109 protein-coding genes, 2 pseudogenes and 1 riboswitch (1 of these 112 running past the window's edge) are annotated in these 113546 nt (G+C 74.3%); of the genes and pseudogenes, 47 read left to right on the top strand and 64 right to left on the bottom strand.

Annotation, left to right across the window (positions count from 1 at the left end; all coding sequences use genetic code 11):
* Both ACI791_RS15155 and ACI791_RS15150 read right to left on the bottom strand, forming a co-directional pair.
* A protein-coding gene (locus ACI791_RS15155) for a phosphoenolpyruvate carboxykinase (GTP) (RefSeq protein WP_456586789.1) crosses the window boundary here: on the bottom strand, positions 1–1812 show its 5' portion. Its footprint begins 3 nt before the window's first position; 1812 of the gene's 1815 nt are visible here — the first part of the coding sequence; its start codon is at positions 1810–1812; its stop codon lies beyond the left edge, outside the window.
* A 211-nt stretch (positions 1813–2023) separates the two neighbouring features.
* Entirely contained in the window at positions 2024–2194 is a 171-nt protein-coding gene (locus tag ACI791_RS15150; protein WP_456586788.1) for a hypothetical protein, read from the bottom strand.
* Between ACI791_RS15150 and ACI791_RS15145 the strand changes: the two genes are divergently transcribed.
* The 4 genes from ACI791_RS15145 to ACI791_RS15130 all read left to right on the top strand — a co-directional run bounded on the left by ACI791_RS15145 (position 2193) and on the right by ACI791_RS15130 (position 3712).
* Positions 2193–2411 (top strand): hypothetical protein, encoded by a 219-nt coding sequence (locus tag ACI791_RS15145; RefSeq protein ID WP_456586787.1) that lies wholly within the window; start codon positions 2193–2195, stop codon positions 2409–2411. The genes ACI791_RS15150 and ACI791_RS15145 overlap by 2 nt on opposite strands.
* Positions 2412–2479: 68 nt before the next feature.
* Entirely contained in the window at positions 2480–2722 is a 243-nt protein-coding gene (locus ACI791_RS15140; RefSeq protein WP_456586786.1) for an acyl carrier protein, read from the top strand.
* 25 nt (positions 2723–2747) lie between these two features.
* Entirely contained in the window at positions 2748–3416 is a 669-nt protein-coding gene (locus ACI791_RS15135) for a nitronate monooxygenase (protein WP_456586785.1), read from the top strand.
* Positions 3410–3712: a hypothetical protein gene (locus ACI791_RS15130; protein WP_456586784.1), complete on the top strand. Its 303-nt coding sequence runs from the start codon at positions 3410–3412 to the stop codon at positions 3710–3712. The genes ACI791_RS15135 and ACI791_RS15130 overlap by 7 nt, the downstream gene beginning before the upstream one ends.
* On the opposite strand, the gene ACI791_RS15125 is transcribed toward ACI791_RS15130, so the two are convergent.
* The gene (locus ACI791_RS15125) at positions 3709–4401 is read right to left on the bottom strand and encodes a DsbA family oxidoreductase (protein WP_456586783.1); all 693 of its coding nucleotides are present in this window, start codon (positions 4399–4401) and stop codon (positions 3709–3711) included. The two genes, ACI791_RS15130 and ACI791_RS15125, sit on opposite strands and share 4 nt — an antisense overlap.
* Before the next feature lie 109 nt (positions 4402–4510).
* Positions 4511–4888 carry an FKBP-type peptidyl-prolyl cis-trans isomerase gene (locus tag ACI791_RS15120; protein WP_456586782.1) on the bottom strand — a complete coding sequence of 126 codons (378 nt, stop codon included), beginning with the start codon at positions 4886–4888 and terminating at the stop codon, positions 4511–4513.
* Between the two features lie 219 nt (positions 4889–5107).
* Here ACI791_RS15120 and ACI791_RS15115 point away from each other — a divergent pair, with 219 nt between their 5' ends.
* The 3 genes and pseudogenes from ACI791_RS15115 to ACI791_RS15105 form a co-directional block, all read left to right on the top strand.
* Positions 5108–6820, top strand: coding sequence for a glycoside hydrolase family 13 protein (locus tag ACI791_RS15115; protein ID WP_456586781.1), 1713 nt, complete (start codon positions 5108–5110; stop codon positions 6818–6820).
* 79 nt (positions 6821–6899) lie between these two features.
* On the top strand, positions 6900–8012 hold the full coding sequence (locus ACI791_RS15110; RefSeq protein WP_456586780.1) for a hypothetical protein: 1113 nt from the start codon (positions 6900–6902) through the stop codon (positions 8010–8012).
* Between the two features lie 53 nt (positions 8013–8065).
* Positions 8066–8212 (top strand): annotated as a pseudogene (locus tag ACI791_RS15105) (MerR family DNA-binding transcriptional regulator); the annotation flags it as partial.
* 120 nt (positions 8213–8332) lie between these two features.
* On the opposite strand, the gene ACI791_RS15100 reads toward ACI791_RS15105, so the two are convergent.
* Positions 8333–9592, bottom strand: a complete 1260-nt coding sequence (locus tag ACI791_RS15100) for an acyl-CoA dehydrogenase family protein (RefSeq protein WP_456586779.1) — start codon at positions 9590–9592, stop codon at positions 8333–8335.
* A 120-nt stretch (positions 9593–9712) separates the two neighbouring features.
* A complete protein-coding gene (locus ACI791_RS15095) occupies positions 9713–11683 on the bottom strand; it encodes an acetoacetate--CoA ligase (protein ID WP_456586778.1) in 1971 nt (656 codons plus the stop codon).
* 68 nt (positions 11684–11751) lie between these two features.
* On the opposite strand from ACI791_RS15095, the gene ACI791_RS15090 reads away from it, so the two are divergent.
* From ACI791_RS15090 to ACI791_RS15080, 3 genes are all read left to right on the top strand, one after another.
* On the top strand, positions 11752–12156 hold the full coding sequence (locus tag ACI791_RS15090; RefSeq protein WP_456586777.1) for a DUF2237 family protein: 405 nt from the start codon (positions 11752–11754) through the stop codon (positions 12154–12156).
* A gap of 44 nt (positions 12157–12200) precedes the next feature.
* On the top strand, positions 12201–12695 hold the full coding sequence (locus tag ACI791_RS15085; protein WP_456586776.1) for a glutathione peroxidase: 495 nt from the start codon (positions 12201–12203) through the stop codon (positions 12693–12695).
* A 61-nt stretch (positions 12696–12756) separates the two neighbouring features.
* Positions 12757–13470 (top strand): mycothiol-dependent nitroreductase Rv2466c family protein, encoded by a 714-nt coding sequence (locus ACI791_RS15080; RefSeq protein WP_456586775.1) that lies wholly within the window; start codon positions 12757–12759, stop codon positions 13468–13470.
* A gap of 127 nt (positions 13471–13597) precedes the next feature.
* Here ACI791_RS15080 and ACI791_RS15075 read toward each other — a convergent pair whose 3' ends face one another.
* The gene (locus ACI791_RS15075) at positions 13598–14557 is read right to left on the bottom strand and encodes an EamA family transporter (RefSeq protein ID WP_456586774.1); all 960 of its coding nucleotides are present in this window, start codon (positions 14555–14557) and stop codon (positions 13598–13600) included.
* Between the two features lie 43 nt (positions 14558–14600).
* Entirely contained in the window at positions 14601–15044 is a 444-nt protein-coding gene (locus tag ACI791_RS15070; protein WP_456586773.1) for an STAS domain-containing protein, read from the bottom strand.
* Between the two features lie 217 nt (positions 15045–15261).
* Here ACI791_RS15070 and ACI791_RS15065 point away from each other — a divergent pair, with 217 nt between their 5' ends.
* The 6 genes from ACI791_RS15065 to ACI791_RS15040 all read left to right on the top strand — a co-directional run bounded on the left by ACI791_RS15065 (position 15262) and on the right by ACI791_RS15040 (position 21621).
* A complete protein-coding gene (locus tag ACI791_RS15065) occupies positions 15262–16059 on the top strand; it encodes a thioesterase family protein (RefSeq protein ID WP_456586772.1) in 798 nt (265 codons plus the stop codon).
* 144 nt (positions 16060–16203) lie between these two features.
* Positions 16204–17100: a mechanosensitive ion channel family protein gene (locus tag ACI791_RS15060; protein ID WP_456586771.1), complete on the top strand. Its 897-nt coding sequence runs from the start codon at positions 16204–16206 to the stop codon at positions 17098–17100.
* Positions 17097–17597 (top strand): hypothetical protein, encoded by a 501-nt coding sequence (locus ACI791_RS15055; protein ID WP_456586770.1) that lies wholly within the window; start codon positions 17097–17099, stop codon positions 17595–17597. The genes ACI791_RS15060 and ACI791_RS15055 overlap by 4 nt, the downstream gene beginning before the upstream one ends.
* Positions 17598–17709: 112 nt before the next feature.
* A riboswitch (SAM riboswitch) is annotated at positions 17710–17824 on the top strand.
* 43 nt (positions 17825–17867) lie between these two features.
* The gene (locus tag ACI791_RS15050) at positions 17868–19160 is read left to right on the top strand and encodes a bifunctional o-acetylhomoserine/o-acetylserine sulfhydrylase (protein ID WP_456586769.1); all 1293 of its coding nucleotides are present in this window, start codon (positions 17868–17870) and stop codon (positions 19158–19160) included.
* 3 nt (positions 19161–19163) lie between these two features.
* Positions 19164–20243, top strand: a complete 1080-nt coding sequence (gene metX, locus ACI791_RS15045) for a homoserine O-acetyltransferase MetX (RefSeq protein ID WP_456586768.1) — start codon at positions 19164–19166, stop codon at positions 20241–20243.
* A gap of 178 nt (positions 20244–20421) precedes the next feature.
* On the top strand, positions 20422–21621 hold the full coding sequence (locus ACI791_RS15040; RefSeq protein WP_456586767.1) for a cysteine desulfurase-like protein: 1200 nt from the start codon (positions 20422–20424) through the stop codon (positions 21619–21621).
* A gap of 3 nt (positions 21622–21624) precedes the next feature.
* On the opposite strand, the gene ACI791_RS15035 is transcribed toward ACI791_RS15040, so the two are convergent.
* From ACI791_RS15035 to ACI791_RS15005, 7 genes are all read right to left on the bottom strand, one after another.
* Positions 21625–22155, bottom strand: a complete 531-nt coding sequence (locus tag ACI791_RS15035) for a gamma carbonic anhydrase family protein (protein ID WP_456586766.1) — start codon at positions 22153–22155, stop codon at positions 21625–21627.
* A 76-nt stretch (positions 22156–22231) separates the two neighbouring features.
* Positions 22232–23581 (bottom strand): NADP-specific glutamate dehydrogenase, encoded by a 1350-nt coding sequence (gene gdhA / locus ACI791_RS15030; protein WP_456586765.1) that lies wholly within the window; start codon positions 23579–23581, stop codon positions 22232–22234.
* A gap of 205 nt (positions 23582–23786) precedes the next feature.
* On the bottom strand, positions 23787–24824 hold the full coding sequence (locus tag ACI791_RS15025; RefSeq protein WP_456586764.1) for an NlpC/P60 family protein: 1038 nt from the start codon (positions 24822–24824) through the stop codon (positions 23787–23789).
* A gap of 183 nt (positions 24825–25007) precedes the next feature.
* Positions 25008–25499, bottom strand: a complete 492-nt coding sequence (locus ACI791_RS15020) for a hypothetical protein (protein ID WP_456586763.1) — start codon at positions 25497–25499, stop codon at positions 25008–25010.
* 73 nt (positions 25500–25572) lie between these two features.
* Complete coding sequence (locus ACI791_RS15015) at positions 25573–25875, bottom strand: hypothetical protein (RefSeq protein WP_347058451.1); 303 nt, start codon at positions 25873–25875, stop codon at positions 25573–25575.
* A 229-nt stretch (positions 25876–26104) separates the two neighbouring features.
* Positions 26105–27496, bottom strand: coding sequence for a metallopeptidase TldD-related protein (locus tag ACI791_RS15010; RefSeq protein ID WP_456586762.1), 1392 nt, complete (start codon positions 27494–27496; stop codon positions 26105–26107).
* Positions 27493–29007: a TldD/PmbA family protein gene (locus ACI791_RS15005; RefSeq protein ID WP_456586761.1), complete on the bottom strand. Its 1515-nt coding sequence runs from the start codon at positions 29005–29007 to the stop codon at positions 27493–27495. The genes ACI791_RS15010 and ACI791_RS15005 overlap by 4 nt, the downstream gene beginning before the upstream one ends.
* A 62-nt stretch (positions 29008–29069) precedes the next feature.
* Here ACI791_RS15005 and ACI791_RS15000 point away from each other — a divergent pair, with 62 nt between their 5' ends.
* Positions 29070–29885: an MBL fold metallo-hydrolase gene (locus ACI791_RS15000; protein ID WP_456586760.1), complete on the top strand. Its 816-nt coding sequence runs from the start codon at positions 29070–29072 to the stop codon at positions 29883–29885.
* A 37-nt stretch (positions 29886–29922) separates the two neighbouring features.
* On the opposite strand, the gene ACI791_RS14995 is transcribed toward ACI791_RS15000, so the two are convergent.
* Entirely contained in the window at positions 29923–31221 is a 1299-nt protein-coding gene (locus tag ACI791_RS14995) for an amidohydrolase family protein (protein WP_456586759.1), read from the bottom strand.
* A gap of 71 nt (positions 31222–31292) precedes the next feature.
* Here ACI791_RS14995 and ACI791_RS14990 point away from each other — a divergent pair, with 71 nt between their 5' ends.
* Genes ACI791_RS14990 through ACI791_RS14980 form a run of 3 tightly spaced genes read left to right on the top strand, consistent with a single transcriptional unit; the run spans position 31293 to position 33284 of the window.
* Positions 31293–31988 (top strand): DedA family protein, encoded by a 696-nt coding sequence (locus tag ACI791_RS14990; protein WP_456586758.1) that lies wholly within the window; start codon positions 31293–31295, stop codon positions 31986–31988.
* Positions 31989–31992: 4 nt separating this feature from the next.
* Positions 31993–32664: an HAD-IA family hydrolase gene (locus tag ACI791_RS14985; RefSeq protein ID WP_456586757.1), complete on the top strand. Its 672-nt coding sequence runs from the start codon at positions 31993–31995 to the stop codon at positions 32662–32664.
* Positions 32661–33284, top strand: a complete 624-nt coding sequence (locus tag ACI791_RS14980; RefSeq protein ID WP_347058465.1) for an alpha/beta hydrolase family protein — start codon at positions 32661–32663, stop codon at positions 33282–33284. The genes ACI791_RS14985 and ACI791_RS14980 overlap by 4 nt, the downstream gene beginning before the upstream one ends.
* 665 nt (positions 33285–33949) lie before the next feature.
* On the opposite strand, the gene ACI791_RS14975 is transcribed toward ACI791_RS14980, so the two are convergent.
* The 11 genes from ACI791_RS14975 to mftE form a co-directional block, all read right to left on the bottom strand.
* Positions 33950–34198, bottom strand: a complete 249-nt coding sequence (locus ACI791_RS14975; RefSeq protein WP_456586756.1) for a hypothetical protein — start codon at positions 34196–34198, stop codon at positions 33950–33952.
* Positions 34199–34328: 130 nt separating this feature from the next.
* A complete protein-coding gene (locus tag ACI791_RS14970; protein ID WP_456586755.1) occupies positions 34329–35435 on the bottom strand; it encodes an SRPBCC family protein in 1107 nt (368 codons plus the stop codon).
* A gap of 128 nt (positions 35436–35563) precedes the next feature.
* Positions 35564–36421, bottom strand: coding sequence for an FAD binding domain-containing protein (locus tag ACI791_RS14965; protein WP_456586754.1), 858 nt, complete (start codon positions 36419–36421; stop codon positions 35564–35566).
* The gene (locus ACI791_RS14960) at positions 36418–38913 is read right to left on the bottom strand and encodes a xanthine dehydrogenase family protein molybdopterin-binding subunit (protein ID WP_456586753.1); all 2496 of its coding nucleotides are present in this window, start codon (positions 38911–38913) and stop codon (positions 36418–36420) included. The genes ACI791_RS14965 and ACI791_RS14960 overlap by 4 nt, the downstream gene beginning before the upstream one ends.
* Positions 38910–39452 carry a (2Fe-2S)-binding protein gene (locus tag ACI791_RS14955; RefSeq protein WP_456586752.1) on the bottom strand — a complete coding sequence of 181 codons (543 nt, stop codon included), beginning with the start codon at positions 39450–39452 and terminating at the stop codon, positions 38910–38912. Before ACI791_RS14955 ends, ACI791_RS14960 begins: the two co-directional genes overlap by 4 nt.
* Before the next feature lie 199 nt (positions 39453–39651).
* Positions 39652–40911: an MFS transporter gene (locus ACI791_RS14950; protein ID WP_456586751.1), complete on the bottom strand. Its 1260-nt coding sequence runs from the start codon at positions 40909–40911 to the stop codon at positions 39652–39654.
* A gap of 48 nt (positions 40912–40959) precedes the next feature.
* Positions 40960–42273, bottom strand: a complete 1314-nt coding sequence (locus ACI791_RS14945) for a GAF domain-containing protein (protein ID WP_456586750.1) — start codon at positions 42271–42273, stop codon at positions 40960–40962.
* A gap of 88 nt (positions 42274–42361) precedes the next feature.
* The gene (locus ACI791_RS14940) at positions 42362–43627 is read right to left on the bottom strand and encodes a multidrug effflux MFS transporter (RefSeq protein ID WP_456586749.1); all 1266 of its coding nucleotides are present in this window, start codon (positions 43625–43627) and stop codon (positions 42362–42364) included.
* A 111-nt stretch (positions 43628–43738) separates the two neighbouring features.
* On the bottom strand, positions 43739–45142 hold the full coding sequence (gene mftF, locus ACI791_RS14935) for a mycofactocin biosynthesis glycosyltransferase MftF (protein ID WP_456586748.1): 1404 nt from the start codon (positions 45140–45142) through the stop codon (positions 43739–43741).
* Positions 45139–45330, bottom strand: coding sequence for a hypothetical protein (locus tag ACI791_RS14930; RefSeq protein WP_456586747.1), 192 nt, complete (start codon positions 45328–45330; stop codon positions 45139–45141). The genes mftF and ACI791_RS14930 overlap by 4 nt, the downstream gene beginning before the upstream one ends.
* A gap of 181 nt (positions 45331–45511) precedes the next feature.
* Positions 45512–46207 carry a mycofactocin biosynthesis peptidyl-dipeptidase MftE gene (mftE, locus tag ACI791_RS14925; protein ID WP_456586746.1) on the bottom strand — a complete coding sequence of 232 codons (696 nt, stop codon included), beginning with the start codon at positions 46205–46207 and terminating at the stop codon, positions 45512–45514.
* Between the two features lie 44 nt (positions 46208–46251).
* On the opposite strand from mftE, the gene ACI791_RS14920 reads away from it, so the two are divergent.
* Together ACI791_RS14920 and ACI791_RS14915 are read left to right on the top strand one after the other, a co-directional pair.
* Positions 46252–46641, top strand: coding sequence for a YchJ family protein (locus ACI791_RS14920; protein ID WP_456586745.1), 390 nt, complete (start codon positions 46252–46254; stop codon positions 46639–46641).
* 38 nt (positions 46642–46679) lie between these two features.
* Entirely contained in the window at positions 46680–47159 is a 480-nt protein-coding gene (locus tag ACI791_RS14915; RefSeq protein ID WP_456586744.1) for a pyridoxamine 5'-phosphate oxidase family protein, read from the top strand.
* Between the two features lie 43 nt (positions 47160–47202).
* Here the strand turns inward: ACI791_RS14915 and mftC are convergent, their stop codons facing one another.
* From mftC to mftA, 3 genes are read right to left on the bottom strand one after another with little or no spacing between them, the layout of a single operon-like run.
* The gene (mftC, locus tag ACI791_RS14910) at positions 47203–48438 is read right to left on the bottom strand and encodes a mycofactocin radical SAM maturase (protein WP_347058503.1); all 1236 of its coding nucleotides are present in this window, start codon (positions 48436–48438) and stop codon (positions 47203–47205) included.
* Complete coding sequence (gene mftB / locus ACI791_RS14905; RefSeq protein WP_456586743.1) at positions 48435–48761, bottom strand: mycofactocin biosynthesis chaperone MftB; 327 nt, start codon at positions 48759–48761, stop codon at positions 48435–48437. Before mftB ends, mftC begins: the two co-directional genes overlap by 4 nt.
* Before the next feature lie 8 nt (positions 48762–48769).
* A complete protein-coding gene (mftA, locus tag ACI791_RS14900) occupies positions 48770–48889 on the bottom strand; it encodes a mycofactocin precursor MftA (protein WP_347058506.1) in 120 nt (39 codons plus the stop codon).
* Between the two features lie 127 nt (positions 48890–49016).
* Here mftA and mftR point away from each other — a divergent pair, with 127 nt between their 5' ends.
* The gene (gene mftR / locus ACI791_RS14895) at positions 49017–49613 is read left to right on the top strand and encodes a mycofactocin system transcriptional regulator (protein ID WP_456586742.1); all 597 of its coding nucleotides are present in this window, start codon (positions 49017–49019) and stop codon (positions 49611–49613) included.
* 130 nt (positions 49614–49743) lie between these two features.
* Positions 49744–50976 (top strand): pre-mycofactocin synthase MftD, encoded by a 1233-nt coding sequence (gene mftD / locus ACI791_RS14890; protein WP_456586741.1) that lies wholly within the window; start codon positions 49744–49746, stop codon positions 50974–50976.
* Positions 50977–51031: 55 nt separating this feature from the next.
* On the opposite strand, the gene ACI791_RS14885 is transcribed toward mftD, so the two are convergent.
* Positions 51032–52474: a bifunctional 3-(3-hydroxy-phenyl)propionate/3-hydroxycinnamic acid hydroxylase gene (locus ACI791_RS14885; protein WP_456586740.1), complete on the bottom strand. Its 1443-nt coding sequence runs from the start codon at positions 52472–52474 to the stop codon at positions 51032–51034.
* A 172-nt stretch (positions 52475–52646) separates the two neighbouring features.
* Here ACI791_RS14885 and ACI791_RS14880 point away from each other — a divergent pair, with 172 nt between their 5' ends.
* Positions 52647–53774: an NDMA-dependent alcohol dehydrogenase gene (locus tag ACI791_RS14880; RefSeq protein WP_456586739.1), complete on the top strand. Its 1128-nt coding sequence runs from the start codon at positions 52647–52649 to the stop codon at positions 53772–53774.
* A gap of 94 nt (positions 53775–53868) precedes the next feature.
* Here the strand turns inward: ACI791_RS14880 and ACI791_RS14875 are convergent, their stop codons facing one another.
* From ACI791_RS14875 to ACI791_RS14860, 4 genes are read right to left on the bottom strand one after another with little or no spacing between them, the layout of a single operon-like run.
* Entirely contained in the window at positions 53869–55758 is a 1890-nt protein-coding gene (locus ACI791_RS14875; protein ID WP_456586738.1) for an AAA family ATPase, read from the bottom strand.
* A gap of 43 nt (positions 55759–55801) precedes the next feature.
* Positions 55802–56923, bottom strand: coding sequence for an XdhC family protein (locus ACI791_RS14870; protein WP_456586737.1), 1122 nt, complete (start codon positions 56921–56923; stop codon positions 55802–55804).
* The gene (locus tag ACI791_RS14865) at positions 56916–58028 is read right to left on the bottom strand and encodes a vWA domain-containing protein (protein WP_347058519.1); all 1113 of its coding nucleotides are present in this window, start codon (positions 58026–58028) and stop codon (positions 56916–56918) included. Before ACI791_RS14865 ends, ACI791_RS14870 begins: the two co-directional genes overlap by 8 nt.
* A complete protein-coding gene (locus ACI791_RS14860) occupies positions 58021–58908 on the bottom strand; it encodes an AAA family ATPase (RefSeq protein ID WP_347058521.1) in 888 nt (295 codons plus the stop codon). Before ACI791_RS14860 ends, ACI791_RS14865 begins: the two co-directional genes overlap by 8 nt.
* A 73-nt stretch (positions 58909–58981) precedes the next feature.
* On the opposite strand from ACI791_RS14860, the gene ACI791_RS14855 reads away from it, so the two are divergent.
* Complete coding sequence (locus ACI791_RS14855; protein ID WP_456586736.1) at positions 58982–60292, top strand: M18 family aminopeptidase; 1311 nt, start codon at positions 58982–58984, stop codon at positions 60290–60292.
* A 210-nt stretch (positions 60293–60502) separates the two neighbouring features.
* Here ACI791_RS14855 and ACI791_RS14850 read toward each other — a convergent pair whose 3' ends face one another.
* Entirely contained in the window at positions 60503–61300 is a 798-nt protein-coding gene (locus ACI791_RS14850; protein ID WP_347058525.1) for a PRC and DUF2382 domain-containing protein, read from the bottom strand.
* 359 nt (positions 61301–61659) lie between these two features.
* On the opposite strand from ACI791_RS14850, the gene ACI791_RS14845 reads away from it, so the two are divergent.
* The 3 genes from ACI791_RS14845 (at position 61660) to ACI791_RS14835 (ending at position 63979) form a co-directional block, all read left to right on the top strand.
* On the top strand, positions 61660–62472 hold the full coding sequence (locus ACI791_RS14845) for a DUF3097 domain-containing protein (protein ID WP_456586735.1): 813 nt from the start codon (positions 61660–61662) through the stop codon (positions 62470–62472).
* Positions 62473–62726: 254 nt separating this feature from the next.
* Entirely contained in the window at positions 62727–63599 is an 873-nt protein-coding gene (locus ACI791_RS14840) for a hypothetical protein (RefSeq protein ID WP_456568950.1), read from the top strand.
* Positions 63596–63979: a GntR family transcriptional regulator gene (locus ACI791_RS14835; RefSeq protein ID WP_456586734.1), complete on the top strand. Its 384-nt coding sequence runs from the start codon at positions 63596–63598 to the stop codon at positions 63977–63979. Before ACI791_RS14840 ends, ACI791_RS14835 begins: the two co-directional genes overlap by 4 nt.
* A gap of 92 nt (positions 63980–64071) precedes the next feature.
* Here ACI791_RS14835 and ACI791_RS14830 read toward each other — a convergent pair whose 3' ends face one another.
* Both ACI791_RS14830 and ACI791_RS14825 read right to left on the bottom strand, forming a co-directional pair.
* The gene (locus ACI791_RS14830) at positions 64072–64908 is read right to left on the bottom strand and encodes an aldo/keto reductase (protein ID WP_456586733.1); all 837 of its coding nucleotides are present in this window, start codon (positions 64906–64908) and stop codon (positions 64072–64074) included.
* A 61-nt stretch (positions 64909–64969) separates the two neighbouring features.
* The gene (locus tag ACI791_RS14825) at positions 64970–66217 is read right to left on the bottom strand and encodes an MFS transporter (protein ID WP_456586732.1); all 1248 of its coding nucleotides are present in this window, start codon (positions 66215–66217) and stop codon (positions 64970–64972) included.
* 147 nt (positions 66218–66364) lie between these two features.
* Between ACI791_RS14825 and moaA the strand changes: the two genes are divergently transcribed.
* The 5 genes from moaA (at position 66365) to ACI791_RS14800 (ending at position 69376) form a co-directional block, all read left to right on the top strand.
* Positions 66365–67420 (top strand): GTP 3',8-cyclase MoaA, encoded by a 1056-nt coding sequence (gene moaA, locus ACI791_RS14820; protein WP_456586731.1) that lies wholly within the window; start codon positions 66365–66367, stop codon positions 67418–67420.
* Positions 67421–67422: 2 nt separating this feature from the next.
* Positions 67423–67671 carry a MoaD/ThiS family protein gene (locus tag ACI791_RS14815; protein ID WP_347058537.1) on the top strand — a complete coding sequence of 83 codons (249 nt, stop codon included), beginning with the start codon at positions 67423–67425 and terminating at the stop codon, positions 67669–67671.
* 101 nt (positions 67672–67772) lie between these two features.
* Positions 67773–67967 carry a hypothetical protein gene (locus ACI791_RS14810; protein WP_347058539.1) on the top strand — a complete coding sequence of 65 codons (195 nt, stop codon included), beginning with the start codon at positions 67773–67775 and terminating at the stop codon, positions 67965–67967.
* A 49-nt stretch (positions 67968–68016) separates the two neighbouring features.
* On the top strand, positions 68017–68526 hold the full coding sequence (locus ACI791_RS14805) for a histidine kinase (protein WP_347058541.1): 510 nt from the start codon (positions 68017–68019) through the stop codon (positions 68524–68526).
* Between the two features lie 4 nt (positions 68527–68530).
* A complete protein-coding gene (locus ACI791_RS14800; protein ID WP_456586730.1) occupies positions 68531–69376 on the top strand; it encodes an SMP-30/gluconolactonase/LRE family protein in 846 nt (281 codons plus the stop codon).
* A 13-nt stretch (positions 69377–69389) separates the two neighbouring features.
* Here the strand turns inward: ACI791_RS14800 and ACI791_RS14795 are convergent, their stop codons facing one another.
* The 6 genes from ACI791_RS14795 to ACI791_RS14770 all read right to left on the bottom strand — a co-directional run bounded on the left by ACI791_RS14795 (position 69390) and on the right by ACI791_RS14770 (position 73486).
* Positions 69390–69800 (bottom strand): molybdenum cofactor biosynthesis protein MoaE, encoded by a 411-nt coding sequence (locus ACI791_RS14795; protein ID WP_456586729.1) that lies wholly within the window; start codon positions 69798–69800, stop codon positions 69390–69392.
* The gene (locus tag ACI791_RS14790; protein WP_347058546.1) at positions 69797–70375 is read right to left on the bottom strand and encodes a nucleotidyltransferase family protein; all 579 of its coding nucleotides are present in this window, start codon (positions 70373–70375) and stop codon (positions 69797–69799) included. Before ACI791_RS14790 ends, ACI791_RS14795 begins: the two co-directional genes overlap by 4 nt.
* A gap of 57 nt (positions 70376–70432) precedes the next feature.
* Positions 70433–71461, bottom strand: a complete 1029-nt coding sequence (locus tag ACI791_RS14785; protein ID WP_456586728.1) for an ABC transporter ATP-binding protein — start codon at positions 71459–71461, stop codon at positions 70433–70435.
* Positions 71462–71475: 14 nt separating this feature from the next.
* Positions 71476–72279, bottom strand: a complete 804-nt coding sequence (locus ACI791_RS14780; protein ID WP_456586727.1) for an ABC transporter permease — start codon at positions 72277–72279, stop codon at positions 71476–71478.
* Positions 72276–73016: a molybdate ABC transporter substrate-binding protein gene (gene modA, locus ACI791_RS14775; protein ID WP_456586726.1), complete on the bottom strand. Its 741-nt coding sequence runs from the start codon at positions 73014–73016 to the stop codon at positions 72276–72278. Before modA ends, ACI791_RS14780 begins: the two co-directional genes overlap by 4 nt.
* A 77-nt stretch (positions 73017–73093) precedes the next feature.
* Entirely contained in the window at positions 73094–73486 is a 393-nt protein-coding gene (locus tag ACI791_RS14770) for a TOBE domain-containing protein (protein ID WP_456586725.1), read from the bottom strand.
* 242 nt (positions 73487–73728) lie between these two features.
* On the opposite strand from ACI791_RS14770, the gene ACI791_RS14765 reads away from it, so the two are divergent.
* Complete coding sequence (locus ACI791_RS14765; RefSeq protein ID WP_456586724.1) at positions 73729–73992, top strand: hypothetical protein; 264 nt, start codon at positions 73729–73731, stop codon at positions 73990–73992.
* A gap of 4 nt (positions 73993–73996) precedes the next feature.
* Positions 73997–75421: a phospholipid carrier-dependent glycosyltransferase gene (locus tag ACI791_RS14760; protein ID WP_456586723.1), complete on the top strand. Its 1425-nt coding sequence runs from the start codon at positions 73997–73999 to the stop codon at positions 75419–75421.
* Here ACI791_RS14760 and ACI791_RS14755 read toward each other — a convergent pair.
* Complete coding sequence (locus ACI791_RS14755; RefSeq protein WP_456586722.1) at positions 75359–76603, bottom strand: glycosyltransferase 87 family protein; 1245 nt, start codon at positions 76601–76603, stop codon at positions 75359–75361. The two genes, ACI791_RS14760 and ACI791_RS14755, sit on opposite strands and share 63 nt — an antisense overlap.
* Positions 76604–76746: 143 nt before the next feature.
* Here ACI791_RS14755 and ACI791_RS14750 point away from each other — a divergent pair, with 143 nt between their 5' ends.
* The 4 genes from ACI791_RS14750 to ACI791_RS14735 all read left to right on the top strand — a co-directional run bounded on the left by ACI791_RS14750 (position 76747) and on the right by ACI791_RS14735 (position 82232).
* Positions 76747–78462: a RecQ family ATP-dependent DNA helicase gene (locus ACI791_RS14750; RefSeq protein WP_456586721.1), complete on the top strand. Its 1716-nt coding sequence runs from the start codon at positions 76747–76749 to the stop codon at positions 78460–78462.
* 108 nt (positions 78463–78570) lie between these two features.
* Positions 78571–80226, top strand: coding sequence for a carbamoyltransferase family protein (locus ACI791_RS14745; protein WP_456586720.1), 1656 nt, complete (start codon positions 78571–78573; stop codon positions 80224–80226).
* 174 nt (positions 80227–80400) lie between these two features.
* Entirely contained in the window at positions 80401–80847 is a 447-nt protein-coding gene (locus tag ACI791_RS14740; protein ID WP_456586719.1) for a DUF4383 domain-containing protein, read from the top strand.
* A gap of 173 nt (positions 80848–81020) precedes the next feature.
* The gene (locus tag ACI791_RS14735; RefSeq protein ID WP_456586718.1) at positions 81021–82232 is read left to right on the top strand and encodes an acyl-CoA dehydrogenase family protein; all 1212 of its coding nucleotides are present in this window, start codon (positions 81021–81023) and stop codon (positions 82230–82232) included.
* A 64-nt stretch (positions 82233–82296) separates the two neighbouring features.
* Here the strand turns inward: ACI791_RS14735 and ACI791_RS14730 are convergent, their stop codons facing one another.
* From ACI791_RS14730 to ACI791_RS14715, 4 genes are all read right to left on the bottom strand, one after another.
* The gene (locus ACI791_RS14730) at positions 82297–82503 is read right to left on the bottom strand and encodes a hypothetical protein (RefSeq protein WP_456586717.1); all 207 of its coding nucleotides are present in this window, start codon (positions 82501–82503) and stop codon (positions 82297–82299) included.
* A gap of 88 nt (positions 82504–82591) precedes the next feature.
* Entirely contained in the window at positions 82592–82807 is a 216-nt protein-coding gene (locus tag ACI791_RS14725; protein ID WP_456586716.1) for a hypothetical protein, read from the bottom strand.
* 34 nt (positions 82808–82841) lie between these two features.
* Positions 82842–83360: an N-acetyltransferase family protein gene (locus ACI791_RS14720; RefSeq protein WP_456586715.1), complete on the bottom strand. Its 519-nt coding sequence runs from the start codon at positions 83358–83360 to the stop codon at positions 82842–82844.
* Between the two features lie 107 nt (positions 83361–83467).
* Entirely contained in the window at positions 83468–85033 is a 1566-nt protein-coding gene (locus ACI791_RS14715; protein ID WP_456586714.1) for an LCP family protein, read from the bottom strand.
* A 219-nt stretch (positions 85034–85252) separates the two neighbouring features.
* On the opposite strand from ACI791_RS14715, the gene ACI791_RS14710 reads away from it, so the two are divergent.
* From ACI791_RS14710 to ACI791_RS14695, 4 genes are all read left to right on the top strand, one after another.
* The gene (locus ACI791_RS14710; protein WP_347058573.1) at positions 85253–86203 is read left to right on the top strand and encodes an acyl-ACP desaturase; all 951 of its coding nucleotides are present in this window, start codon (positions 85253–85255) and stop codon (positions 86201–86203) included.
* A gap of 29 nt (positions 86204–86232) precedes the next feature.
* On the top strand, positions 86233–87036 hold the full coding sequence (locus ACI791_RS14705) for an exodeoxyribonuclease III (protein WP_347058574.1): 804 nt from the start codon (positions 86233–86235) through the stop codon (positions 87034–87036).
* Positions 87037–87124: 88 nt separating this feature from the next.
* Positions 87125–87871, top strand: coding sequence for a peroxide stress protein YaaA (gene yaaA, locus ACI791_RS14700; protein WP_456586713.1), 747 nt, complete (start codon positions 87125–87127; stop codon positions 87869–87871).
* 140 nt (positions 87872–88011) lie between these two features.
* Positions 88012–90612 carry a SpoIIE family protein phosphatase gene (locus ACI791_RS14695; protein WP_456586712.1) on the top strand — a complete coding sequence of 867 codons (2601 nt, stop codon included), beginning with the start codon at positions 88012–88014 and terminating at the stop codon, positions 90610–90612.
* On the opposite strand, the gene ACI791_RS14690 is transcribed toward ACI791_RS14695, so the two are convergent.
* Positions 90613–92298: a DEAD/DEAH box helicase gene (locus ACI791_RS14690; RefSeq protein ID WP_456586711.1), complete on the bottom strand. Its 1686-nt coding sequence runs from the start codon at positions 92296–92298 to the stop codon at positions 90613–90615.
* A gap of 62 nt (positions 92299–92360) precedes the next feature.
* Here ACI791_RS14690 and ACI791_RS14685 point away from each other — a divergent pair, with 62 nt between their 5' ends.
* Positions 92361–93779: an amidase gene (locus ACI791_RS14685; RefSeq protein ID WP_456586710.1), complete on the top strand. Its 1419-nt coding sequence runs from the start codon at positions 92361–92363 to the stop codon at positions 93777–93779.
* Positions 93780–93901: 122 nt separating this feature from the next.
* On the opposite strand, the gene ACI791_RS14680 is transcribed toward ACI791_RS14685, so the two are convergent.
* The 4 genes from ACI791_RS14680 to ACI791_RS14665 form a co-directional block, all read right to left on the bottom strand.
* A complete protein-coding gene (locus ACI791_RS14680) occupies positions 93902–95269 on the bottom strand; it encodes a glucose-6-phosphate dehydrogenase (protein ID WP_456586709.1) in 1368 nt (455 codons plus the stop codon).
* Positions 95266–97110, bottom strand: a complete 1845-nt coding sequence (locus ACI791_RS14675; protein WP_456586708.1) for a glycoside hydrolase family 15 protein — start codon at positions 97108–97110, stop codon at positions 95266–95268. The genes ACI791_RS14680 and ACI791_RS14675 overlap by 4 nt, the downstream gene beginning before the upstream one ends.
* A gap of 230 nt (positions 97111–97340) precedes the next feature.
* Positions 97341–102356 carry an NAD-glutamate dehydrogenase gene (locus ACI791_RS14670; RefSeq protein ID WP_456586707.1) on the bottom strand — a complete coding sequence of 1672 codons (5016 nt, stop codon included), beginning with the start codon at positions 102354–102356 and terminating at the stop codon, positions 97341–97343.
* A 69-nt stretch (positions 102357–102425) separates the two neighbouring features.
* Entirely contained in the window at positions 102426–102797 is a 372-nt protein-coding gene (locus ACI791_RS14665) for a phage holin family protein (RefSeq protein ID WP_456586706.1), read from the bottom strand.
* Positions 102798–103007: 210 nt separating this feature from the next.
* Here ACI791_RS14665 and ACI791_RS14660 point away from each other — a divergent pair, with 210 nt between their 5' ends.
* Complete coding sequence (locus ACI791_RS14660; RefSeq protein ID WP_456586705.1) at positions 103008–104201, top strand: ATP-binding protein; 1194 nt, start codon at positions 103008–103010, stop codon at positions 104199–104201.
* 221 nt (positions 104202–104422) lie between these two features.
* Entirely contained in the window at positions 104423–104881 is a 459-nt protein-coding gene (locus ACI791_RS14655) for an ATP-binding protein (RefSeq protein WP_456586704.1), read from the top strand.
* Positions 104882–105025: 144 nt separating this feature from the next.
* Here ACI791_RS14655 and ACI791_RS14650 read toward each other — a convergent pair whose 3' ends face one another.
* From ACI791_RS14650 to ACI791_RS14605, 10 genes and pseudogenes are all read right to left on the bottom strand, one after another.
* Positions 105026–105517 carry a hypothetical protein gene (locus tag ACI791_RS14650; protein ID WP_456586703.1) on the bottom strand — a complete coding sequence of 164 codons (492 nt, stop codon included), beginning with the start codon at positions 105515–105517 and terminating at the stop codon, positions 105026–105028.
* The gene (locus ACI791_RS14645; protein WP_456586702.1) at positions 105514–105876 is read right to left on the bottom strand and encodes a response regulator; all 363 of its coding nucleotides are present in this window, start codon (positions 105874–105876) and stop codon (positions 105514–105516) included. The genes ACI791_RS14650 and ACI791_RS14645 overlap by 4 nt, the downstream gene beginning before the upstream one ends.
* Positions 105877–106416, bottom strand: a complete 540-nt coding sequence (locus ACI791_RS14640; RefSeq protein ID WP_456586701.1) for a chemotaxis protein CheX — start codon at positions 106414–106416, stop codon at positions 105877–105879. It abuts the gene before it with no gap.
* Positions 106413–106844, bottom strand: coding sequence for a response regulator (locus tag ACI791_RS14635; protein ID WP_456586700.1), 432 nt, complete (start codon positions 106842–106844; stop codon positions 106413–106415). Before ACI791_RS14635 ends, ACI791_RS14640 begins: the two co-directional genes overlap by 4 nt.
* Complete coding sequence (locus ACI791_RS14630) at positions 106844–107668, bottom strand: CheR family methyltransferase (protein ID WP_456586699.1); 825 nt, start codon at positions 107666–107668, stop codon at positions 106844–106846. Before ACI791_RS14630 ends, ACI791_RS14635 begins: the two co-directional genes overlap by 1 nt.
* Positions 107665–108804: a protein-glutamate methylesterase/protein-glutamine glutaminase gene (locus tag ACI791_RS14625; RefSeq protein WP_456586698.1), complete on the bottom strand. Its 1140-nt coding sequence runs from the start codon at positions 108802–108804 to the stop codon at positions 107665–107667. Before ACI791_RS14625 ends, ACI791_RS14630 begins: the two co-directional genes overlap by 4 nt.
* Before the next feature lie 476 nt (positions 108805–109280).
* Positions 109281–110186 carry a hypothetical protein gene (locus ACI791_RS14620; RefSeq protein WP_456586697.1) on the bottom strand — a complete coding sequence of 302 codons (906 nt, stop codon included), beginning with the start codon at positions 110184–110186 and terminating at the stop codon, positions 109281–109283.
* 340 nt (positions 110187–110526) lie between these two features.
* Positions 110527–110994, bottom strand: a complete 468-nt coding sequence (locus tag ACI791_RS14615; protein WP_456586696.1) for a chemotaxis protein CheW — start codon at positions 110992–110994, stop codon at positions 110527–110529.
* A gap of 1 nt (position 110995) precedes the next feature.
* A complete protein-coding gene (locus ACI791_RS14610) occupies positions 110996–113257 on the bottom strand; it encodes a chemotaxis protein CheA (protein ID WP_456586695.1) in 2262 nt (753 codons plus the stop codon).
* 162 nt (positions 113258–113419) lie between these two features.
* Positions 113420–113546 (bottom strand): annotated as a pseudogene (locus ACI791_RS14605) (methyl-accepting chemotaxis protein); the annotation flags it as partial.

Below are 113546 nucleotides of genomic sequence, written 5' to 3'. Positions count from 1 at the left end.
GGCCAGGCGGCTCTTCAGGATCTCCAGCTCGTCCCACATGGTGCTGGGCAGCTTGTCACCGAACTTCTCGAACCACTCGGTGATCTGCGGGATCTCCTCGCGCCACTCCTCCGGCTTCACGGCTAGGGCCTTCTCGACCTCGTCCGGGGTCGTGTCCAGGCCGGAGATGTCGAGCGAGTCGACCGTGGGCACGTGGCCGACCGGGGTCTCGACAGCGGCAGCGGTGCCCTCGAGGCGCTCGACGACCCACTTGAGCACGCGGCTGTTCTCGCCGAAGCCCGGCCACAGGAAGCCGCCGTCCTCGTCGCGCCGGAACCAGTTGACGTAGAAGATCTTCGGGAGCTTGGTCGCGTCGGCCTGCTTGCCGGTGTTCACCCAGTGGGAGAAGTAGTCACCGGCGTTGTAGCCGATGAACGGCAGCATGGCGAACGGGTCGCGGCGGACCACGCCGACGGCCCCGGTCGCGGCCGCGGTGGTCTCGGACGAGAGCGTGGCCCCCATGAAGACGCCGTGGTTCCAGTCCCGGGCCTCGGTGACCAGTGGGATCGTCGTCTTGCGACGGCCGCCGAAGAGGATCGCCGAGATGGGCACGCCCTTGGGGTCCTCGTACTCCGGCGCCAGGATCGGGCACTGGGTGATCGGGGTGCAGAAGCGGCTGTTCGGGTGGCTGGAGAGCTCGTCGCTGTCCGGCGTCCAGTCCCGGCCCTTCCAGTCGGTCAGGTGGGCCGGCGGCTCGTCGGTCATGCCCTCCCACCAGACGTCGCCGTCGTCGGTGAGGGCGACGTTGGTGAAGACCGAGTTGCCCTTGTCGATCGTGCGCATGGCGTTCGGGTTGGTGTCCCAGCCGGTGCCCGGGGCGACGCCGAAGAGGCCGTACTCCGGGTTGACAGCGTAGAGCCGGCCGTCCTCACCGAACCGCATCCAGGCGATGTCGTCGCCGATCGTCTCCACCTTCCACCCGGGGATGGTGGGCTCGAGCATCGCCAGGTTCGTCTTGCCGCACGCCGAGGGGAAGGCGCCGGCCACGTAGTAGACCTTCTGCTGCGGGCTGGTGAGCTTGAGGATCAGCATGTGCTCGGCCAGCCAGCCCTCGTCGCGGGCCATGACCGAGGCGATGCGCAGGGCGTAGGCCTTCTTGCCGAGGAGGGCGTTGCCGCCGTAGCCGGAGCCGTAGGACCAGATCATGCGCTCCTCGGGGAACTGCACGATGTACTTGGTCTGGCTGCACGGCCACGGGACGTCGGACTGACCCGGCTCCAGCGGGGCGCCGAGGGAGTGCATCGCCGGCACGAACGGGCGGTCGGTGCCCATCGCCTCGAGGATGCGGCTGCCGATGCGCGCCATCACGCGCATGGAGACGACGACGTACTCGGAGTCGGTGATCTCGACGCCGAACATGGGATTCTCGGCCTCGACCGGACCCATGCAGAACGGGATGACGTACATCGTCCGGCCGCGCATGCACCCCCGGTACAGCTCGGTCATGATCGACTTCATCTCGTTCGGGTCCATCCAGTTGTTGGTGGGACCCGCGTCGGCCTCGTCGACCGAGCAGATGAAGGTGCGGTCCTCCACGCGCGCGACGTCGCTGGGGTCGGAGGCACACCAGAAGGAGTTGGGCTTCTTCGCCAGCGGCGTAAAGGTGCCGGCGTCGACGAGCTTCTGGGTGAGCCCCGCCGCCTCCTCCTCGGTGCCGTCGACCCAGACGACCCGGTCCGGCGTCGTCAGCTCGGCCATCTCGCGCACCCACGCCAGGAGCCGGGCATGCGTGGTGGGGGCGTTCTCCAGACCGGGGGTGGCCACGGAAGTCACGGCGTCTCCATCCTCATGGGTTGCCGGGGCGGAGTCCTGCACCGGCGGTGGTGCCATACGGTCCCTCGGCCGCCTGCGCGGTCGATCGGATCGGGTCAGGGTACTAGCGGCGTCATGCCTCTGTAACCGAGATGAATGTTACGTATAAGACGTCTACCGCTGGACGGAGGTGGATGGTCCAGGGGTTCGTCGGCCGCGCTCCGGCCGCCGGTCAGTCCCGACCGTAGCCGGGGCCGATCCGGGCGGAGAGGGCGTCCCGGTCACCGGGCCCCGGCCGCCGGCCCGCCCCGCGCAGCGCCCGCAGGTCCCGGCTGATCGCCGGGCGGCTCACGGGGAACCGCGAGGGGTTGCCGCGCGGCGGCCGCGGATAGGAGGAGCGCATGACCGTCACCGATCCGGACGTGCCCGACCCGCTCAACGACCCGCGCACCCTCCAGGCGGACCCCGGCGCGCTCGGCGAGGGCGAGGACCTCGCCTCCGCCGCCGACGACCCGGTCGCCGCGGGAGAGGACGAGCTCGCCACGAGCGAGGCCCTCGAGGACGAGGCCGGCGGCAGCGACGTGACCAGCGGGGCGTTCTCGGGAGATCCGTCGACCTGACCATGTGACGAACCTGTCCGCCCGGGTATCTCGGGGGCGTTCGACCCATCCTGAACCGAGGAGGACCGATGGCCACCGGTGAGACCGGCTTCGAAGACGTCTTCTACGACCTCGTCTCCGTCCAGTACCACTCGCTCAAGGCAGGGCACGACTACGGCCAGTACGTCCGGGACGCCGAGAACGCGGGCCTGGACGACGTGGCGAGCTTCTTCCGCGAGGTGATGGAGCAGGACTCCGCCCGCGCGAAGCGCTGCCACGAGTTCCTGGGCCGGCTGCAGGGGACGAGCCAGGGTGGTCCCGCCACCCAGTAGGGCGGCGGCGGGCCAGGATGAGCCGGTGATCAGCACCGCGCTCACCCGTGTGCTCGACCTGACCACGCCGGTCATCGGCGCGCCGATGGCCGGCGTGGCGGGCGGGGCGCTCGCCGCGGCGGTCTCCCGGGCCGGCGGCCTGGGCATGATCGGCGTGGGCGCTGCGACCTCGCCGGAGTTCCTCGCGAAGGAGTGCGCCGTCCCGGCGGGTCAGGACCTGTCGTTCGGCGTCGGCCTCATGGCCTGGGTGCTGCCCGACCGCCCCGACCTGCTCGAGGCGGCCGTCGCGGCCCGCCCGGCCCTGGCCTCGGTCTCCTTCGGCGACCCGGCGCCCTTCGTCCCGATCCTGCACGAGGCCGGGATCACGGTCGCCGCGCAGGTCAACACCGTCGACGACGTGCACCGCGCGGTCGCGGCCGGTGTGGACGTCGTGGTGGCACAGGGCAGCGAGGCCGGCGGGCACACCGGGCACCGGGCCACCCTGCCGCTGCTCCAGGAGGTGCTCACGCTCACCGACCGGCCGGTGGCCGCCGCCGGGGGCATCGCCACCGGTGCGGGCATCGCCGCCGCGCTCGCTGCCGGCGCGGCCGGCGTCTGGATCGGCACGCCGCTGCCGGCCTGTCCTGAGGCGCTCAACTCTCCCGCCGCCCGTGCACGGGTGCGCGCGCCGCCGCCGGCGAGGACACCGTGCTGACGCGGGCGTTCGACGTCGCCCAGGGTCTGGCCTGGCCGGAGCGCTGGCCCGGCCGCGCGCTGGCCAACGCGTTCACCCGCGCCTGGCACGGCCGGGAGGACGAGCTGCGGTGCGACGCCGCAGCGTCGCGGCGCGTCGTCGACGCCCGGGCCCACGACGACCTGAATCAGGCCCCGCTCTACGCGGGGGAGCCGGTGGGCCTCGTGACGGCGGAGCGCTCCGCCACCGACCTCGTGCGCGAGCTCAGCACCGACGCCGAACAGGTGCTCCGCCGGGTTCCGGACCTCCTGAGCTAGATGGCGCAGCTGTCGTCGGTGCAGCCCTCGGCGGCCGGGACCGTGATCAGCGGGTTCGCGTCGGCCCACGCCCGCTCCAGCACCTGCAGCAGCAGCTCGGCCGGCTGCGCACCGGCGGCGCCGTACTTCCGGTCGACGACGAAGAAGGGGACGCCGGTGGCGCCGAGCGCCTGCGCGGTGGCGCCGTCCTGCCGGACCGCGGCCAGGTAGCGCCGGTCGGCCAGCGCCTCGCGCACCTCCGCCTCGTCCAGGCCCACCTCGACGGCGAAGGGGACCAGCGAGTCGACGTCGAACAGCGGCCGCCCCTCCTCGAAGTAGGCGTGCAGCAGCCGCTCCTTGAGCTCGTTGCGCTTGCCGTGCTCGGCCGCCAGGTGCAGCAGCTCGTGCGCCAGGAGCGTGTTGCCGCTGACGGCGTCGGCCAGGTGGTACTCCAGGCCCTCGCCGGCGGCCACCTGCTCGACCTGCGCCATGTTGCCGCGCATCTGCTCCACGCTGGTGCCGTACTTGCGGGCCAGCGCGGGCAGCGTCGGGTGCGTCTCGCCCTCGGGCACGGACGGGTCGAGCTGGAAGGAGCGCCAGACGACCTCGACCCGGTCGCGGTGCGGGAACTTCTCGAGCGCGGCCTCCAGGCGGCGCTTGCCGATGTAGCACCACGGACACACGACGTCGGACCAGACCTCTACCTGCATGCCCACAGCAACCTGGTGGCGCGTTCGTGCATTCCGCTCTGTGACGCAGGGCGGACCTCCGCGCGCGGGCTCGTGCGCCGGGGACGGCTCACCGTCCCCGGCGCCCCGCTCAGCGGACGCCGACGAGGTCGACCACGAAGACGAGCGTCGCGCCGGGCTTGATGACGCCGCCGGCGCCGCGGTCGCCGTAGGCCTTGTGCGCCGGGATGGTGAGCCGACGGCGCCCGCCGACCTTCATGCCGACGATGCCCTCGTCCCAGCCCTGGATGACCATGCCCACGCCGACCCGGAACTCCAGCGGGTCGCCGCGGTCCCAGGAGGCGTCGAACTGCTCGCCGCCCTCGTGGGTGACGCCGACGTAGTGGGTGCTCACCAGGTCGCCGGCCTTGGCCTCCTGGCCCTCACCGACGACCAGGTCCTCGATCACCAGGTCGTCGGGCGCGGGCCCGGTGGGCGGCTCGACCTCGGGTCGGCTCAGCTCGGCCACGGTTCTCCCTCCCGCGCCGGGGCTCTCCCGGCGCCGTCGGCCTCCATCCAAGCAGCGCCCGGCGCGCCGCTCTCGCCGGCCGCGGCCGGCTTCTGCACCACCCGGGCTGCTACGCGGTCTCCGTCGGCGACCTCGCCGGCAAGGACGTGGAGGCCGTCCACCACGGGCGCCCGTCGTGCTGACCGTGCGGCGCGCCGCGTCGCGTGCTGGGCTGGGCCCATGTCCGCTGACCAGCCCGCGTGGTGGACCCGCGCCGTCGTCTACCAGGTCTACCCCCGCTCGTTCATGGACTCCGACGGCGACGGCATCGGCGACCTCGGCGGCGTGCTGCGGCGCCTGGACCACCTCGCCGACCTCGGCGTCGACGTCCTCTGGCTCTCGCCGGTCTACCCCTCGCCCCAGGCCGACAACGGCTACGACATCAGCGACTACCAGGACATCGACCCGCTGTTCGGCACGCTGGAGCAGCTCGACGAGCTGATCGCCGCGCTGCACGCGCGCGGCATGAAGCTGCTCATGGACCTGGTGGTCAACCACACCAGCGACCAGCACCCGTGGTTCGTCGAGTCCCGTTCGTCGACGGACTCACCCAAGCGCGACTGGTACTGGTGGCGGCCGCCGCGGGACGGGATGACGCCCGGCGCCCCCGGCGCGGAGCCGACGAACTGGCAGTCGTTCTTCTCCGGGCCGGTGTGGGAACTCGACGAGGCCAGCGGTGACTACTACCTGCACCTGTTCGACCGCCGGCAGCCCGACCTGAACTGGGAGAACCCCGAGGTCCGGCAGGCGGTGCACGCGATGATGCGCTGGTGGCTCGACCGCGGGGTCGACGGCTTCCGCATGGACGTCATCAACATGATCAGCAAGGACGTCGGCCCGGACGGGGCTCTGCACGACGGGCCCCCGCTGCCGGGATCGGCGCTGGGTGACGGCTCGGCGTCCTACCTGTGCGGCCCGCGGATCCACGAGTTCCTCGCCGAGATGCACCGCGAGGTGTTCGCCGGCCGGAACGGAGCCTTCCTCACCGTCGGCGAGATGCCCGGCGTCACCGTGGAGCAGGCCCGGCTGTTCACCGACCCCGCACGCGCCGAGGTGGACATGGTGTTCCAGTTCGAGCACGTGGGGCTCGACCACGGCACGTCGAAGTGGGACGTCCACCCACTGCGGATGCGCGACCTCAAGGCGTCGTTCGGCCGCTGGCAGGCCGGGCTGGCCGACGTGGGCTGGAACTCCCTGTACTGGGACAACCACGACCAGCCGCGGGCGGTGTCCCGCTTCGGCGACGACTCCCCGGAGTTCCGGCGCGACTCGGCGACCTGCCTGGCCACGCTGCTGCACCTGCACCGCGGGACGCCGTACGTCTACCAGGGCGAGGAGCTCGGGATGGCGAACTTCCCTTTCGCCTCGCTCGAGGAGTTCCGCGACGTCGAGTCGCTCAACCACCACGTGCAGGCGGTCTCGGCCGGGGAGGACCCGGCGCACGTGCTGGCCGCCCTGCGCTGCATGAGCCGCGACAACGCGCGGACGCCGGTGCAGTGGGACGCCTCACCGAACGCCGGCTTCACCACGGGGACACCGTGGCTGGCGGTCAACCCCGACCACGTCGAGTGGAACGCGGCCGGGCAGCGGGACGACGAGCGCTCGGTGCTCGCCCACTACCGGCGGCTGATCGCGCTGCGCCACGACCTGCCCGTGGTGGCCCTCGGCGACTTCTCCATGCTGCTGCCCGACCACGACGACGTGTACGCCTTCACCCGCGCACTGGACGACGAGGACCTGCTCGTCGTCTGCAACCTCTCGCGCACGCCGTACCGGCTGGCCGAGCTGCTGCCCGAGGCGCCCGCGGCCGAGCTGGTGCTCGGCAACCTCCCCGACGACGACCCCGCCGAGCTGCGCCCCTGGGAGGCCCGCGTCCTGCGCCTGCCGGCCTGAGGCATCCGGCCCCCGACGCCGGCGTGGTTCGATGCCGGACCGGGAGCAGTGGCGATCCGGGAGACGGACGGGACCGACGATGGTGCAGCGCGCGGACGACCTCGAGCGGGCCGAGCGCCGTCCAGGCTGGCGGGGCGCGGCGCAGCGCACCTGGGCACGGCACCCCCGCTGGGGCCTGGCTCTGCGGGCGGCCGTCGCGGCGACGATCGCCTGGTGGCTGGCCCAGCTGGTCCCGGGCCCGCTCTCGGACTACCCGTACTACGCCCCGCTCGGCGCGGTCATCGCCACCACCGCGTCGACCCTGGCCGGTTCCGTTCGCTCGTCGGTGCAGACGGTCGCCGCCATCGCGCTCGGCGCCGGGGTCGCGCTGGCCGGCGACGCGCTGATCGACCAGCGGCTGCTCACCCTCGCCGTGGTCGTCGCCGTGGGGGTGGTGCTGGCCGGGTGGCAGCGGCTGGGCAGCTCCAGCAGCTGGCTGCCCACCTCCGCGATCTTCGTGCTGATCCTCGGCAGCGAGAACACGACGGCGTACGTCCTCGGCTACAGCGGCCTCACCTTCCTGGGCGCGCTCGTCGGCGTCGCCGTGGCCGCGGTCGTCCCGCCACTGCCCCTGGCGCCCGCGCAGCAGACGCTCGCCACGCTGCGCGAGGCCCTGGCCGGCCAGCTGGACGACCTCGTGGAGGGGCTGCGACAGGAGCACCCGCCGACGCAGGTCGAGTGGCGCAGCCGGATCCACACCATCGACCCGCTGCTCGCCCAGATGCGGGCCGCCGTCCAGCAGACCGACGAAGCCCGCCGGGGCAACCGCCGCGCGTCCCGGTACCGGAGGGCCGCCGACCGGCAGTACCGGCAGGCCAGGGCGTTGGAGAGCCTGACGCTCCTCGTCGAGGACCTCACCCTGCTGATCGCCGAGACGGAGATCGCCGACCGCGAGCAGGTGCCGCTGGGGCGGCAGCTGCGTCCGCCGGCGTCCCGGGCGCTGGCCGCCCTGGCGGCGGTGCTCCGGTCGGTCGACGGCGCGACGGCCGATCCCGGCACGACCCGGGATGCCTACGCCGCGCTGGACGACTTCACCGCCGAGCTGCGCCGGGCCCGGGTCACCACCGACGACGACCTCTTCGAGGCGGGGAACATCGTCGAGAACCTCCGCCGGTCGCTGGCCGCGGTCCGCCCGCCGGAGGTCACCGCGTGACCCTCGACCAGGTCGAGGCTCGGAGGTGACGGGCGTGGAGAGACGCATGGGGGATCGGCCGGCTGGCCCGGGAGTCGGGCCTGACGGTGAGCGCCCTGCGGTTCTACGACGGTGCCAGGGTGCTCGTGCCGGCGCACGTGGACCCGTGGAGCGGCTACCGCTGGTACAGCGACGAGCAGGTCGTCGTCGCCCGGCTCCTGGCCCGGCTCCGGCCCGGAGACCCCGTGGCCATCGCCCGCACGAGGCCCCGTTCGTGCACCAACGGTGCCTCGTGCGCCCCGGAGACAGCCGCTCGTGCACGAACGGCTGTCCGGCGGGTCTCAGGCCAGCGGGCTGCGCGGGAGCAGGCGGTCGCTGATGATCCGCTTCTGGATCTCGCTGGTGCCCTCGAAGATCGTCGTCAGCCGGGCGTCGCGCCAGTGCCGCTCCACCTGCCGCTCGGTGGTGTAGCCGTTCCCGCCGTGCAACTGCATGGCCTGGTTGGTCACCCGCACCGACATCTCGGTGGCCTCGAGCTTCACCATCGACGCCTCCTTGGCCACCGGCAGCCCGAGGTCGAGCAGGTGCGCGACCTGTCGGTAGAAGGCCCGGGACTGCTCGATCTGCGACGCCATCTCGGCGACGGCGAACCGAAGTGCCTGGAAGTCGCCGATCGGGTGGCCGAACTGCTCGCGCTCCTGCAGGTACAGGATCGAATCCTCCAGCGCGGCGCGGGCCAGCCCGACCGCCCGCGCCGCGGTGTGCACCCGGGCGGTGTTGAGGAACTTCTGCGCCTCGGCGAAGCCGGCCTGCTTCGCGGCCTCCCCCTCCTCCGCGCTCTCCTCGCGGGCGGCCCGCGCCTCGTCGATGACGTTCTCCCGGGGGATGCGGACGCCGTCGAACGTCAGGTCCCAGGTGAGGAAGCCGTGGTAGCCGATCTTGTCGATCGGGTGCCCGGAGAGCCCCTCGGGGAACTCGCCCCGCTTCTTCTCCAGCAGCAGGTTCAGCAGGCCGGCCGACCGGGACTCCCCCGGCGCCGGGTCGCGCTCGCGCACCAGCACCTGGATGAAGTCGGCGGCCTTGGCGTTGCCGCACCAGCGCTTGCGCCCGGTCACCACCCAGTCGTCGCCGTCGAGCACCGCTCGGGTCGAGACGCCGGCGAGGTCGGAGCCGGCGTCGGGCTCGGAGAGGGCGATGGCCCCGATCCAGTTCCCCCGGGCGCTGCGGGCCATCAGCTCGTGCCGGCGGTCGGCGTCGAGGACCGCCGTGCCGAGCCCCTGGGAGCGGGCCAGGATGCTGGCCGTCGACATCCAGGCCCGGGCCAGCTCCTCGCTGACCATGCAGTACTCGAAGACCCCGAGCCCCAGGCCGCCCTGCTCGGCGGGCACGGTGATGCCGAAGTACCCGAGCTCCGCCAGCCGGGCGAGCAGGGACGACGGGATCTCGCCCTTCTGCGGGTCGAGCTCGTCGGCGACCGGCAGCACCTCGTCCACGGCGAACCGGCGGGCCTGCTCCTGCAGCCTCTCCCGCTCGGGGGTGTGCCACGGCGGCAGCACCGCGGGCGGCTGGGGCTGCCAGACCTCGTTCTCGCTCGACGCCATCGTCGGCCCTCCTCGCTCAGGGCGGCTGATCGCAACCACCGTGGCGGCTGGACGTGCCCGCCGCACGCCTCGGTCATCCGTGCAGGTGATCAGCCTCACCCGCTGCGCTGCGCGGCCCGTTCAGGAGCTGATCCGCTCCTGCGCCAGCCGGATGTAGTGCTCGACCAGCGAGGCGTCGTCGACGGCGCCGGTGTTGACCGCCCTCGCCGGGTCGACGCCCTGGAACAGCTTCTTCAGGGGCACCTCCAGCCGCTTGCCGGTGCGGGTGTGCGGCACGCCGGGGACGGCGATGATCTCGTCGGGCACGTGCCGGGGTGACGCCTGCTCCCGGATCGCCGTCCGCAGCTGCGCCTGCAGCTCGTCGGTGAGCTCCTCGCCCGGCGCGAGTTGGACGAACAGCGGCATCCAGTAGCCGCCGCCGGGCAGCTCGACGCCGAGGACGACGCAGTCGACGACCGCCGGAACCGACTCGACCGCGGCGTAGATGTCCGCCGTCCCCATGCGCACGCCGCCTCGGTTGAGGGTCGAGTCCGACCGACCGGTGATGATGCAGGTGCCGCGCTCGGTGATCTCCAGCCAGTCGCCGTGCCGCCAGACGCCGGGCCACGGCTCGAAGTAGGCCGCGCGGTAGCGGGAGCCGTCGGGGTCGTTCCAGAAGTGCAGTGGCATCGAGGGCATCGGCTCGGTCACGACCAGTTCGCCGAGCTCGCCCACGACCGGCCGGCCGTCCTCGCCCCACGACTCGACGGCCACGCCCAGCATCGGGCGCTGCAGCTCTCCCGCGGTGACCGGCAGCAGGGGCGCGCTGCCGATGAAACCGGTCACGACGTCCGTGCCGCCCGACGCGGAGGTCAGCTGCACGTCGGTGCCGACGGCGTCGTAGACCCAGAAGTACGAGGCCTCGGGCAGCGGGGAGCCGGTGCAGCCGAGCACGCGCAGCGCGGAGAGGTCGTGGTCGTCGCCGGGACGGACGCCGGCCTTCTGGCAGGCGCCCAGGTAGCCGGGGCTCGTCCCCAGGAAGGTGATCCCGACCTCCGCGGCGAGGGCGAACTGCGCGTCCACCGTCGGGTAGGCGGGCGCCCCGTCGTGGACCACCGCCGTGGCGCCCGACAGCAGCGAGGACACGACGACGTTCCACATCATCCAGGCGGTGGACGTGTACCAGTAGAAACGGTCGCCGGGCGTCAGGTCCTGGTGCAGCAGCCCCCACTTGAGGTGCTCCAGCACCACCCCGCCGTGGCCGTGCACGATGCCCTTCGGCAGCCCGGTGGTGCCCGAGGAGTAGAGGATCCACAGCGGGGCGTCGAACGGCATCGGCTCGAACGCCGGGTCCTGCTCGTCGGCGACGGCCTCGGCCCAGGGCAGCGCGCCGTCGGGCAGCTCGTCCGCGAAGAGCCGGGGGACGGCGATCGTCGTCCGCACCGTCGGCAGCGCCGCCCGCAGCTCGCCGACGACGTCGCGCCGGTCGTGCTCCCGCCCGTTGAAGCGGTAGCCGTCCACGGCCACCAGCACCGTGGGCTCGATCTGGGCGAACCGGTCCAGGACGGCGCGGGTGCCGAAGTCCGGCGCGCAGCCCGACCACACCGCTCCGATCGAGGCCGAGCCCAGGAAGGCCACGATCGCCTCGGGCACGTTGGGCAGGTAGCCCACGACGCGGTCGCCCCGGCCCACCCCGAGCCGGCGGAGCGTGGCGGCGAACGCGCCCACCTGCCCGCGCAGCGCTGCCCAGGAGACCTCCACCGGCTCGCGGTCCTCGGCGACGGCGATGATCGCCGGGTGCTCCTCCGTGGCGTGCCGGAGCGCCTGCTCGGCGTAGTTGACCGTCGTCCCGGGAAACCAGACGGCGCCGGGCATGCTCCGGTCGGGGAGCACCCGCTCGTCGGGGACGCCGGGGAGCACGCCGGTCCACTCCGCGACGTCGCCCCAGAACTGGTCCAGGTGCTCGACCGACCAGCGCCACAACTGGTCGTAGTCGACCGGATCGCCGAAGGACAGGCCGCGGCGCTCCGCCACCCAGCGGGCGAACGCGGCGATTCGGGTGGCGCGGGCGGACTCGGGGGTGGGCTGCCAGAGGATCTCGGGAGCGGGCACGCCCGCACGATGCCATCCTGGGCGCGCGACGGCCACGGCGTCGCCGTCCCCGGACCGCAGGAGGCCCCGTGCTGCCCGAGCCCACCGACGAGCGCAACGTCCTCGGCGGACCACTGGAGCCCTGCGGCACCGACCCGGTCACGGGGTTCTACCGCGACGGCTCCTGCACCAGCGGTCCCGAGGACCGGGGCCGGCACACCGTCTGCGCCGTCGTCTCCACGGAATTCCTCGCCGTGCAGCGGGAGCTGGGCAACGACCTGAGCACCCCGCGCCCGGAGTACGGCTTCCCGGGGCTGCGGCCGGGCGACCGCTGGTGCGTCGTGGCCACCCGCTGGCTGCAGGCCTACCAGGCCGGGGCGGCGTCGGGGGTCGTGCTCGCCGCCACCAACGCCCGGGCGCTGGAGGTCGTCCCGCTGGAGGCGCTGCGCCGGTACGCCGTCGACGTGCCCGACGACATCGGCGACCTCAGCTGACGCCCGGTCGGAATGAACCCCCCGCCGGGGGCGCTGGCGCCGGCATGAGCGACCTCCTCGACGTGCCCGTGACCACGCTGCAGGGCACCGCCACCACGCTGCGGGAGCTGGCCGGCGGGCGCGCCACCCTGGTCGTCAACGTGGCCAGCCGCTGCGGGCTCACCCCGCAGTACACCGGTCTGGAGGCGCTCCAGCAGCAGTACGGCCCCCGCGGCTTCACCGTCATCGGCGTGCCGTGCAACGAGTTCATGGGCCAGGAGCCCGGCACCGCCGAGGAGATCGAGCAGTTCTGCTCGGCTACCTACGGCGTCACCTTCCCGCTCACCGAGAAGGTGGACGTGAACGGCCCGGGCGCGCACCCGCTGTTCCGGCAGCTGACCGCTACCCCGGACCTGGACGGGGCGGCCGGCGACGTGCAGTGGAACTTCGAGAAGTGGGTGATCGACGGGACCGGCCGGGTGGTCGCCCGCTTCCGGTCGCGCACCGAGCCCGACGCCCCCGAGGTCCGCGCCGCGATCGCGTCGGTCCTCCCGGGCTGACCGCGGCCCGGCACCTCGACGTGGTTCGGCGAGGTCCGGCGGGAGCGCCTAGGTTCTCCCCATGGCCGATCTGCGCTTCTGGTTCGACCCCGTCTGCCCGTTCGCCTGGATGACCAGCAAGTGGGTCCGCATGGTGGCGGAGCAGCGGGAGTACGCCGTCGAGTGGCGGTTCATCTCGCTGCGGCTGCTCAACGCGCACATCGACTACGACGCCCACTTCCCGCCCGAGTACGAGGCCGGGCACACCGCGGGCCTGCGGCTGCTGCGCATGGCCGCCCGCACCCGCGAGGAGCACGGATCCGACGCGGTCGGCCCCCTGTACGCGGCCCTCGGCGCGCAGATCTTCGAGACGCCGAACGAGCCGGGTCACGAGGTGCGCCGCGGCACGCGCGAGTTCGTCGAGCCGATCCTCGCCGAGGTCGGGCTGCCGGCCGACCTCGCCGCCGCCCTCGACGACGACTCCTGGGACACCGCGCTGCGCGCCGAGACCGACGAGGCGCTGGCGCTGACCGGCAAGGACGTCGGCACGCCGATCCTGCACTTCCGGCCGCCGGAGGGGGTGGCCTTCTTCGGGCCGGTCATCAGCCGGCTGCCCGGCGAGGACGAGGCCGTCGCGCTCTGGGACCACGTCGTGGGGCTCGCCTCGTTCCCGGGCTTCGCCGAGCTCAAGCGCAGCCTGCGCGAGCGGCCCCAGCTGCCCGCGTTCGGGGTGCGGCCCGGGGAGTCGGGCGTGCAGGAGGACTGGCACGGCGGGAGCCGCCGGCAGAAGAAGTGACCCCGCCGGACCGCCTCGCCCACCGAGTCACGGGGAAGGCGACGGCTGGTGGATCGCCAGGGCGGCCGACGACGTCACGCCCCGGGTAAGAGCCCCCGGCTCCGCCTCACGACGACAGCGGGGCGCCTCACGACGACAGCGGGGCCGGGGTCTCCGGTACCGGTGGCTGGGTGGTCCGCGCCGTCTGCGCCAGTGCGATCCCGGTGAGGACGACGGCGCCGCCGGCCACCTGCCAGCCGGTGAGCACCTGCTGCACCCACAACCAGGCGACCACGGAGGCGAACACCGGTTCGGCCGTGGCCACCAGCCCGGCCGCGGTCGGCGACAGGTGGCGCAGCGCCGCGATCGACAGCCAGAACGGCATGACCGCTCCCATCACCGCGATCCAGGCCACCAGCACCCACAGCGGCAGCTCCAGTGAGCCCATCGAGACGGGCACGTCGCGGCCGAGCACCCCGGCGTCGAACTGCCACCACGGCGCGGCGACCGCCCAGAAGACCGCAGCCGCGACGAAGGCCCAGCACGTGAGGGTGACCGGGTCCCGCGACACCGTGCCCCGCTCGCCGATCAGGTAGTAGGTCGCCAGGGCCACGGCGGCGCCGAGACCTGCCGCGACGCCGATCAGGTCCAGCGAGCCCTCTCCGGTCCAGACCCCGGTGACCAGGGCCAGCCCGGACAGCGACAGCACCAGCGCCGCCCACACCCGGCTGCGCACCTTCTCCCGGCGGACCAGCCACACGTAGACGGCGATGAGCACGGTCCCGGTGAACTCGAAGACCAGCGCGATGCCCACCGGTAGTCGTCCGATGGCCACGTAGAAGAGGTACTGCGTCATCGCGATGCCGATGACACCGAGCACGGCGAGCAGCGGGAGCTCCCGGCGGGTGACCCGCAGCCGGCCCGGGGCCACGACCAGCAGCACCGCGAGCAGGGCCACGGCCGCACCGGTGCACCGCAACGCGGTCAGCCGCGGGGCGGAGATGCCCGCCTGCAGGGCCAGCGTGGACACCGTGCCGTTGACGGCGAACAGGCCTGCGGCCACCAGGGTGAGCGCATACCCCAGCGCGGGGCGGGCGACGCGGTCCACCCGCGCACGGTAGCGGGCTACCCCCGTCGAGCCGCCTACCGGTTCAGAACAGGGCCAGCTCCTGGACCGGCGGGCGTGGCGCGGGACCGGACGCGGTGAAGGCCTCGTCGAGCCCGGTCGCCTCGAACACCCGCCACACCGACGGCTGCACGTTCCGCAGGAGCAGCTCGATGCCCCGCTGCTGGCACCACCGCCGGACGGCGATCAGCACCGATAGGCCTCCCGAGCCGATCGAGGGCACCCCGCCCAGGTCGAGTTCGAGCACGGTGCAGCCGGCCAGCGGGCGCGCGGCGACGAACGCCTCCAGCCGCGGAGCGGTGACCAGGTCGATGTCGCCCTCGACCACCACGAGCGCGTGCCCGCCGGCGGTCTCCCACTCCAGCCGCAGCGCGGCCGGCTCGGGCGGCTGCGACACCCACCACGGCCGGCGCCGTCCGGGCGGCCTCGCCAGCCGCCGCGCCCCGTCCCACTCGTGCGCCCGCACCATGTCCGTTCCCCCACCTGCCGACGGCCCGACCCCCCGTCGTCCGGACCGTAGGCAGCCCGCCCCGGCGATACAACGGATTCCGGTACGGCATCGACCGGTGTGCCACACGGCGGGCGCGCTGTCACGCGTCGTCATCGGGCGATCCGCCTCCGTCCGCCCGCCCCGGCCCGGATACCCGGCGCACACGGGAGACAGCGGCCCGGCGAGACTCGCGGTCATGGACGTGCCCGAGGCCCTCTACCTGCCCGACGGCGACGGCTTCACCGCGACCGCCCTCACCATCGGCCCGTGGGACGCCGGACACCAGCACGCCGGGCCGCCGGCCGCGCTGCTGCTGCGCGCGGCCGAGCAGGCGAGCGGGATCGCGGGCGGCCAGACCGTGCGCATGGCCTACGACATCCTCGGGCCGGTGCCGGTCGGCCCGGTACGGGTGACCACGTCGGTGGTTCGCCCGGGCCGCCGGATCGAGCTGGTCGAGGCGGTGCTCGACAGCGGCGACGGCCGTCCGCTCATGCGCCTGTCGGCCTGGCGGATGCGGTCCCGTGACGACGCCGCTCCGGCGACCGCGCAGCCGCACCCCGCGCCGGCCGGACCGGAGGAGAGCCGGGCCGAGCGCGCGGCGTTCTTCACCACCGAGATCGCCTACCACCGGGCCCTGGACTGGCGGTTCGCCGCCGGGACGTTCAACGGCCCGGGGCCCGCGACCGCGTGGACCCGGCCGGAGTGCACGCTGGTCGCCGGGGAGCCGATGACCCCGCTGCAGCACCTGCTGGTCATGACCGACGCCGCCAGCGGCATCTCCGCGAACCTGGACTGGACGCAGGCCACGTTCGCCAACGTGGACCTGTCCGTGGCGCTGCACCGCCCGCCGCGGGGCGAGTGGCTCGGCATGGACGCCACCACGGTGCACGGCGGAACTGGAGGGGCGCAGTGCCTCGCCGTCCTCTTCGACGCCGCCGGGCCGATCGGCCGGTCCACCCAGTCGTTGTTCGTGGAGCCCCGCCCGCCGGCGTGAGTCATCTCTCCGTGCTGCTGCGGCGCAGGTCAGCGGCCCGTCGCGCGGCCGCGACCGCGGTACCGGCCGGGACCGGTTGGCATCGACGGGCACCGGTGCGCACTGTGGAAGGATCGTCTTCCCCACGATCGGAGCCTGCTACCCGTGGACGCGTTGAGAGAGCTGCTGGACTGGCTGTCCGGGCGGGGTCTCGAGGTCGTGTTGATCATCCTCGGCTCGGTGCTGCTCACCCGGTTCGTGGCCTGGGCCGGAACGCGGATCACCGACCGGATCGACCGCAACTCCACCGGCGGCGACGCGCTGGTCCGCTCCGAGGCGGCCAAGCACCGGCACTCGCTCACCCAGGTGCTCACCTGGGCGGCGATCGTGCTCATCTACTCGATCGCGGTCTTCTTCGTCCTGGACCGGCTCGGGGTTCCGGTCACCGGCCTCGTCGCGCCGGCCACGGTGCTCGGCGTCGGCCTGGGGTTCGGCGCCCAGCGCATCGTCGGTGACGTGCTCGCCGGGTTCTTCATCATCACCGAGCGGCAGTACGGGTTCGGCGACGTCGTCTCCATCCAGGTCCTCGGCGGTGGCGACCCCGCCACCGGAACGGTGGAGGACGTCACGCTGCGGGTGACCCGGGTGCGCTCGCCCGACGGCGAGGTCGTCACGGTCCCCAACGGGCAGATCGTCAAGGTCGTCAACCTGTCCCGCGACTGGGCCCGCGCCGTCGTGGACGTGCCGGTGCCGACGAGCGTCGACGTCAACCGCGCCAACGAGATCCTGCGCCAGGTCGGCCGGGACGCGTTCCGCGACCCGGCGATGCGCCCGCTCCTGCTCGACCCACCCACCGTCATGGGCGTGGAGACCCTCGGCCTGGACGAGGTGAACGTGCGCGTCGTCGCCCGCACCCTGCCGGGCAAGCAGTTCGAGGTGGGCCGCGACCTGCGCGCCCGGGTGGTGCAGGCGTTCCGCAGCCAGGGCATGCAGGTGCCGCAGCCGACCACCAGCGCGCCGTCCGGCGACGGCGCCACGACGGTGCAGGAGGGAGTCCGATGAGCAGCCCCGACCACGGCCGGGCCGGCGACGGCGTCCCCGGCGAGCCCACGGTGAGCACCGCCCCCGCCACCACCGGCACCGCGGCGCCCGACGTCGTCCCCGCCCACCGCTGGTGGTCGTCGATCCCGCGGCACCTCGGACGGGCCCGCACCTCCACCGTGGTGCTGGTCGTGCTGTTCCTCTCGATCGGCGCGCTCTACCTCAACGTGCGTCCGCCGGCTCCGGGAACGCCGGCCTCCCGTGAGGAGACCGTCGAGCAGACCGAGCCTGCGGAGATTGAGCCGACCGGGACCGCGCCCGCGGAGACGACCACCGAGCCCGTGCCGACGACCGAACCGTCGGGGCCGACCACCCGGTCGAGCACCCCGACCACCACCGGCTCGCCGTCCCCGGGCACCAGCGCCACCCCGACGGCTCCGGGGGCCACCGAGCCGGTGCCCACGGGCGGATCGGCCGGGCCGGGCGACGAGGCCTCGCCGGAGTCGCCGACCGACTGAGCGCCGGAAACCCGGTGTTTCACGTGGGACATCGCCTCGCCGGTCGGGGTCACCAGCCCACAGCACCCGGGCGGTGTGCAGGTGAGGAGGTCGACGTCCTAGGATCACGTCGGCTCCTGAGAGGCAGCGCGAAGCACCTGGCTGGCTGCCCGGCAACCTCTACTCCGTCCGAGGTGCTCCAGGGGAAGAGCCGGCCGGAAGGCGCCCGCCTCCGGCAAACGACGGAGCTCCCGTGCGCCGCGGGTCTCCGCGAGCGAGAGGAGACGGCGCATGAGCGACCCCGCGAGCTGGAGCTTCGAGACCCGGCAGATCCACGCCGGCACGAGCCCCGACCCCACGACCGGCGCCCGCGCGCTGCCGATCTACGCGACCACCGCGTACCAGTTCCGCGACACGCAGCACGCCGCGGACCTGTTCGCCCTGGCCGAGATGGGCAACATCTACACCCGGATCATGAACCCGACGCAGGACGCGCTGGAGCAGCGCGTGGCGTCGCTGGAGGGCGGCGTCGCCGCGCTCGCCGTCGCCTCGGGCCAGGCCGCCGAGACGCTGGCCATCCTCAACGTGGCCGAGGCCGGCGACCACGTCGTCGCGTCGGCCTCGCTCTACGGCGGCACTTACAACCTGCTGCACCACTCGCTGCCCAAGATGGGCATCACGGTCTCCTTCGTCGAGGACCCCGACGACCCGGAGAACTGGCAGTCGCTCGTCCAGGAGAACACCCGGGCGTTCTTCGCCGAGTCGATCGGGAACCCGAAGGGCGACATCCTCGACATCGAGAGCGTCGCCGGCGTCGCTCACCGGAACGGGGTGCCGCTGATCGTCGACAACACCATCGCGACGCCGTACCTGATCCGCCCGCTCGAGTTCGGCGCCGACGTCGTCGTCCACTCGGCCACCAAGTACCTGGGCGGGCACGGCACGGTGATCGCCGGCCTGATCGTCGACGGCGGCAGGTTCGACTGGACCGGCGGCCGGCACCCGATGTTCACCACGGCCGACCCGACCTACCACGGCGTGGTCTACGCCGACCTGGGGGCGCCGGCCTTCGCGCTCAAGGCGCGGGTGCAGCTGCTGCGCGACCTGGGCCCGGCGGTCTCCCCGTTCAACGCCTTCCTGGTGGTGCAGGGCATCGAGACGCTGTCGCTGCGCATGGAGCGGCACGTGAGCAACGCCCAGCGAGTGGCCGAGTTCCTCGAGGCCCACGACTCGGTCGAGCGGGTCAACTACCCGGGGCTGACCTCCTCGCCGTGGCACGCCGCCCAGCAGAAGTACGCGCCGAAGGGCGCCGGCGCCGTCCTCACCTTCGAGCTGCACGGCGGCGTCGAGGCCGGCAAGCGGTTCGTGGAGGCGCTGGAGCTGCACAGCCACGTGGCCAACATCGGCGACGTGCGCAGCCTGGTGATCCACCCGGCGTCGACGACGCACTCGCAGCTCACCCCGGAGGAGCAGCTCACCACCGGTGTGACGCCGGGCCTGGTGCGCCTGGCCGTGGGGCTGGAGGGCATCGAGGACATCCTGGCCGACCTCGAGGCGGGCTTCCGCGCCGCCAAGGGCGCCTGAGCGATGGGCGGGTGGGTCGAGGGGGACCCGGTCGGCGACCGGCACTTCCTCGACCTGCCCGCCCCGTTCCCGCTGGAGCGCGGAGGGACCCTCCCGGCCGTGCGGATCGCGTACGAGACCTGGGGAACGCTCGCGCCCGGCGGGGACAACGCCGTCCTGGTCGCGCACGCGCTCACCGGCGACAGCCACGTGGTGGGCCCGGCCGGACCGGGACACCCGACGGCCGGCTGGTGGAGCGGCATCGTCGGGCCGGGGGCGGCCCTGGACACCGACCGCTTCTTCGTCGTCTGCGCGAACGTCCTGGGCGGGTGCCAGGGCACGACCGGGCCGTCGTCGGCCGCGCCGGACGGCCACCGCTGGGGCTCGCGCTTCCCCGAGGTGACCGTGGGCGACCAGGTGCGCGCCGAGGGCGCGCTGGCCGACGCCCTGGGCATCGCGCGCTGGGCCGCCGTGGCCGGCGGGTCCATGGGCGGCATGCGGGCCCTGGAGTGGGCCGTGGCCGAGCCCGACCGGGTCGGCGCGCTGTTCTTCCTGGCCTCCGGCGCCGTGGCCTCGGCCGACCAGATCGGCACGCAGACGACCCAGCAGGCCGCCGTCCGGGCCGACGCGCGCTGGGCGGGCGGGAACTACCCGCTCGACGCCCCGCCGGTGGACGGCCTCGGGATCGCCCGGCGGATCGCCCACCTCACCTACCGCAGCGGGCTGGAGCTGGAGGCGCGCTTCGCCGCCCGCGTGCAGGCCGACGGCCGCTACGCCGTCGCGTCCTACCTGGACCACCACGCCGGCAAGCTGGCCCGCCGGTTCGACCCCGGCAGCTACGTGGTGCTCACCGAGGCCATGAACAGCTGGGACGTCGGCCGCGGCCGCGGCGGGGTCGAGGCGGCGCTGTCCCGGGTGACCGCCCGCGCGCTGGTGGCCGGTGTGGACACCGACCGGCTCTACCCGCTCGACCAGCAACGCCGGGTGGCCGACGCGCTGGGCGTGCCGCTGCGGGTCATCCCCTCGCCGTACGGGCACGACGGCTTCCTCATCGAGACCGGCGCCGTCGGGGCGCTGCTGGCCGAGCTGCTGGGTGCGGCGTGAACGCCGAGGAGCACGCGGACCTGGCCGCCCAGGTGGCCCGCGCCCGCGAGTGATCCCGGCGTCTGCGGGTGGAGCTCCGGCGTCGGCGACGGGACGCCGGCCCTGACCTCGGCGCGCTCCGCGCCGCGATCGCCCCCTCGCCGGGTGAGCCGCCCGGCCGGCGGTTAGCGTCGCGGCCGTGAGCCTCGACGTCGCCGCGCTGCGCGCCTCCTTTCCGTCGCTGGCCAGCGGCACCGCCCACTTCGACGGTCCGGGCGGTACCCAGGTACCGGCCGCGGTCGGCCGGGCGGTGGCCGCGGCCCTCACCGCCCCGGTCAGCAATCGGGGAGCGGTGACCGCCGCCGAGCGGTTCGCCGACGAGACGGTGCTCGGGGCGCGGGCGGCGATGGGCGACCTGCTCGGCACCGACCCCGCCGGCGTCGTCTTCGGCCGGAGCACCACCCAGCTCGTCTTCGACCTGGCCCGCACGCTGTCGGCCGGCTGGGGTCCGGGCGACGAGGTCGTCGTCACCCGGCTGGATCACGACGCGAACATCCGGCCCTGGGTGCTGGCCGCCGCCGCGGTCGGCGCCACGGTGCGGTGGGTGGGCTTCGACCCGGCGACCGGCGAGCTGACCGCCGACGACGTCGCCGCGGCGCTCACCGACCGGACCCGGCTGGTCGCGGTGACCGGAGCGTCCAACCTGATCGGCACCCGGCCACCCCTGGCCGCCATCGCCGAGCAGGTGCACGCGGCCGGCGCGCTGCTGGTCGCCGACGGCGTGCACCTGACCGCGCACGCCCCGGTCGACGTCCAGGCTCTCGGGGCCGACGTCTTCCTCTGCTCGCCGTACAAGTTCCTCGGCCCGCACTGCGGCGTCCTGGCGGCCGACCCCGCGTTCCTGGCGACGCTGCGGCCGGCCAAGCTGCTGCCGTCGACGGATGCGGTGCCGGAGCGCTTCGAGCTGGGCACGCTGCCCTACGAGCTGCTGGCCGGGACCACGGCGGCGGTGGACTTCCTGGCCGACCTCGGGGGCACCGGGACGCGCCGGGAGCGGCTCCTCGCGGCGATGGCCGCGATCGAGGAGCACGAGGACCGGCTCCGCGAGCGCCTGGAAGCCGGGCTGGCCGAGCTGCCCGGCGTCCGGCTGTGGTCACGGGCGGCGCACCGCACCCCGACCCTGCTGCTCACCTTCGACGGGCGGGACGCCGCCGACGCCTACCGGTTCCTCGCCGCCCGCGGCGTCAACGCACCGGCCGGGCACTTCTACGCCATCGAGGCCAGCCGGTGGCTCGGGCTCGGCGACACCGGGGGCCTCCGGGCCGGGCTGGCGCCCTACAGCGACGCCGACGACGTCGACCGGCTGCTCGACGGGCTGCGGGGGTGGCTGGCCGGCTGACGCTCAGCCCAGCCGCTGCACCCGGCGGGCGGACTTCAGGCGGTCGGTGTAGCTGATCGCGTTGCCCTGGATGTGCAGCTGGTCGTCGTCGGTCGCCTCGCGCATCACCTTCGCGGGTACGCCGGCGATGAGCGAGCGGGGCGGGAAGACCTTGCCCTGGGTCACGACGGCGCCGGCGGCCACGATGGAGCCGGAGCCGATGTGCGCGCCGTTCATCACGATGCTGCCCATGCCGACGAGCACGTCGTCGTCGATGCGCGCGCCGTGCAGCACCACCCGGTGCCCCACCGAGACCCGCTCGCCCACCACCAGGGGGAACCCCTCGTCGGAGTGCAGCGTGCAGCCGTCCTGGATGTTGGAGTCGGCGCCGATCTCGATGACCTCGGCGTCGGCCCGGGCCACCGCGCCGTACCAGATGCTCGACCGCGGGCCCATGGTCACCGCCCCCACCACGACGGCCGTGGGCGCCACGAACGCCTCGTCGTCGATGTGCGGGGAGCCGAACTCCAGGGCGCCGATGAAGTTGTCCGCCATACCGCCACCCCAGCACAAGCCGCTGCCCTCCGGCCAGCCGGGGCGGTCCGGGCGCGGGCGTTCTCGGCCACCCGGGTCAGATCAGGCCGTGCGCGTGCACCGCCTCGGCCACCTGCAGGAAGCCGGCCACGTTGGCGCCGAGCACCAGGTCACCGGGGGACCCGTACTCCTCGGCGGTCTCGTGGCAGCGGGTGTGGATGTCGCGCATGATCTCGGCCAGCCGGGCCTCGCTGTGCTCGAAGGTCCAGCGGTCGCGGGAGGCGTTCTGCTGCATCTCCAGCGCGGAGGTGGCCACGCCGCCGGCGTTGGCGGCCTTGCCGGGGGCGAACGCGATCCCCGCCTCGCGGAGGACCTTCACCGCCGACGGGGTGGCGGGCATGTTCGCGCCTTCGACCACGTAGCGGCACCCGTTGCGGGCGAGGACGCCGGCGGCGTCGCCGTCGAGCTCGTTCTGGGTCGCGCTGGGGATGGCGACGTCACAGGGGACGTCCCAGATGCTCCCGCCCGGCACGAAGGTGGCCGACGGCACCCGCTCGGCGTAGCTGTCGATCCGGGCGCGCTCGACCTCCTTCACCTGCTTGAGGACATCGAGATCGATGCCCTTCTCGTCGACGACGTAGCCGCTGGAGTCCGAGCAGGCGACGACGGTCCCACCGAGCTGGTGCACCTTCTCGATGCCGTAGACCGCGACGTTCCCCGACCCGCTGACCACGACCCGCGTCCCGTCGAAGGAGTGCCCGCGCGCGGTCATCATCGCCTCGGCGAAGTAGGCCGCGCCGTAGCCGGTGGCCTCGGTGCGGACCAGCGCCCCGCCCCAGCCCAGGCCCTTGCCGGTGAGGACGCCGGACTCGTACCGGTTGGTGATCCGCTTGTACTGGCCGAACAGGTAGCCGATCTCCCGCCCCCCGACGCCGATGTCGCCGGCCGGCACGTCGGTGTACTCCCCGAGGTGCCGGTAGAGCTCGGTCATGAACGACTGGCAGAACCGCATGGTCTCCGCGTCGGAGCGACCCTTGGGGTCGAAGTCGGAGCCGCCCTTCCCGCCGCCGATCGGCATGCCGGTGAGCGCGTTCTTGAAGATCTGCTCGAAACCCAGGAACTTGACGATGCCCAGGTTCACCGACGGGTGGAAGCGCAGCCCGCCCTTGTAGGGCCCCAGCGCGGAGTTGAACTCCACGCGGAAGCCGCGGTTGATCTGCACCTGGCCGCGGTCGTCCTGCCACGGCACCCGGAAGATGATCTGCCGCTCGGGCTCGCAGATCCGCTCCACCGTCTTCATCTCGGAGTACTCGCTGTGCCGGTCCAGGACGACGGCCAGCGACTCCAGCACCTCGCGGACCGCCTGGTGGAACTCGGTCTCACCGGGGTTGCGGTGCAGCACCTCGTCGTAGATCGCCTGGACCGTCTCCGGAACCTCGCCACTCACCACGTGCCCCTCTCGCGCCGATCGCTCCTCCTGCGCAACGTACGTCGGTCGCGGGACATCGGCGGGACGAGGCCGGGTGGATCCCCGGATGTCACACCCGGCCGCCACCATGCCGGCCATGCCGGAGCCGACCACGCCACGGCACCCGGCCTCTCCGTGCCCATCGCCGAGAAGGGCTCCGGCGTGCCGTCGGCTCGACCTGGCGTCAGCCGGTGGGGCGGACGCCGAACCGGAAGCCGCCCTGGTCGACCGATGTGACCGACAGCGGCGTCCCGTAGGTCCGGGCGTGCACGATCATCCCGTCGCCGATGTAGAGGGCCACGTGGCTGATCGGCGAGTAGTAGAAGACCAGGTCGCCCGGCCGGAGCTCTGACCGGGAGAGCTGCGGGCCCATCTTCGACTGGCCGCTGCTGGTGCGCGGCAGCGTGATGCCGGCGGCCGCGTAGGCGTAGGACGTCAGCCCGGAGCAGTCGAACGCGTCCGGGCCGGTGGCGCCCGACCGGTACGGGGAGCCGACCTTCGACAGCGCGACCCCGATCGCGGTCGCCGCCGGGCTGCCCGTCGCGACCGGCAGCTCCGCCACCGACGGCGTCGCCAGCTTCGGGCCGGCGACGAGGGTGGAGACCCGGTCCTGCTCCGCCGCCGAGAGCTGATCGTAGTTCGACCGGTACTCGGCGGCCCGTCGCTCGACCTCCGCGTGCTGGGCCTGCAGCTCGGTGAGGCCCGCCTGCGCGGTGGCGGCGGCCTGGTCGGCCGTGGCCTGCGCCTCCTCCGCGGCGGCGCGCGCCGCGGCGACCTGCGTGATGACCGAGTTGGTGTGCGCGGCGATCATGTCCAGCGTCGTCATCTGCTGGACGAGGTCCTCGGCGGACTCGCTGGTGAGGAAGGCGGCCACCCGGGACTGCGTCTTCTCCGTGAAGCTGCTCTGCACGATGGCCCGGATCTGCGGCTCGTGCACCGCCAGGGCGTCCCGCGCGGTCTGGGCGTGAGCAGCGGCCACCTCGGCGGTCCGCTGCTGGGCGGCGACGATCTCCTCGGCTTCGTGGACCTGGGCCTCGATGGTGGTCAGCTGCTGCGCTGCCTTCGCCATCAGCGAGGCGGCCTCGGCCACCGAGCCCGGCTCGGCGCTCGCCGTCGTCGTCATCGCCGGGGAGAGAACCGCCGTCGCGGCCGCCACGAGCGCGGCGCCCACCGCGAGGACGGCGCGCGAGCGGCGACGGGTGGTCGAGCGCTGCGACTGCACCGGAGCCTCCGATCACCTGCGCCGGGCCCGGGGAAGGGGCCGCAACCATGCGCGTCAGCACGGAACGTAGGGACCCCGTATCCGCAGGTAGTGGGTGGCGCGCGGGGGTGGACGCCCGGGGTCGCCCCGCCCGTCACACGAGCACCGGGGGCAGTCACCCGTCACGCGCGGACGGGGCTCCGGTCAGCGACGACGGGGGCCGGCGGCGGTGCCGTCGGGCAGCCGGTCGGACGCGAGCGGCACCAGCAGGTCGGCGACCGCGCCGGTGACGAACGAGTAGACGGCCTTGTGGGTGACATCGACGACCTGGTCGCGGCGGGACCACGTCCAGGGCGGGGCGCCGACGCCGGTGGCGTTCTCCAGCGTCTGGTCGGTGGCGAGCCGGATCGAGGTGTGCCAGGCGGACGCGCGCCAGCCCCGCAGCCCCGAGGCGGCCCAGATCCCGCGGAGGGCGCCGACAGCGGCGCCGGTGCCCCAGTGCATGAGGTGGTTGCGCGCCAGCGGGCGGGCGGACTCAGGCAGCCGCCGGCCGGTCACGAGCGCGGTGATCGTGCGCGCGGGCACATAGCTGTCCGGCCGCTGGGTGACGGCCTGCTCGGCCTTCTCCCCCAGGGTCATCACGGCGACGCCGGCGAGGCCGGCCAGTGCGCCCCGCAGGGCGGCGCGTCCCAACATGGGAGCGGACCTACCCGACCGGGGGCTGCGGACACCTCGCCGGCGGCCACCCGTGACGAAGGGTGGTGCCCTCTCAGCCGGCGAGCGGCTCCTGGACCTCCAGGCCGTCGACGACCGAGAAGTCGCGCAGGATCGCGGTGAGCTCCTCGGCGGTCCACGGCTCGCAGCAGTCGCAGCCGCCGTCGCGGAAGCTGGCCAGGCCGATCGACCCACCGGCCTGGTCCTCGGCGATGGCGAGGTGGCCGGCGGACGGGGAACGGTGGCAGGCGCAGGCCGCGGCGCAGAGACCGAGGCCCCAGCCGGAGATGACGACGGTGTACCCGTCGTCGCGGACCTTGCCCACCTGGAAGACGGATGGCTTGCGACTCCGGCTCACGGAGCCCTCCCCTCGACAGCCCCGTGGGAGCGGGGCCTGCGTACGACTTGTGGAAGTTCTCGAGCTACGTGAGGTGTCGGCAGAATCGGGTCTGGGGTGAACCCCTCGATCAGCTCAACTTCCGGTACCGAGCGTAATTCCGTCAGTACTGTTGGTCGCCGTCAGTTTCCGCCAGCCCTGCCGCGATCCACTTGTGAGAACTACGCGGTCGTCGTTCGACTCGCCGGGCTCAGCTGGCCGGACTGACGCTGCTCATGTTGAAGTCGGGCACCCGGAGCGTCGGCATCGCCGTACGGGTGAACCAGTCGTTCCACTCGCGCGGGAGGGTGCGCTCGGTGACCCCGGCCTGCACCGCCCGGCCGAGCAGGTCGACCGGGGACTCGTTGAACCGGAAGTTGTTCACCGCGCCGGTCACCTCACCGCCCTCCACCACGAAGACGCCGTCGCGGGTGAGGCCGGTGAGCAGCAGGGTCTGCGGATCCACCTCGCGGATGTACCAGAGCGTCGTCAGCAGCAGCCCCCGGTCGGTGGCCGCGACCATCTCCTCCTGGGTGGCGACCGCGCCCGGTTCCTCGAGGATGAGGTTGTCGACGGCGACCGTGGCCGGCGCCGTCGTCCTCAGCGCCCAGGCCCGCGGGCGGATCAGGTTGGTGAGGACGCCGGCGGAGATCCAGTCGACCGCCGGGGCGGCCAGGCCGTTGTCGAAGACCGACGCCGACCCCGACGACGCCCCGACCACCTGGAACGGCGCGGCCTCGAGCCCGGGCGCGTGCGGATCGCTGCGCAGGGTCAGCGGAAGCGCGGCCAGCCGTTCCCCGGTGCGGTTGCCCCCGCCGGCCCGGGCGAAGACGTTGCGCCCCTCGTCGGCGTCGCGCGCCTCCATCGTCCAGTAGAGGTAGATCATCAGGTCGGCGACCGCCGAGGGCGGCAGCAGCGTCTCGTAGCGGCCGGCCGGCAGGTCCACCTGGCGGCGCGACCAGACCATCTTCCGCTGCACCTCCGCCGCCAGCTCGTCCACCGAGACGTCGGTGAAGTCGCGGGTGCCGGTGCCGGCCCACACCGAGCGGCCGAAATCCGGCGTCTTGCCGTTGAGCTCCACCCGGCCCGTCGGCTGGTCGTGCCGCAGCCGCAGGCCGGTGGAGCTGCCCAGGTAGGTGGTGCGCATGCTGTGCTCGGCGAAGCCGAAGAGCAGTTCCTCGCGGTCCCGCGCCTCGCCGAATGCCTGGCCGAGGGCGGGAGCGAACTCGGCGAAGACGTCGATGGAGGTCTCGGCCGGGTCGGCGTCCCAGTCGCCGGCGCCCGGCGGGGGGTCGGAGACCAGCGGCATGGCGTCCTCGGCGGGCCCCGCGTCGCGGGCGGCGCGCTCGCTGGCCGCCACGAGCTCGGCGACGTCCGGCGTCCCCGAGCGGCTGACCGTGCCCGCCGCCATGCCCGCCCCGCCGTCGACGAAGGAGATGACGACGACCTGGCGCGAGCGCATGGCACCGTTCGTGGTGAGGCTGTTGCCCGCCCACCGCAGGTTCGCCTCGGAGCCCTCGGCCACGACGGTGACCTGCCCGTCCGCGGTGGAGGCGGCCAGCGCCCGCTCGACGACGTCCTGCGGACGCTGGTAGCGGCTCATCGCCCGGCCTCCTCGACGGTGTTCAGCACCGACACGTCCTCGAACAGGGCTGTCGGGCAGCCGTGGCTGACCGCCGCCGTCTGCCCCGGCTGGGCCTTGCCGCAGTTGAACGCGCCACCGAGGACGTAGGTCTGCGGGCCGCCGACGACGCTCATCGACCCCCAGAAATCCGTCGTCGTGGCCTGGTAGGCCACGTCGCGGAGCTGCCCGGCCAGGCGGCCGTTCTCGATCCGGTAGAAGCGTTGCCCGGTGAACTGGAAGTTGTAGCGCTGCATGTCGATCGACCAGCTCTTGTCACCGACGACGTAGATGCCGCGCTCCACCCCACCGATGATCGCCTGCGTCGACGGGCCGTCGGGAGCCGGCTGCAGCGAGACGTTGGCCATCCGCTGCACCGGCACGTGCCCCGGCGAGTCGGCGAAGGCGCAGCCGTTGGACCGGTCCATGCCCCGCAGCCGGGCCATGTTCCGGTCGACCTGGTAGCCCACGAGGACGCCGTCCCTGACGATGTCCCACTGCTGCCCGGCGACGCCCTCGTCGTCCCAGCCGACGGTGGACAGCCCGTGCAGCGCGGTGCGGTCCCCGGTCACGTTCATCTGCGGTGAGCCGTACTGCAGCGTGCCGAGCTTGTCGGGCGTGGCGAAGGAGGTGCCGGCGTACGCGGCCTCGTAGCCCAGCGCCCGGTCCAGCTCGGTGGCGTGCCCGACCGACTCGTGGATGGTGAGCCACAGGTTGGACGGGTCGATCACCAGGTCGTACCGCCCGGCCTGCACCGAGGCAGCCTTGGTCTTCTCCCGCAGCAGCTCGGGGATCTCGGCGAGCTCGGCGCGCCAGTCCCAGCCGGTGCCGGTGAGGTACTCCCAGCCGCGCCCGGCCGGCGGGGCCAGCGTGCGCATGCTCTCGAACGAGCCGGTGGCCCGGTCGACGGTGAGCGCGGTGAGGCTGGGGTGGGTGCGCACCCGCTGCTGGCGGGTCCGGGTGCCGGCGGTGTCGGCGTAGTACTTCTGCTCCTTCACCAGCATGCACGCGGTCTGCACGTGCTCGACGCCGTCGGCGGCCAGCAGCTGCTCCGACAGCTCGGTCAGCAGCGCCGTCTTGTCGGCGTCCGGAACCGAGAACGGGTCGACGTCGTAGGCGGAGACGTACGTGGCGTCGGGGTACACCCGCTCGGGCGCGAGCTCGATCCGGTCGGAGTTGAGCGCCGCGGCCACCCGGGCGACCGCGACGGCCTCCTCGGCGAGCCGGACGGCCTCGGCGGCGGTGAGGACGACGCCGGCGGCGAACCCCCAGGTTCCCTCGTGCACCACGCGGACGGCGAGGCCCAGGTCCTCCCCGTCGGCGAACGCCTCGGGGCGGGCGTCGCGGAGGCTGATCGTCTGGGTCCGGATGCGCTCGACGCGGATGTCGGCGTGCTCGCAGCCCAGGTCGACCGCCCGGGTGAGCGCGGCGTCGGTCAGCGCGGACAGCGGGAGCGCGAGGAACGCCTCGTCGATGGCGCGGGGTGCTGGCACGGACCCCTGTCTACCAGCGCGGGGCACGGGTGAGGAGGAATGCTCCGGGTAAGCGCCTGCGCATGGCTCAGTCACCTGGACAGCCCGCGGACGACGTGACCATGACCTTCGGCGGCAACGCGACGATGCTGCTGCGGATCGGCGAATTCACCCTGCTGACCGACCCCAACTTCCTGCACCGGGGCCAGCGCGCGTACCTCGGATACGGGCTGCGGAGCAAGCGGCTGACCGAGCCGGCGCTGCAGCCGACGCAGCTGCCCGAGCTCGACGGGATCCTGCTGTCGCACATGCACGGCGACCACTGGGACCGCGTCGCCACCGAGCAGCTCGCCAAGGAGACGCCCGTCGTCACGACGCCTGAGGCGGCGAGGTGCCTGTCCGACCGGGGGTTCACCGCCACCGCCGACCTGCGCGCGTGGGCGACCCATACGTTCACCCGGGGCGGGGAGACGCTGCGGATCACCTCGGTGCCGGGCGTGCACGGCCCCGGCCCGCTCGCCCGCCTGCTGCCCCAGGTGATGGGCAGCGTGCTGGAGCTGGTGCGCGACGGCGAGGTGAGCTGGCGGGGCTACATCAGCGGCGACACCCTCTACCGGCCGTTCCTGGGCGAGGTGCTGCAGCGGTGCGGCCCGCTCGACGTCGTCATCCCGCACCTCGGCGGCACCAAGGCACTGGGGCTGACCGTCACGATGGACGGCCGCCAGGGCGCCGACCTGGTGGAGCTGCTGAAGCCGCCGGTCACCGTGCCGGTGCACTACGACGACTACGACCGGTTCACCTCCCCGCTGGGCGAGTTCGTCGCCGAGGTCGCCCGCCGCGACCTGCCCGGCACCGTGCGCCCGGCCTACCGCGGCGAGACGATCAGCCTGCGCGCCTGACCGGCCCAGCGCCGGGAGCGCCGGGCCGGTGCACGGCTCAGCCGCGGGCGAGCCGGGCGGCCCGGTCGGCGACGCCGGCGCGCAGGGCGGCGACGTCGACCGTGGTCGACGCGCCGTCGTGCACCACCGCCCGCCCACCCACCCAGACGTCGCGCACGTGCCGGCCCGCGCCGGACCACACCAGGTGGGCCAGCACGTCGGCCGGGTCGCCGACCGGCTCGAAGACCAGGTCCCGGGTGTCGACGTGCACCAGGTCGGCCCGCCGGCCGACGGCCAGCTGCCCGAGGTCGGAACGGCCCAGGGCCTCGGCGGCACCACCGGTGGCCAGCCAGAACGCCTCCGCGGCGGTGAGCGCGGTCGCCGACCGCTCGCGCAGCCGGGCCATCCCCGCGGCCAGCCGCAGGTCGGCGAACAGGTCGAGCGAGTCGTTGGAGGCCGGACCGTCGGTGCCCAGGCCCACCCGGAGGCCCAGGTCGAGCATCGGCCGCACCGGCGCGACCCCGCTGGCCAGCTTCGCGTTGCTCGCCGGGCAGTGGGCGACGGCGACGTCGTACTCCCGCCACAGGTCCAGGTCACCGTCGTCCATGTGCACGCAGTGGGCGGCGAGCACCCGGCCGCCCAGCACGTCGTAGGAGCCGAGCAGCGCGGGGACCGACAGCCCGTGCGCGGCCAGCAGGTCCGCGCCCTCGGTGGTGGTCTCGGCGACGTGCAGGTGCAGGAGCAGCCCGTGCTCCCGGGCTGCTTCCGCCGCGTCGGCGAGGACCGGGAGGGGCACGGTGTAGGCGGCATGCGGGCCCAGCCCGTACTCCACCACGCCGTCCGCCGGGGCGCTCCGGGCCAGGGCGACGGCGGCGTCGAGCTGCTCGTCGATCGGCGGCATGCCGGGCAGCGGCAGCAGCGGGGTGGCGATCACCGCCCGCGCACCGGTGCTGGCGACCGCGGCGGCGATCCGCTCCGGGTGGAAGTACATCTCCACGCTGGTGGTGACGCCGTTGCCGAGCATCTCCGCCGACGCCGCGGTCATCGCGACCTCGACGTCCTCGGCGGTGAGCCGGCCCTCGCGCGGCCACATGACCTCGCGCAGCCAGCGGTCCAGCGGCAGTCCATCGCCCTGGCCCCGGAACAGCACCATCGGCGCGTGCGAGTGGGCGTTGACCAGGCCGGGGGTGAGGACGCCGGGCAGGGTGACCACGTCGGCGTCCCCGGGCGGCGGGGCCTCCGCTGCCGGGCCGACCCAGGTGATCCCGCCGTCGACCACGTCGACCACGCCGTCGGGGACGACGGTCCCCACGCGATCGCCGACGACGACGGCCCGGGCGGTGAAGCGCTGCCGCATGGGCTCCGAACCTAGCCGCGCACCGGCCCGGGAGCGCGGCGGCGGGCCGGGGCGCCGATACGGTGGACGCCATGTCCTCCCTCGCCGCCGCAGCCTCCGACGAGGGTGGCATCACCGGATTCCTGCTCGACCTGGTCCAGCAGCTCGGGCCCGTCGGCGTGGGGCTGAGCATCCTGCTCGAGACGGTCATCCCGCCGATCCCGAGCGAGGCGGTGCTCGGCCTGGCCGGCGTGCTGATCCGGCAGGGCGAGATGAACGCCGTCGCCGTGGTCCTGTTCGCCACGCTCGGTTCGATCTTCGGCGCCATCTTCTTCTACTACATGGGCCGGGCGCTCGGCCCGCGCCGGTCGCACCTCTTCCTCGACCGGCTGCCCCTGGTGCAGACGGAGGACGTCGACCGCACGTTCGAGTGGTTCGCCCGGCACGGCCGCGCGGCGGTCTTCTTCGGCCGCATGGTGCCGATCGTGCGCAGCTTCATCTCCGTGCCGGCCGGCGTCGTGCGGATGCCGTTCTGGCAGTTCATCATCTACTCGGCCGCGGGCAGCCTTATCTGGAACACCGTGCTGGTCAGCCTCGGAGTGCTCGCCGGCAACTTCATCCAGGACAACCTCAAGTACGTCGACTACGCCATCGTCGCCGCCGCCGTGCTGGGCGTCGGGTACCTGATCCTCAAGCGGTACCGCGACGTCCGCCGGCACCGGCGGGCGGGGACCGTCGCGCCCGGATCGGGGAGGAGGGGCGGGGATCCCGGCCGCCCGGCAGCATGACGGGATGACCCGCAACCGGCCCGACGTGGTCGCCTTCGACGTGATGGAGACGTTGCTGGACCTGGCTCCCGTGCGCGCCGCGCTCGAGGAGGCCGGGCAGCCCGGATCCCTGCTGCCGACGGTGTTCGCCCGCACCCTGCAGACCGGGTTCGCCGGCGTCGCCGTGGGCTCGTGGGCACCGTTCCGGGCGACCTTCGACTCCGCTCTCGCCCAGCTGACCGACCTGTCCGAGGCGCAGCGGTCACAGGTCGCGGACGCCTTCGCCGAGACGTTCCCGCACCCCGATGTGGAGCCCGTGCTGCGCCGGCTGGCATCGGCCGGCGTCCGCGTGGTGACGCTCAGCCACGGGACGCCCGGGGTGGCCGAGGCCGCTCTCGAGCGCGGCGGGGTCCGTGCGCTGGTGGAGCGCTCGCTCTCCAGCGAGCTGGTGCAGGTGTGGAAGCCGGCGCGCGAGGTGTACCTGTGGGCGGCCGGGGTCTGCCATGTCGAGCCGCAGCAGCTCGCGCTGGTCGCCGCGCACGGGTGGGACGTCCACGGCGCGCAGCGCGCCGGGCTGACCGGGGCATGGTTCCCGCGGGGTGAGCGCGTCTACCCGGCCGTGTACGAGCCGCCGCACGTCGAGGCCGGCGACCTGGCCGCCGCCGTCGACGCGCTGCTGGCGCTGCCGGTTCGGTGACCGCGCTCGACGTCGCCACACCGCACGGCCCGGCCCGCGCGCACCTCACCGACGGCGGCGCCCGCGGGACGCTGCTGCTGGGGCACGGCGCCGGCGGAGGCGTCGAATCAGCCGACCTGCTCGCCGTGGCCCGGGACGCCGCCGAGGCGGGCTGGCGGGTGCTGCGGGTCGAGCAGCCCTGGCGGGTGGCCGGGAAGCGCATCGCGCCCGCGCCGGCGCGGCTGGACGAGGGCTGGCGCGCCGTGCTCGCCCACCTGTCCGGCACCGGCCACCTCGCCGGGCCGCTGGTGGTGGGCGGTCGCAGCGCCGGGGCGCGGGTGGCCTGCCGCACAGCGGCCCAGGTCGGTGCCGACGGCGTGCTCGCCCTGGCCTTCCCGCTGCACCCGCCGGGCCGGCCCGAGAAGAGCCGGGCCGCCGAGCTGATCGGCGTCGCCGTCCCTGTCGTGGTGGTGCAGGGCGAGCGGGACGCCTTCGGAGCGCCCGCCGACGTGGCGGCGGTGCTGGACGGGCGGGCGCACGCGTCGGTGTACGCCGTGCCCGGTGACCACGCGCTGAAGAAGAACCCCGACGTCGTCGGCGCGGCCGCCGCCTCCTGGCTGTCCGAGGTGCTCGCGGGCTGACGGGCGGGTCAGAAGGGCGGTGGGTCGACGGCCGGATCCGGTCCGGGTGGCGGTCCGGGTGCGGTGAGGACGCGCCAGCCGGGTGGTCGGCTGCTCCTGATGACGCCGGTCGGGGTGATGACGGTGAGCACGCCGTCGTCACCCAGCGCGTACGTCCAGCCGGGCGCGGAGGTCTTGAGCCGGTGGTGGCGGCGGCACAGGCAGCACAGGTTGTCGCAGCTGGTCCGGCCGCCGGTGGCGTGGGCGACGACGTGGTCGAGGTCGACCCAGCCGGCGCGGACGGTGCAGCCCGGGTACCGGCAGGTCCGGTCGCGGACCTCGAGGAAGCGCCGCTGGGCGGCGGAGGGGCGGTAGCGGTCGACCGGGCCGGGCGGGGCCAGCAGGGGGCAGCTGCAGGGTGCGTCAAGGTGGTCGGGGCAGCCGCGGCGGGCCAGCCGCTGGAGTTCCGCACGGCCGGTGAGGGCCAGCAGGGCGCCGGTGGCGTCGGTGATCGCGATGTCCTGGTTGCCGCCCGCCGGTGCGCGGAGCCCGCCGGGGCAACTGGTCCAGCAGCGTCACCGCTGCCGCCCGGCTGCAGTTTCTGGATCGTGGCCAGCTCGTCGGGCAGGAACTCGCTCGTCTCCTCCGGCCCGACCTCGGCCGCGCCCTCTCCGCCCGGCCGGGGGTCACCCGGCCGGGCGGGCCGCGGCCAGGTCCATGACGAGCTCCACCTTCAGGGCGGCCAGCCGGCTCTCCGCGACGGTGATCTGCTGCAACAGCGCGGCCGCCTCCGCCGCGGTCCGCCGGGACGGCAGGAGCTCACCCAGCGGGTCGTCCCAGCGGGCCGGCTCCGGATCGGCCAGCTCCCACGGCGAAGGCGCCTGGTCGACGGGCACCACGGTGACCCCGACCGCGAACCCGCCACCCGACGACATGTCCGCAGGTTGGGCGGGGGGTCCGACACTTTCCGGGCGGGCGCAGGCCCGGCCACACCACGCGTTCGCTGGTGCCGGCTCCGCCGGATCGATTCATCCGATCCGGCGGCTGCCGGGCACCGGGCATGGCTCAGCGGCGGCGCCGGCGGACGATCAGGGTGACCAGCAGGACGACGGCGGCCACCCCCGCGGCCGGGGCCGCGTAGCGGGACAGCGCCGCTCCGCCGGCCACCTCGAGCAGGTCGATCGGCTCCGGCTCGGTCTGCGCCGGCTCAGCACGGTCGGTCGACGGCCCGGTACCGGGGACGCTCCGCAGCGGGGCACCCGTGGCAGGCCGCGTCGGGGGTGCGGTGCGACCGCTGGGTGGACCGCTCGGCGCCTTGGCCCCCGGTGCGGTGTCACGCGCCGCCGGGGCGGTGCCGACGGCCGCCGGTGCGGTGTCAGCGGCCGCCGGTGCGGCATCGGCGGCCGCGGGCGCACCGTTCTCCGGAACGGCCGCGACCAGCGGGGCGGTGGCGGGGCCGGACGCGGGCCCGCCCTCCGCCGGCTCCGCCGCCGGGGCGGCCTCCTTCGCCGCGGGCCCACCGTCGGCCGGAGCCGACACCTTGTCGGTGGCCGACGCCGCGGCCTCCTTCGTGGCGGCCGCTGCCTTCTCGACCGGGGTGCCCTCGCCGGCGGCCTGCTCGGCCGACGCGGCGACCTCCTCGACGACGCCGGCGGCGGTCGCCGCGGCCTTCGTCGCCGGCCCCTCGGCCTCCGCGGCGCCCGCCCGCTCGGCGTCGCCCTGTGCGTCGCCCTCGCCGAGCTGGGCGGCCAGCTTGTCGGCGAACTGGCCCAGCAGCTTGTTGCCGACGTCGGTCATCACCCCGCGGCCGAACTGGGCCGGCCGGCCGGTGATGTTGAGGTCGGTGAGGACGTCGACCCGGGTGACCGTGCCCTCGGCGCGCAGCTTCGCCGTCACCGTCGCCGCCGCCGTGCCGTTGCCGCGCTGGTCCTTGCCCCGGGCGTCGATGACCGCGCGGTGCGCCGCCTCGTCCTTCTCGATGAAGGACGCCTTGCCCTGGTAGGTCAGGTTGATCGGCCCGAGCTTGACCTTCACCCGCCCGGTGAAGTCGTCCCCGTCGACGGAGTCCAGCGCGGCGCCCGGCATGCAGGGTGCGATGCGCTCGATGTCGAGCAGCACCCGCCAGGCCTCGTCGACGGGCACCGGGACGGTGAACGAGTTCTCCAGCTGCACTGCAGGACCTCCTGGGAGGGAGCGACCGGGCGACGGGACGCCGCGACGGACGAGTTCGGACCAGGCGCGGCCCCGTCCGGGGCACCGCCCCGGGCCTGCGAGGGGTGGGGAGGACGGGGTCCTTCAAGCTACAGCCCGGCGGCGGTGCTCACCGCCCGGCGCGTCAGGACCGTGGCCAGATGCTGCCGGTAGTCGGCCTGGGCGTTCAGGTCGCTGCTCGGGTCGGTCCCGACGGCGGCGTGCTCGGCTGCCGCCGCGACCGCCTCGGGCGTCGCCTCGGCCCCGGCCAGGGCCTCCTCGACCTGCCGGGCCCGGAGCGGCGTCGGCCCCATGTTGGTCAGTCCGATCCGGGCCTCGGCGATGTGGCCGTCCTCCCGGCGCACCGCCGCGGCGACGGCCACGATCGACCACGCCTGGGCCACCCGGTTGAACTTCTCGTAGTGCATGCCCCACGAGCCGGCGAGCTTGGGCAGCCGCACCTCGACGAGCAGCTCGCCCTCCTGCACCGCGGTGGTGAGGTAGTCGACGAAGAACTCCGACGCCCCCACGGTGCGGCGCCCGCCCGGGCCCACGATGACGAACTCGGCGTCGAGGGCCAGGGCCACCGCCGGCAGGTCGCCGGCCGGGTCGGCGTGCACCAGCGCGCCACCGAACGTGCCGCGGTGGCGCACCTGCCGGTCGGCCACGGTCGCCGTCGCCTCGGCGACCAGCGGCGCGTACCGCCGGATCAGCGGGTCGGCGAGGACGTCGGAGTGCGTCGTCATCGCGCCGACGACGATCGCGTCGTCCTCCTCCCGCACGCCCCGCAGCTCGGCGACCCGGGCCAGGTCGACGACGGTCTCGGGTGCGGCCAGGCGCAGCCGCATCACCGGGATCAGCGACTGCCCGCCGGCGAGCACCTTCACGTCCTCGCCGCCCTCGGCGATGGCCTGCAGGGCTTCGTCGACGGTGGTCGGTCGGGCGTAGGCGAACGGTGCAGGAATCATCGGTCCCCTCCCAGCGAGGAAGCGTCGGTCGACACCCCGGCGGTGGTCTCGGTCTGCGCCCCGCCGTAGGCGTTGGAGCCGGCGGTGGCGCGGTCCCCGCCGTCCCCGCCCTGGTGGATGGCCCGCCAGACCCGTTCGGGCGTCAGCGGCATCCGGATGTCGGCGACCCCCAGGTGCCGGACGGCGTCCAGCGCGGCGTTCACCACCGCCGGCGTGGAGGCGATGCAGCCCGCCTCCCCCACGCCCTTGGCGCCGATCGGGTTGCCGGGCGCACTGTGCACGGTGTTGCCGGTGTCGAAGTGCGGCAGGTCGGCCGCCGAGGGCACCAGGTAGTCGACGAACGTGCCGGTGGTGAGGTTGCCGTCGGCGTCGTAGACGGCCTCCTCGTACAGCGCCTGCGCGATGCCCTGGGCCAGGCCGCCGTGCACCTGCCCCTCGACGATCAGCGGGTTCACGATCGTGCCGACGTCGTCGACGCAGGCGTACTTGCGGATCTTCACCAACCCGGTCTCGGTGTCGACCTCCATCGCGCACAGGTGCGTGCCGTGGGGGAAGGAGAAGTTCTCCGGGTCGAAGGTCGCCTCTGCGTCGATCGAGGGCTCGATCCCCTCGGGGTAGTTGTGCGCCGCGAAGACCGCCAGCGCGATCTCCTGGATGCCCAGGCCCGTGCCCGGCGTCCCCCGCACGGAGAACTTCCCGCCCTCGAACTCGAGGTCGTCCTCGCTGGCCTCGAGCAGGTGCGCGGCGATCTTCCGGGCCTTGGCGATCACCTTGTCCGCCGCCTTGACCACGGCGGAACCGCCGACCACCAGGGAGCGCGAGCCGTAGGTGTCCAGTCCGCGGGAGGAGATCGCGGTGTCGCCGTGCAGCACCTCGACGTCCTCGAACGGCACCCCGAGGGAGTCGGCGACCAGCTGGCTCCACGCCGTCTCGTGCCCCTGGCCGTGCGGCGTCGAGCCGGTGACCACCTCGACCTTGCCGGTGGGCAGCATGCGGATGGACGCATGCTCCCAGCCGCCGGCGCCGAAGGAGAGCGAGCCGAGCACCCGGGAGGGGGCCAGCCCGCACATCTCGGTGAAGGTGGAGATGCCGATGCCCAGCTGGACCCGGTCGCCGGACTCCCGCCGCCGCTGCTGCTCGGCGCGCAGCTCGTCGTAGCCGAGCAGCTCCAGCGCCTGCTGGGTGGCGGTCTCGTAGTCACCGCTGTCGTAAGCGAGCCCGGCCACGGTGGTGAACGGGAACTCCGACGCCTGGATCCAGTTCTTCCGCCGCAGCTCCAGCGGGTCCATGCCCAGCTCGACGGCGAGCTCGTCCATGATCCGCTCGATGGCGAACGTGGCCTCCGGGCGGCCGGCGCCGCGGTAGGCGTCGGTGGGCACCTTGTTGGTGAACACGCCGTCGCACTCGAACCGGTAGGCCGGGAACTTGTAGATGCCCGGGTACATGAACGCGCCCAGCGCCGGGACGCCGGGCGTGATCAGCCGCAGGTAGGCGCCCATGTCGGCCAGCAGCCGGACGCGCAGCCCTTTGAGGTTGCCCTCGCGGTCGGCGGCGATGTCCACGTACTGGATCTGGTCCCGCCCGTGGTGGGCGGTCATCAGCGACTCGCTGCGGGTCTCGGTCCACTTCACCGGCTTTCCGAGCCGCCGGGCGATGAGGAGGCAGAGGATCTCTTCCGGGTTGACCTGCAGCTTCCCGCCGAACCCGCCGCCGACATCGGGGGCGACGACGCGGAGCTTGTGCTCGGGGATGCCGGTGACCATCGCCGCCATGACCCGCAGGATGTGCGGGACCTGGGTGGCCGACCACATCGTGTAGTTGTCGCCCTGCGGCTGGACGACGACCGACCGCGGCTCCATGAAAGCCGGGATCAGCCGCTGCTGGATCAGCCGCCGGCTGACCACGACGTCGGCGTCGGCGAACGCCTGCTCGGTGTCCGAGCCGGTGCCCATCTCGCCGGCGTCGAAGACGAAGTGGTAGCTGGTGTTCGACTCCAGGTGGTCGTGGACGAGGTCCGCGCCGTCCTCGACGGCCTCCTCCATGTCCAGCACCACCGGGAGCGGCTCGTAGTCGATGTCGGCGAGCTCGACGGCGTCCTGGGCCGCGGTCTTGCTGCGGGCGACGATCACCGCGACGGCCTCGCCGACGTGGTTGACCTGGTCGACGGCGATCGACGGGTGCCCGGGGTTGACCATCTCCGGGGTCACCGGCCAGGCGCAGGGCAGCGAGCCCTGCTCCTCGGCGAGGTCACGGCCGGTGAAGACGGCGATCACGCCGGGGGCCTCCCGCACGGCGCTGACGTCGACGGAGGTGATCCGTGCGTGGGCGACGGGTGAGCGGACGACCGCGAGGTGCAGCATCCCGGGCAGGACCATGTTGTCGGTCCACGTGGTGCGGCCGGTGATCAGCCGGGCGTCCTCCTTGCGGCGGCGCGCCTTGCCGATCTCCTTCTCGGGCGCCGGGGTGCCGGTGCGCTCCTCGACGGCGGTCATGCCTGCCCCACCACGTGCGGCGCGGCGGCGGTGTCGACCTCGGCCGGTGAGACGTGGCCGTTCCCGGCACCACCCCCGCGCATCTCGGCGGCTGCCTGCTGCACTGCCCGGACGATGTTCTGGTAGCCGGTGCAGCGGCAGAGGTTGCCCTCGATGCCCTCGCGCACCTCGTCCTCGCTGGGGTCGGGGTTCTCCTTCACCAGGTCCAGCGACGCCATGATCATGCCGGGGGTGCAGTAGCCGCACTGGAGCCCGTGCATCTCGTGGAACGCCTTCTGCATCGGGTGCAGCTGGCCGTTGCCGGCGACGCCCTCGATGGTCGTCACCTCGCCACCGTCGGCCTGGACGGCCAGGACGGTGCAGCTCTTCACGGCCTCGCCGTCGAGGTGCACGGTGCAGGCGCCGCAGTTGCTGGTGTCGCAGCCGACCACGGTGCCGACCTTGCCGAGCTGCTCGCGCAGGTAGTGCACGAGAAGGGTCCGGGGCTCGACGTCGTCGTCGTACGACGCCCCGTCCACCCGCACGCTGATCCGGGTCATCAGTCCTCCGCCTCGTTGCAGGGATCCCCAGCAGGGGGTCTTCGTCCACGGCGGCCGTGGACCTGCAGCGGAGTCTGACCCGAGAGGAGTGATTTAGGCCACGCTTATCTGCGCGGGAAGGCTGCGGAGAGCGCGATCGGCGCTCCGCACCAGCGTGCGGCGACGTTGCAGTCCCGTTGCACCGGGCCTTCCGCGGTCGTCAGCGGACGGCGGCGGGCTCCGCTCGCGCCGGCGCCGGTGCCACGGCCGGTACCGCCGCCGCGGTCAGCTCCCGGCGGCGCAGCACCGCCGAGGCGGCCAGCGCCACCAACCCGGCGGCCGCGAGCGCCGCGCCGACCCACCCGGGCGCGGTGTAGCCGAGCCCGGCGGCGATGACCAGCCCGCCCAGCCAGGCGCCCAGGGCGTTGGCCGCGTTGAGCGCCGAGTGGTTGAGGGCCGCACCCAGCATCTGCGCCTCCCCGGCGACCTCCATCAGCCGCAGCTGCAGGCAGACGACGAGGACCGAGGCGCTGGTGGCGAACAGGAAGATGACCGCGACGATGGTCAGCGGCGTGCGGGCGGCCACCGGCACGAGGGCCAGCAGCACCCCGGTGACCACGTTGGCGCCGACCAGCGACCGGAACAGCGCGCGGTCGGCCAGCCGTCCGCCGAGCGCCGTCCCGAGCACCCCGCCGAGGCCGAAGGCGAGGAGCACCAGCGGGATGGCGCCGCGGGACATGCCGGTGACGTCGGTGACCAGCGGCGCGATGTAGCTGTAGACGGCGAACATGCCGCCGAACCCGACCACGCCGACGAGCAGCGTGAGGAGCACCTGCGGACGGCGCAGCGCACCGAGCTCCGACCGAACGGTCGCTGCGCGGTTGCCCGGGGCCGCCGGAACCACCGCCGTCACCGCCGCCATCGTCAGCAGCGCGACTCCCGCGACCGCCCAGTACGCCGTCCGCCAGCCGTACTGCTGCCCCAGCCAGGTGGCCGACGGGACGCCGGCGACGTTGGCCAGCGCCAGCCCGAGCATGACCGAGCTCACCGCCCGGCCGCGCAGGTGCGGGGCGACGAGCGAGGCGGCCACCAGCGAGGCGACGCCGAAGTAGGCCCCGTGCGGCAGCCCGGCGACGAACCGTGCCGCCAGCAGCGAGCCGTAGCCCGGAGCCAGCGCGGTGAAGACGTTGCCCGCGACGAAGGCCGCCATCAGGCCGACCAGGAGACCCCGGCGGGGGAGCTTGGTGGCCAGCGCCGCGATCACCGGCGCCCCCACGACGACGCCCAGCGCATAGACGGAGATGACGTGCCCGGCCGTGGGGATGTCGATGCCGACGCCCTCGGCCAGGTCGGGCAGCAGCCCCATCGTGACGAACTCGGTGGTTCCGATGGCGAAACCGCCGAGGGCCAGCGCCACCACGGCGGCGGCGAGCCGGCCGGTGCTCAGGGGTGGGCGGTCGGCGAGGGGCGGTGCGATCACTCAGCTGCGAAGTCGTGAGCCGCTCTCAGCATTCCCGCCCCCGGCGGGTCAGCGTGCGCGACCGGCGAGCCGCAGGCGGTGCAGGTGGGCGGCCACCGCGGTCCGGCGCGGCGTGCCGGGCGGCAGGACCTCCAGCAGCGCCTGCCACACGCCGGCGTCCTCGCGAGTCTCGGGCAGCTGCGCGTAGCGCAGCAGCAGCTCGGGACGGTGGCCGGTCAGGACGGCGCGCCGCAGCAGCACGGCGAGGCGGTCGCGGGCCTGGCGGACACCGGGCGCGTGCGAGCCGGGCAGCACCGGGCCCGCGTACCGCTCGAGCGCGGCCGGGACGTCGCCGCGCGCGAGGAGCCGGCGGACCTGCTCGGCGTCGGTGCGCAGCCGGCCGACGAGCCGGTACGGGCGGGAGTCGAGCAGCTCCGCGCCCACCAGCCGGCGCAGCCGGGAGAGCTCGGCCCGGACGGTGACGGTCGCGGCGGCCCCGGCGTGGCACTCGGCGGCGAGCTGGGCGGCGTTGCGGCCCTGGCCCGACGCGGCGGCCTCGGCCAGCAGGAAGAGCAGCTCGGAGTGCCGGACCGACAGCTCCAGGGTCCGTCCGGGCAGCGTGAGCGCGGCGCGCTCGCGGCCGAGCACCTCCAACCGTGCCTCGACCGGCGGGCCGGCCGGGGCCGGGACGGTGGCCGGCCGCTCGCGGTGCAGCCAGCGCAGCTCGGACTCGACGGCGGCGACGGTCGCGCGGACGAGGGTGAGCACGTGCGGGCCGGCCACGGCGTCGCCGCCGGTGACGTCGATGGCACCCAGCACCGCCCCGGTCAGCGGGTCGTGCACCGGCGCGGCGGCGCAGCTCCAGGGCTGCACCGGACGCCGGAAGTGCTCACTGCCGTAGATCTGCACGGCGGCGTCGACCGCCAGCGCCGTTCCCGGGGCGTTGGTGCCGGCCACGTCCTCCGACCAGCGGGCCCCCTCGACGAAGTTCACGCCCTCCGCCCGGGCCCGCAGCTGCCGGTCGCCCTCGACCCAGAGCATGCGCCCGGCGGCGTCGGTGACCGCCACGATCATCTCCCCGGCCTCGGCGTCCTGGACCAGCAGCCGGCGGATCACCGGCAGCACCGGCGCCAGGGGGTGGGCGGCGCGGTAGGCGAGCAGCTCGGCGTCGAGCAGCTCCACCGGCGGCAACCCGTCCTCCGGGTCGACCCCGCTGCCGAGGGAGCGGCGCCAGGAATCGAGGACGACGGAGCGGACGACCCCCTCGGCGGGCAGCTCGCTGGCGCTGACCAGCAGCTCGTGCGCGGCGCGCAGCCGCCGGGTCCGCGCGGCGGTGGGCGCCCCGTCCGGCAGCGCCAGCCAGGGGTTGACGGCAGTGGTCACCGGCTGCGCCGCGGGGAGTGGCTCATGACACGGCCATCGTGACCCGTCGGCGCGCATTCCACCAGTGATCACGCCTCCCCGGGCCTGGTCAACGGGCCGGGGCGGGCTCCTCCTCGACCACGGGCAGCTGCCACGGCCGGACGACGGTGACCAGGACGACGATCGCCAGGATGAGCGCGGTGACGACGACGAGGCCGATCGCCACCGCGTCGTTGCCGAGGAGACCGACGACCGGCGAGACCGCCGCGCCGACGCCGAACTGGATCGCGCCGAGCAGGGCCGCCGCGCTCCCGGCGGCCTCCCCGTGCCGGGACAGCGCCAGCGCCGGGGCGTTGGGCAGGGCCAGCCCGCAGGCGAACAGCACCGCCCACAGCGCACCGGTCACCCCGACCAGCCCGCCGGTCCCCGTGCCGGCGAGCACGACCAGCGCGGCACCGGCGAGGGCGCCGGCCACGGTTCCGGCTACGAGCAGCGCCTGCGGCGACCAGCGGCGCAGCAGCAGCGGGTTGAGCTGGGTGGCCGCGATGAGCCAGAAGGCGCCGGCGCCGAAGAGCAGCCCGAACTGCTGCTCGTCCAGCCCGAAGTCGCGCTGGTAGACGAAGGAGGAGCCGGACACGTAGCTGAACAGCCCGGCCATGGTGAGGCCGGCGACCAGCACCAGCCCGACGTAGGTGCGGTCGCGCAGCAGGCCGCGGTAGACCCGCAGCGTGCCGATCACGCCCACGCTGCGCCGCCGCTCCGGGGGCAGGGTCTCCCGCAGCGTCGCCCACCCGACGACGAGCAGCAGCAGGCCGTAGGCCGCCAGCACGGCGAACACCCCGCGCCAGGTGGTGAACCGCAGGACCTCCCCGCCGATGGTGGGCGCCAGGACCGGCGCCGCGCCCAGCACCAGGAACAGCCGGGAGAGCATCGTCGCCGCGGCGCGGCCGTCGTAGAGGTCGCGCACCACGGCCAGGGCGATGACGGCACCGGAGGCCGCTCCCAGCCCCTGCAGCACCCGCAGCCCGCCGAGGACGCCGATGGTCGGCGCGACGAGCACGAGCAGCGAGGCGACCACGTGCAGCGCGGTGCCGGCCAGCAGCGGCCGCCGGCGCCCGAACGCGTCCGACAGCGGACCGAGCACCAACTGGCCCAGGGCCAGGCCGATCAGGGTGCCGGTGAGGGTGAGCTGGACGGTCGCCGAGGTGGTGAGCAGGTCCTCGGTGATGCTGGGCAGCGCCGGCAGGTACATGTCGATGGTCAGCGGCCCGAGGGCGACGAACGCGCCGAGCGTCAGCGCGGTGCGCGCGGCGCCCGGCCGGGCGGGCAGGTCGGCAACCGCTTGCGGGGCGACGCGGTTCTGGGTGGTGGTCACGGGTTCCCCGTCGGTCGATGTGGAGCGGGACCCACGCTGGTCGAACCGCAGTACGGCGACGACAAGGCGGGCACCGGCTCCGGCATTCCGCGCCCGGCGGGTCGCGCCCGGTCAGCGCGGCGGGCGGACGGGCAGGAGGGCGCGCGGATCGCGGGCGCGCAGCGCCCCGGCCCACAGGCCGGCCCCGTAGGCGAGGTCGTCGAGCCGCCGGGCCAGGCCGTGACGGACCGGCCCGGTCCGGTCCCGGTGCGGCCACCAGGCGGCCAGCGCGTCGGCGGTGGCGGCCGCCAGCAGCCACCCCCGCGCCCGCCGCGACCCCACGGCGGCGACCACGGCCAGGGGCCAGTGGTGCCGGGTGGCCGCACGGGCCAGCGACTGCCCGGACGCGGCGAGTCCCCGCACCGCCAGCCCCGCGGCGAGCGCGGCGGGCACGGGCTCCCCCGGCCGGGCCAGGCGGCGCGCCAGCCGGGCCCCGGTCACCCCGAGCACGGCCAGCGCGGCCGCCCTCCCCCGCCGGTCGCCGGCGACCAGCAGGGCCCAGGTCAGCGCGCTCTCCGGGGCGATCACCAGCGGCGACACCGCGCCGCCGTGCCGGGCGGCCAGCAGCGCCGCCCCGGTGCCGTAGAACGCGCGGCGGCGCAGCCAGTCGGACAGGCGCACCGGGTGCTCGTGCGCGACCTCCGCGGCCGGCTCGTACCGCACCCGGCGGCCGGCGGCGGTCAGCCGCCAGACGAGGTCGACGTCCTCGGCCACCCGCAGGTCCTCGTCGAAGCCCTCGCCCAGGGCGGCCCGCCGCACGAGCAGCGCCGCGCTCGGCACGTAGGACACCGACGACAGCGGCCGGACCGCCGCCGGACGGGGTCCCATGTCGAGGGGGCCGGCGACGTCCTCGTAGGCGCTGACCGGGCCGCGGGGCCCCCCGGGCAGCGGCACGATCCGCGGCGCGACGACGGCCAGCCGCGGATCGGCCAGGTGCGGGCGCAGCCGGGCCAGCCAGCCCGGCCGGGGCACGCAGTCGGAGTCGAGGAAGGCCACCAGGTGGGTGCCGGCGGCGGCCAGGCCGGCGTTCCGGGCGGCGGCAGGCCCTCGGGAGACCTCGGCGCGCAGCACCCGGACCCCGTCGGCGGCGGGCACCGGGACCGCCGAGCCGTCGTCCACCACGATCACCGGCAGGCCGGCGGTGCCGGGGTCGGCGCGCAGGGCGGCGAGCAGCCGGGCCAGCGCGGCCGGGCGGTCCCGGACCGGGACGACGACGGTGACGTCCGCGCCTCCGACGCCGGGCGGGAGGTCCGGGTGCGCGAGGCCGGCGTCCAGCAGCCGGGCGGCGAGCGCCGCGCTCGTCGCGTCCCCGACGACGAGGCGGTCGGCGGCGAGCAGCGCGGCCGCGCGCGGGGAGAGCCGCAGCAGGCGCAGCGGCGAGCCGCCGAGCAGCGTGGCGCCGCCGTCCCGCCGGCGGACGCGGGGATCGAGCCGGACGGCGAACCCGTCGGGCAGCCGGTCGCCGGGTGGGGTCACGCCCGCGCCAGGACCTCGTCGGTGGTGGCGGAGGATCCCCGCGGGGCGTAGCCGCCCGTCACCCGCAGGGCGCGCTCGTGCTCCTCCTCGCCGGCGCCCACGCAGGCGTCGGTGACCACCTCGCCGAGGACGTGCGGCAGGTCGACGACGACCAGCCAGCCCTCCTGGCCCGCGCCCGCCGTGGTCATCCCGTCCGCCCCCGTGCTCGTGATCGACGCCCGGGCCTGGCCCGCTCCCCCGTGGACCCTAGCCGCGAGGCCGCCGCTCCGGCGGCGCGACGACCGGAACCTCGCCGTCGGCGTTCCCGGTGACGGTGGAGACCGCCTGATCGACGCGGCACCGCCTCCGACGCGGGGCGGCTCCGGGGCACTACTCCTGGAGCCGCCCCGCGTCGCCGATGCGCCACTCCCGCACCGCCGCGACCAGCCGCCCGGCCAGGTCCGCCACCAGCTCCGCCCCCTCGGCGGCCGACGCGCCCGCCGGGTCGCCGAGCACCCCGTTCGGGCTGACCGCCCGCACACCCTCGGCGCGCATCCGGGGTAGCAGCTCCCGCAGCGACGCCGTCTCCCCCGGCTCGGCCCGCTCCTGGCGGACCCCGCCGGGTTCCACGTGCAACATGAGCGATGTCTCCACCCGTCCGGCGTGGGCGTCAGCGCCGGGCACGGCGCACGGCCACCAGGCCACGTCCCGCCCCTCGGCACGGAGCAGCGGCACCGCCGCCCGCAGGGCGTCGATGTTGCCGCCGTGGCCGTTGACGACCAGCAGCCGCCCTGCCCACCGGCCGGCCGAGCGCCCGTACTCCACCAGCAGCGTCGTCAGCGCCTCCGTGCCGATCGACACCGTGCCCGGGAAGCCCTCGTGCTCCCCGCTCGCCCCGTAGGCGATCGCCGGGGCCAGCAGCGCGTTCCCGACCCCGGGCACCGCGGCCTGCGCGACCGCCTCGGCCGTCCGGGTGTCGGTCGCGAGCGGCAGGTGCGGACCGTGCTGCTCCACCGAGCCGAGGGGGACGACGAGCAGCGGCCGCTCGGGCAGCTCCGGCCAGGCGGCGCCGGCCAGGGAGGGCATCGCCGCAGCCTAGCCGCGCCGGACGGTTGGCAGACTCACTGGTCATGAGCACCCGACCAGCGCCCGGGCGCTGCCCCTGCGGAACCGGGCTGCCCTACGCCGAGTGCTGCGGGCCGCGGCACGACGGCTCGGCGCCGGCGGCGACCGCCGAGCAGCTGATGCGCTCGCGGTACAGCGCCTTCGCCGTCGGCGACGCCGCCTACCTGCTGGCCAGCTGGCACTCCACCACTCGGCCGCCGACGGCGGAGCTGGACCCGACGGTGCGCTGGACCGGCCTGGACGTGCTCGCCACCACCGGCGGCGGGCTGCTCGCCGCCGAGGGGACGGTGGAGTTCCGCGCCTGGTACGTCGCCGGCGGCGAGCGCGGCAGCCAGCACGAGGTCAGCCGGTTCGCGCGGGAGGACGGCGCCTGGCGGTACCTCGACGCGGGGTGAGGGTGTCGGGCGGAACCCCTGTGGGCACGAGCCCGGGCATGACCACCGAGGACACCCGCAAGGTCGCCGAGTTGATCAGGGGGGAGCGCTTCGGCTTCCTCACCACGATCGCTCCCGGCGGGAAGCTGACCAGCCGCCCCATGACGCTGCAGCAGGTGGAGTTCGACGGCGACCTGTGGTTCTTCGCCGAGCGCGGCTCCCACCCGGTGGCGCACATCGCCGCCTCCCCGCAGGTCAACGTGGGCATCGGTTCCGGTGGCACCTGGGTGTCGCTGACCGGGCACGCCCGGGTGGTCGACGACACCGCGAAGAAGAAGGAGCTGTGGAACGGCGGCGTGGAGGCGTGGTTCCCGAGCGGCCCCGAGGACCCCGACGTCGTCCTGATCAAGGTCGAGGGCGACTCCGCGGAGTACTGGGAGAGCCCCGGCGGCCGCCTGGCCACGGCGTTCAGCTTCGTGAAGGCCAAGGCCACCGGCGAGCGGATCGACGTCGGGGACAACAAGAAGGTCGACCTCTAGCCCGGCGGCTCCCCGGTGCCGGCCCGCGAGCCGGCACCGGGGATCAGCGCAGGTCGAGGCCCGCGAGCGGCGACTCGTCGCAGATCTTGGCGGGGGGCAGCGCGGGCATGCCGAGCAGCGTGGGCTGGCCGCGGACCGGACCCTTGTGCGAGTGGTCGATGTGGCTCTTGGGCGCCACCAGCCCGAGGTCGCGCGCCGCGAGCGCCGTCTCGCCGTAGCCCTGCACGCACTCGGGGTCGGGACCGTCCAGCGGCAGGCCGGTGAAGAACTTCGCCGCCATGCAGCCCCCCCGGCAGGCGTCGAAGTGCGCGCACTTGGTGCAGGCGCCGCCGGTCTGCGGGTTGCGCAGGTCGGCGAACAGCTCGCTGGACTGCCAGACCCGCTGGAAGCCGCCCTCGTCGCGGACGTTGCCGGCGAGGAAGTTCTCGTGGATGGCGAACGGACAGGCGTAGACGTCGCCCACCGGGTCGATCAGGCACACGACCCGGCCGGCGCCGCACAGGTTCAGCCCGGGCAGCGCCTCGCCGAAGGCGGACAGGTGGAAGAACGAGTCACCGGTGAGGACGCGGTCGCCGTTGGCCAGCAGCCAGGAGTAGAGGTCGCGCTGCTGGGCCTGGGTGGGGTGCAGCTGGTCCCAGACGTCGGCCCCGCGGCCCGACGGCCGCAGCCGGGTGATCCGCAGCTGGGCGCCGTATCGGTCGGTGAGCGCCTTGAACTCGTCGAGCTGGCCCGCGTTCTCCCGGGTGACGACGACGGAGACCTTGAAGTCCTTCATCCCGGCCTCGGCCAGGTTCTCCAGCGCCTTGACCGCGGTGGCGAAGGAGCCGGTGCCGCGGACGCGGTCGTTCACCTCGGCGGTGGCGCCGTCGAGGGAGATCTGCACGTCGACGTAGTCCGTGGCCGCCAGCTGCGCAGCGCGCGCCTTGTCCAGCTTCACGCCGTTGGTGGAGAACTTGACGCCGACGTCGTGGCCGATGGCGTAGTCGAGCAGGTGCCAGAAGTCCGGCCGCACGGTCGGCTCGCCGCCGCCGACGTTGACGTAGAACACCTGCATCCGCTGCAGCTCGTCGATGACCGCCTCGGCCTCGGCGGTGGACAACTCGCGCGGATCACGACGTCCGGACGAGGACAGGCAGTGCACGCACGCAAGGTTGCAGGCGTAGGTCAGCTCCCAGGTGAGGCAGATCGGGGCGTCCAGGCCGTACTCGAACTGGTCGACGAGGCGCCCGCCGACCGGGCGCTCGGGCGTGGCGGGACGGGACGGCAGGACGGCGGTCATCGGGGGGCCTCCGGAGTCCTTCTCTCGATCATCTGCGAGCGGGCGAGGTCGGCCAGCGCCGTGACGTAGGCGCCGCGCTGGGCGTCGGGGACGCCGCAGGCGGTCAGGGTGGCCTCGGCGCTGGGGTGGTCGCCCAGCGCCTCGACGACGGCGACCAGCGTCTTCGACTTCAGGAAGGACAGCTTCCGGTTGCCGAAGTGGTAGACGAGCGCGCCGAACGGCTCGGGCCGCAGCGCGACGGACCGGGCCCGGCGCCAGGGCAGCCCCGCGTCGAAGGCGCAGCTCCCCCCGGTCGCCGGACCGGTTCCGTTCGTCGACGGCACGGCGTCGATCAGTACACCCCGCACATGCCGTCGATGGAGACCTCCTCGACGAGCGACTCCTCGACGAGGGCCTCCTCGGTCGCAGGCGCCTCGGGGGCGATGACGTCGGTCTGGGTGGGCTCGGGCATGAGGGCCTCCGTGAACGCGATCACATGGTCGGGGCGGACGTTAGTGACACCCGGTGCCAGGAGCAACAGCGGGGCCTCCCGTGTCCGCCCGGCCGCGCAGGGCGGGGCCGCGGGGCAGAATGCGCCCGTGGCGGGGACGAGGGCGGCGCCGGCCGCGCCTCCGGCGGGGCGCGCCCGCGTGGAGCGGGCGGCCCTGGACCTGTTCACCGTCCGGGGCTTCGAGGACGTCACGAGCGACGAGGTGGCCGACTCCGCCGGCATCAGCCGCCGCACCTTCTTCCGCTACTTCCCGACCAAGGCCGACGCCGTGTGGGGCGACTTCACCGGGCACGTGGCCCGGCTCGCGCAGATGCTCGCCGCCGCCGACCCGGACCAGCCCGTGCTCACCTCGGTGTGCGCCGCCTACGTCGAGGTGAACGACTACCCGGACGCCGAGCTGCCGCTGCTGCGCGAGCGGATGCGGCTGATCCTCACCGAGCCGGCGCTGCTCGCGCACAGCCAGCTCCGCTTCGCCGAGATCGACCGGGTGGTCGCGGGGCACGTCGCGGCGCGGACCGGGACCTCCCCGGCCGGGCTGCTGCCCCGGCTGGTCGCCGCGAGCACCCGGGCCGCGGCCACCACCGCGTTCGAGGCCTGGCTCGCCGACGAGGACTCCAGCCTGGCCGCGCACCTGCACCTGGCGTTCGACGAGATGGCGGCGGGCTTCCCCAGCCTCCGCCGCTGACCTGTCGCGGCGACCGGCGCGCGGCCCGGTGTGGCCGCGGTCTCACCGTCGGCAGTAACCTGGCACTGAGTGCCACCGGCCGTCGGGCCGGTCCGCCCGCCCGGTCGACCGGGCCGACAAGGAGGTTCCGATGGCCAACGCGTGGTTCGAATCGGTCGCCGAGGCGCAGCGGCGCGCGAAGAAGCGGCTGCCGAAGGGCGTCTACGGCGCCCTGGTCGCCGGCTCCGAGCGGGGGGTGACGCTGGAGGACAACCTCGCGGCGTTCGCCGAGATCGGCTTCGCGCCGCACACCGCGGGGCTGGCCAACGAGCGGAACATGGCCGTGACGGTCATGGGCCAGCCCATGTCGATGCCGATCGTGATCAGCCCGACCGGCGTGCAGGCCGTCCACCCCGACGGCGAGGTCGCCGTCGCCCGTGCCGCCGCCGCCCGTGGTGTGGCGATGGGCCTGTCCTCGTTCGCCAGCAAGCCGGTCGAGGAGGTCGTCGCGGCCAACCCGCAGACGTTCTTCCAGATGTACTGGGTCGGCACCCGCGACGAGATGCTCGCCCGCATGGAGCGCGCGAAGCGGGCCGGCGCCGTGGGCATGATCGCCACGCTCGACTGGTCGTTCGCCTACGGCCGCGACTGGGGCAGCCCGTTCATCCCCGAGAAGATCAACTTCGAGGCCGCCCGGCGGTACGCGCCGCAGGTGCTGGTGAAGCCGCGCTGGCTGCTGGACTTTGCGCGCACCGGGCAGATCCCCGACCTCACCGTGCCCAACATGGTCGCCACCCCCGGCGAACCGGCGCCCACGTTCTTCGGCGCCTACGGCATGTGGAGCGCCTCCCCGATGCCGACGTGGGAGGACGTCGCCTGGCTGCGCTCGCAGTGGGACGGGCCGTTCATGCTCAAGGGCGTCATGCGGGTCGACGACGCCAAGCGCGCCGTCGACGCCGGCGTGACCGCCATCTCGGTGTCCAACCACGGCGGCAACAACCTCGACGGGACGCCGGCCTCGATCCGCGCGCTGCCGGCGGTGGCCGATGCGGTGGGCGACCAGATCGAGGTGCTCCTCGACGGCGGCATCCGGCGCGGCGGCGACGTCGCCAAGGCCCTGGCCCTGGGCGCCAAGGCCGTGCTGATCGGCCGCGCGTACCTGTGGGGCCTGGCCGCCAACGGGCAGGCCGGCGTGGAGAACGTCCTGGACCTGCTGCGCGACGGTCTCGGCTCGGCGATGGTCGGCCTCGGCCGCCCGAACGTTTCCGACCTGTCCCGCGACGACCTCGTCGTTCCTCCGGGCTTCGAGCACCAGCTGGGCGGCGCCGCCGTCGAGAACGCCCTGCTGGCCAGCTCTCCCGCCCGCCGGCGGCGCGAGGCCTGACGCGCGACGGCCGGGGGATGCCCGCTGACGGACGTCCCCCGGCTGCGGTCGCGGCTCACATCCGCACGGAGTGCACGATGCGGTCGGGGCGGACGCGGACCAGCGCCGCCCCGCCCAGCCAGCGCCCCAGGGCGCCGGTCGGGTCCTCGATCCGGAGCGCCGTGCCGTCGGGCCGCCGGATCCGCAGGTCGGATGTGATCTCGACGTAGCCGTCACCGAGGACGTCGTCCAGCCGGCGGGGACGACCGTCGACGAGGACCTCGGGCTGGGGGAGCAGCGTCCCGGCCAACCTGCGGCCGGCGCGGCCCCGACGGGCCACCAGCGGGCCGCGAGCCAGCGGCGGGGTGCGGCTGTCGGTGGCCAGCCGGGCCACCGCCGGGATGCGCCGGACGGCGGCCAGCACGAGCCTCCGGACGACGGCGCCCCCGCGCCCGCCGCCGGTCATGAGCCGCCCGAGCAGCAGCGCCACCCGGATCAGCGCGCGGGCGTGCGGTTCCCGCTCGGCGCGGTAGGTGTCCAGCAGCGGGTCCGGCGCCTCCCTGCGGAGGACGGCAGCGAGCTTCCAGGCAAGCTGGTGGACGTCGCGCAGCCCGAGCCCCAGTCCCTGGCCGACGAACGGCGGGCTGAGGTGGGCGGCGTCGCCGGCCAGCAGCACCCGGCCGTCGCGCCAGCGGTCGGCCACCTGCGCCCGGAAGGTGTACTCGACCGCGCGCAGCACCTCGATGTCGGCGGCACGGGCGACGGGCGCGAGCAGCACCGCCAGCCGCTCCGGGGCGGCCAGCTCCTCGGCCGTCTCCCCCGGTGCCAGCCGGAACTCCCAGCGGTACCGGTCGCCGGTGACCGGCATGAACGTGGCCGCCCGGTGCGGGTCGCACACCTGGTGCACGCCCGGCCAGACCGGCAGCGGTTCGGGCGCCCGCGCGTCGACGACGAGCCAGCGGTCGGCCGGGCCGAGGTCGACCATCCGGGCGCCGATCAGCTCCCGCACGGTGCTGTTGGCGCCGTCGCAGCCGAGCACGGCCGCTGCCCGGACGGACCGGTCCACCCCCGTCGCCCGGTCGGTCACCCGCACGGTCACCCCGCCGCCGTCCTGCTCCAGCCCGGTCACCTCGCTCCCGCGCAGCACCTCGATCCCCGGCGCCGACGCCCCGGCGGCGGCCAGCACCTCCTCCAGGTCGGGCTGGTGGACGAACGACCCCTGCGGCCAGCCGTGGCTCCCGGCGTCCGGGGCGCGGCGGAACTCGGCGAGCACGCGGTGCGCGCCGTCGAGCAGCCGCAGGCCGGCCATCGGCCGGCAGCGCGCTGCCACCTCGTCGGCCACCCCGGCGGCCTGCAGCACCCGGAACACCTCGTCGTCCAGGTGCACCGCCCGCGGCAGCGGATAGGGCGCCGCGTGCCGTTCCACGACGACGACGGCCAGCCCCCGGCGGGCCAGCAGGAGAGCCGCCGTCAGCCCCACCGGGCCGGCACCGACCACGAGGACGGGGGCGCCGGGCATGCCACCAGTCTCACCGACACCCGTCCCGCCGGCTGCAGCACGTTGCACCGCACGTCTCCCACCTTGACGGGCACGGCACCGGCTCAGCAGTCTGTGAGGCACTGCACACGCCGTTGCGACGTGTGCTCGGGCACCGCGACGACGCGGCGACGACGACGGAAGGAACACCTGGGTGAAGACCAAGGGCGCGATCCTGTGGGGCGTGGGCGAGCAGTGGTCGGTCGAGGAGATCGACCTCGGTGATCCCCGGGAGGGAGAGGTACAGGTCCAGCTGGCGGCCTCCGGCCTCTGCCACAGCGACGAGCACCTGGTGACCGGTGGTACCCCGGTGGCGTCCTACCCGGTGATCGGTGGTCACGAGGGCAGCGGTGTCGTCACCAAGGTGGGCCCGGGGGTGACCGGGCTCAAGGAGGGCGACCACGTGGTCACCGCCTTCATCCCCGCATGCGGGCAGTGCCTGCCGTGCTCGAAGGGGATGCAGAACCTCTGCGACCTCGGCGCGAACCTGCTGGCGGGCACGTCGATCTCCGACGGCAGCTACCGCATCCAGGCCCGCGGCAAGGACGTCATCCCGATGTGCCTGCTCGGCACCTTCTCCCCCTACATCACGGTGCACCAGGCCTCGGTGGTGCGGATCGAGCCGGACATCCCGCTCGAGGTCGCCGCCCTGGTCGGCTGCGGGGTCACCACCGGTTGGGGCTCGGCGACCAAGGTGGGTGACGTCCGGCCGGGTGACGACGTGGTGGTGATGGGCGCCGGCGGCGTCGGCATGAACTCCGTGCAGGGCGCGGCCGCGGCGGGTGCCAAGCGGGTCATGGTGATCGACCCGGTCGCGCAGAAGCGGGAGTGGGCCATGGACATGGGCGCGACCCACACCTACGCGAGCGTCGAGGAGGCCGTCGACCCGATCAACGAGCTCACCTGGGGCCGCATGGCCGACAAGACGATCATCACCGTCGGCTCCATCGAGGGCGAGCACGTCCAGCAGGCCCTGAGCCTGACCGGCAAGGGCGGGCGGGTCGTCGTCACGGCCATGGGCGACGCCCAGAACATCGACGTCAAGCTCAGCCTCTTCGAGCTCAGCCTGCTGCAGAAGGACCTGCAGGGCGCGGTCTTCGGCGGGTTCAGCCCGCGCGTGGCCATCCCGGAGCTGCTCTCGCTCTACCAGGAGGGCCAGCTCAAGCTCGACGGCCTGGTGACGACCAAGTACTCCCTGGAGGAGGTCAACCAGGGCTACCAGGACATGCGCGACGGCAAGAACATCCGCGGGATGATCGTCTACACCGACGCCGACCGCTGACCCTGCCGGGCGGGTAGGTCTTTCCCGCGACAGTCGGTCTCTGCTCACTCGCGTGAGCAGAGACCGACTGCGGCGGGGGAACTCGTGCCCCTCGTCAGGCGAGCAGGCGGGTCAGCGCCGGCCCGAGGTCGGTGAGCGACCGGACCGGTGCGACCGAGCCGCCGCCGCGCGCGGCCAGCGCCCGCGAGGCGGTCAGCGCCTCGTCCTCGGGGCCGCCGTCGGGCAATGGGCAGAGCACGTCGAGCCGGTCGATGCCGGCCAGCGCCGACTCGGCGGCGTCGCCGGCCGTGGCCAGGCAGTCCGACAGCAGGACGACGACCCGCTCGTCGGCGTGCGCGGCCGTCCGCAACTGCGCCGCAGCCTCCCGCAGCGCCGCGGCGATGTCGGTGGTCCCGTGGCCGCGCAGCCCCACCAGGGCCAGCACGAGGTCCTCGGCGGACCGGTGCCGGCCGTGCTGCTGCAGCACCTCCACCCGGTCGGCGAAGGCCAGCACGCTGGTCTCCAGCCGCTCACCCGCGGCCAGCACGACCCCGGCGGCGGCGACCGCGGCGATGGCCACCCCCAGCCCGCTCATCGAGCCCGACCGGTCGACCACCAGGCACACCGCACGGCGGGAGCCGGTCCACCGCCGGGTCACCACGTCCTCGGGGTCGGGCGGCCACGGTCCGCTCCAGCGGTCGAGGGTGCGGTCGAGGTCCAGGTCGCCGTCCCCACCCCGGATCGGCGCCAGGCGCCGGGTCCCCCGGGCGCGGGCGCTGCCCACCCGGCCGACCTGCACGAAGACGCGCGCCGCCAGACGGCGGGCGGCCGAGCGGAGCTCCCGGTCTGTCGCGAGGGCCAGGTCGGCGAGCAGCGCGGCCGCCGCGTCCGGATCGCCACCCATCACCGCGGCGAACGCGTCCTCGTCGAGCTCCCCCACCTCCGGGCTGACCTCGTCGAACGACGCGTGCCGCAGCTCCAGTTCCCGCCGCGAGGTCTGCCGTGGGCCGCGCCGGTCGGACCGCTCCCGCCGGGGGCTCCCTGCATCCGGGCCTGCCGCCTCAGGCGGCAGGCCTCCCGCTTTTCCCGGGCCGTCCCCGGCGGGGGCCGGGGGCGCACCGGGCGACCCGTCGGAGGGCGGCCCGGCGTCGACCGGCCAGACCCGCTCGAGGATCTCGTCGAGGACGCTCTCCGGCGTCCGCTCCACCCCCTCGGTGACCTTGATCCGACCGGACAGCGCCGCGTGCAGCGCGTCCCGCGCCGCCTCCCGCGCACCGTCGTCGTCCAGGCCGCCGATGCCGCGCAGGGCCAGCAGGCCGTCGAGGAGCAGCACGAGGTCGATGGCGCCGCGAACCGACGACCCGGTGCGCAGGTCGCGGTGGTCGCGGGTGGCCCGCACCAGCCGCACCGCCAGGGCGACCGGCCTCGGCTCCGCCGCGGTCACGGCCGCGACGATCGCCTGCTCGGCCGGCTCGTCCTGGTAGCCCAGGACCACCCGGCACATCCGGTCGGCGATCGCCTGCCCGACGCGCGCGGTGCCGATCGCGTCGAACGGGTTCATCGCCGCGATGAGCCGGAAGCCGGCGGCCGCCCGCACGGTGCCCAGCCGCGGAACGGCGATCTCCCCCTCGGTCAGGACGGTGATGAGGACGTTGAGGGTCTCCTCCGGGATGCGGTTGAGCTCCTCGAGGTAGAGCAGGCCCGAGCCGCGCATGGCGGTGAGCAGCGGACCGTCGGTGAAGCTGTCCGGTACGTACCCGTCGGCCATGACCGCGGCCGGGTCGTAGGAGCCGACCAGCCGCGCCGGGGTAAGTTCCGCGTTCCCCTCGACGAAGACGACGTCCTGGCCGGCCTCACCGGCGATGGCGCGCAGCAGGGTGGACTTGCCCGTGCCCGGCGGCCCCTCGAGGACGACGTGCCGGTTCGTCTGCAGCGCGACGGTGAGCACCTCGCGCTCACGCCGCAGCCCGATGACCGGGCCGGGTACCGCGGAATCGACGCTCACCGGGCTCCTCTCGTGGGCGGGCGGTGCGGGAGGACGGCGTGCCTCACCGTTCGGCGGTGCGGTGGATCGGCCCGTCGACCTCGGCCAGCCGCTCCCCCGTGCCGCCCCACCGCCCGGCGATGATCTCGGCCGCGATCGACACCGCCGTCTCCTCCGGGGTGCGAGCGCCCAGGTCCAGCCCGATCGGCGAGGAGAGCCTGGCCAGCTCGTCGGCGGTGAGCCCCGCCTCCGACAGCCGGGCGAGCCGCTCGTCGTGCGTGCGCCGCGAGCCCATCGCACCCACGTAGGCGACCGGGGCACGCAGGGCCACCTCGAGCAGCGGGACGTCGAACTTGGGGTCGTGGGTGAGCACGCACAGCACGGTGCGCTCGTCGACGCGCCCCGCGTCGAGCTCGGCCTGCAGGTAGCGGTGCGGCCACTCGACGACGACCTCGTGCGCCTCCGGGAAGCGCTTGGCCGTGGCGAACACCGGGCGGGCGTCGCAGACGGTCACCCGGTAGCCGAGGAACGCCCCCACCCGGGCGACTGCGGCGGCGAAGTCGATCGCGCCGAACACGACCATCCGGGCCGGCGGCGCGAAGGAGTTGACGAACAGGGTCAGGTCGTCGCCGCGCCGCTCGCCGTCGTGGCCCACGTGCAGCAGGGCCGTCCGCCCGGCGGCCAGCATCCCGCGGGCGTCGGCGGCGACAGCGGCGTCCAGCCGCTCGGAGCCCAGCGTTCCGGAGGCGTGGTCCGGCCAGAGCACCAGACGGCGGCCCAGCCGGTCGTCCGGGCCGGCCACCACGGTGACGACGGCGACCGCCTCGTGCCGCCCCACCGACGCGGCGACCTCACCGAGCTCCGGGAACGACTCGCGCGAGACCGGCTCGACGAACACGTCGAGGATCCCGCCGCAGGTCAATCCCACGGCGAACGCGTCGTCGTCGCTGACGCCGTAGCGACGCAGCACCGGCCCACCGGTCTGGACGACGTCCTTCGCCTCCTCGTACACCGCGCCCTCGACGCAGCCGCCCGAGACGCTGCCGACCGCCGTCCCGTCCGGGCCGACCAGCATCGAGGCGCCGGCGGGTCGCGGCGCCGAGCGCCAGGTGCCCACCACCGTTCCCACGCCGACGGTCTCCCCCGCCTGCCACCAGCCCACCAGGTCATCGAGCACGTCACGCATCGGCGATCACTCCTGACAACTCCTCGAACGCGGCCATGCTGTGCCCGGCCACGAAGTGGTCCACCGACGGCAGCGCCGCCTGCATCCCGCCGGTGAGGGGTTCGTACCCGTCCCGGCCCTTGTGCGGGTTGACCCAGACGACGGCGTGCGCCAGCCGCCGCAGCCGGGCCATCTGCTCCCGCAGCAGCGCGGCGTCCCCACGCTCCCAGCCGTCGCTGCAGACGACGACCACCGCCCCGCGGGCGGTGCCCCGCTGGCCCCACCGGTCGAGGAAGGCCTTGAGCACCTCGCCGAGCCGGGTGCCGCCGGACCAGTCCGGGATCGCGTGCCCGCCCGCGGCCAGGGCCCGGTCGGGATCGCGCAGCCGCAGCTCGCGGGTGACCCGGGTCAACCGGGTCCCGATCGTGAACACCTCGGTCGACGCCGGCCGGGCCCGCACCGCGGCGTGCGCGAAGCGCAGCAGGGCATCCGCGTACGGGGCCATCGAACCCGAGACGTCGACCAGCAGCACGACCCGGCGGGGGCGCGGCCGTGCCCGGCGGTGCATCAGCCGGCTGATCTCGCCGCCGTCGCGCAGGGCCCGCCGCACCGTCCGGGCCGGGTGCACCCCGCCGTGGGCGGCGGGGCGCCGGCGCCGGGCCGGGCGCATGGGCGAGGCAGGCACGAGAAGCGCGAACAGCCGGCGCAGGTGCGCGCGCTCGGCGTCGGTCAGCCCGGCCACGTCGCGGTGTCGCAGCACCTCGTCGGCGCTCGCCCGCGCGGCCAGGTCGGGGGTGTCGGTGTCGTCGTCGCCCTCGCCGGCGCCCGCGTCCAGCGGCGCGCTCGCGGCCAGCCGGGGCGGCACCTGCGCACTCGGCGGAGCCGGCCGCGGCCGCCGACCGGAGAACCAGGCGAGGAAGGCGGCGTCGTAGCGGTCCAGGTCGTCGGGGCCCGAGCAGAGGGTGAGCCGGCCGGCCCAGTAGACGGCGGACGGCGCCAGGACGTCGAGGTGCCCCAGCGCGGCGAGCGTCGCCTCGACCCGGTCCGGCGAGGCGGCCACGCCGGCGTGCCGCAGCGTGCGGGCGAAGCCGAGCACCGTGTCGACGACGTCGCGCCTCTCAGCCACCGAAGAGGGCCTCCGGCGCGAGCGACTGCACCCGCTCGGTGTCCTCCCGGTACTTCAGCACCGCCCCGAGCGTGCGGGCCGCGAGATCCGGGTCGAGGTCGCGGGCGCCCAGGGTGTGCAGCGCCGTCGCCCAGTCCATGGCCTCGGCGACCCCGGGCGGCTTGAGCAGGTCGAGGGTGCGCAGGGTCGACGTCGCCCGGGCCACCTGCCGGGCCAGCTGCTCGGTCACCTGCGGCAGCCGGCGGCGCAGGATCGCCACCTCGCGGTCGAAGTCCGGATGCGCCAGCCAGTGGTAGAGGCAGCGGCGCTTGAGCGCGTCGTGCACCTCGCGGGTGCGATTGGAGGTGAGGACCACCAGCGGTGGCGTCTTCGCGCGCACCGTGCCGAGCTCCGGGATGGAGATGGTGAAGTCGGAGAGCACCTCGAGCAGGAAGGCCTCGAACTCGTCGTCGGCGCGGTCCACCTCGTCGACGAGCAGCACGCTCGGCGAGTCCTCCAGCGCCTGCAGCAGCGGCCGGGCCAGGAGGAACCGGCGGTCGTAGAGGGAGGCCTCGAGCCGCGCGGGGTCGTCCGCGGCGTGCGCGGCCTCGGCGGCCCGCAGGTGCAGCAGCTGCCGGCCGAAGTCCCAGTCGTAGAGCGCCTGGCTTGCCTCCAGACCCTCGTAGCACTGCAGCCGGTAGAGCGGCCGGCCGGTGATCTGCGCCAGCGCCTGGGCCAGTGCGGTCTTGCCGACGCCGGCCTCCCCCTCCAGGAACAGCGGGCGGTGCATGGCCAGCGCCAGGTAGGCGGCGGTGGCCAACCCGTCGTCGGGGAGGTAGCCGGTGCCCTCCAGGGCGGCGGACAGCTCGACAGGGCTCCCGGGGTCCGTGGGCTGGCTCACCCCGCGAGCATCCCACCTGCGCCCTTCTCCCCGCGCACCCGCCGCCGTCCCGGGCGTCGGGCACGATGGCGGAATGCCGACGCCGGATGCCGCCCCGACCGACGAGCTCGCCCACGGCGACGACCTGCGGGCGTTCGTCGACGCCTCGCCCTCCCCCGCGCACGCGGTCGCCGAGCTCGCCCGCCGGCTGCGCGCCGCCGGGTTCACCGAGCTCTCCGAGGCCGACTCCTGGGCACCGGCCCCGGGAGCGCAGCACTTCGTGGTCCGGCACGGCAGCCTGATCGCCTTCCGGACGGGCAGCGGCCCCCTGGCGGAGACCGGGATGCGACTGGTCGGCGCGCACACCGACTCGCCGACGTTCAAGGTGCGCCCGCGCAGCGACGTCCGGCAGTCGGGGTACCGGTTGGTGGGCGTCGAACCCTACGGCGGCGGCCTCTGGCACACCTGGCTGGACCGGGAGCTGACCGTGGCCGGGCGGCTGGTGCTGCGCTCCGGTTCCCCCACCCACCCGGCCACGGCCCTCGTCCGCCTGCCCGGCGCGCCGCTGCGGCTGCCGTCCCTCGCCATCCACCTCGACCGCAGCGTCCGGGAGGGGCTGACGCTCGACCCGCAGCAGCACCTCGTGCCGGTCTGGGACCGCGACCTGGGCACCGGCCCGGGGCTCACCGAGGCCCTCGCCGCCGAGGCCGGCGTCGCCCCCGGCGACGTCGTCGGCGCCGACCTGGTGCTGGCCGACACCCAGCCGTCGTCGCGGGCCGGCGCGGACGGCTCCTGGGTGGCCGCCCCCCGGCTGGACGACCTGGCCTGCTGCCACTCCGGTCTGCTCGCGCTGCTGGCGGCGCCCGTGGGGGCGCGCACCCAGGTGCTGGTCTGCAACGACCACGAGGAGGTGGGCAGCGGCTCGATGTCCGGTGCCCGCGGCAGCTTCCTGGAGGACGTCGTCCAGCGGCTGGCCGCGGCGACCGACCCGGCGGACCCGCAGGCGGTGCACCGCGCGCTGTCCCGCTCCGTGCTGGTGTCCGCGGACATGGCGCACGCCGTCCACCCGACCCGCGCCGAGCGGCACGAGCCGGCGCACCGGCCCGAGTTGGGCGGCGGGCCGGTGCTGAAGGTGAACGCCAACCAGGCCTACGCCACCGACGCCGCGTCCGGCGGCTGGTTCACCGAGCGGTGCGACGAGGCCGGCGTCCCGGTGCAGACCTTCGTCACCCGGGCCGACCTCCCGTGCGGCAGCACCATCGGGCCGCTGACGGCGACCCGGCTGGGCATCGCCACGGTGGACATCGGCGCCCCCATGCTGGCCATGCACTCCTGCCGCGAGCTGGCCTCCGCCCGCGACGTCCCGCTCATGGTGGCCGCCCTCACCGCCTGCCTCGGCAGCTGACGCCGGCCGTCGCCGGCGGGATCAGGCGCGGGCGACGATCGCGGTCGGGCCGAGCGAAGGGTCCAGCGCCCCGTGCTGCAGGGCCAGGGACTCGACCACCCGGCGGGCAAGGGCCGATCCCGCCCCGGGCACGACAACGGCGGCCGACCGGAGTCTGGTCTCGGTCGGCCGCCGTGGATCCGTGCCCGGCGCACGTGCGCCGGGAGGAGGTCACATACGACGGTTGTCGTCTGCGCCGTCGACCTCGACCTCTTCCTTGCGGAGGGTCTCGTTGACCTGGGTCTGCTCGCTGACGGTCTGCTTGTCCATGCGGATGCGCTCCACCGGGACCGCCTCCTTCTCCACGACCGGGCGCTCGCCGTGGAGCACCACCTCGTGCTCCTCCTCGCTGATCGCGGGCCCGTCCATCGCGTTGCCGACGTTGGCGTCGGTGATGGGCTCGCGCTCGAGGCGGACCTCCTCGTGGGTCACGGGAACGGTCTCGGTGACGTTCTCGCTGACCACGTACTTCCGCAGCCGGGCGCGGCCGGTCTCCTCGGAACGGGTGCCCACGCGGAGCTGCTCCTCGGACCGGGTCATGGCGTCGTCCGTGGTGGGACCGGAGGTGTCGTGGCCCACGGTGCCGGCGGTGTCGGTCCGGCCGGTGGTGCCGGCCATGCCCGTCGTCTCGGTCGTCCGGACGGTCTCCGTCGTGCCGGTGCCCAGGCCGTAGTACCGGTACAGCTCCTCCTCCTCCTGCGGGGAGAGGTGACCGTCGGTGTCGATCTTGGGCGCGTCCTTGACGCGGTCCTTGCTGACCGCTACGCGGACGCCGTCGTTCGTCAGGTCGGCGTCACGGATGGGGACGAAGGACTCCTTCGTCCCGAACAGTCCGGTGCGCACGGTGACCCACTCGGGCTGGCCGGTCTCGTCGTCGAGGTAGACCTCGGAGGCCGACCCGATCTTCTGGCCCTCGGTGTCGTAGACGTCCTGGCCGATCACACGGCTGATGGCCTCGGTGCCGATCATCTCGTTGTCGCTCCTATCTGAGCTCGGGATGTACGCGTCGCAGAGATGGGTGACCGGGATGATCGCCGCGAAACGAGACGATCGAGATCGTGTGCGCACCACGCGGCCCCCGCGGCTCCGCCGGGCGACCCGCTCGAGCGCCGGCGCACGCCCGGCCGACCGCATCGGCGCAGGTCACGGCCGGGGTCCGCGGCCGGTCACCCGACCGGCCGTTGCGCGCGCCAACAGCGGAACCGGTCGTGACTCTGGGTCGTTCGGCGCTGCCCGGGCGTGTCGCCCCGAACCCGTCCGGCACATCCGGCGCGGCGCGGTCGGCGCGTCGCCCGCGACCGGGCGGTGACCGTGCTCAGCATGGGGAGGTGCCTCCCCGTTCGCCCTACGACAACCTCGTCCACCCGCGCACCGTCAAGAAGCCGACCCCCGAGGTCGAGGCCCTCAAGGACGTGGTCGTCGAGGACCCCAGCAGCGGGTTCGTCGGCGCCGTGGTGCGCTGCGAGAAGGACGTCGTCCACCTGGAGGACCGGTTCGGCAAGGTCCGCGGCTACCCCCTGGGGCCCGGCTTCTGGGTCGACGGCCGGCCGGTGGTGCTCGTGCGGCCGAAGCAGCACGCGCCGTCGGGCCCGCAGCGCAGCGCCTCGGGGTCGACCTACGTCGTCGGCGCCCGCGCCCGCGTCGCCCGCGAGGGGCGCATCTACGTCGAGGGCAAGCACGACGCGGAGCTCGTCGAGAAGGTGTGGGGCCACGACCTGCGGATCGAGGGCGTCGTCGTCGAGCCGCTGCACGGCGTCGACGACCTGCCCGGCATCGTGCGCGACTTCCGACCCTCGTCCGGACGGCGGCTCGGTGTGCTCGTCGACCACCTGGTGACCGGCTCGAAGGAGTCACGCATCGCAGCGCGGATCACCGGCGACCACGCGCTGGTGGTCGGCCACCCGTTCATCGACATCTGGCAGGCGGTCAAGCCCTCCGTCGTCGGCATCGAGGCCTGGCCGACCGTGCCGAAGGGCGAGGACTGGAAGACCGGCGTCTGCAAGCGGCTGGGGTGGGAGGACGACCCCGGCTACGTGTGGGCGCAGCGCATCCTCGCCCGCGTGAAGGTCTGGACCGACCTCGAGCCCACCCTGATCGGCCGCGTCGAGGAGCTCATCGACTTCGTCACCACCGATCGATGATCAGGTGACCTGATCGTTCCGGGTCCTGGCTCACTGTGGACGGTGAGCCAGGATCCCGGACGGTGAGCCAGGACCCCGGACGGTGAGCCAGGACCCCGGACGGTGAGCCAGGACGCCGCTCCCCTTCCCCCTGCAGGCGGGAGACAGCCGGCAAGCAGCACCAGCACGTCGGGACACCGCCCGGCCCCTTGACACTGGCCGACCACTCAACCAATGTCTCAATTCCTTGAGCCATTGATTGTGTGGAGGTCGACATGGCCGGCGTGCCGCTCCTGCTGCTCCTCGTCCTCGCCGCGGTCGTCGGTGCAGGGGCGGCGCGCCGGTCGCCACCCAGCCGGGAGCACGCCGTCGCCGCCGCCCGCCGGCACGCCACCCGGACCGCCGCCGCCGCGTACGTCCTCGGTGCAGCCGCGGCCCTGGTCGTCCTCGAGGCCGAGGTCGGCAACACCGCGCCGGGCGGGCTGGGCGTGACCATCCTGCTCACGCTCCTGACGTTCGGGGTCGTGCACGTCGTCGTCCTGGCACTCGGCGAGCTGACCTGGCCGCGGCCGGCCGGGGACGTGCGGCGGGCCCGGCTGGTGCGGCGGGGGCCGCTCCACGCCGCGCCGCGGTGGCTGGTGCGCACCGGCGCGTTCGCCGCCGGCCTCGCCGTGCTCACCATCGTGGGCGGAGCGCTCCTCGCCGCACCCGACGGGCGCAGCGTCAGCTACGCGGCCGACGCCTTCTCCTCCGCCTCCGCGAGCCCCTTCCCCGGGCTCTTCTACGGGCGGCCGGCCGCCGCCGGGCTGCTGGTGCTCGCGGTCGCCGCCGCGCTGGCCCTCCGGGTGGTCGCCCTGCGCCCGGCGGTGGCGACCGAGGACGAGCGGATCGAGGACGCCCTGCGCCGCGCCTCCGCGCACCGCGTGCTGCGCATCGCCGCCGGCGTCACCCTGCTCGTCGCCGGAGGACTCCTGTTCGTGGGCGGGACCGCGCTGCACGGCCTGCACACGGGCTCGGCCGGCCCATGGCACGACGGCGCCCCCGCGACGGCGACCCTGGCCGGCCTGGCGGGCATGCTCGGCGGCGCGGTCGTCGCGTGCTGGCGCGCACCCGGGGTCCCGGCCGACCGCGTGCCGGCCGCGGCATGACCCCGGAACCACCGGCGCTCACCGTCGACGTCGGCAGCCCGACGCCGCCGTACGAGCAGATCCGCGGCCAGATCGCCGCGGCCGTGCACGGTGGCCTACTCCCCTCCGGCAGCCGGTTGCCGACGATGCGGGCGCTGGCCGCCGACCTGGGGGTGGCCGTCGGAACCGTGGCCAGGGCCTACGCGGAGCTGGAGGCGGCCGGGCTGGTGGCCAGCCGCCGGCGCACCGGCACCGTCGTCACCGGCGGCGTCCGGGTCCAGCAGGACCGGGTGCGCGTCGCCGCGGAGGCGCTGGCCCGGGCGGCGCGGGAGGACGGCGTGGACGACGCCACCGTGGTGGCCGTCGTCCGCGCCGCCCTCCTGCGCACCGCGACCAGCTGAGCCCCCTGATGATCAGGTGACCTGGTCATCAGGGGTCCTGGCTCACGGTCGACGCCGAGCCAGGACCCCATGAGGTGAGCCAGGACGTCGAGTCAGCTCGGGATCCAGTTGAACTGGTCCGGGTCCGGACCACCGCGCTCGCCGCGGTCGAGCGCGGTGATGGCGTTCATCTGCTGGGTGTCGAGCTCGAAGTCGAAGATCGCGAAGTTCTCCTCCACCCGGCTGCGGGTGACCGACTTCGGGAATACCACGTCCCCGCGCTGGATGTGCCAGCGCAGCGTCACCTGGGCCGGGGTCCGCCCCAGCTGCTCGGCGATCCGGCCGAGCACCGGGTCGCCGAGCACCTTCCCCTGGCCGATCGGCGCCCACGCCTCGGTGACGATCTCGTGGTCGGCGTCGAAGGCGCGCAGCTCGTCCTGAACGAGGTAGGGGTGGATCTCCACCTGGTTCACGGCCGGCCGGACCTCCGACGCGGCGAACAGGTTCCGCAGGTGGTGCGGCTGGAAGTTCGAGACACCGATCGCCTTCGCGCGGCCGCCGGCGTAGATCTCCTCGAGCGCCTTCCACCGGGCCACGTAGTCGCTGGCGGCGGGCAGCGGCCAGTGGATGAGGAACAGGTCCAGGTAGTCGAAACCCAGGTCCGACAGGCTCTGGTCGAACGAACGCAGGATGTCGTCGCGCTCCAGCCGGTTGTTGTTCAGCTTGCTGGTCACGAAGACCTCGGCCCGGTCGATCCCGGACTCGCGCACGGCCTGGCCGACCCCGGCCTCGTTGCCGTACATCTGCGCGGTGTCGATGTGCCGGTACCCGATCTCCAGCGCGGTGCGGGTCGCCTCGGCGGTCCGGTCCGGCGGGATCTGGTAGACGCCGAAGCCCAACTGCGGGATCTCGACGCCGTTGTTCAGGGCGATGGTGGGCACGGGAGCCACAGGCGTTCCTTCCGGTCGGGGAGGCCGCGCGATCCGTTGGGCGCGATCGGCCTGGTCCCGGCTACCCGCCGATCGGCCGCTCAACCCGGAGGTGGTCCACCCCACCGACCGCGGGTCCGGGCCGGACCGCCCGGGCGCCGACCACCGCGAGCAGCGCGGCCGCGGCGGCCGCGCCGGCGGGCACCGCGAACGCGGCCTCGGCGCCCCAGGCGTCCACCGCGGCACCGGCCAGCGCCGACCCGACGGTGACCCCGAGGGTGAGCCCGGAGATGGTCCAGGCCAGCGACTCGGTGAGGACGCCCGGGACGGCCCGGGACTCCACCAGGGACGTCCCCGAGACCAGGACCGGCGCGATGGTCAGGCCGGCGAGGAACCCGCAGCCCACCAGCACGGGCAGGGACCCGACGCCCCACAGCAGCTGGGCGGCCAGCCCGAAGGCGACCGCCGTCCCGACGAACCGGGCGGCCAGCGTGCCGGGCAGGGGGGCCAGGCCGTAGACCAGCCCGGCCAGCAGGCTGCCCACGGCGAAGACGGCCAGCACCGCCCCGGACAGCGCGGGCGCCCCCTCGGACTCGGCGAAGGCGACGACCACGACGTCGAGGCCGCCGAAGACCGTGCCCACCGCCAGGTACGTGACGACGACGACCAGCAGCGTCGGCGTCAGCACGGCCCACCAGCGGACCCGCGAGCCGCCGACAGGGTGCGCCGGAGGATCGGTGTCCCGCAGGAACGCCAGCCAGAGCCCGCCGATCCCGCCCAGGACCACGCCGGTGAGGAAGCCGACGGACGGGGCGATCAGCGTGGCGAGCAGCGTCACCAGCGGCGGGCCGACGACGAAGACGAGCTCGTCGGCGACCGCCTCGAAGGCGTACGCCGTCTGCCGGCCGGCGGAGTCGAGCACCGCCGACCACCGCGCCCGCACCAGCGAGCCGATGTTCGGGCTGCTGGCCCCGGCCGCCGCGGCCAGCACGAACCAGCTCCAGCGCGGCCCGCCGGCGACCACGGTGGCGACGAAGCCGGCGCCGGTCAGCAGGAAGGCTGCCATGGCCCACCGCAGCACCGCGCTCTGCCCGCGCCGGTCCATCGCGCGGGCCCACTGCGGTCCGGCGACGCCGTAGCTGAGCGCCAGGCTGCCGGAGACCGCCCCGGCCAACCCGTAGCTGCCGGTCTCCTGCTCCACCAGGAGCACCGCGCCGAGGCCCAGCATGGGCGCCGGGAGGCGCCCCACCCAGCCGGCGAGGGAGAACGACAGCGCCCCCGGTACGGCGAACAGACGGCGGTAGGGACTGAAGAGGGTGCGGGCCGACACGGTTCTCTCGCGCTTCCTGGCCACAGGCGAGTGCGGGACGTCCTCCGCCGGTCTCTCGGGTGGCGGTGCGACGGTAGCAACGCCGGCCGGTGCGGTCGCCGTGTCATCCGACCCGCATCCGTCGGCGGTCGCGGCTACATTCGGCCCATGACCAGCGCCTCACTCCCCGACCCCACGGTGCGGCCCACCGTGGACCCGGGGCCCGCGGGCTCCGGCGGCCTGGTCGACCGGTACGGCCGCACCGCCACCGATCTCCGGGTCTCGCTCACCGACCGCTGCAACCTCCGCTGCACGTACTGCATGCCCCCCGAGGGGCTGGACTGGCTGCCCAAGGTCGAGGTGCTCACCGACGAGGAGATCATCCGGCTGGTGCGCATCGGCGTCGAGCAGCTGGGCATCCGCGAGGTCCGCTTCACCGGCGGCGAGCCGCTGCTGCGACCCGGCCTCGTGGGCATCGTCGACGCGGTGACGGCCCTGCGCCCCCGTCCGGAGGTCAGTCTCACCACCAACGCCATCGGCCTGGCCCGGGTGGCGCCGGCGCTGGCTGCGTCGGGGCTGGACCGGATCAACGTCAGTCTGGACACCGTCGACCGCGACCGCTTCAAGCAGCTCACCCACCGGGACCGGCTCGACGACGTCCTCGCCGGCCTGGCCGCCGCGCAGGCGGCGGGCCTCACCCCGGTGAAGGTCAACGCCGTGCTCATGCGCGGGCTGAACGAGGCCGATGCCCTCCCGCTGCTCGACTACTGCCTCGAGCGCGGCTACCAGCTCCGGTTCATCGAGCAGATGCCGCTGGACGCTCACCACGCCTGGACCCGCGGCGAGATGGTCACCGCCGAGGACATCCTCGCGCAGCTCTCGGCCGCCCACACGCTCACGCCGGACACCGAGGAGCGCGGGTCCGCGCCGGCCGAGCGGTGGCTGGTCGACGGCGGCCCGGCGACGGTCGGCGTGATCGCCTCGGTGACCCGCTCGTTCTGCGGCTCCTGCGACCGCACCCGGCTCACCGCCGACGGGCAGATCCGCAACTGCCTGTTCGCCCGGGAGGAGTCCGACCTGCGGACGGCGCTGCGCTCCGGCGCCACCGACGTCGAGCTCGCCGACCGCTGGCGCATCGCGACGCTCGGCAAGCTGCCCGGCCACGGCATCGACGACCCGTCGTTCCTCCAGCCGGTCCGTCCGATGTCCGCGATCGGCGGCTGACCGTGAGCGGATCGGTGACGGTGCGCTACTTCGCCGGGGCCCGGGCGGCCGCCGGCGTGGCGACCGAGGCGCGCGAGGCGGGCACGCTCGACGAGCTCGTCGGCCAGATCGTCTCCGACCACGGCGAGCGGCTGGAGCGGGTGCTCACCGCCTGCTCATTCCTGGTCGACGGCGCCCAGGCCCGCGACCGGGCGGCCGCCCTGTCGCCAGGGTCGGTGGTGGACGTGCTCCCGCCCTTCGCCGGAGGCTGACAGGTCCGGGAGCATCGCGGCGAGGAACGAGCGAGGAGCGGACCGGGCCGTGGAAGCCGACCAGTGCACCGGAGGCTGACAGGTCCGGGAGGATGGGAGCCATGGGCATCTTTGACAAGGCGAAGGCCAAGGCCGAGGAGCTGTACGGCCGGGCCGAGGAGCTGTACGGCGAGTCGCACGGCGACGCCGCCGCGAAGATCGACGGCGAGGCGCACCGGCTCGAGGCCGAGGCCGAGGAGGCCGAGCTCGAGCGCGACGGAAAGCGGGACGACGACGGGCTCGCCGGCGCCCGCTGAGCACCGCCACGGCGGTTGACCGCCGCCCTGCCCGGGAATAACGGACGGCATGGTTCCGGCGGGGATCGTGGACGTCGCGCCGTGGCCGGACTGGTGTTCGGCCGCGGAGGGCGCGCTCGCGTTCCTGGCCGACCACGTGGGCTGGGACGTCTGGCTGGTCACCCAGGTGGTCGACGACCGCCAGGTCGTGCTCCTGGCCCATCCCGACCGGGCTGTGCGCCCCGGCATGGTGCTGCCGTGGGAGCAGAGCTTCTGCCGCCAGATGATCGAGAGCGGCGCCCCCCGGCTGGCCACGGTGACGGCCGCCGTTCCGCAGTACGCCTCGCGCACGACAGGGCCCCTGCGGGACATCGCCGCCTACGTCGGCATACCGCTGGTCACCCGGGACCTGCAGCTGTTCGGCACGCTGTGCGGCGTCGCCTACCGGGCCAAGCCGCGCAGCGCCGCCCGCGAGCTCGCCGTCGTGGAGACCACCGCCCGCATGCTGAGCACGCTGATGGCCGCGGGGTGGGATCCGCCCGGGCTGCCGGGCGAACCCGGCGAGGAGATGGTGTGCTGACCGGGTGCGCGCGCACCAGCTGACCGATCCCGTCTGCCACCACGGCGAGGGACCGGTGTGGTCCTCGTCCTGGGGCGGTCTGCGGTGGGTCGACATGCTCGCCGGCGACGTCCTGGGCCTGCTGCCCGACGGCGGTGTCAGCCGCCTGCACGTAGGTGAGGTCGCCGCCTGCGTCCGGCCGCGGGCGGGAGGCGGCGCCGTTGTCGGCATCGAGCGAGGCTTCGCGCTCGAAGGGCCGGACGGGTCCGTCACCGCCCTGCCGCCGGTGTGGAGCGACTCCTCGGTGCGGATGAACGAGGGCGGCTGCGACCCCGACGGGCGCTTCTGGTGCGGCTCCATGGCCTACGACCAGGCACCCGGTGCGGCCTCGATGTACCGGCTGGACCCGGACGGCACCGTCCGCGAGGCCTTCGGGGGCCTCACCGTCTCCAACGGCCTGGAGTGGAGCCCGGACGGCTCACTGGCGTACTACGCCGACACGGCGACCCACCGGATCGACGTCTTCGACTACGACCGGGACACCGGGCTCACCGGACGCCGTCCGTTCGTGCGCTTCCCGGACGACGGCAACCCGGACGGGCTCACCGTCGACAGCGCGGGCGGTGTCTGGGTCGCCCTCTACGGCAGCGGCGCCGTCCACCGCTACGACCCCGACGGCCGGCTGGACGGTGTCGTCGAGCTGCCCGCCTCGCAGGTCACCGCCTGCACGCTGGGCGGCCCCGACTTGGACCGGCTCTTCGTGACGACCTCGCGGGAGAACCTGCCCCCGGACGCCGAGCCGCCGGCCGGAGCCGTGTTCGTCGCGGACGTGGGCGTGCGCGGGCTCCCCGTCCGCCGCTTCGCCGGCTGACCGCCGCGGGCCCTCACGGGCAGGCGACCCACTCCTCCTCGCCGTCGGTGAAGACCTGCCGCTTCCAGATCGGCAGCCGCTTCTTCACCTCGTCGACGAGCTCGGCGCAGACGGCGAACGCCTCGCCGCGGTGGGAGGTGCTGACGGCGCAGGCCAGCGCGACGTCGCCGATGCCGAGCAGCCCGATGCGGTGGCTCACGGCGACGGCGTGCACCCCGGGCCGCGCGGCGAACTCCTCCGCCAGCTCGGCGATCACGTCCGGCGCGCTCGGGTGGCCGACGTACTCCAGCTCGGTCACCGACCGGCCGCCGTCGTGGTCGCGGACCACGCCGGCGAAGGAGACGACCGCACCGGCGGCCTTGTCGGCCACGGCGTCCTCGTGCTCGGCGACGGACAGCGGCGCATCGACGACCCTGGCGATCACGGGGCCGAAGGTACCCCCGGCGGGGGGACGTCGAGGTCGCCCGGATCGGCCAGACCGGTGCAGTCGACCTCGGTGACGTCCCGGCCGGCCAGGTACCGGCGCGCGCCCTCGTCGCCGGTCGCCGTCTCCGCGACGCCGGCCCAGTGCTCCCGGCCGAGCAGCACCGGGTGGGCGCGGACGCCGTCGTAGGTGGCGACGGCGAGCGCGTCCGGCGCCGCGTGGGCGGCGACGGCGGCGAGCGCCTCCGCGGTCATCCCGGGCATGTCGACCAGGGTGACCAGCGCCGCGTCGATCCGCCCCGGCCAGCCGCGGAGGCCGTCCAGGCCGGTGCGCAGGGACGAGGCCATCCCGGTCTCCCAGTCCCTGTTGGCGAGCACGACGGCGTTGCCCAGCTCGGCGCTGCGCCAGACGTCGACCGCGCGGGCGCCGAGCACCACCAGCACCGGGTCGCACACCGCCGCCGCCGTCGCCACGGCCCGCTCGACCAGCAGGCTGCCCTCGTACTCGACCAGCGCCTTCGGCATCCCGTAGCGGCGGCCGCCCCCGGCGGCGAGGACGACGGCGGCAGCGCTCATGCCCCCACCCTCTCAGGGCCCCGTGGATCCACCCCACCTGATCATCATCGCCGGACCTCAGCGGGCGTAGACGGCGACCTCGGAGGCCTTCACGCTGGCCCACACCTCGGCGCCGGGGGTCAGCCCCATCTCCGCGAAGGCGGTGACGGTCAGGTCGGCGACGAGCGGGACCTCCCCGGCCAGCTCGCACCGCACCGTGGCGCCGTGCGGGGTGGCGCCGACCAGCCGGGCGGGCCAGACGTTGCGCGGGCTGCCGTGGGGGCGGGACGCGTAGAGGGCCACCGACTCGGGCCGGACCGCCGCGAACACCGGGCCCGCGGCCTCCTCGGCCACCGCCACCGTTCCCCCGCCGTCGAGCCGCACCAGCCGCCCCTCGGCGGCACCGGGCAGCAGCGACAGGCCCACCAGCCGGGCCACGTAGTCGGTGCGCGGGCGGCGGCTGACGTCGGCCGGCGTCCCGGCCTGCACGACCCGCCCCTCCTCGACGACGACGACGCGGTCGGCCAGCGCCATCGCGTCCACCGGGTCGTGCGTCACCAGGACGGTGCTGCCGCCGAACCCCGCCAGGTGCCGGCGCAGTTCGGCGCGCACCACCAGCCGGGTGCGCGCGTCCAGCGCCGAGAGCGGCTCGTCGAGCAGCAGCAGCGCGGGATCACCGACCAGCGCACGGGCCAGCGCCGCGCGCTGCGCCTGCCCGCCGGAGAGCTCGGCGGGCCGCCGGCTGGCCAGCCCCTCGAGCCCGACGCGGGCCAGCCACTCCTCCGCCGCCGCCCGGGCGGCGGCCCGGCCCGTGCCCCGGGTGCGCAGACCGAAGGCGACGTTGTCGGCGACGCTCAGGTGCGGGAAGAGCAGCGCGTCCTGGAAGACCATGCCCAGGCGCCGCCGGTGGGCGGGGACGAACGCGTCGTCGCCGTCCCAGACCTCGCCGTCGACGACGACCCGGCCGGAGTCGGGGCGCAGCAGGCCGGCCAGGACCCGCACGAGCGTGGACTTCCCGGCCCCGTTCGGGCCGAGGACGGCGAGCACCTCCCCGCCGGCGACCTCGACCTCCACGCGGAGGGCGAGCGCGCCCCGCCGCGTGTCCACCCTCGCGGCCAGGCTCATGCCGGCGCCCGGCCGAGCCAGCGGTCCCGGAGCAGCAGGAGGGTGGCCAGCGAGACGGCCAGCAGCACCACCGAGAGCACGATCGCCGCCTCCGGGTCCCGCTGCAGCGCCAGGTAGACCGCCAGCGGCATCGTCTGCGTGGTGCCGGGGAAGTTGCCGGCGAAGGTGATCGTCGCGCCGAACTCGCCCAGCGCGCGGGCCCAGCAGAGCACGGCTCCGGCCGCGACCCCGGGCGCGACCAGCGGCAGCGTCACGCGGCGGAACGTGGTCCAGCGGCCGGCACCCAGCGTGGCCGCGACGTCCTCGAAGCGGCTGTCGGCGGCGCGCAGCGCGCCCTCGACGCTGATGACGAGGAACGGCATGGCCACGAAGGTCTCGGCGATCACGACGGCGGCCGTGGTGAACGGGAGGGTGATGCCGAAGGCGTCGTCGAGCCAGGAGCCGACGATCCCCTGCCGCCCGAACACCAGGAACAGCGCCACGCCACCGACCACCGGCGGCAGCACCAGCGGCACCGTGACCAGCGCCCGGAGCACCGAGCGGCCCCGGGCCCGCGAACGCGCGAGCACCCAGGCGAGCGGAACGCCGAGCAGCAGCGACAGCCCGGTGGCGAGCGTGGCGGACACCAGCGACAGCCGCAACGCCTCCCCGACACCGGGCGCGGCGAGCTGCGCGCCGAGTTCCGACCACGGCGTGCGCACCAGCAGACCCACCAGCGGCAGGACCAGGAAGGCGACGGCGAGCGCAGCCGGGACCAGCAGCGGCGCCGGCACCCGGGCGGTCTCGCGGGCTCCGCTCACGACGGCGACAGGAACCCGGCGTCGGCCAGGATCTGCTGCCCCTCCGCCGACAGGACCAGATCGACGAACGCCTGGGCCGCCGCCGGGGCCCCCGACTCCTGCAGGACGCCGATCGGGTAGCGGTTGACCGCCTGCGCGGCCTCCGAGAAGGCGAACGACCGGACGTCGTCCCCTACCGCGTGCACGTCGGAGAGGTAGACCAGCCCGGCGTCGACCTCGCCCAGGACCACCTTGGTGAGCACCGCGCGGACGTCGTCCTCGTAGGTGTCCGGGGCGGCCGGCGTGCCCGAGGCGGCCAGCACCTCCGCGGCGGCCGCGCCGCAGGGGACCTCCGGCGCGCAGACGGCGAGCGTCACGTCCTCGGGGAGGAGCTCGGCCAGGCCCGGGACGTCGACGTCGCCCGGCAGCCCGATACCGGCCGGGTTCCCCGCCGGCGCCACCAGCACCAACGGGTTCGCCGCGAACACCTCCGGGTCGGTGACCAGCCCGGCGTCGGCCACCCGCGCCATCTGCGCCTCGTCCGCGGTGGCGAGCACGTCGGCCGGGGCGCCCTGGAGCACCTGGGCCGCCAGCGCGGAGCTCCCGGCGAAGCTGAACCGCACCTCCAGTTTCGGATGGCCGACCTCGAGCCGCTCCTCGAGCTCGGCGAACACGTCGGTCAGGGAGGCCGCGGCGAGCACGGTCAGCGTGCCCGCGATCGCCGGATCGCCCGGCTCCACGGGCCCGCTCTCGCCCACGCCGGGCGACGCACCACCGCCAGAGCTCCCGCACCCGCTCAGGAGGAGCAGACCGAGGACGAGCGGGCCGGCACGCCTCACGGCACGTCCACGCTGACCTGGGTCGCCTTGACGGTGGCGACCGCCCGCACCCCCGGCTCCAGGCCCAGCTCGTCGGCCGCCTCCCGGGACATGAGCGAGACCAACCGGAACGGCCCCGCCTGGAGCTCGACCTGCGCCATCACGGTGTCGCGCACCACGCGGGTGACGATGCCGGTGAGCCGGTTCCGGGCCGACGACGGCGTCGTCCCCGGCTCCGGTGCCTCGTGCAGGCCGGTGGCGACCCGCGCCAGCTCGGCGCCGTCGACGACGGCCGGCCCACCGCCCTGGCGGGAGGCGGTCAACCGCTCCGAGTCGATCCAGCGGCGGACGGTGTCGTCGCTGACGCCGAGCAGCGCGGCTGCCTCGGAGATCCGGTAGCTGGCGGGCACGCCCCCAGCCTAGATCCGCACAAGCGGATGTCGAGCGCTCAAGTGTGTCCGCGGATGCGGGACCGCTGCGGAGAACGGCGCCACTTACCCGTGAGCGGCGACCGCGACGCGCGATGTCGCCGGATTGTTGTGCACGTTCTTTCGTCATCGAGTCGTAACCAACGGATGCCGAATACGACGCCCTTCAGCGGACATGGAACAGGTCCGTCCGGACATCCACGCATCTCGAACAGGGGTACGACATGAACAAGCTGACCCGCGGCATCGCCGCCGCCTCCTTCTCCGGTTTCCTCGCCCTCGGCCTGGCCGCGTGCGGCGAGGAGGAGGGCACGGCGGAGGTCACCGAGACCGAGGAGGTCACGGAGACCGAGCAGTCGGAGACCGAGGTCACCGAGACCCTCGAGCCGACCGAGACCGAGACCGAGACCGAGGAACAGGTCGTGGAGACCGAGACCGAGGTCAACACCGAGACCGAGACCGAGTTCGAGACCGAGACGAACAACTGACTCGGTGACCACCGCCGCCACGTCGGCGGAGCAGCGGACCGCGGGCGGCGCCACCAGGCGCCGCCCGCGGTCGGCGTTCGTGGTGCCGCTGGTCCTGCTCTGCGTCGGCGCGGCCGTGCGGCTGTGGGAACTGGGTGACCCCGACCGGCTGTTCTTCGACGAGAAGTACTACGGCGCGGACGCCCTGGACTACGTCGTGCGCGGCGTCGAGGAGGAGCGCCCGGCCCATCCGCCGTTCGGCAAGTGGGTCATCGCCCTCGGCATCCAGCTCTTCGGCTACACCCCGTTCGGCTGGCGGATCGGCGTCGCCGTGGCCGGGTCGCTGACCGTGCTGCTGGTCCACCTCTGCGGCCTGCGGCTGTTCCGGCGCACCGCCCCGGCCGCCCTCGCCGCCCTGCTGGTGGCCCTGGACGGGCTGGCGGTGACCACCAGCCGCATGGCGATGCTCGACGCCACGCTGGGCCTGTGCGTGGTGCTCGCCTTCTGGCTGGTCCTGCTCGACCGGGACGCCCGGCGGCCCGGCCGGGGGCCCGGCGAGCCCCTCCGCCGGTCGTTCCTGGGCTCCCGCTACCGGTGGCTGGCCGGCCTCGCGCTCGGCCTGGCGGTCGCGACCAAGTGGTCGGGCGTGCTCGCCATCGCCGCCGCCGGGCTCCTCGTGCTCGGGACCGAGCTGGCCGGCCGCGGTGAGGGCCTGGCGCGCGGCACCCGTCGCGCGGCGGTCGTCGCCGCCGGCGGGGCGCTCAGCATGCTGGTGCTGCCGGCGGCGGTCTACGTCACCGCCCACGCCGGCTGGTTCGCCCACTACGAGGCCAGCTACGCCGGGGCGCGCGCCTGCGAGGCCGGCGACTGCGCGACCGGCGCCGGGGACCGGCTGGAGACCTGGTGGGGCACCCAGACCGCCCTCGTGGACTACCACCGCGATCTGGAGGCGACCCACCCCTACCGCTCGGACCCGCTGGGCTGGGCCTGGCTGGAGCGGCCGGTCCTCGTCTACGCGGAGAGCTGCACGACGGAGCAGCAGGAGGCCGGTGAGTGCGAGGTGCCCCCGGGCACGGTCGCGCGGATCACGCTGGTGGGCAACCCCGCGCTGTGGTGGCCGGCGCTGCTGGCCTATCCGGTGCTGCTCTGGCGTACCGTCGTCCGCCGGGACGGCGTCGCCGCCACGGTCCTGGTCCCGCTGGTCCTGCTGTGGCTGCCCTGGCTCGCCGCCGGCAAGCCCGGCTACTTCTTCTACCTGGTGCCCGCCGTGCCGTTCATCGCCCTCGGCCTGGTGCGCGCCGTCCAGGCGGGCCCCCGCCCGCGCCTCGTCGGGGGTGCGCTGGCCGTGCTCGCGGTAGCCTGCTTCGTCTTCTTCGCCCCGATCTGGCTAGGGATCCCGCTGGACCGGGACGCTCTCGACCTCCGCTACTGGCTGCCGTCCTGGCGGTGACCCCGCCGGACGGCGCACCACCTCGACGACCACCCACAGCAGCGCGGCGGCGCGGAGGGCGACGGCGGCCCCGAGCACCGGGTAGGGCAGCCCCTCCCCGAAGCCGGAACGGGCCGCGAGGTGCGGGAACTCCACCGCGTGCACCAGCACGTCGCTGAGCACCACCGCGACGAACGGTGCGGCCCGGCGCAGGACCAGGGCCATGAGCGGCACCAGCCACAGCGTGTACTGCGGGGAGTAGACCTTGTTGGCCAGCACGAAGCAGATCAGCACGGGCAGCACGAGCTGCCACCACTGCTCCGGCTGCCGCCGGCGGGCGCCCAGGACGACGACCGCCGCGGCGGCCGCCGCGAACACCGCCAGGCTCAGCACGCCCAGCGCGGCCGGACCCGGTTCCGGGCCGCCCAGCCGCGCGAGCAGGAACCAGAGGCTGTCGACGTGCATGCCGCGCTCGCCGCTGAGCTCGTAGAAGCGGTCCCAGCCGTCCGGGGCGAGCAGGTAGGCCGGCACGTGCACCGCTCCGAACACCAGCGCCGCGGCGGCGCCGTGCAGGAGGGCGGCCCGGGGACGGCGACCGGCCAGCAGAGCCAGCACGACCAGCGGCACCAGGAAACCGGGGAACACCTTCGCCGCCGCACCGAGCCCGGCCAGAACGCCCGAGGCGGTGTGCCGGCCGCGCAGGTGCAGCAGGACGGCCCCGAGCAGCGCGACGATCGGCAGCGTGTCCCAGTTGTAGAAGGCGTACAGGAACAGGGCCGGCGCCGCGGCCCACCACAGCAGCCGGCCCGGCCCCAGGCCCAGGCGCCGCAGCAGGACCAGGGCCACCAGCACCTCGACGACGACGAACAGGCCGTTGGTGGCCGAGAAGACCGTGACCGTCGCCTCGCCCGGCAGCGCGTGGGCGAGGACGGCGGCCAGCCAGATGCGCACCGCGAGCACCGGCGGGTACTCCAGCGGCTCGGCTCCGTAGGGCCCCGCCCCCTCGTCCAGCCCGCGGCGGAACCACAGCGGGGCGACGTCGGAGTAGCAGTAGCCGTAGTACTGCTCGCCGTCGACCCAGCCACCGCCCAGGCACCGCACGCGGGCCCACCAGCCGCCGGCCAGCACGACCAGGGCGACCGCGGCCACGGCGACCAGCCGGGCCCGCCGGCCGCCGGCGCCCGGCACCCCGCCGCCGGACATCCGATCCCCTCCCGTCGGCCGCCCCACGTCGAGCCGGGCGCGATGCAGGCATCCTCCCAGCCGGCGTGCGGCTCGGGGCGGCGGTGCGGCGCCGTGAGCAGCCGCACCGTTTGCTGCTCCCGGACGGGGGGCAGCCACGGTCGGTGCCATCGAGCCCCAGCAGCACCCACGAGACGAACTCTGCAGGCGGCTCCGCCGCCGTCCGCACCCGCCGCATCCGCGAGTTCACCCGCGACGTCCTCGGCTACGAGGAGCTCCGCCCCGGCCAGGAGCGCGCGATGCAGGCCGTCGTCGGCGGGCGCGACACCCTCGCCGTCCTCCCCTCGGGAGCCGGGAAGACGGCGGTCTACCAGGTCGCGGGGCAGCTGCTCGACGGCCCGGTCGTCGTCGTCTCACCGCTCATCGCGCTGCAGCGCGACCAGGTCGAGCGGCTCACCGAGCTCTCCGGCGACGCGGGGCGCGCGGCGCAGCTGAACTCCAGCCTGTCGGCCGGCGACCAGCGCGAGGCCCTGGAGGGCATCGGGAACGGAACGGTCCGCTTCCTCTTCCTCGCACCTGAGCAGCTGACCAAGCCGGAGGTGGTCGGCACGATCGCCGCGGCCGAGCCGGCGCTGCTCGTCGTCGACGAGGCCCACTGCGTCTCCGCCTGGGGCCACGACTTCCGCCCCGACTACCTGCGGCTGGGCGGCGTCATCGAGCAGCTGGGCCACCCTCCCGTCCTCGCGCTCACCGCCACCGCCGCGCCGCCGGTCCGCGCCGAGATCGTCGAGCAGCTGGGCATGCGGGAGCCGGAGATCGTCGTCGCCGGTTTCGACCGCCCGGAGATCCGGCTGGAGGTCGACCACTACGCCGACGCGCACGCCAAGGAGCAGGGCCTGCTCGACCGGGTGGTCGCCGAGATCGGCGACGGCCGGGGGCCGGGCATCGTCTACAGCGCCACCCGCCGGGGCACCGAGGAGGTCGCCGCCGCGCTGGCCGCCCGCGGGCTGCGTGCTCAGGCCTACCACGCGGGGCTCAAGAAGTCCGACCGCGAGGACACCCAGCGCGCCTGGATGGCGGACGAGCTCGACGTCGTCGTCGCCACCACCGCCTTCGGCATGGGCATCGACAAGCCCGACACCCGCTTCGTCATCCACGCCGAGCCGGCCGACTCCGTCGACAGCTACTACCAGGAGATCGGCCGCGCCGGCCGGGACGGAGAACCCGCGCTCGCCGTCCTGGTCTACCGGCAGGAGGACCTCGGCCTGCGCCGGTTCTTCGCCGCCGGCGCACCCGCCGAGGAGGAGCTGCAGCAGGTGGCCGGCCTGGTCGCCGCCGCGCCGGCCGCGGGCCTCGACGACGGTGTCGACGTGAAGACGCTGCGCGAGGAGACCGGCCGCGCCGCCACACCGCTGGCCCGCGACCTGAACCTGCTCGAGCAGGTGTCCGCCGTCGTCGTGGACGAGGACGGCGCTGCGCACCCCGCCGAGGGCGCCCCGGCACCCGGCGACGCGGCCGCCGCCGCGCGGGAACTCGCCGAGCACCACGAGAAGGTCGACCAGAGCCGGGTCGAGATGATGCGCGGCTACGCCGAGACCACCGAGTGCCGCCGGCAGTTCCTGCTGGGGTACTTCGGCGAGCAGCTGGACCAGCCGTGCGGCAACTGCGACAACTGCGCCGCCGGCACCGCCCACTCGCATCCCGAGGACGACGCCGGCATCCCCTTCCCGGCCGAGACACCCGTGCAGCACAGCGAGTGGGGCGCCGGGATCGTCATGCGCGTGGAGGACGACCGGATCACCGTCCTGTTCGACGACGTCGGCTACAAGACCCTCGCGCTGGCCGCGGTCCTGGACAACGACCTGCTCCGCCGTCGTTGACGGCGGCCTCGACCTGCGGGACCGCGGCACCCGGTTCATGATCATCCAGGAGACGACGGGTCAGCGCCTGCACCGGACGGGCAGGGACCCAGGAGAAGGAGCAGCAGCGTGAAGGTCCTGGGCATCAACGCGATCTACCACGACCCGGCGGCGGCGCTGGTCGTCGACGGGAAGGTCGTCGCCGCGGCGGAGGAGGAGCGCTTCAGCCGGCGCAAGCACGGCAAGCGGCCGCTGCCGTGGAGCGCCTGGGAACTGCCGGAGCTGTCCGCGGCCTGGTGCCTCAAGGAGGCCGGCATCCGGCCCGAGGAGCTCGACGCCGTCGCCTACTCCTTCGACCCGGGACTGATGACGACGCCCGAGGAGACCGGGCTGTTCGACGACGGCGACGTCATGCGCAAGAAGTACGCCGAGATGGCGCCGGACTTCCTGGCCCACGCGCTGCCCGGGCTCGACCCGGCGAAGGTCCGGTTCGTCAAGCACCACGTCGCGCACGCGGCCTCGGCCGGGCTGGCGGCCCCGCAGCGGCAGAACGCGGTCCTCGTCCTGGACGGGCGCGGCGAGGCGCACAGCCACCTCGCCGGGCGCTACGTCGACGGCGAGCTGCAGATCCTGGCCGGTCAGGCGCTCCCCCACTCCCTCGGCCTGATGTACGAGGACCTGACCGACCACCTCGGCTTCCTGCGCAGCTCCGACGAGTTCAAGGTCATGGCGATGGCCAGCTACGGCAAGCCGCGCTTCGTCGGCGACCTCGCCGAGCTCATCCGCGCCACCGACGACGGCGGCTTCCGCACCGAGAAGATCGACTTCACCGAGTTCGCCCCCCGCCTGGGCAAGGGCGACCAGTGGACCTCCGACCACGCCGACCTCGCCGCCAGCGTGCAGCAGCGGCTCGAGGAGGTGCTGATCGACCTGGCCCGCTGGGTGCACGAGCAGACCGGCGAGAAGACCCTCACCCTGGCCGGCGGCACCGCGCTCAACTGCGTCGCCAACACCCGCATCCTGGCCGAGAGCCCGTTCGAGCAGGTCTGGGTGCAGCCGGCCGCCGGTGACGCCGGGACGGCGCTGGGTGCCGCCCTGCACGTGGCCCGCGAGCTCGGCGAGGACACCCAGCCGATGCCCGGCGCCGCGCTGGGCCGCGGGTGGAGCGACGACGAGATCGAGCAGGTGCTGCAGACCGCGGCGATCGACTACGAGCGCCCCGACGACGTCGCCGAGGCGGTGGCCGAGGTGCTGGCCGACAACGGCATCGTCGCGTGGTTCCAGGGCCGCAGCGAGTACGGCCCCCGCGCGCTGGGCCACCGCTCCCTGATGGCCCACCCCGGCTTCGAGGCCAACCTCGAGCGGATGAACGACGTCAAGGGCCGGGAGCAGTTCCGCCCGGTGGCGCCGATGGTGCTGCTGGAGAAGGCGCCGGAGATCTTCAGCCGTGGCCCGATCCCCTCGCCGTACATGCTCTTCGTGCACGATGTCGCCGAGGAGTGGCGCGACCGCATCCCGACCGTCACCCACGTCGACGGGACGGCGCGGATCCAGACCATCGACCCGCAGGCCCAGCCGCTGGTGCACCGGATGATCTCGGCGTTCGAGCGGCGCACCGGGCTGCCGGTCGTGGTCAACACCAGCCTGAACACCGCGGGCCGGCCGATGGTCGACGACCCGCGCGACGCCCTCGAGTGCTTCGGCTCGGCGCCGGTCGACCTGCTGGCGATCGGCCCGTTCGTCGTCCGCCGGCCGAAGCCGACCCCCCGGCCGGGCCTGGACTGAACGGTCGGCCCGCCTGGTCCGAACGCTGGGGCGTGGGTCGGCGTCGCCGCGGTGACGGTTCGGCAACGACCGTCGCTCGGTGGGGAGACGGCCGTTAGACCTGCTCGGACACGGGTAGCCCTCGGCCAGCCGCCGTCAGGACCTGGCGGGTCGACCACCGTGGGAGGACACATCATGTCTGCAACATCCGGCAACACCGGCGCAGATCGCCGCGGCATGACCTGGCCGCAGATGCTGTCGCTGGCCATCGGCGCCATCTACCTGCTGGTGGGCATCGTCGGATTCTTCATCACCGGGTTCGACAACTTCTTCGCCCACGACACCGACGAGACCATCGTCGGCTTCGAGATCAACCCGTTCCACAACGTCGTCCACATCGTCATCGGCGCGGCCGGTCTCGCGCTGTCCCGGACGCTGTCCGGCGCCCGCACCTACGGGTGGCTGCTGGCGATCGGCTACGGCGCCGCGTTCGTCTACGGCCTGTTCGCCGTCGACGCCGAGTGGGACTTCCTGAGCCTGAACTGGGCTGACAACTGGCTGCACCTGGTGAGCGCCCTCGCCGGCCTCGCCATCGCGCTGGGCCCGGTCCGGGACGCCGTCACCGGCCGCACGCGCGCCTGAGCGAGGGTCCCGTCCCACTCGGGACGGGACCGCCCGGAGGAGCCGGGTCCCACACCGTCCACGCGGACGGCGGGGCCCGGCTCCTCCCGTTGCCGGGCCCGGTTCCGCGCCGGCCCAGGAGACGCGGGACCCCCGATGCGACGGCGATCACGCCCGGCGCTACGTTGCCGGTCATGGACTTCGCTCTCTCGCCCAAGGCCGAGGACGTCTGCGCGCGCGCGTGGGACTTCATGCGCGAGCACGTGTTCCCGGCTGAGCCCGTCTACGAGCAGTGGCGTGCCGAGCGCGGCCACGACAACCACGAGCACCCGCCGATCCTGGAGGAACTCAAGGCCGAGGCGCGCAAGCGCGGCCTGTGGAACCTCTTCCACCACGAGGTCGGGGGGCTCTCCAACCTCGAGTACGCCTCGGTCGCCGAGATCACCGGCTGGTCGCCGGTGATCGCGCCCGAGTCGATGAACGTCGGAGCGCCGGACACCGGCAACATGGAGACGCTCATGCTCTTCGGGACGCCGGAGCACAAGGAGCGCTGGCTGAACCCGCTGCTCGAGGGGGAGATCCGCTCCGGCTTCGCGATGACGGAGCCCGACGTCGCCAGCTCCGACGCCCGCAACATCCAGACCTCGATCGTCCGGGACGGCGACGAGTACGTGATCAACGGCCGCAAGTGGTGGACCTCCGGGGCCGCCGACCCGCGCTGCCAGATCTTCATCGTCATGGGCAAGACCGACCCCGACGGTCCGCCGCACCGCCAGCAGTCGATGGTGCTCGTCCCCCGCGACACCCCGGGGCTGGAGATCATCCGGCACCTGCCCGTGTTCGGGTACCAGGACCAGCACGGCCACTCCGAACTGCGCTTCACCGACGTGCGCGTTCCGGTCAGCAACATCCTCTCCGGCGAGGGCGACGGCTTCATGATCGCCCAGGCCCGGCTCGGCCCCGGCCGGATCCACCACTGCATGCGGGCCATCGGCATGGCCGAGCGCGCGCTGGCGCTGATGGTCGAGCGCAGCAAGAACCGCGTCGCCTTCGGCCGCCCGCTGGCCGAACAGGGCACCGTGCGGGAGGCCATCGCGCTCTCCCGGATCGAGATCGACCAGGCCCGCCTCTACGTGCTGAAGACCGCCGACCTGATCGACAAGTACGGGGCGAAGGGTGCCCGCACCGAGATCTCGGCCATCAAGGTCGCCGCCCCGAGGGTCGCGCTGGACGTCATCGACCGCGCGATCCAGGTGCACGGCGGCGCCGGCGTCAGCAACGACACGGTGCTGGCCCGCTTCTACGCCAGCGCTCGCACGCTGCGCATCGTCGACGGCCCGGACGCGGTGCACATCCGCGGCGTGGCCAAGGAGGAACTGGCGCGGGAGCGCCCCTTCGCGGGCTGACCGAGGCCTGCACGACCGGTGGCCCGGAACCGCGAGCGGTTCCGGGCCACCGCCGTCTCCGGGCTCAGGGGCTGAGCGTGGTGCCGAACGAGCCGCCCGCGAGCTTGCTCATCAGCTGGGTGCGGTCCAGCCCCATCTCCGCCAGCGCGTCGCCGTCCCGATCGGTGTCGATCTGGCCACCGAAGCGCCCCTCCACCCGGTCGGCCGTGTCGTTGTCGCCCTCGGTGCGCAGCATCCGCACCAGTTCCTGCGTGTCCAGCTTCACCTGCATCCTCCTTCGTCGCCGCTGTGGCCGGAGTGTGGTGCGCATCACCGGCGGTCGCAACGGCGGCGGCCACGGGATCCGGGCAGCGGCAGATTCAGCCGCGGCCGGCGCGGCGGACCAGGACGGCGCCGACGCCCGCCAGCACGAGGGCGACGAAGAGCTGGGCGACACCCACGCCCACCTGGTCGCTGGCGAACCACGTCGGTGACGACACGAGGAGCACGAAGGCGATCCCGAGAACGAGCAGCCCGACCAGGCGCTCACGGCGGGCGGGGCGGGAGACGGGCGTGCCGGAGGACGGGTCGGTCATGCGCCCACCCTGCCAAACCGGTCCGCCCGGTGCGTCAGAGGCGGCAGACCATGGCGATCTCGTCGCGGTCGTCGCCGGGAGCGACCCGGATCGCGCCGGGCAGCCGGCCGACCTCCTGGTAGCCGAGGCCCCGGTAGAACGCGTCCAGGCCGGTGCCCCCGCGGGCGGTCAGGTGCAGGAACTCCCACCCCCGGTCCCGGGCGATGCGGTGCACCCCGTCCATCAGCACCCGGCCGAGCCCCTGACCCTGGCGCGAGGGGTGCACCTGCACCCGCAGGACGGTGCCCCAGTGGCGGCGCAGCGGGCTCAGCGACCCGACCATGCTCGCGAAGCCCGCCGTCTCACCGTCGACCTCGAGCAGGGCGACCACGTCCCGACCGGAGTGGACGCCCTCCAGCAGCTTGTCGAGCAGCGGCACGACCTCCTCCGGCGTCACCGGGGGCACGAACCCGACGGCCCCCCCGGCATTGGTGACGTCGGTCCAGCAGGCGAGCAGCTCGGCGCGCAGCGCGGCGTCGACGCTGGCAACGGGCCGGACGGCAGCAGCGGGCACCCGCTCATTCTCCGGGGCGGCCGGGACCGCCCGGGAACCGCCCCCGCTCCGGGCCCCCCGACCCCGTGCGGCACCCTGCTGCACATCGCCGCCGTGCACCGACCCGCTCAGCCCCGCTTCGTCGGCGGCTCGCCTTCTGCCAGGGCCTCCTCCGCACGGACGGGGTCGTAGGCGCAGGCGTCGGCGACCTCGGTGACCGCATCGGCCGGGTCCGGCTCCGCGTCGGGGGCCGGGTCGGCCGCGGGGTCGGTCCCGTCCGCGGGAGCCGGTGCCGGTGCCGGTGCCGGCGGATCGATCGCCTCCTGGACCAGCTGCCGGATCCGGTCGTAATCGGGGTAGGCCGGATCGATCAGCGGCGGATCGAGCACCAGGCTGCGGATCTCGGCGTCCTTGACCAGGAAGGCCAGCTCCACGAAGTCGTCGAGCACCGAGCGCGGGATGTCGGTGCTGACGATGTCCTCGGTCGTCGCCGCCAGCCGCTGATAGCGCTGCAGGAGCGTCACCGGGTCCGCGGCGTCGACGATGGCGGAGATCGTGCACCGCTGCCGCGCCATGCGGTCGTAGTCGGTGAGGCCGAAGCGCCCACGGGCGAACTGGAGGGCGGTGAATCCGTCCATGAGCTTGTCCGGCCCCGGGGCGATGTAGTCGTCGGGCAGCTCACCGGTGCCCGGGTCGCCGTTGATCGGCACGTAGTAGTTGACGTTGACGGTGATCCCGCCGAGGGCGTCGACGAGCCGGCTGAACCCGTCCAGGTTCACCAGCACGAAGTAGTCGATGTCCAGGCCCAGCGCCTCGCCCACGCCGAGTTTCAGGAAGTCCGCGCCCGGGTCGTCGGTGGGGCCCAGGGCGTCGGGGTACCAGGCGGGGCCGTTGCGGTAGACGGCGTTGAGCAGGCTCTCGCTCTCGCTGCCGGCGTCGAAGCCGTCGGGGTAGATCTCGCCCAGGGGGCTGTCGGCCGGAAAGGGCAGCTCCTGCAGGTTGCGCGGCAGGCTGATCAGGACGGTCTCGCCGGTTCCGGTGTCGACGCTGGCCACGATCACCGTGTCGGTGCGCACGCCCTCCCGGCCCTCGCCGCCGTCGCCCCCGAGCAGCAGCACGTTGACCCGGTCGCGGCCGCCGAACAGCTCAGCATCGTCCTCGGCGTCGTCCTCCGCGTCGTCGTCGGTGACGGTCGCCGACCTGCGGTCGTCGTCGAACACCCCGGCGATGAGGTCCCGCGACGTCGCGGCCAGGTGCCCGGCGAAGGCGGCCGGGGCGGCGATCGCCGCGACGAGCACCGCCACCACCAACCCGCCGACGACGTGCCGTCCGCGGGAGGTCCGGGGCGGGACGAGCATCCGGTAGCCGGCCACCACCACGACGACCCACAGCAGCGCCAGGACCCCGATGCCGACGATGGTCCAGAGCAGGACGTCGGTGTCGACGGCGGTGCGGGCGGCCAACCGCTGCCCGCCGGTGGCCAGCCAGACGCCGGCGGCGACGAGCAGCAGGAAGACGGTGAGGACGACGGCACCGAGCCGACGGCGCCCGGCCGCGAGGAAGCCGGTGCCCGGCACCAGGGCGCCCAGGACCGTCCAGCCCAGCGCTGCGCCGAAGCTGCGCTCCCGGTGGGGCCGGCGGACGCGGGAGCCGCCCGCGGAACCGTCGACAGGGAGGTCCGGGCCGGCGCTCACGCGCCGACCGTCGCCATGCGCTGCCGGGTCATGCCACGATGATCGCACCGTTGGGCGGCAGAAGGGTCGCCCGGAGAGATGCCTGCGGGCCGCAAGTGCCGCTCCCTGTGCTGGGCGAGGGGTAGCGGCGGGCCGAACGGGGAACCCCTCGACGAGCACGCCCGACGGTCACGCCGCACAGCTCACGACGGCGCAGTTCGAGTCCACCCGGAGGCCCCCATGCCCCAGACGTCCCCGCAGGCAGCCGTGCTGACCGAGCTCGAGCCCGTGGTCGCGGAGAACCTGGACCGCCACATCAGGATGGCGAAGGAATGGCATCCGCACGACTACGTCCCCTGGGACGAGGGGCGCAACTTCGCCTTCCTCGGCGGCCAGGACTGGTCACCCGAGCAGTCCCGGCTGGATGCGACGGCCAAGGCGGCGATGTTCGTGAACCTGCTGACCGAGGACAACCTGCCCAGCTACCACCGCGAGATCGCCACCCGGTTCGGCAGGGACGGCGCCTGGGGACAGTGGGTGGGCCGCTGGACCGCGGAGGAGGGGCGGCACGGCGTCGCGCTGCGCGACTACCTCGTCGTCACCCGCGGCGTCGACCCCGTCGAGCTCGAGCGGGCCCGGATGGACTACATGACCACCGGTTACGACTCCGGGGACAAGAGCCCGCTCGAAGCCGTCGCCTACGTCTCCTTCCAGGAGCTGGCCACGCGGGTCTCCCACCGCAACACCGGCCGGGCCACCGGCGACCCGATCGCGGACAAGCTGCTGGCTCGCATCGCCACCGACGAGAACCTGCACATGATCTTCTACCGCAACCTCGTGACCGCGGCGTTCGACATCGACCCCGACGAGACGATGAAGGCCGTGGCCACCGAGGTCATGAACTTCGAGATGCCCGGCGCGAACATGGCGAACTTCCGGAAGAACTCGACGATCATCGCGAAGGCCGGCATCTACGACCTGCGGCTGCACCACGACGAGGTGGTCAGCCCGATCCTGCGCACCTGGAAGGTCTTCGAGCGCAGCGACCTCGGTCCCGAGGGCGAACAGGCGCGCGAGCGGCTGGCCGAGTTCCTCGCCGGGCTCGACGCCCAGGCCACCAGATTCGTGGAGAGCCGCGAGCGCATGCGGGCCCGCATGGCCGCCAAGGGCGAGGTCCCCGTCCAGGTCTGAGCGAGAACCGTTCCGTAGGGTCGATCGCCATGCGGCTGGCGACCTGGAACGTGAACTCGATCCGCACCCGAGCCGACCGGGTGGCCGCCTTCCTGCAGCGCCACGACGTCGACGTCCTGGCGCTGCAGGAGACCAAGTGCCGGGACGACCAGTTCCCCGAGATGGTGTTCACCGCCCTCGGCTACGAGGTGGCGCACGTCGGCCACTCGCAGTGGAACGGCGTCGCGATCCTGTCCCGGATCGGCCTCGACGACGTCACGACGGGCTTTCCCGGGATGCCGTCGTGGTCGTCGAAGGAGGGCGTGGCCCCCGCCCCGGAGGCTCGCGCGCTGGGCGCCACCTGTGGCGGAGTGCGGGTCTGGAGCCTCTACGTGCCCAACGGGCGCACGCTCACCGATCCCCATCTGCAGTACAAGCTGGACTGGCTGGAGGCCCTGCGGGTCGCCGCCGGCGGCTGGCTGGCCGACGACCCGACCGCGCCGGTGGCCCTGGTCGGCGACTGGAACATCGCACCGCAGGACGACGACGTCTGGGACATGTCGGTCTTCAGCACCTCGACGCACGTCTCCGCGCCGGAGCGGGCGGCCTTCCGGGCCGTCGTGGACGCCGGGTACGCCGACGTGGTGCGCCCGCACGCCCCGGGGCCGGGCGTCTACACCTACTGGGACTACACCCAGCTGCGGTTCCCCCGCCGCGAGGGCATGCGGATCGACTTCGTCCTGGGCTCGCCCGCGCTGGCCGACCGGGTCACCGGCGCCTTCATCGACCGCGCGGAGCGCAAGGGCAAGGGCGCCAGCGACCACGCCCCGGTGGTCGTCGACATCACCGGCTGAGGGCACCCCGGCCTCTCCCCTCGCGCGCTCGCGGTGAGCCTCCGGACGGGGCTGGAAGCGCCCGGGCAGGCACGTAGTGTGAGTCGCCGTGCTCGTGCTGCTGCCCCCGTCGGAGACCAAGGCCCCCGGGGGCGACGGGCCCCCGTTGGATCTCGGCTCGCTCACCGCACCCCAGCTCACGCCGGTGCGCAGGGAACTCGCCGAGGCCCTGGTGGAGCTCGCCGGCGACGTCCCGGCGTCGCGGGCGGCCCTGGGCCTGTCGGCCAAGCAGGACGAGGAGATCGCCCGCAACGCGGCGCTGTTCACCTCCGGCACGCTTCCCGCGCTGCACCGCTACACCGGCGTGCTCTACGACGCGCTCGACGTCGGGTCGTTGACCCGGGGCCAGCGGGCCCGGGCCGACCGGCGGCTGGCCGTCGGCTCCGCCCTGTTCGGCCTCGTGGCCGGGAACGACCGAATCCCCGCCTACCGGCTCTCGGCGGGCTCGGCCCTGCCGGGCCTGCCCACGCTGCGTTCGCTCTGGAAGCCCGCGCTCGGCCCGGTGCTGGCGGGCACCGACGGGCTCGTCGTCGATCTGCGCAGCGGGTCGTACGCCGCGCTCGCCCCGATCGCCGGCGCGATCACCGTCACGGTGCTCAGCGAGCGCCCGGACGGGAGCCGCGCGGTGGTCAGCCACTTCAACAAGGCGCACAAGGGCCGGATCGCCCGCCTGCTGGCCGGCACCACCGCCGAACCGGACGACGTCGTGGGGCTGCGGAGGCTGCTACGCCGGGCGGGGTTGCACGTGGAACGGAACGGCGGAGCGGCGCTCACGCTCGTCGTCCCGGCGCCCTGAGGGCCATGTCCGCGAGATCGGTCCGGGGGGTTGGTTGCACGCAACCGTCTCTCCGTGACATAACTGCTGGGAACAGGCCACCCGAACAACGCGGTGCGCTGGTCGTCGGATCCGGCACTCGCCGGGGCGGAAGGGCACCGGTGGACGGGAAGGACCGCACGATCGACGCGGCACGTGGTCTCGGCGACCGGTCAGCGGCTCAGCTGCGCGCCGATCGCGTGCGTGTCGACGCCGCACAGCGCCTGTTCCCCCTCGGCGACGGGCCCGCGCTGGACCGCCTCGCCGCGCTCGCCGCCCGCCTCCTGGGCACCTCGGGCAGCCAGGTCTCCCTGCTGGGCGATGTCCAGCTCGTCGCGGCCGGCACCGGCGAGGCCGACGTCGGCAGCACGGGCCCGCTCGAGGAGTCCCTCTGCACCGTCACGGCGGCGCTGCCCGACGGTGAGGCGCTGGTCATCCAGGACGCCCGGTCCGACGACCGGGTCAACGGCCTGCCCCCGGTGCGCAGCGGCGTCGTCGGGTCCTACCTGGGCGTCGCGCTGTCCACCCCGGGCGACGGCCCGGTCGGCGCCCTCTGCGTCTTCGACCCCGAACCACGGCCGTGGGCGGCATCGGAGGTCGCCACGCTGCAGCAGCTCGCCGCCTCGGTGGTCACCGAGCTGGAGCTGTCCAACCTGTTGCGCCGGTACGAGGACGACCGGCTGCGGTGGGAGCTGGCCACCGAGGCGGGCGAGGTCGGGACGTTCGACTGGAACCTGGTGACCGGGCAGCTGATCTGGGACGAGCAGCTGATCGCGATGTTCGGCTACGACGCCGAGGACTTCGACCGGACCATCGAGTCCTTCACAGCGCGCCTGCACCCCGACGACCAGGCGTCGGTGGGCGAGGCACTGCAGCACGCCATCGAGACGTGCGGCGACTTCGACGTGACCTACCGGATCGTCCGCCCCGGCGGCGAGACCCGGTGGATGCACGCCCGCGGCCGGGCGCTCGCCGACCACCGTGAGCACGCGGTGCGGCTCCTCGGCGCGGCCTTCGACATCACCGGTGCGCGGGAAGCGGCGACCCTCGTCACCCGGACGCTCGAGGCGATGCCGGCCGGCTTCTACAGCCTCGACCGGGAGTGGCGCTTCACGCACGTGAACGCGGAGGCCGAGCGGCTGCTGCAGGCCACCCGCGACGAGCTGCTGGGGCGGGTGCTGTGGGAGGCGTACCCGGACGCGGTCAACAGCGTCTTCGAGAAGAGCTTCCGGGAGGCGGTGCGCACGGGCCAGCCCATCTCGTTCGACGCCTACTACCCCGACCCGCTGGACGGCTGGTACGAGCTGCGCGCCTGGCCGAGCCCCGACGGGTTGTCGGTGTACTTCCTGGAGGTCACCGAGCGGCGACGCATGGCGGAGCAGGCGGACCGCGCTGCCCAGCGGCTGGCGCTGCTGGCCAACGTCAGCGCCGACCTCGCCGGCGCCCTGGACCAGCAGGGCGCGATGGCCCACCTCCCCGAGCTCGTCGTCCCGGCCCTCGCCGACTTCTGCGTCGTCACCGTGGTGGACCCCGACGGCCGTCCCCGCGACGTCGGCTGCTGGCACCGCGACCCGGAGATGCGCCCGCTGCTGGAGCGGTACACCCAGGTGCGCATGGACTCCATGCCGGCGGACTCCCCCGCCGCCGACTCGCTGCGCACCGGCCGGCAGAACCGCAACGCCGGACGGGAGGTGCTGGACCTGCTGGCGCCCGGCGAGGCGCGGGACCTGCTCGCCCGGCTGGACCCGCGGGAGGCCGTCGTCCTGCCGATGCGCGGGCGCAACCGCACGCTGGGCCTGCTGACCGTCTACTACGACCGGGACACCCCGCTGCGGGCGGAGAACGTGGCGACCGCCCAGGAGGCGGCCGACCGGGCGGGCCTGGCGCTGGACAACGGGCGGCTCTACAGCGCCCAGCAGCAGCTGGCCGAGGGGCTGCAGCGCAGCCTGCTCACCGAGCCGCCGGAGCCCGACCACGCGGAGATCGCGGTGCGCTACCTCCCGGCCGCCGAGGCTGCCCGGGTGGGTGGCGACTGGTACGACGCCTTCATGCAGCCGGGGGGCGCGACGATGCTGGTCATCGGCGACGTCGTGGGGCACGACACCGAGGCGGCGGCCGCCATGGGCCAGCTGCGTGGTCTGCTGCGCGGGGTGGCCACCTACAGCGACGCCGGTCCCGGCGAGGTGCTGCGCGGCCTCGACGCCTCCATGACGACGCTGCAGATCCCCACGCTGGCCACCGCGGCCGTGGCCCGGTTCGAGCAGACGCCCGACGAGCTGGCGGCGGGCATCACCCGGATGCGCTGGGCGAACGCCGGCCACCTGCCCCCGCTCGTGATCACCCCGGACGGCGCGATCGCGGAGCTCGGCGAGTGGACCGGCGACCTGCTGCTCGGGGTCGACGCGCAGGCGCAGCGGCGCGAGTCGGTGACGACCCTCCAGCGCGGCACCACGGTCCTGCTCTACACCGACGGGCTCGTCGAGCGCCGCGACTCCGACCTCGACGCCGGCATCCAGCGGCTGCGCGAGGCGCTGGTCGAGCTGGCCGGCCTCCCCCTCCAGCACCTGCTGGACGAGCTGCTGGAGCGGCTGGTCCACGGCCGGCCCGAGGACGACGTCGCGCTCGTCGCCGTCCGGCTGCACCCCCAGGACCGGCCCCGGCCGGCGGAGGCGGGGCCGACCCGGGTCCCCCCCACCGTGCCGCCCGACCCCGCCGGCACCTGATCAGGCGCGGTCCCGCCGCACCTGCGCCTTGCGGCCCTTGATCATGGTGGCCCGGAGCGCCTGGACGACCTCGTCGGCCGCGGACTCGGGCACCTCCACCAGCGCGAACCGCTGGTGGATCTCGATCGACCCGACGTCGCGGCCGGTCAGCCCGGTCTCGCCGGTGATGGCGCCGACCAGGTCGCCCGGGCGGATCCCCGCGTCGCGCCCGGCCCCGACGAACAGGCGCGTGCCCTGCCCACCGCCCGACCGTTCCCGGGCCGGCGGCCTGCGGTCGCCCCCCCGGCCCGCGGGAGCCCGCCCGCCGTCCCGCTCCGGCCGGAAGGAGACCTGCGGGATCTCCTCGTCGTCGTCCACCGGCCCAGCGGCCTCGTGCGCCAGCTTGACCGCCGCCAGCGCGACCTCCATGAGGTCGAACTCGTCGGCGAGGGTCTCGACGACCACGCGGAACCGGTCGAGGTCGTCGGTCAGCAGGCTCTCCCGCAGCGCGCCGCGGGTGAGGTCGAGCCGGCGGGCGCGCAGATCGGCGACCGTGGGCACCTTCTCCACGGCGATCGGCGCGCCGGCGACCCGCTCGATCGTCTTGAGCATCCGGTGCTCGCGCGGTTCGGCGAGCGTGATCGCCACGCCCTCCCGCCCGGCGCGGCCGACCCGGCCGATCCGGTGCACGTAGGACTCCGGCGCCGACGGGACGTCGTAGTTCACGACGTGGGTGAGCTGCTCGATGTCCAGCCCGCGGGCGGCGACGTCGGTGGCGACGAGCAGGTCCGCCGTCCCGCCGCGCAGCCGGCCCATCACCCGGTCGCGCTGCTCCTGGCTCATGCCGCCGTGCAGGGCCTCGGCCCGGTAGCCGCGGCCGTTGAGGGTCTCGGTGAGCGAGTCGACCTCCTCGCGGGTGCGGCAGAAGACGATCGCCGCCGTCGGGGCCTCGACGTCGAGGATGCGGCCCAGCGCGGCGGGTTTCGCCCCGCGCGGCACCACGTAGGCGGTCTGCCGGACGCGGGGTGCCTCGCCGGGCTGCGCGTTCTCCCGCGCGATGGTGATGCGCACCGGATCGGTGAGGTGCCGCCGGGCGAGCGAGTCCAGGCGCCTGGGCATGGTGGCCGAGAACAGCACGGTCTGCCGCGTCTCCGGCGTTGCCTCGAGGATCGCCTCGAGGTCCTCGGCGAAGCCCATGTCCAGCATCTCGTCGGCCTCGTCGAGGACCACGGTGGCGATCTCGCCGAGGTGCAGCGCGCCCCGGTTGAGCAGGTCCAGGGCCCGGCCCGGGGTGGCGACGACGACGTCGACCCCCGACTCCAGCGAGCGCAGCTGCCGCACGATCGGAGCGCCGCCGTAGACGGGCAGCACGCGGGCGCCGAGGCCGCGGCCGTAGCGGTGCAGCGCCTCCGAGACCTGGACGGCGAGCTCGCGGGTGGGCACCAGGACCAGCGCCGCCGGGGCGCGGTCGCTGCGGTGGGCGGGCAGCCGCTGCAGCACCGGCAGCGAGAAGGCAGCGGTCTTGCCGGTGCCGGTGGCAGCCTGGCCGAGCAGGTCGCGCCCCTCGGCCAGCGGCGGGATCGCCTCCCGCTGGATCGGGGTGGGCTCCTCGTAGCCGAGGGCGGTCAGGGCGGCCAACAGCTCCGGGCGCAGCCCGAGGTCCTCGAAGGTGGCGTCGTCGCCCGCGGAAGCTCGTTCGTCGGTCATCACCGACATCGTTCCCCCGATGCCGTCGGCACGCGCACCCGGGCTTCTGGCAGGCTGCCGGGGTGACCGCCGACGACGAGCTCTGCACCCGCCCCGCGACGGAGCTGGCCGCGCTGGTGCGCGACCGCCAGGTGTCGGCGCGGGAGCTGCTCGACGCGCACCTGGCGCGCATCGAGCGGCTGGACCCGCAGGTCAACGCCATCGTGACGCTGGACGCCGAGGGCGCCCGCGCCGCCGCCGACGCCGCGGATGCCGCGCAGGCGGCCGGGGAGCCGCTCGGCCCGCTCCACGGCCTGCCGGTCGCGCACAAGGACACCCACGCCACCGGTGGCATGCGGACGACGTGGGGCTCGCCGCTGCACCGCGACACCGTTCCGGCGCGCGACGAGCTGGTGGTGGCCCGGTTGAAGGCCGCCGGCGCGATCTCCATCGGCAAGACCAACGTGCCCGAGTTCGCCGCCGGGTCGCACACCTTCAACCCGGTGTTCGGGGCGACGCACAACCCCTACCGGCACGGGCTGTCCGCCGGCGGGTCCTCGGGCGGGGCGGCCGCCGCCCTGGCCGCGGGGTTCGTGCCGCTGGCCGAGGGCAGCGACATGGGCGGCTCGCTGCGCAACCCGGCCGGCTTCTGCAACGTCGTCGGGCTGCGGCCCACGCCGGGCCGGGTGCCCACGTGGCCGGCGCCGATGGGCTGGTCGACCCTCTCGGTGCAGGGGCCGATGGGCCGCACCGTCGGCGACGTGGCGCTGCAGCTGTCGGCTCTCGCCGGGCCCGACCCGCGGGTGCCGATCGCCCTGGACGGCGACCCGGCCGCGTTCCTGGCGCCCCTGCCCGAGCGGCTGGACGGGCTGCGGGTGGCCTGGGCGCCGGACCTCGGCGGCCGGGTGGCGGTCGACCCGGCGATCACCGCGGTGCTGACCGCTGCCCTGCCGGTGTTCGAGGACCTGGGCGCGCACGTCACCGAGGACTGCCCCGACCTCTCCGGCGCCGACGACGTGTTCGGCACCCTGCGGGCCTGGCTGTTCGACGCCTCGTTCAGCGACCTGGTCCGCCGGCACCCCGACCAGGTCAAGGAGTCGATCCGCTGGAACGCGGCGATGGGCGCGGCGCTCACCGGCGCAGACCTCGCCCGCGCGGAGCAGCAGCACACGAAGCTGCACGAGCGGGTCGTCGAGTTCTTCACCCGCTACGACGTGCTGCTGGCGCCGACGACGCAGGTGCTGCCCTTTCCCGTGGAGGTCGAGTACCCGACCGAGATCGGCGGGGTGCCGCAGGAGAACTACCTGGAGTGGATGCGCTCCTGCACGCTGCTGTCCCCCACCGGCTGCCCGGCGCTGTCCGTGCCCGGCGGTTTCACGCCGGACGGGCTGCCGGTCGGGCTGCAGGTCGTCGCGGCGCCGCGCATGGACCGGCGGGTCCTCGAGGTCGGTCACGCCTTCGAGGAGGCCACCCGCTTCGGCGGACGCCGTCCCGGCCTGTAACCGGGTCTACGCCTCTCTAGCGTGTTCGCTAGAGCGGTCGAGAGGCGGCGAGATCGCCGATCTCGCCCGGTATGGGCCGCCGTAGCGGGCGAGTTCGGCGATCTCGCCCGGTACGGCGGTGCTCAGCGCACGGGGCCGTCGGAGCCGGCGGGGTACTCCAGCAGCGCCACCTCGTCGGCCGCCCACGCGGCCAGGATCGGCTCGACGATCCGCCACGACTCCTCGGCCTCGACGTCGCTGATGGACAGCGCCGCCTCCCCGGCGAGCAGCTCCTGGAGCAGCAGCCCGTAGGCCGACAGCCGGGCCGGCGGCAGGTCCACCTCGAGCGCCCGGCGCTCCAGGTCGAACGGGTTCCCCGCGCCGTTGAGGTTGAGCTCCAGGCTGATCCCGTCGGGGTCCAGACGGAGGCGGAGGACGTCCGGCTCCGGCCGGCCCTCGCCGTCGTCCCGGCCGAAGGCCAGGTGCGGCACCGGCTTGAACCGCAGCACGATCTCGTGCCGGTCCGCGCCCAGCGCCTTGCCCGAGCGCAACCGGAACGGCACCCCGGCCCACCGCCAGTTGTCGATGCCGACGGTGTACTCGGCGTAGGTCTCGGTACCGCGGTCGGCCTGGACGCCGGCCTCCGCGGTGTAGTCGGGCAGCGGGCGGTCGCCGACCGTGCCGGCGGTGTAGCGGGCGCGCACGGTGTCGCGGCGCATGTCCTCCGGCGACCGGACGGCGCGCAGGACGTCGGACTTGCGGGCCGCCAGCGAGCGGGCGTCCATCGCCGTCGGCGGCTCCATCGCGACGACGGCGAGCATCTGCAGCAGGTGGTTCTGCAGCATGTCGCGCAGAGCGCCCGCGGTGTCGTAGTAGCCGGCCCGGCCTTCCAGCCCGAGGGTCTCGTCGAACACGATGTCGACCCGTTCCACGTGCTGGGCGTTCCAGAGCGGCTCGAACATCCGGTTGGCGAACCGCAGACCGAGGATGTTGAGGACCGTCTGCAGCGCCAGGAAGTGGTCGGTGCGGAACACCGCCTCCTCCGGGACCAGCCGGTGCAGGACGGCGTTGAGCGCCCGGGCGTCGGCCAGGTTCCGCCCGAACGGCTTCTCGACGGCGACGACCGCTCCCTCGGGCAACCCCACCTCGGCCAGCGCCTCCAGCGTCGGCAGGAAGACCGTGTTGGGCAGCGCGAGGTAGACCACCGGCACCCCGCCGGCCCGCTCCAGCCCGGCGCGCAGATCCGCCGCCAGGGTGACGTCGCCGTGCCGGTAACCCAACCGGTCGACCAGCCGCTCGCGCGACTCCTCCGGCACGTGCCCGGCGTGTTCGGCCAGCCGCTGGCGGGCCCAGCCGCGGTACTCGTCGTCGGACCAGTCCTCCTGGCTGATCGCCAGCACGTCCAGCGGCTGCTCCAGGACGCCGGCGTCGACGAGCTCGGCCAGGCCGGGGAGGAGCAGGCGGCCGGTGAGGTCGCCGGTGCCACCCAGGACGAGGAAGGAGCGCCTCATCGCCGCGCCTCCTCGGCCCGGGCGAGGTTCCACCCGCTGGCGATGACCCCGACGTGGCTGAACGCCTGCGGGAAGTTGCCGAGGAAGGCCCCGGTGGACGGGTCGATCTCCTCGGAGAGCAGCCCGAGCTCGGTCACCCGCCCGCACAGCGAGTCGTAGAGGTCGTGGGCCTCGTCCAGCCGTCCCTGGCCGGCCAGGTTGTCCACCAGCCAGAAGCTGCAGAGCAGGAAGGCGCCCTCGCCCCCGGGCAGCCCGTCGGGCGAGTCGGTGTGCAGGTACCGGTAGAGCAGCCCGTCGCCGGCGTCGAGGTGCCGCCGCACCGCCTCGGTCGTCGCCACCATGCGGGGGTCGTCGGCCCGGATCAGCCGGCGCAGCGGCAGGGTCAGCAGCGAGCCGTCCAGGCCTCCACGGTCGCCCTGGCCGGGCGGGGCGAGGTGCTCGGTGAACGTACCGCGATCGGCGTCCCAGGCTTGCTCGAGCAGGGTGGCGCGGATCCGGTCGGCCTCCCGCTGCCACCGCTCCCGCGGGTACGGCAGCCCGCAGAGCTCCCCGATGCGCAGCGCCCGGTCGACGGCGACCTGGCACATCGCGACCGAGTAGGTGAACGGGCGGCCGGCGTCGCGGATCTCCCAGATCCCGTTGTCCGGGGTCGACCACTGGGCGATCGCCTGCTCGGTGAGCTCGCACAGCGCCCGCCACAGGGGCGGGTCCACCTGCCCGCCGGCGCGCACCCACTGGTAGGCGACGTCGAGCAGCTCGCCGTAGACGTCGTTCTGCACCTGCCTCGCCGCCCCGTTGCCCCACCGGACCGGCCGCGAGCCGCGGTAGCCGGAGAGCGCGAGGTCCTCCCACTCGATCCCCGGCCGGCGGCCGTCGAGGGTGTAGCAGATGCTGGCGCGGTCGTCCCGCTCGATGTTGCGCAGCGTCCAGGCGAGGAAGGCGTCGGACTCCTCCTGCATTCCGATCCGGCGCAGCGCGTAGCTGGAGAACGCGGCGTCGCGCACCCAGGTGAAGCGGTAGTCCCAGTTCCGGCTGCCGCCGATCTCCTCCGGCAGCGACGACGTCGCCGCCGCCATGATCGCCCCGGTCGGCGCGTGGTCGAGCAGCTTGAGTGTGAGCGCCGACCGCCGCACCAGGTCGTGCTGGGGGCCGGCGTACTCCAGCCGGGCGGCCCAGCTGCGCCAGGCCGACGCCGTCTGCTCGATCAGCCGCTCCGGCTGGGTGCGGGTCCGGGTGTGCGTGTCGCCGGACCACTGCAGCGCGACGGTCAGCTGCTCGCCCTCGGCCAGCGTCACCCGGCTGCGCAGGGCGCCGTCGCCGGCGACGGTCAGCGGGTGGGAGGAGGACACCAGGATCTCCAGCTGCGGCTGGGCGGCCCAGTGGATCCGCCAGGCGCCGAGCTCCGGCCGGACCAGGACGGCGTCCATGGGGGCCAACCGGACGTCGACCTCGACCGGGCCACCCACGGCGCGGGCCAGCCGCAGCAGCTCCCTGCGGCCTGACGGCACCGGCTCGGCGAGGTCAGCGCCCGAGCGCAGGGTGAGGCAGTCGGTGAGCTCCAGCCGCCCGTCCGGGCCCTCCAGCTCGGTCACCAGGATCCCGGTGTCGGGCAGGTAGCGCTGGGCCGACCGCCGCAGGCCCACCGGGGTGACGGCGAAGCTGCCCCCGCGTTCGGCGTCCAGGATGCCGGCGAGGAGCGGCCGGCTGTCGAAGTCCGGCACGCACAGCCACGGGATGCTGCCGTCCCGCGCCACGAGCGCGCAGGTGAGGCCGTCACCGATCAGGCCGTGGTCCTCGATGGGCAGGTAGCCGTCGGTGCGGCTGAGCGGGCGGAGCGGCACGGGGCGGTCCTCGGGTCGGCCGGCAAGGGTCCGTCGCACCCTGCCCACGCAGGCGACCGCCAATCCCACCGGAGATGACGGTCCCGTGACTCGGCGGTTCTACGCGTCTCTAGCTGCAGGGCTAGAGAGCGCTATAGCCCGTGAGAGCGCCGAGATGAGCGGCACGCCGACATCGCGAACGCCGGATACCGGCCGGACGCCCATCTCGACGTCAGACCGCCGCTGTAGGGCTACCTCTCCTCGCCGGGGTGCGGGAGGCGGCCGGCCTGGCGACGGCGGCGCAGCCCGCGCAGAGTCCGGACGGCGACCAGCAGCTCGGCCAGCTCCTGGCGGTCGCCGGCGGTGATGTCCGCGAGCTGTGCGGCGGCGCGGCGCTGGCCGATGTCCCAGCCCTCCTCCCACCGGCCCACCAGCTCGTCGGCCTGCTCGGCGTCGGAGGTGCGCCGGCTGAGCACGTCCGCGGTGAGTGCGGCCTGCTCCATGGCGAGGTCGTCGCGCAGCGAGGCGCGGGCCATCGACGGCCAGCGGCGGTCGCGCGGCAGGGCGATCACCAGCTCGCGCAGGGTCATCAGCCCCAGCCGCTGGGCGAGGCGCTGCATCACCCGGCCGGCGAGCGCCACGGGCGCCCCGGTGCGCTCGGCGACCACGGCGAGGTCGAGCGCGGCCGGCAGCAGCGGCGCGGCCGCGACACGGGCGGCCAGCTCGGCGGGGAGGCCCGACTCCTGCAGGCGCCCGGCGCGGGAGGCGTAGGACTCCGCCTCGGCGCCCAGCAGCCAGCCGGGCAGACCGGTCTGCACCTCGGCCACCGACGCGGCGAACCGGTCCGTCACCTCTGCCAGCGGAAGCGGGTGCTCGGCGGTCAGGTCCGACTGGCGCAGCAGCCAGCGGGTGGCCCGCTCGGCCAGTCGGGTCGCCTCGGTGCGGGCCTCCACCTGGGTGGCGGCCGGAACCTGGTTGTCCAGGGGCCGGAGCGCGTCCCACATCCGATCGATGCCGAACACCGCTCGGGCGACCGCGTGCGCCCGCACGACCGTCGCCAGCGGCACCCCGGTCTCCTCCACCAGCCGGTACAGCCCGGTGACCCCCGCGGTGTTGACCGCGCGGTTGGTGAGCGCGGTGCCGATGATCTCGCGGCGCAGCGGGTGGCTGGTGACCGCGGCGGGGAACCGGGTGCGCAGCGGGGCCGGGAAGTAGTCGACCAGCAGCTGCTCCAGCGCCGGGTCGTCGGGCAGCGACGACGCCAGCACCGCGTCCCCGGCCTGCAGCTTCGCGTAGGCCAGCAGCACCGACAGCTCGGGACCGGTGAGCGCCTGGCCGTCCCGCCGCCGCTCCCGGAGCGCGCGGTCGTCGGGCAGGGCCTCGACCGCGCGGTTGAGCTGCCCGGAGCGCTCCAGCGAGCGGATGAACCGCTCGTGGGAGTCCATCAGGCTGCGAGCCGCAGCGGTCTCCCCGGCGAGGGTGGCGTTCTGCGCGTGGTTGTCGGTGAGGACGGCGGCCGCGACGTCGTCGGCCATCTCGCCGAGCAGCGCCGCCCGGCTCTCGGCGTCGATCCGCCCCTCGTCGACCACCCGGTTGAGCGCGATCTTGATGTTCACCTCGTGGTCGGAGGTGTCCACGCCGGCGGAGTTGTCGATGGCGTCGGTGTTCACCCGTCCGCCGGCGAGCGCGTACTCCACCCGGCCCCGCTGGGTGAGGCCCAGGTTGCCGCCCTCGCCCACGACCCGGACGCGCAGCCGGCCGCCGTCGACGCGGACCGCGTCGTTGGCCTTGTCGCCCACCTCCAGGTGGCTCTCGGTCGCGGCCTTCACGTACGTGCCGATCCCGCCGTTGAACAGCAGGTCCACCGGGGCGAGCAGCACCGCGCGGATCAGCTCGACCGGCGGGAGCGCCGTGACGTCGCCGGGCAGCCCGAGGGCGGCGCGCGTCTGCTCGCTGACCGGGATCGACTTCGCCGTCCGCGGCCAGACGCCGCCGCCCGCGCTGATCAGCGAGGTGTCGTAGTCGGCCCACGAGGAGCGGGGCAGGTCGAACAACCGCCGGCGCTCGGCGAACGACGCCGCCGCATCGGGGGTCGGGTCGACGAACACGTGCCGGTGGTCGAACGCGGCCACCAGCCGGATGTGCTCCGACAGGAGCATGCCGTTGCCGAAGACGTCGCCGGACATGTCGCCGATGCCGACGACGGTGAAGTCCTCCCGCTGGACGTCGAGGCCCAGCTCCCGGAAGTGGCGGGTCACCGACTCCCAGGCGCCGCGGGCGGTGATGCCCATGGCCTTGTGGTCGTAGCCGACCGAGCCGCCGGAGGCGAAGGCGTCGCCCAGCCAGTAGCCGCGCTCGAGCGCCACGGAGTTGGCGAGGTCGGAGAAGGTCGCCGTCCCCTTGTCGGCGGCCACGACCAGGTAGCTGTCGTCGCCGTCGTGCCGGACCACCTTCTCCGGCGGCACGACCGCCCCGTCCACCAGGTTGTCGGTGAGCGCGAGCAGGGCGCCGACGAAGAGCCGGTAGCAGGCCTGGGCCTCGGCCACGACCTCCTCGCGGGAGGCGCCGTCCGGCGGGGGGTTCTTCACCACGAAGCCGCCCTTGGCGCCGGTCGGCACGATGACGGTGTTCTTGACCATCTGCGCCTTGACCAGGCCCAGGACCTCGGTGCGCAGGTCCTCGTGGCGGTCGGACCAGCGCAGGCCGCCGCGGGCGACCTTGCCGAACCGCAGGTGCACGCCCGTCACCCGCGGCGAGCTGACCCACACCTCGTGGGCCGGTCGCGGCTCCGGCAGGTCGGGGACCTCGGCCGGGTCGAGCTTGAGGGCCAGCACCGGGTGGGTGGGGGACGACGTGGCGTAGTAGGTGGTCCGCTGGGTGGCGACGACGGCGGCCAGCAGCGAGCTGAGCACGCGGTCGGCGTCGAGGGAGGCGACCTCGCCGATCGACCGGCGCAGCGCCTCGACCAGCTCGGCCTGCCGGGCCCCCCGACCGTTCCCGCGCCCGGGCGAGAAACGGGTCTCGAACAGCGCGACCAACCGGGCGACGACGCCGGGGTGGGCGGCGAGCGTCCGCTCGACGTAGGCCTGGCTGAACGGCAGCCCGGCCTGGCGCAGCCACTGCACGTAGGCCCGCACCACCGTGACCTGCCGCCAGTCCAAACCCGCGAGCACGACCAGGGCGCCCAGCCCGTCGTCCTCGGCTCGCCCGCGCCAGACGGCGCCCACCGCGTCGGTGAACCGCTCGGGCAGCGAGCGCAGCAGCGGCAGGTCCACCGTCGGGACGGCGACGCCGAAGTCGTAGATCCAGGTGGGCGGCGCGCCGATCCGGTCGATCTCGTAGGGCCGCTCGTCGACGACGTCGACGCCCATGTTCTGCAGCATCGGCAGGATCTGGGACAGCAGCAGCCGCTCCCCCACCCGGTACACCGACAGCCGGCGCTCCCCCGGAGCGGCGCCGGCCGGGGTCCACAGCCGCAGCGCGAGGTCGCCCGGCGCCAGCCCCTCCAGGCGGACCAGGTCCGCGACGGCGCGGTCGGCCGGGAAGTCCTCCTGGTAGGCCGCCGGGAAGGCGTCGGCGACCCGGGCGAAGACCCTCTCGGCGTCCGCGCCGAAGCGCGCCGAGAGGGCGGCGGCGAGGTCGTCGGTCCAGCTGCGCGCGGCCGCGGCCAGCTCGGCCTGCAGCGCCTCGACGTCGACGTCGACCGGCGGCGTGGAGCCGTGCCGCCCCACCGGCAGCCGGACGACGAAGTGCAGCCGGGCGAGCACCGACTCGGTGGAGCGGGCGGTGAACTCGATGCCGGAGCCGCCGAGCCGCTCGAGCAGCAGCCGCTGCATCGCCAGCCGGACGGCGGTGGTGTAGCGGTCGCGCGGCAGGTAGACCAGTGCGGACCAGAACCGCCCGGTGGGATCCCGCCGGAGGAACAGCCGGGTCTGCCGCCGCTCCTGCAGGTGCAGGACCGCCATCGCCACCGGCAGCAGCTCGTCGGCCCCCACCTGCATCAGCTCGTCGCGGGGGTAGGTCTCCAGGACGTCGAGCAACGCCTTGCCGGTGTGGCTGTCGGCCGGGACGCCGGATCCGGCGAGCACCTCGGCGGCCCGCCGCCGCACGATCGGGATGTCGAGGACGCTGCTGGTGTAGGCCACCGAGGGGAAGAGCCCGACCAGCCGGTGCTGCCGCCGGGTGCCGCCGTCCCCGCCCGGCAGGGTGACGGTGACCAGGTCCAGCCACGCCCGCCGGTGCACGGTGGAGCGGATGTCGGCCTTGGTGACGTCGAGCAGGTGGGTGGCCGGCGCCTGGCCGGCCTCCGGGGTGCCCCCGGCCGGCCCGCTCATGTGGACGTCACTGCGCAGGACGCCCAGGCCGCTTCCGGGGACGGGGCGGACGGCGGGGCGCCCCTCCCCCGCCAGCTCCACCTCGCGGGCGCCGAGCATCACGAAGTTTCCGTCGGCCAGCCAGCGCAGCAGCGCCGCGGCCTCGGCGGGGTCGTCGGAGGGGTCGCCGCCGGCGACCGGACGGCCGGCGGGCACTGCCCGCTCGAGGCGCTGGGCGAGCTGCAGGACCCGCTCGTGCAGCCGGGCGGCGTCCTCCTGGACGGCGCGCACGTCGTCGAGCACGGTGCGCAACCCGGCGGCGAGGTCGTCGGCCGCCTCGCCGTCCAGCGGGCCGTCCAGGACGACGGCGATCCACGACTCGGCGACCGCGTCGGGGCCGCAGGCGGCGGGGTCGGCACTGTCGCAGAAGGCGGTGATCCGGCCGCGCAGGTCGCGGCGGACCACGAGGACGGGGTGGACGACGTGCTCCAGGGCGAACCCCTGGCGCACCACCTCGGCGGTGACCGAGTCGACCAGGAAGGGCATGTCGTCGGTGACCAGCCGGACCAGCGCGCGGCCGGCGCCCCGCCCCCGCGTGACCGGGCGCACGTCGACGGTCGCGGCACCGATCGGGCGCACCTCGGCGAGAGCCAGGTGGCCCAGGGCCAGCGCAGCGAGGTCGGCCGCGTCGGTGGCGAGGACCTCCTCGGCGGGCTCGCTCCAGAAGTACCGGCGCAGGAACGCTGGCAGGTCCTCGGCGGTGCAGCCCGGGGGCAGCTCCGCCGGCCCGCGCCCGGTTCCGGCGACGGCGGCGCGGGCCGCCTCCAGCAGCAGCTGCTCCTTCTCGTCCCGACCGGCCTCCAGGGCCGCCAGCTCGGTGCGGCGGCCGCCACCGGGACCGCCGTCCCGGTCGCGCACCCGCGTCCCCGGGGCCGCACCTGTGTCACTGGCCATGCCGGGCCACGGTACTGGCCCCTGGGACCCACGTCACGGCGCCGCGGGGCGGCCGCCGGGCCGACCCGCTCAGCGGTCGAGCAGCTGGTCGGCCACCCAGCCGACGACGGCCAGGATCAGGCCGCCGATCACGGCGGTCCCGAACCCGTCGAGGGTCAGGCGGTCGGTGATGGCCGCGGTGAGGCCGAGCAGGGCCGCATTGACGAACAGCAGGAACAGGCCCAGCGTCAGCACGACGAAAGGCAGCGAGAGCAGCCGCAGGATCGGGCCGACGATCGCGTTGACGACCCCGAAGATCAGCCCGATCCACAGGTAGCTGCCGTACTCGCCCAGCGGACCGTCGGGGTTCGGCAGGACCTCCAGCCCTGGGAGTACGTCGAAGTAGGTCAGCCCGTAGAACGCCGCCGCGAAGATGACGACCTTGAGCAGGAACTTGATCACGTCCACGACGCTAGCGGCGCGACGGCCCGCACCGGGGGACGTCGGCTCGTCCTGCCGTTTCTAGCTCTGCACCTAGACGCCGCCAGACGACCGTCGACAACTCACGAGGAGGCCGTCCGGCCCGACGCGGCTTGCACCCCGCGCGACACGCGGTAGGTCCTTCTACCGATCTCTAGGGTGATGCCTAGACGAAGCCATACGGTGCTCGACATGGACCCTGTCCGGAATCCCTACGCCCCGGGCGCCGGGCAGCGCCCGCCGGAGCTGGCCGGCCGCGACGGCGAGCTGTCGGCGTTCGACGTGGTGCTCGAGCGGATCGCCCGCGGCCGCCCCGAGCGCTCCCTGGTGCTCACCGGGCTGCGCGGCGTCGGCAAGACGGTGCTGCTCAACCAGCTGCGGTCGGCCGCCATCGCGCGGGGCTGGGGCACCGGGAAGATCGAGGCCCGCCCCGAGCAGTCGCTGCGCCGACCGGTCTCCTCCGCGCTGCACATGGCGCTGCGCGAGCTCGGCCCCCGCCACGGCGACCAGGAGTCGGTGGCGGAGGTGCTCGGCGTGGTCAAGGCGTTCGCGCAGCGGGTCAACGCACCGGAGGCGAAGGTGCGTGACCGCTGGCAACCGGGCATCGACGTGCCCGCGGCCACCGGGCGGGCCGACTCCGGTGACATGGAGATCGACCTGGTCGAACTGCTCAGCGACGCCGCCGGGGTGGCCGCCGACATCGGCAGCGGCATCGCGCTGTTCATCGACGAGATGCAGGACGTGCAGCCCGACGACGTCTCGGCGATCTGCGCCGCCTGCCACGAGCTGTCCCAGCAGGGCGCACCCCTGATCGTCGTCGGCGCGGGCCTCCCCCACCTGCCGGCGGTCCTGTCGGCGTCCAAGAGCTACTCCGAGCGGCTGTTCCGCTACCTGCGCATCGACCGGCTCGAGCGCGAGGCCGCCGACCGCGCGCTCATCGCCCCCGCCGAGCGGGAGGACGTGACCTTCGAGCCGGCCGCGCTGGACGCGCTCTACGAGGCGGCGGACGGCTACCCCTACTTCGTGCAGGCCTACGGCAAGGTCACCTGGGACGTCGCGGCCTCCTCCCCCATCACCGCCGCCGACGTCGCCATGGCCGCGCCCGTCGCGGAGGCCGAGCTCGCGGTCGGCTTCTTCGGCTCCCGGTACGACCGCGCGACGCCCGCCGAACGGGAGTACATGCACGCCATGGCCGAACTGGGCGGCCCGGGCGGAGCGGCGGTGGCGACGTCGGAGGTGGCCGTCTCCCTGAGCCGCAAGCCCGCATCCCTCTCCCCCGCCCGCGACTCGCTGATCAAGAAGGGGCTCGTCTACTCCGCCGAGCGCGGCCAGATCGCCTTCACGGTGCCGCACTTCGGCCGCTTCCTCCTGCGCCACCCCGAGTAGCGGCCGCCCCGACCGGGGAGAGCGGAAGGCCACAACGACGCTGGAGGGGCCGCTCCCCCCTCAGGACGAGACGTGAGGCTGCACACACGCGGGGTTCCCCCGGGGCGGGCGGAGCACGGAACCGCCCCGATCGAGGGGTAAGACGACGCAGCAGGGGGTTGACACCGCGCCCCGGGGGGCACACCTGGAGCCGGTCGGAGTCCGGACTCGAGGGGGAGAGCATGGGGCGACTCAGGTGGCCACTGCGCCCGCTGCCCGACGGACGGGGCGAGGTGTGGCGCTGGCGGCTGGGATCCCTCGCCGAGCTGCCCGCGGCCCGCGCCGGTCTGCGCCACCGGCTGGGCGGCGTCGGCCTCCCGCACGACGAGGAGGACCCGGCCAGCGAGCAGCTCGTGCTGGCCTTCGACGAGCTGGCGTCCAACGCGCTGCGCCACGGCGCGTCGCCGGTGGTGGCCACCGTGGTCGCCGGCAGCGGCGGCTGGCTGCTCGACGTGAGCGACCGGGCGCCCGGGGCGATGCCGGCGCCGGTGGTCGACCGCGACCCCGCGAAGGGCGGCATGGGCCTGCAGCTGGTCGCCCGGCTGTCGGTCGCGCACGGCTGGTACGTCGACGAGGATCGCAAGCACGTCTGGGCCTGTCTGCCGACCAGCACCGCGGAGCGCGAGTACGCCCTCGCCTGAGCCCGGACACCGGGGCCCCCGACCGCATCGCGGTCAGGTGCCGTCCCGACGCCCGCCGAGCCCGTGCGTCACACCCGTCAGCAGCACGACCCCCGTCGCGTCGCGGCGGGGGTCGTGCTGCTGTTCCACGTGGAGCACACACCGTCAGGGGACGACGAAGGAGACCGCTCCCTTGCCGTAGGTGGGAATCTCGATGGCGAGGTCCACCCGGTTGACGGCGGCCAGCATCCCGACGAGGTCGCCGGGGATCTCGTCACCCGGGGCGTACAGCTCGTGCAGCTTCGAGTGCGGGGCGCCCGGGGTGTTGAACAGCGCGGAGAGCACGTTCACCACCTCGTGCAGCGCGTCGACCTGCATGGTCGTCAGCTCGCCGTCCTCCTCGACGGCGTCCTGGCACCCGCCGGGCGGCAGCAGGGCCAGCGCCCCGCCGGTGTAGGCCGATGCGCCCAGGTCCATCAGGCACAGGGCGTTGACGCTCATCTGCGGGTCGACGTAGACGGCGACCGAGACCGGCCGCTTCGGCGTCGGGGTCACCGGGGCGCCCGGCGCGACGCTCACCGGCCTGCCGACCAGGCCGGTCAGCATGTCGCGGACGTTCTTGGCGGCCGGGAGGTGCACGGCGGTGGGCGCGGTCATGCGATCACCCCGTCCAGGTTCTCCCGGAAGGTGTCCTCGGTGAACGGCTTGGCGATGAGGAAGAGCGCGCCGGCGTTCGCCGCCTTCTCCCGCATCTCCGCCGAGCCCTCGGAGGTCACGAACCCGAAGGGCACGGGCGAGCCCGAGGCCCGCAGCGCCTGCAGGCACTCCAAGCCGGTCATGTTGGGCATGTTCCAGTCGGAGAGGACCAGGTCGGGCTGCTCCGAGCCCACCTTGGCCAGCGCGTCCGCGCCGTCCTCGGCCTCGACGACGTCGTGGTCGTCGTACCCCGCCTGGCGGAGCGTGCGGATGACGATCTGCCGCATGACGCGGCTGTCGTCGGCAATCAGGATCTTCACTCAGGACACCTCGTTCTCGCGAGTGGGGGAAGGAGCCGGCAGTGGCGGGAGGGCGCCCTGCGCGGAGATGGAGAGCGGCTCGCCGCGCCACACCAGGTCGATGCGGCAGACGTCCGCCGGGTTGCGCACGACCGGGGCGTCGCCGACCTGGGGCAGGCTCAGGACGGACGGACCGGGCAGCGCGGCCTTGACGCCGCCGCCGACGACGTTGGCGATCTCGCCGAAGGCGTCGGCGACGTCCTCGGCGTCGAGGCGCTCCGGGCCGGACTCCCGGAGCAGCGCCCGGGCAAGCGCCTCAGCCGTGGCCCGGCCGGTGGTCAGCACGACGCTGCCGGTCCACGGGCCGACGACGTCGACCCAGCTGCACAGGATGTCGCCGGACCGGTCGGTCGGGAGGGGAACGAGTACCTCGTCCTCCCCGACCAGCGAGATCCAGGCCTCGCCGGCGATCGCGAGGATGGTCTCCTCGTCGATCAGGTCGGTGATGACCGGGCGGGAGTCGGTCGTGCGCCGACGCTCCCCCAGGTTGATCGTGGTCACCAGGCGACCTCCTGCGCACTGCTCCGCAGGGGAGACCGATGCCCTACGGGCGCTTCTTCCAGGGGGAGCAGGCCGAGCAGGGCGAGCTTGTCGCGGAAGGCGTCGGCGGTGAACGGCTTGATCATGTACTCGTGGGCGCCGGCGGCCAGGGCACGGACGATCTGGGTGTGCTCGCTCTCCGAGGTGACCATCATCATGGTCATCCGGCGCCACGTCGGGTTGGCGCGGACGGCGGAGACGAACTGCAGGCCGTCCATCACCGGCATGTTCCAGTCGATGGTGGCGAGATCGGGCACCCAGCCCTCGTTGAGCACCTCGAGGCCCTCGCCGCCGTGGCCGGCATGACGGACCTCGTACCCGAGGTCGGTGAGGATCCCGGTGACGATGCGCCGCATGGCGCGGGAGTCGTCGATCACCAAGGCACGCATTACTGCCCCTTCCGTGGGCGGTAGGCGGAGCTGCGGCCGATGACGACCCGCTCCCATGAGTCGTCGACCCCGAGGGTGGTCTCGGCGGCGCCGAGGAAGAGCCACCCATCAGGTCGCATCAGGTCCCGCACACGGCGGAGGATCGACTGCTTGGTGGGCAGGTCGAAGTAGATGAGCACGTTGCGCAGGTAGACCACGTCGAACGGGCCCATCCGCGGCAGCGGTGCGGCCAGGTTGCACTCGGTGGCGTGGACCATCCGGCGGAGGTTGGCCGACACCTCCCACTCGGTGCCGGTCCGGGTGAAGTGCCGGACGAGCATCGGCGCGGGCAGCCCGCGGTTGACCTCGAGCTGGCTGAACCGGCCGGCGCGGGTCCGCTGCACCATCTCGCGGGACAGGTCGGTCGCGGTGACGGACACCCGCGACGCAGCGCTGGGCAGCGCGTCGTCCAGGAGCATCGCGATCGTGTACGGCTCCTGCCCGCTCGAGCAGGCGGCCGACCAGATCTGCAGCCGCTCGTTGGTCCCCCGCGCCGACAGCAGGGAGGGCAGGACGGTCGAGGTCAGCGCGGTGAACGGGTCACCGTCCCGGAACCACGACGTCTCGTTGGTGGTGAGGGCCTCGACGATCCGGCGGGTGTTGTCGGCGTCCGGGCGCACCCGGACGGTCTCCACCAGCTTGGTGACGTCCGCCAGGCCCATCTGCCTGGCGATAGGCAGCAGGCGGGCCTCCACCAGGTACTCCTTGCCCGGCTGGAGAACGATGGCGCTCTCCTTCCGGACGAGCTCACGGACCCAGTCGAAACTGGTCGCGGTCAGGCTCATCGAGGACCTCCCACGGCCATAGCGGTTCCGGTGTCGAGCAGTGCGGCACCGGCCAGGTGCCGCTGGATCGCCTCGGCGATCCGGTCCAGGGGCAGGACCATGTCGGCGTAGCCGGCCTGGGCGACGGCCCCCGGCATGCCCCAGACCACCGACGTCGCCTGGTCCTGGACGACGACCGTGCCGCCGGCGTTGCGGATCTCCCCGCAGCCGTTGCGCCCGTCGGCACCCATGCCGGTGAGCACGACACCGAGCACGGCGCCGTCGTACGCGGCGACGGCCGAGCGGAAGAGCGGGTCGACCGCGGGGCGGCAGTAGTTCTCCGGCGGCCCCTGGTTCAGCGAGGTGCTGAACCCGGCGCGGCCGTTCGCGCGGACGACGAGGTGGTGGTCGCCGGGAGCCAGGTGGACCGTGCCGGGGGCCAGCGGGGTGCCGTCGACCGCCTCGACCACCCGCAGCGGGGACAGCCGGTCCAGGCGCTGGGCGAACTGACGGGTGAAGACCGGCGGCATGTGCTGGGCGAGGAGGACCGGGACCGGCAGGTCGGCCGGCAGCGCGGGCAGCACGCGGGCCAGCGCTTCCGGTCCGCCGGTGGACGAGCCGATGACCAGAACGGCCGGCTTCTTGCCCGGTCCGGTCCGCGGCGCGGCCGTCCGGGGCGGCGGGGCCACGGGGGCGGCCGGACGCGCCACCGTGGTCACGGGACGGCCGGTCAGCGCCTTGATCCTGGGGATGAGCTGCTCGCGGACGCTCTCCATCGACTGGGCGACGCTGCCCACGTTGGCCGGCTTCGTGACGTAGTCGTTGGCCCCGGCGGACAGGGCGTCGAGGGTGGCGGTGGCGCCCCGCTCGGTGAGCGTGCTGAACATGATGATCGGCACGCGGCTGTGTCCTCGTGCCGACCCACCGCGCGCGGCGCCGCCGCGGATGGCCTGCACCGCCTCGATGCCGTTCATCTCCGGCATCTCGATGTCCATGGTGATCAGGTCGGGCTTGAGCTGCTCGAGCTTGCCGAGAGCGACCTTGCCGTTGACGGCGGTGCCCACGACCTCGATCCCCGGATCCGCGGAGAGCACGTCGGTGACGATCTTGCGGACGACGACCGAGTCGTCGACCACCATCACCCTGATCGGGTTCACACGTCCTCCTGGCCCCTGCCCGCGCCGACCGGCGGGCTCGCTGTCTGTATCGGCATTTCCGCGCCCGGCTTGAGCCCTTGGGCGGTACGGCATCCGGCGCCTCCCGGAATGCCCGCGAGGTGATCGACGTCGGATGTCGGGCAGCGAACCGGTGCGCCGTGGAAATGTCGGCCGGTCCCCGAGTGCGCATTCCTGGGAATGGTGGAACGGGGGGACGGCCGGCCTGATCACCGCGTCCGGCACACCCCGGTCCCCACGGTCCGCGGACGGAGGCGGGCTGGTGCTACCGGGGGAATCCTCGGCGCGGAGGAGCCGGGGTACAGGCGACACGCGGAAGGTGCGGACCCATCTTTTGTTCCGTCCAGAATTGTCGACACCCGCGTGATCGATGACCCACTCGACCATTGTCGACAAGTGCCGCAGACATGGCGGATCACCTGGGGGACTGTCCCTCGGCGCCGTGCGGCGCCGGTCGGTCAGCTCAGCGTGGCTGTGCGGCGGCCGGGAGCCCGCAGGACGGCGATGGCGTCTCTGCCGAGCAGGTCGTCCAGGACGATCGCCTGCGCGCACCCGGAGACCGCGTTCCACACCCCGGCCGCGCCGTCGTGCAGGTCGAAGCCGCCGTCGAGGAACGCCTGGACGGCGAGCAGCTGGGCAGCGGCCAGGGCGCGGATCCGTCCCGACACGTGCGCGCCCCACGACGCCTCGTGCATCGCCGCCGCCCACGGGCGGCGCTCGGCCCGGCCCTCGTCGACGGCGAGCCGCCAGCGGGTCCGGCCGATGTCGTCCAGGTTGCCCACGGCAGCGAGGAAAGCGGTCAGCTCCTCGGTGGCGGGGCCGAGGCCCCAGGAACCGGGTCCGGCCAGCGGGCCGCCGTCCAGCGCCCGGTCGAACGCGGCGGTCAGGTCACGGCGCACCAGGGGCGGCAGCACGCCGGCCGCCCAGAAGCCCACGGCGGCGTCGGCCAGCACGTCGGAGGCCTCGTCCCACTCGTCGGCGTCCCGGCGGGCCCGCAACGGGTGCTCGGCGCCCAGGACGTCCTCGCGGAGCAGCCGCTCCAGGGTGGGGGCGTCGCCGATGGTGCCCTGCTCGAGCTGGGCGACCAGCAGCGCCACCCGGTCACCCTCGTCGCGGCCGGCGTCGGCCGCCGCGCGCATGTGGGGCACGCCCGCGGCCATCTCGCGCGCCCGGCGCGAGCGGACCGCCCGCACCCCGCGGCGCTCGCGGTCCAGCCCGCGGGCGGGGTGCACCGCGGCCAGCCGGGAGAACCCGCCCTCATCGGCACCCAGCCCCGCCAGGAGCACCTCGGCGACCGAGCGGCCGGCGGGCAGCCGGACGAGGTCGAAGCCCAGGGTGGCGGCACTGACCAGCGAGTAGGGCACGGCGGCGCCTCCGCAGCTCCGGGAACAGGACGACCCATGCTGACTGCCCGCCCGCTCGGGCGCCATGCGCCCGTCACCCGATCGCTGGAGTCGCCATCCGCCTACTGGGCGTGTCGCGAGGTGCACCGTCAGCGAGACATGACCCTGGGTCATGCCCCACTCCCCCCGCGTGGTCAGCCGTGGAAACGCCGGAGCGGCGGGGAGGTCGTCCTCTCCGCCGCTCCACTGCCCGTGTCGTCCCGAGCGGGCCCCGGAGGGGTCCGCTCGGGGGCGACGGTGCGGCTCCGCCCCGCTGGGGGAAGGCACCTGGCCGCGGTGCCGTCCGGAGGACGACAGAGTCCTAGGCGCTGACGGCCCTCTGGACGTCCAGGGCCAGCAGCAGTGTGCCGTCGAGCTTGTAGGCCCCCCGGATGAGCTCCCGGGCCTGGCCCTCGAGCGTGTCCGGCGGCGCCTCGAAGTCGCTGGCGTCGACGTCGACCACGTCGGCGATGGAGTCGACCAGCATGCTGACCGCCTCGCCGTGCAGCCGGACGACGATGACGACGGGGTCGGTGCCCTCCGGGCGCGGCGGGCGGCCGAGCCGCTCGCGCAGCTCGATGGCGGTGACCACCTGGCCACGGAGGTTGATCAGGCCGGCGACGGCCGTCGGGGCGAGCGGCACGCGGGTGAGCTGCTGGCTGCGCAGCACCTCCTGCACGTGCTCGACCTCGATGCCGTACAGGTCACCGTCCAGCCGGAAGGTGGCCAGCTGGCCGCCGGTCGCAGGCGCGGCGTTCTTGGTGGGCAGGACACCGGTCGGAGCGGTCACGTCAGACCTCCAGCAGGGAGTCGGAGGCGCCGGACGGCGCCGAGGAGGAGTGCGAGTAGAACGCGGGGTCGGCGGCGAGGATGGCGGCCCGGACGTCGAGCAGCTCGGTCACCTTGTCGCCGAGGACGGCCGAGCCGAGGAGGCCGATGTCGTCGATGTCGCTGCGCACCGCGGCCTCGCCGTCGACGATGTCGAGGATCTCCTCGACGACGATCGCGACGCTGCGACCGTGGTCGGCGTAGACGATGACCTCCAGCACCTCGCGGTCGGACTCGCCGTAGGCGCCCAGGTGCCGGTCGAGCCGCACCATGGGGAGGATCGCGCCGCGGTACTGCACGACCTCCCGGTTGCCGACCCGCTCGACCGCGTCGGTGCGCACCTGCTCGAGCCGGGTGACGGTGTCGAGCGGGATGGCGACCCGGCGGCCGCCGCCGATGGCGGCCAGGAGCAGGCGCTGCCGGTCGGTCTCCGCCGCCACGGCCTGCAGCGAGCCGGCGCGGGCCTCCTGGCGGTCGGTGGTCTCGGTGCGCAGGGCCCGCCGGGCGAGCGCCTGCACGTCGAGGATCAGGGCGACGGTCCCATCGCCGAGGACGGTCGCCCCCGAGTAGAGCCCGATGGCCTTGAGCTGCCCGCCCACGGCCTTGACGACGATCTCCTCGGTGTTGATGACCCGGTCGACGACGAGGCCGAACCGCCGGCCCTCGGACCGCAGGACCGCGATGACCACGTGGCCGTCGTGCCGCTCGGAGGTCAGGCCCAGGACGTCGGTGAGGCGGACGAGCGGGAGGAGCTCCCCGCGGAGCCGGTAGACCGGCGCCCCGCCGACCTCCTCGACGGCGTTGGCGGCCTTCTCGGCGTCCAGCGACACGAGCTCCTGCAGGCTGATCTGCGGAATGGCGTAGCGGTCGGAGGCGCACTCGACGGTCAGCGCCGGGACGATCGCCAGCGTCAGCGGGATGCGCAGCCGGCACACGGTGCCCACACCGGCGTCGGACTCGACCTCGATGGTGCCGCCGATGGACTCGATGTTGGTCTTGACGACATCCATGCCGACGCCGCGGCCGGAGACGTTGGTGACCGCGGCAGCGGTGGAGAAGCCGGGCAGGAAGATCAGCTGCAGGACGTCGGCCGGGCTCATCCGGGACAGCGAGTCCTGGCTGATCAGCCCCCGCTGCACCGCCTTGGCGCCGAGCTTGGCCGGGTCGATCCCGGCGCCGTCGTCGGCCACCTCGACCACGACCTGGCCGCTCTCGTGCCGGGCCCGCAGGGTGAGAACGCCCTCGGCGGGCTTGCCGGCCTTCGTGCGGGCGTCGGGGGCCTCGATGCCGTGGTCGACGGAGTTGCGGACCAGGTGGGTCAACGGATCCTTGACCGCCTCGAGCAGGGTCTTGTCGAGCTCGGTGTCCCGGCCCTCCATGTCCAGGCGGATCGACTTCTTCAACTGGAGGCCGAGGTCGCGGACGACGCGCGGCAACTTCGACCAGATGTGGTCGATCGGCTGCATGCGCGTCTTCATGACGCCCTCCTGCAGCTCGCTGGCGATCAGGTTGAGCCGCTGCGAGGCGCGGATCAGGTCGGTGTCGGTCTGCCGCGCGACGTTCTGCACGATCTGGTTGCGGGTGAGCACCAGCTCGCCGACGAGCAGCATGAGCTCGTCGAGCAGGTCGACGTCGACCCGGATGGTGCTGTCGGCGACGGCACGGCGGGCCTGGCCGCCGGCGGCGTCGGCGGCGGACGCCTCGGCCTCCGGCTCGTCGGCGACGGCGGGCTCGGGCACCGCGATCCCCGCCACGGCCGGAGCCGGCATCAGTGGTTCCTCGGGCAGGTCATCGTGCAGCTCCTCGACGACTGCAGCGGGAGCGGGGGCGGCGGCCGGGGCCTCCTCCATGGCCGCGCTGATGGCGGCGACGACGGCCGAGACGTCCACGGACCCCTCGCCGCCGCTGGCCTCGATCGAGCTGAGCAGCGACCGGACGGTGTCCACCATCTGCAGCAGGACGCTGGTCCGGGTGGGGGTCAGAGCGAGCTCGCCGTCCCGCAGCCGGGAGAGCATGTTCTCGCCGACGTGGGTGACCTCCTCGAGCCGGTTGAAGGCCAGGAAGCCGCTGGTGCCCTTGATGGTGTGGATGGTCCGGAAGATGCTCGACAGCCGCTCGCGGGAGTTGGGCTCCTGCTCGAGGGCGACGAGGTCCGTGTCGAGCTGGTCCAGGTTCTCGTGGCTCTCGACGAGGAACTCCTCGACGATGTCGTCCAGACCGTCCACTGTTGCCTTCTCTCTGGTTGCGACGAGGCGCAGTCGTCCCCGCTGGGTCATCGGCGGGCCGCCGGCGGACTCGAGGTGGACCCGCCGGCGGCGATCGCCAGTCGTGCTATCGGCAGCCTGCCGGCCACGGCGGACCGCCGGCCGGAGGACGCCAGGGCGCGATCAGTAGGTGAAGCGGCCCACCGTCGTGCGCAGGTCGGCGGCCATGCGGGAGAGCTCGTCCACCGCGGTGCGGGTCTGGGTCAGCGCCTGCGTGGTCGAGTCCGCCGCCGTGGAGACCCCGGAGATG

The organism is Blastococcus sp. SYSU DS0973 (genome assembly GCF_054051055.1).
The sequence above is the reverse complement of the archived record's forward strand: the minus strand, read 5'-3'. Positions and strand labels throughout refer to the sequence as shown.

What these genes read in the sequence shown, in the direction of transcription:
- ACI791_RS14930 (WP_456586747.1), bottom strand. Translation starts at nt 45,330, where the DNA reads ATGACCACGGCGGGCGCGGGCCAGGAGGGCTGGCTGGTCGTCGTCGAC.
- ACI791_RS14705 (WP_347058574.1), top strand. Translation starts at nt 86,233, where the DNA reads ATGCGGCTGGCGACCTGGAACGTGAACTCGATCCGCACCCGAGCCGAC.
- ACI791_RS14990 (WP_456586758.1), top strand. Translation starts at nt 31,293, where the DNA reads ATGTCCTCCCTCGCCGCCGCAGCCTCCGACGAGGGTGGCATCACCGGA.
- ACI791_RS14730 (WP_456586717.1), bottom strand. Translation starts at nt 82,503, where the DNA reads ATGCAGGTGAAGCTGGACACGCAGGAACTGGTGCGGATGCTGCGCACC.
- ACI791_RS14985 (WP_456586757.1), top strand. Translation starts at nt 31,993, where the DNA reads ATGACCCGCAACCGGCCCGACGTGGTCGCCTTCGACGTGATGGAGACG.
- ACI791_RS14850 (WP_347058525.1), bottom strand. Translation starts at nt 61,300, where the DNA reads ATGATCGGCACCGAGGCCATCAGCCGTGTGATCGGCCAGGACGTCTAC.
- ACI791_RS14920 (WP_456586745.1), top strand. Translation starts at nt 46,252, where the DNA reads ATGAGCACCCGACCAGCGCCCGGGCGCTGCCCCTGCGGAACCGGGCTG.
- ACI791_RS14810 (WP_347058539.1), top strand. Translation starts at nt 67,773, where the DNA reads ATGGGCATCTTTGACAAGGCGAAGGCCAAGGCCGAGGAGCTGTACGGC.
- ACI791_RS14805 (WP_347058541.1), top strand. Translation starts at nt 68,017, where the DNA reads ATGGTTCCGGCGGGGATCGTGGACGTCGCGCCGTGGCCGGACTGGTGT.
- ACI791_RS14965 (WP_456586754.1), bottom strand. Translation starts at nt 36,421, where the DNA reads ATGATTCCTGCACCGTTCGCCTACGCCCGACCGACCACCGTCGACGAA.
- mftE (WP_456586746.1), bottom strand. Translation starts at nt 46,207, where the DNA reads ATGCCCTCCCTGGCCGGCGCCGCCTGGCCGGAGCTGCCCGAGCGGCCG.
- ACI791_RS14630 (WP_456586699.1), bottom strand. Translation starts at nt 107,668, where the DNA reads ATGAGCCTGACCGCGACCAGTTTCGACTGGGTCCGTGAGCTCGTCCGG.
- ACI791_RS14710 (WP_347058573.1), top strand. Translation starts at nt 85,253, where the DNA reads ATGCCCCAGACGTCCCCGCAGGCAGCCGTGCTGACCGAGCTCGAGCCC.
- moaA (WP_456586731.1), top strand. Translation starts at nt 66,365, where the DNA reads ATGACCAGCGCCTCACTCCCCGACCCCACGGTGCGGCCCACCGTGGAC.
- mftD (WP_456586741.1), top strand. Translation starts at nt 49,744, where the DNA reads ATGGCCAACGCGTGGTTCGAATCGGTCGCCGAGGCGCAGCGGCGCGCG.
- ACI791_RS14740 (WP_456586719.1), top strand. Translation starts at nt 80,401, where the DNA reads ATGTCTGCAACATCCGGCAACACCGGCGCAGATCGCCGCGGCATGACC.
- ACI791_RS15000 (WP_456586760.1), top strand. Translation starts at nt 29,070, where the DNA reads ATGGCTCAGTCACCTGGACAGCCCGCGGACGACGTGACCATGACCTTC.
- ACI791_RS14870 (WP_456586737.1), bottom strand. Translation starts at nt 56,923, where the DNA reads ATGCGTGACGTGCTCGATGACCTGGTGGGCTGGTGGCAGGCGGGGGAG.
- ACI791_RS15100 (WP_456586779.1), bottom strand. Translation starts at nt 9,592, where the DNA reads ATGGCGTCGAGCGAGAACGAGGTCTGGCAGCCCCAGCCGCCCGCGGTG.
- ACI791_RS15050 (WP_456586769.1), top strand. Translation starts at nt 17,868, where the DNA reads ATGAGCGACCCCGCGAGCTGGAGCTTCGAGACCCGGCAGATCCACGCC.
- ACI791_RS14655 (WP_456586704.1), top strand. Translation starts at nt 104,423, where the DNA reads ATGGGGCGACTCAGGTGGCCACTGCGCCCGCTGCCCGACGGACGGGGC.
- ACI791_RS14840 (WP_456568950.1), top strand. Translation starts at nt 62,727, where the DNA reads ATGGCCGGCGTGCCGCTCCTGCTGCTCCTCGTCCTCGCCGCGGTCGTC.
- ACI791_RS14725 (WP_456586716.1), bottom strand. Translation starts at nt 82,807, where the DNA reads ATGACCGACCCGTCCTCCGGCACGCCCGTCTCCCGCCCCGCCCGCCGT.
- ACI791_RS14660 (WP_456586705.1), top strand. Translation starts at nt 103,008, where the DNA reads ATGGACCCTGTCCGGAATCCCTACGCCCCGGGCGCCGGGCAGCGCCCG.
- ACI791_RS15065 (WP_456586772.1), top strand. Translation starts at nt 15,262, where the DNA reads ATGGACGTGCCCGAGGCCCTCTACCTGCCCGACGGCGACGGCTTCACC.
- ACI791_RS15140 (WP_456586786.1), top strand. Translation starts at nt 2,480, where the DNA reads ATGGCCACCGGTGAGACCGGCTTCGAAGACGTCTTCTACGACCTCGTC.
- ACI791_RS15125 (WP_456586783.1), bottom strand. Translation starts at nt 4,401, where the DNA reads ATGCAGGTAGAGGTCTGGTCCGACGTCGTGTGTCCGTGGTGCTACATC.
- ACI791_RS14975 (WP_456586756.1), bottom strand. Translation starts at nt 34,198, where the DNA reads ATGTCGTCGGGTGGCGGGTTCGCGGTCGGGGTCACCGTGGTGCCCGTC.
- ACI791_RS14680 (WP_456586709.1), bottom strand. Translation starts at nt 95,269, where the DNA reads ATGAGGCGCTCCTTCCTCGTCCTGGGTGGCACCGGCGACCTCACCGGC.
- ACI791_RS15085 (WP_456586776.1), top strand. Translation starts at nt 12,201, where the DNA reads ATGAGCGACCTCCTCGACGTGCCCGTGACCACGCTGCAGGGCACCGCC.
- ACI791_RS14690 (WP_456586711.1), bottom strand. Translation starts at nt 92,298, where the DNA reads ATGACCGACGAACGAGCTTCCGCGGGCGACGACGCCACCTTCGAGGAC.
- ACI791_RS14855 (WP_456586736.1), top strand. Translation starts at nt 58,982, where the DNA reads ATGCCGACGCCGGATGCCGCCCCGACCGACGAGCTCGCCCACGGCGAC.
- ACI791_RS14650 (WP_456586703.1), bottom strand. Translation starts at nt 105,517, where the DNA reads ATGACCGCGCCCACCGCCGTGCACCTCCCGGCCGCCAAGAACGTCCGC.
- ACI791_RS15035 (WP_456586766.1), bottom strand. Translation starts at nt 22,155, where the DNA reads ATGGCGGACAACTTCATCGGCGCCCTGGAGTTCGGCTCCCCGCACATC.
- ACI791_RS14885 (WP_456586740.1), bottom strand. Translation starts at nt 52,474, where the DNA reads ATGCCCGGCGCCCCCGTCCTCGTGGTCGGTGCCGGCCCGGTGGGGCTG.
- ACI791_RS14960 (WP_456586753.1), bottom strand. Translation starts at nt 38,913, where the DNA reads ATGACCGCCGTCGAGGAGCGCACCGGCACCCCGGCGCCCGAGAAGGAG.
- ACI791_RS14670 (WP_456586707.1), bottom strand. Translation starts at nt 102,356, where the DNA reads ATGGCCAGTGACACAGGTGCGGCCCCGGGGACGCGGGTGCGCGACCGG.
- ACI791_RS15115 (WP_456586781.1), top strand. Translation starts at nt 5,108, where the DNA reads ATGTCCGCTGACCAGCCCGCGTGGTGGACCCGCGCCGTCGTCTACCAG.
- ACI791_RS15080 (WP_456586775.1), top strand. Translation starts at nt 12,757, where the DNA reads ATGGCCGATCTGCGCTTCTGGTTCGACCCCGTCTGCCCGTTCGCCTGG.
- ACI791_RS14955 (WP_456586752.1), bottom strand. Translation starts at nt 39,452, where the DNA reads ATGACCCGGATCAGCGTGCGGGTGGACGGGGCGTCGTACGACGACGAC.
- ACI791_RS15145 (WP_456586787.1), top strand. Translation starts at nt 2,193, where the DNA reads ATGACCGTCACCGATCCGGACGTGCCCGACCCGCTCAACGACCCGCGC.
- ACI791_RS15150 (WP_456586788.1), bottom strand. Translation starts at nt 2,194, where the DNA reads ATGCGCTCCTCCTATCCGCGGCCGCCGCGCGGCAACCCCTCGCGGTTC.
- mftC (WP_347058503.1), bottom strand. Translation starts at nt 48,438, where the DNA reads ATGACCGCCGTCCTGCCGTCCCGTCCCGCCACGCCCGAGCGCCCGGTC.
- ACI791_RS14765 (WP_456586724.1), top strand. Translation starts at nt 73,729, where the DNA reads ATGAACAAGCTGACCCGCGGCATCGCCGCCGCCTCCTTCTCCGGTTTC.
- mftA (WP_347058506.1), bottom strand. Translation starts at nt 48,889, where the DNA reads ATGCCCGAGCCCACCCAGACCGACGTCATCGCCCCCGAGGCGCCTGCG.
- ACI791_RS14635 (WP_456586700.1), bottom strand. Translation starts at nt 106,844, where the DNA reads ATGCGTGCCTTGGTGATCGACGACTCCCGCGCCATGCGGCGCATCGTC.
- ACI791_RS15110 (WP_456586780.1), top strand. Translation starts at nt 6,900, where the DNA reads ATGGTGCAGCGCGCGGACGACCTCGAGCGGGCCGAGCGCCGTCCAGGC.
- ACI791_RS14735 (WP_456586718.1), top strand. Translation starts at nt 81,021, where the DNA reads ATGGACTTCGCTCTCTCGCCCAAGGCCGAGGACGTCTGCGCGCGCGCG.
- ACI791_RS14790 (WP_347058546.1), bottom strand. Translation starts at nt 70,375, where the DNA reads ATGAGCGCTGCCGCCGTCGTCCTCGCCGCCGGGGGCGGCCGCCGCTAC.
- ACI791_RS15070 (WP_456586773.1), bottom strand. Translation starts at nt 15,044, where the DNA reads ATGGTGCGGGCGCACGAGTGGGACGGGGCGCGGCGGCTGGCGAGGCCG.
- ACI791_RS15055 (WP_456586770.1), top strand. Translation starts at nt 17,097, where the DNA reads ATGAGCAGCCCCGACCACGGCCGGGCCGGCGACGGCGTCCCCGGCGAG.
- ACI791_RS14995 (WP_456586759.1), bottom strand. Translation starts at nt 31,221, where the DNA reads ATGCGGCAGCGCTTCACCGCCCGGGCCGTCGTCGTCGGCGATCGCGTG.
- ACI791_RS14915 (WP_456586744.1), top strand. Translation starts at nt 46,680, where the DNA reads ATGACCACCGAGGACACCCGCAAGGTCGCCGAGTTGATCAGGGGGGAG.
- ACI791_RS14755 (WP_456586722.1), bottom strand. Translation starts at nt 76,603, where the DNA reads ATGTCCGGCGGCGGGGTGCCGGGCGCCGGCGGCCGGCGGGCCCGGCTG.
- ACI791_RS15010 (WP_456586762.1), bottom strand. Translation starts at nt 27,496, where the DNA reads ATGAGCCGCTACCAGCGTCCGCAGGACGTCGTCGAGCGGGCGCTGGCC.
- metX (WP_456586768.1), top strand. Translation starts at nt 19,164, where the DNA reads ATGGGCGGGTGGGTCGAGGGGGACCCGGTCGGCGACCGGCACTTCCTC.
- ACI791_RS15020 (WP_456586763.1), bottom strand. Translation starts at nt 25,499, where the DNA reads ATGTTGGGACGCGCCGCCCTGCGGGGCGCACTGGCCGGCCTCGCCGGC.
- ACI791_RS14835 (WP_456586734.1), top strand. Translation starts at nt 63,596, where the DNA reads ATGACCCCGGAACCACCGGCGCTCACCGTCGACGTCGGCAGCCCGACG.